The 110,495-nt window shown below is 64.3% G+C and carries 115 protein-coding genes, 2 tRNA genes and 1 pseudogene (2 of these 118 only partly in view); 71 read left to right on the top strand and 47 right to left on the bottom strand.

The window, feature by feature from the left end:
* Positions 1-195, bottom strand: the 5' portion of a protein-coding gene (locus J2R78_RS37435; RefSeq protein ID WP_057018562.1) for a hypothetical protein. 33 nt of this gene lie to the left of the window's left edge; only the first 195 of its 228 coding nucleotides appear in the window; its start codon is at positions 193-195; the stop codon falls past the left edge of the window.
* A gap of 68 nt (positions 196-263) precedes the next feature.
* Positions 264-437, bottom strand: a complete 174-nt coding sequence (locus J2R78_RS37430; protein ID WP_018271496.1) for a hypothetical protein — start codon at positions 435-437, stop codon at positions 264-266.
* Positions 438-512: 75 nt separating this feature from the next.
* On the opposite strand from J2R78_RS37430, the gene J2R78_RS37425 reads away from it, so the two are divergent.
* On the top strand, positions 513-956 hold the full coding sequence (locus tag J2R78_RS37425) for a GrlR family regulatory protein (protein ID WP_253608724.1): 444 nt from the start codon (positions 513-515) through the stop codon (positions 954-956).
* 254 nt (positions 957-1,210) lie between these two features.
* Entirely contained in the window at positions 1,211-1,396 is a 186-nt protein-coding gene (locus J2R78_RS37420) for a hypothetical protein (protein WP_057018561.1), read from the top strand.
* A 434-nt stretch (positions 1,397-1,830) separates the two neighbouring features.
* On the opposite strand, the gene J2R78_RS37415 is transcribed toward J2R78_RS37420, so the two are convergent.
* Positions 1,831-1,992, bottom strand: a complete 162-nt coding sequence (locus J2R78_RS37415; RefSeq protein ID WP_229189477.1) for a hypothetical protein — start codon at positions 1,990-1,992, stop codon at positions 1,831-1,833.
* A 50-nt stretch (positions 1,993-2,042) separates the two neighbouring features.
* On the opposite strand from J2R78_RS37415, the gene J2R78_RS37410 reads away from it, so the two are divergent.
* From J2R78_RS37410 to J2R78_RS37375, 8 genes are all read left to right on the top strand, one after another.
* Positions 2,043-2,189: a hypothetical protein gene (locus J2R78_RS37410; RefSeq protein WP_253608723.1), complete on the top strand. Its 147-nt coding sequence runs from the start codon at positions 2,043-2,045 to the stop codon at positions 2,187-2,189.
* 55 nt (positions 2,190-2,244) lie between these two features.
* Positions 2,245-3,006 (top strand): Sir2 family NAD-dependent protein deacetylase, encoded by a 762-nt coding sequence (locus J2R78_RS37405; RefSeq protein ID WP_225160997.1) that lies wholly within the window; start codon positions 2,245-2,247, stop codon positions 3,004-3,006.
* Between the two features lie 209 nt (positions 3,007-3,215).
* Complete coding sequence (locus J2R78_RS37400; RefSeq protein WP_057018559.1) at positions 3,216-3,878, top strand: cold-shock protein; 663 nt, start codon at positions 3,216-3,218, stop codon at positions 3,876-3,878.
* A gap of 122 nt (positions 3,879-4,000) precedes the next feature.
* Positions 4,001-4,480, top strand: a complete 480-nt coding sequence (locus J2R78_RS37395) for a DUF192 domain-containing protein (RefSeq protein ID WP_057018558.1) — start codon at positions 4,001-4,003, stop codon at positions 4,478-4,480.
* Positions 4,481-4,600: 120 nt separating this feature from the next.
* Positions 4,601-4,677: transfer RNA gene (locus tag J2R78_RS37390), tRNA-Pro, on the top strand.
* Between the two features lie 800 nt (positions 4,678-5,477).
* Positions 5,478-6,254: a cyclase family protein gene (locus tag J2R78_RS37385; RefSeq protein WP_253608721.1), complete on the top strand. Its 777-nt coding sequence runs from the start codon at positions 5,478-5,480 to the stop codon at positions 6,252-6,254.
* A gap of 994 nt (positions 6,255-7,248) precedes the next feature.
* Positions 7,249-9,066, top strand: a complete 1,818-nt coding sequence (locus J2R78_RS37380) for a carbamoyltransferase C-terminal domain-containing protein (protein ID WP_253608719.1) — start codon at positions 7,249-7,251, stop codon at positions 9,064-9,066.
* A gap of 180 nt (positions 9,067-9,246) precedes the next feature.
* The gene (locus J2R78_RS37375; RefSeq protein ID WP_253604297.1) at positions 9,247-10,329 is read left to right on the top strand and encodes an IS630 family transposase; all 1,083 of its coding nucleotides are present in this window, start codon (positions 9,247-9,249) and stop codon (positions 10,327-10,329) included.
* Positions 10,330-10,442: 113 nt separating this feature from the next.
* On the opposite strand, the gene J2R78_RS37370 is transcribed toward J2R78_RS37375, so the two are convergent.
* Positions 10,443-11,606, bottom strand: a complete 1,164-nt coding sequence (locus J2R78_RS37370) for an OpgC domain-containing protein (RefSeq protein ID WP_253608717.1) — start codon at positions 11,604-11,606, stop codon at positions 10,443-10,445.
* A 243-nt stretch (positions 11,607-11,849) separates the two neighbouring features.
* Between J2R78_RS37370 and J2R78_RS37365 the strand changes: the two genes are divergently transcribed.
* The gene (locus J2R78_RS37365; RefSeq protein ID WP_016846428.1) at positions 11,850-12,155 is read left to right on the top strand and encodes an ETC complex I subunit; all 306 of its coding nucleotides are present in this window, start codon (positions 11,850-11,852) and stop codon (positions 12,153-12,155) included.
* A gap of 34 nt (positions 12,156-12,189) precedes the next feature.
* Here the strand turns inward: J2R78_RS37365 and J2R78_RS37360 are convergent, their stop codons facing one another.
* Complete coding sequence (locus J2R78_RS37360) at positions 12,190-12,684, bottom strand: Lrp/AsnC family transcriptional regulator (RefSeq protein WP_028332152.1); 495 nt, start codon at positions 12,682-12,684, stop codon at positions 12,190-12,192.
* A gap of 2 nt (positions 12,685-12,686) precedes the next feature.
* Positions 12,687-13,340, bottom strand: coding sequence for a TetR/AcrR family transcriptional regulator (locus J2R78_RS37355; protein WP_253608716.1), 654 nt, complete (start codon positions 13,338-13,340; stop codon positions 12,687-12,689).
* Positions 13,341-13,532: 192 nt separating this feature from the next.
* Here J2R78_RS37355 and J2R78_RS37350 point away from each other — a divergent pair, with 192 nt between their 5' ends.
* The 4 genes from J2R78_RS37350 (at position 13,533) to J2R78_RS37335 (ending at position 19,374) form a co-directional block, all read left to right on the top strand.
* Positions 13,533-14,705 (top strand): isovaleryl-CoA dehydrogenase, encoded by a 1,173-nt coding sequence (locus J2R78_RS37350; protein ID WP_225160990.1) that lies wholly within the window; start codon positions 13,533-13,535, stop codon positions 14,703-14,705.
* A 129-nt stretch (positions 14,706-14,834) separates the two neighbouring features.
* Entirely contained in the window at positions 14,835-16,439 is a 1,605-nt protein-coding gene (locus J2R78_RS37345; RefSeq protein WP_253608714.1) for a carboxyl transferase domain-containing protein, read from the top strand.
* 14 nt (positions 16,440-16,453) lie between these two features.
* The gene (locus J2R78_RS37340) at positions 16,454-18,463 is read left to right on the top strand and encodes an acetyl/propionyl/methylcrotonyl-CoA carboxylase subunit alpha (protein WP_253608713.1); all 2,010 of its coding nucleotides are present in this window, start codon (positions 16,454-16,456) and stop codon (positions 18,461-18,463) included.
* Positions 18,460-19,374, top strand: coding sequence for a hydroxymethylglutaryl-CoA lyase (locus J2R78_RS37335; protein WP_253608712.1), 915 nt, complete (start codon positions 18,460-18,462; stop codon positions 19,372-19,374). Before J2R78_RS37340 ends, J2R78_RS37335 begins: the two co-directional genes overlap by 4 nt.
* Before the next feature lie 252 nt (positions 19,375-19,626).
* Here the strand turns inward: J2R78_RS37335 and J2R78_RS37330 are convergent, their stop codons facing one another.
* Positions 19,627-19,809, bottom strand: a complete 183-nt coding sequence (locus J2R78_RS37330) for a hypothetical protein (RefSeq protein ID WP_092083416.1) — start codon at positions 19,807-19,809, stop codon at positions 19,627-19,629.
* 488 nt (positions 19,810-20,297) lie between these two features.
* Here J2R78_RS37330 and J2R78_RS37325 point away from each other — a divergent pair, with 488 nt between their 5' ends.
* The 3 genes from J2R78_RS37325 (at position 20,298) to J2R78_RS37315 (ending at position 25,058) form a co-directional block, all read left to right on the top strand.
* Positions 20,298-21,914 carry a sensor domain-containing diguanylate cyclase gene (locus J2R78_RS37325; RefSeq protein WP_253608711.1) on the top strand — a complete coding sequence of 539 codons (1,617 nt, stop codon included), beginning with the start codon at positions 20,298-20,300 and terminating at the stop codon, positions 21,912-21,914.
* Positions 21,915-22,510: 596 nt separating this feature from the next.
* Entirely contained in the window at positions 22,511-24,235 is a 1,725-nt protein-coding gene (gene ilvD, locus J2R78_RS37320) for a dihydroxy-acid dehydratase (RefSeq protein ID WP_253608710.1), read from the top strand.
* Complete coding sequence (locus tag J2R78_RS37315; RefSeq protein WP_026192730.1) at positions 24,222-25,058, top strand: tetratricopeptide repeat protein; 837 nt, start codon at positions 24,222-24,224, stop codon at positions 25,056-25,058. The genes ilvD and J2R78_RS37315 overlap by 14 nt, the downstream gene beginning before the upstream one ends.
* Positions 25,059-25,079: 21 nt before the next feature.
* On the opposite strand, the gene xth is transcribed toward J2R78_RS37315, so the two are convergent.
* Entirely contained in the window at positions 25,080-25,877 is a 798-nt protein-coding gene (gene xth, locus J2R78_RS37310; protein ID WP_253608709.1) for an exodeoxyribonuclease III, read from the bottom strand.
* 45 nt (positions 25,878-25,922) lie between these two features.
* A complete protein-coding gene (locus J2R78_RS37305) occupies positions 25,923-26,348 on the bottom strand; it encodes a GNAT family N-acetyltransferase (RefSeq protein ID WP_253608708.1) in 426 nt (141 codons plus the stop codon).
* Positions 26,349-26,584: 236 nt separating this feature from the next.
* Here J2R78_RS37305 and J2R78_RS37300 point away from each other — a divergent pair, with 236 nt between their 5' ends.
* Both J2R78_RS37300 and J2R78_RS37295 read left to right on the top strand, forming a co-directional pair.
* On the top strand, positions 26,585-27,718 hold the full coding sequence (locus tag J2R78_RS37300; protein WP_057018545.1) for an efflux RND transporter periplasmic adaptor subunit: 1,134 nt from the start codon (positions 26,585-26,587) through the stop codon (positions 27,716-27,718).
* A 3-nt stretch (positions 27,719-27,721) separates the two neighbouring features.
* Entirely contained in the window at positions 27,722-30,850 is a 3,129-nt protein-coding gene (locus J2R78_RS37295) for an efflux RND transporter permease subunit (protein ID WP_253608707.1), read from the top strand.
* A gap of 63 nt (positions 30,851-30,913) precedes the next feature.
* Here J2R78_RS37295 and erpA read toward each other — a convergent pair whose 3' ends face one another.
* Positions 30,914-31,243, bottom strand: a complete 330-nt coding sequence (erpA, locus tag J2R78_RS37290) for an iron-sulfur cluster insertion protein ErpA (RefSeq protein WP_016846874.1) — start codon at positions 31,241-31,243, stop codon at positions 30,914-30,916.
* 138 nt (positions 31,244-31,381) lie between these two features.
* Here erpA and J2R78_RS37285 point away from each other — a divergent pair, with 138 nt between their 5' ends.
* The 12 genes and pseudogenes from J2R78_RS37285 to surE all read left to right on the top strand — a co-directional run bounded on the left by J2R78_RS37285 (position 31,382) and on the right by surE (position 44,134).
* Entirely contained in the window at positions 31,382-32,590 is a 1,209-nt protein-coding gene (locus J2R78_RS37285) for a deoxyguanosinetriphosphate triphosphohydrolase (protein ID WP_083715049.1), read from the top strand.
* Positions 32,591-32,599: 9 nt separating this feature from the next.
* The gene (gene argS / locus J2R78_RS37280) at positions 32,600-34,396 is read left to right on the top strand and encodes an arginine--tRNA ligase (RefSeq protein ID WP_253608706.1); all 1,797 of its coding nucleotides are present in this window, start codon (positions 32,600-32,602) and stop codon (positions 34,394-34,396) included.
* 118 nt (positions 34,397-34,514) lie between these two features.
* Positions 34,515-35,981 (top strand): SPOR domain-containing protein, encoded by a 1,467-nt coding sequence (locus J2R78_RS37275; protein ID WP_253608704.1) that lies wholly within the window; start codon positions 34,515-34,517, stop codon positions 35,979-35,981.
* 46 nt (positions 35,982-36,027) lie between these two features.
* Positions 36,028-37,050: a beta-N-acetylhexosaminidase gene (nagZ, locus tag J2R78_RS37270; protein WP_253608703.1), complete on the top strand. Its 1,023-nt coding sequence runs from the start codon at positions 36,028-36,030 to the stop codon at positions 37,048-37,050.
* Complete coding sequence (locus tag J2R78_RS37265) at positions 37,047-37,868, top strand: ScpA family protein (protein ID WP_050420355.1); 822 nt, start codon at positions 37,047-37,049, stop codon at positions 37,866-37,868. Before nagZ ends, J2R78_RS37265 begins: the two co-directional genes overlap by 4 nt.
* Before the next feature lie 22 nt (positions 37,869-37,890).
* Positions 37,891-38,775 (top strand): annotated as a pseudogene (gene scpB, locus J2R78_RS37260) (SMC-Scp complex subunit ScpB); the annotation flags it as partial.
* A gap of 162 nt (positions 38,776-38,937) precedes the next feature.
* The gene (locus J2R78_RS37255; RefSeq protein WP_028332136.1) at positions 38,938-39,171 is read left to right on the top strand and encodes a twin-arginine translocase TatA/TatE family subunit; all 234 of its coding nucleotides are present in this window, start codon (positions 38,938-38,940) and stop codon (positions 39,169-39,171) included.
* A 160-nt stretch (positions 39,172-39,331) separates the two neighbouring features.
* Entirely contained in the window at positions 39,332-39,874 is a 543-nt protein-coding gene (gene tatB, locus J2R78_RS37250) for a Sec-independent protein translocase protein TatB (protein ID WP_253608702.1), read from the top strand.
* Positions 39,871-40,677, top strand: a complete 807-nt coding sequence (gene tatC / locus J2R78_RS37245; RefSeq protein WP_028342074.1) for a twin-arginine translocase subunit TatC — start codon at positions 39,871-39,873, stop codon at positions 40,675-40,677. Before tatB ends, tatC begins: the two co-directional genes overlap by 4 nt.
* Positions 40,678-40,881: 204 nt before the next feature.
* Positions 40,882-42,213, top strand: coding sequence for a serine--tRNA ligase (gene serS / locus J2R78_RS37240; RefSeq protein ID WP_253608701.1), 1,332 nt, complete (start codon positions 40,882-40,884; stop codon positions 42,211-42,213).
* Between the two features lie 15 nt (positions 42,214-42,228).
* Positions 42,229-43,287, top strand: coding sequence for a hypothetical protein (locus tag J2R78_RS37235; protein ID WP_253608700.1), 1,059 nt, complete (start codon positions 42,229-42,231; stop codon positions 43,285-43,287).
* A gap of 79 nt (positions 43,288-43,366) precedes the next feature.
* Positions 43,367-44,134, top strand: coding sequence for a 5'/3'-nucleotidase SurE (gene surE / locus J2R78_RS37230; protein ID WP_028332131.1), 768 nt, complete (start codon positions 43,367-43,369; stop codon positions 44,132-44,134).
* Between the two features lie 108 nt (positions 44,135-44,242).
* Here surE and J2R78_RS37225 read toward each other — a convergent pair whose 3' ends face one another.
* Entirely contained in the window at positions 44,243-44,620 is a 378-nt protein-coding gene (locus tag J2R78_RS37225; RefSeq protein WP_026192734.1) for a response regulator, read from the bottom strand.
* Between the two features lie 536 nt (positions 44,621-45,156).
* On the opposite strand from J2R78_RS37225, the gene J2R78_RS37220 reads away from it, so the two are divergent.
* Positions 45,157-45,813 carry a protein-L-isoaspartate(D-aspartate) O-methyltransferase gene (locus J2R78_RS37220; RefSeq protein WP_253608699.1) on the top strand — a complete coding sequence of 219 codons (657 nt, stop codon included), beginning with the start codon at positions 45,157-45,159 and terminating at the stop codon, positions 45,811-45,813.
* A 110-nt stretch (positions 45,814-45,923) separates the two neighbouring features.
* Positions 45,924-47,315, top strand: coding sequence for a LysM peptidoglycan-binding domain-containing M23 family metallopeptidase (locus J2R78_RS37215; RefSeq protein ID WP_253608698.1), 1,392 nt, complete (start codon positions 45,924-45,926; stop codon positions 47,313-47,315).
* Positions 47,316-47,556: 241 nt separating this feature from the next.
* Here the strand turns inward: J2R78_RS37215 and J2R78_RS37210 are convergent, their stop codons facing one another.
* Positions 47,557-48,540 carry an ATP-binding protein gene (locus J2R78_RS37210; protein WP_253608697.1) on the bottom strand — a complete coding sequence of 328 codons (984 nt, stop codon included), beginning with the start codon at positions 48,538-48,540 and terminating at the stop codon, positions 47,557-47,559.
* 190 nt (positions 48,541-48,730) lie between these two features.
* Here J2R78_RS37210 and yajC point away from each other — a divergent pair, with 190 nt between their 5' ends.
* Genes yajC through J2R78_RS37185 form a run of 5 tightly spaced genes read left to right on the top strand, consistent with a single transcriptional unit; the run spans position 48,731 to position 53,023 of the window.
* Positions 48,731-49,087, top strand: coding sequence for a preprotein translocase subunit YajC (yajC, locus tag J2R78_RS37205; RefSeq protein ID WP_026192737.1), 357 nt, complete (start codon positions 48,731-48,733; stop codon positions 49,085-49,087).
* Positions 49,088-49,126: 39 nt separating this feature from the next.
* On the top strand, positions 49,127-50,728 hold the full coding sequence (gene secD, locus J2R78_RS37200) for a protein translocase subunit SecD (protein WP_016846892.1): 1,602 nt from the start codon (positions 49,127-49,129) through the stop codon (positions 50,726-50,728).
* 10 nt (positions 50,729-50,738) lie between these two features.
* The gene (gene secF, locus J2R78_RS37195; RefSeq protein ID WP_168858627.1) at positions 50,739-51,773 is read left to right on the top strand and encodes a protein translocase subunit SecF; all 1,035 of its coding nucleotides are present in this window, start codon (positions 50,739-50,741) and stop codon (positions 51,771-51,773) included.
* 6 nt (positions 51,774-51,779) lie between these two features.
* The gene (locus tag J2R78_RS37190; protein WP_018271534.1) at positions 51,780-52,163 is read left to right on the top strand and encodes an Mth938-like domain-containing protein; all 384 of its coding nucleotides are present in this window, start codon (positions 51,780-51,782) and stop codon (positions 52,161-52,163) included.
* Positions 52,160-53,023 (top strand): phytoene/squalene synthase family protein, encoded by an 864-nt coding sequence (locus J2R78_RS37185; protein ID WP_253608696.1) that lies wholly within the window; start codon positions 52,160-52,162, stop codon positions 53,021-53,023. Before J2R78_RS37190 ends, J2R78_RS37185 begins: the two co-directional genes overlap by 4 nt.
* On the opposite strand, the gene J2R78_RS37180 is transcribed toward J2R78_RS37185, so the two are convergent.
* The 4 genes from J2R78_RS37180 to J2R78_RS37165 form a co-directional block, all read right to left on the bottom strand.
* Positions 53,020-53,304 (bottom strand): DUF1488 family protein, encoded by a 285-nt coding sequence (locus tag J2R78_RS37180; RefSeq protein WP_057018527.1) that lies wholly within the window; start codon positions 53,302-53,304, stop codon positions 53,020-53,022. The genes J2R78_RS37185 and J2R78_RS37180 overlap by 4 nt on opposite strands.
* Positions 53,305-53,391: 87 nt before the next feature.
* Entirely contained in the window at positions 53,392-54,495 is a 1,104-nt protein-coding gene (locus tag J2R78_RS37175; protein ID WP_253608695.1) for a serine/threonine protein kinase, read from the bottom strand.
* A gap of 5 nt (positions 54,496-54,500) precedes the next feature.
* Positions 54,501-55,934 (bottom strand): methylenetetrahydrofolate--tRNA-(uracil(54)-C(5))-methyltransferase (FADH(2)-oxidizing) TrmFO, encoded by a 1,434-nt coding sequence (trmFO, locus tag J2R78_RS37170; RefSeq protein ID WP_253608694.1) that lies wholly within the window; start codon positions 55,932-55,934, stop codon positions 54,501-54,503.
* Between the two features lie 110 nt (positions 55,935-56,044).
* Complete coding sequence (locus tag J2R78_RS37165; RefSeq protein ID WP_016846063.1) at positions 56,045-56,197, bottom strand: DUF1127 domain-containing protein; 153 nt, start codon at positions 56,195-56,197, stop codon at positions 56,045-56,047.
* A gap of 721 nt (positions 56,198-56,918) precedes the next feature.
* Here J2R78_RS37165 and J2R78_RS37160 point away from each other — a divergent pair.
* The gene (locus J2R78_RS37160; RefSeq protein WP_028332121.1) at positions 56,919-57,203 is read left to right on the top strand and encodes a hypothetical protein; all 285 of its coding nucleotides are present in this window, start codon (positions 56,919-56,921) and stop codon (positions 57,201-57,203) included.
* A gap of 145 nt (positions 57,204-57,348) precedes the next feature.
* On the opposite strand, the gene J2R78_RS37155 is transcribed toward J2R78_RS37160, so the two are convergent.
* The 3 genes from J2R78_RS37155 to J2R78_RS37145 form a co-directional block, all read right to left on the bottom strand.
* Positions 57,349-58,164: a lytic transglycosylase domain-containing protein gene (locus tag J2R78_RS37155; protein ID WP_253608693.1), complete on the bottom strand. Its 816-nt coding sequence runs from the start codon at positions 58,162-58,164 to the stop codon at positions 57,349-57,351.
* A 7-nt stretch (positions 58,165-58,171) separates the two neighbouring features.
* Complete coding sequence (locus J2R78_RS37150; protein ID WP_156436338.1) at positions 58,172-58,312, bottom strand: hypothetical protein; 141 nt, start codon at positions 58,310-58,312, stop codon at positions 58,172-58,174.
* A gap of 83 nt (positions 58,313-58,395) precedes the next feature.
* Complete coding sequence (locus tag J2R78_RS37145) at positions 58,396-59,307, bottom strand: DUF2189 domain-containing protein (RefSeq protein WP_057018609.1); 912 nt, start codon at positions 59,305-59,307, stop codon at positions 58,396-58,398.
* A gap of 287 nt (positions 59,308-59,594) precedes the next feature.
* Here J2R78_RS37145 and J2R78_RS37140 point away from each other — a divergent pair, with 287 nt between their 5' ends.
* Together J2R78_RS37140 and J2R78_RS37135 are read left to right on the top strand one after the other, a co-directional pair.
* A complete protein-coding gene (locus tag J2R78_RS37140) occupies positions 59,595-60,008 on the top strand; it encodes a DUF3597 domain-containing protein (protein WP_253608692.1) in 414 nt (137 codons plus the stop codon).
* A 105-nt stretch (positions 60,009-60,113) separates the two neighbouring features.
* The gene (locus tag J2R78_RS37135) at positions 60,114-60,905 is read left to right on the top strand and encodes a fumarylacetoacetate hydrolase family protein (RefSeq protein ID WP_069278405.1); all 792 of its coding nucleotides are present in this window, start codon (positions 60,114-60,116) and stop codon (positions 60,903-60,905) included.
* A 274-nt stretch (positions 60,906-61,179) separates the two neighbouring features.
* Here the strand turns inward: J2R78_RS37135 and J2R78_RS37130 are convergent, their stop codons facing one another.
* Positions 61,180-61,452, bottom strand: a complete 273-nt coding sequence (locus J2R78_RS37130) for a GNAT family N-acetyltransferase (RefSeq protein WP_050424520.1) — start codon at positions 61,450-61,452, stop codon at positions 61,180-61,182.
* 100 nt (positions 61,453-61,552) lie between these two features.
* Here J2R78_RS37130 and J2R78_RS37125 point away from each other — a divergent pair, with 100 nt between their 5' ends.
* The 4 genes from J2R78_RS37125 to J2R78_RS37110 all read left to right on the top strand — a co-directional run bounded on the left by J2R78_RS37125 (position 61,553) and on the right by J2R78_RS37110 (position 65,810).
* Positions 61,553-62,497, top strand: a complete 945-nt coding sequence (locus tag J2R78_RS37125) for a tetratricopeptide repeat protein (RefSeq protein ID WP_253608691.1) — start codon at positions 61,553-61,555, stop codon at positions 62,495-62,497.
* A 180-nt stretch (positions 62,498-62,677) separates the two neighbouring features.
* Positions 62,678-63,079, top strand: a complete 402-nt coding sequence (locus J2R78_RS37120; protein WP_253608690.1) for an SPW repeat protein — start codon at positions 62,678-62,680, stop codon at positions 63,077-63,079.
* A gap of 210 nt (positions 63,080-63,289) precedes the next feature.
* Positions 63,290-64,930: an acyl-CoA synthetase gene (locus J2R78_RS37115; RefSeq protein WP_076828728.1), complete on the top strand. Its 1,641-nt coding sequence runs from the start codon at positions 63,290-63,292 to the stop codon at positions 64,928-64,930.
* A gap of 4 nt (positions 64,931-64,934) precedes the next feature.
* Positions 64,935-65,810, top strand: coding sequence for a PCC domain-containing protein (locus J2R78_RS37110; protein WP_253608689.1), 876 nt, complete (start codon positions 64,935-64,937; stop codon positions 65,808-65,810).
* A 312-nt stretch (positions 65,811-66,122) separates the two neighbouring features.
* On the opposite strand, the gene J2R78_RS37105 is transcribed toward J2R78_RS37110, so the two are convergent.
* Positions 66,123-66,446 (bottom strand): hypothetical protein, encoded by a 324-nt coding sequence (locus J2R78_RS37105; RefSeq protein ID WP_253608688.1) that lies wholly within the window; start codon positions 66,444-66,446, stop codon positions 66,123-66,125.
* Positions 66,447-66,529: 83 nt separating this feature from the next.
* Here J2R78_RS37105 and J2R78_RS37100 point away from each other — a divergent pair, with 83 nt between their 5' ends.
* From J2R78_RS37100 to J2R78_RS37080, 5 genes are all read left to right on the top strand, one after another.
* A complete protein-coding gene (locus tag J2R78_RS37100) occupies positions 66,530-67,297 on the top strand; it encodes an AAA family ATPase (RefSeq protein ID WP_253608687.1) in 768 nt (255 codons plus the stop codon).
* A 158-nt stretch (positions 67,298-67,455) separates the two neighbouring features.
* Positions 67,456-67,995, top strand: a complete 540-nt coding sequence (locus tag J2R78_RS37095) for an SRPBCC family protein (protein WP_057018515.1) — start codon at positions 67,456-67,458, stop codon at positions 67,993-67,995.
* Positions 67,996-68,097: 102 nt separating this feature from the next.
* Complete coding sequence (locus J2R78_RS37090) at positions 68,098-69,036, top strand: cytochrome D1 domain-containing protein (protein WP_253608686.1); 939 nt, start codon at positions 68,098-68,100, stop codon at positions 69,034-69,036.
* A 273-nt stretch (positions 69,037-69,309) separates the two neighbouring features.
* A complete protein-coding gene (locus J2R78_RS37085) occupies positions 69,310-69,642 on the top strand; it encodes a PRC-barrel domain-containing protein (protein WP_229158910.1) in 333 nt (110 codons plus the stop codon).
* A gap of 117 nt (positions 69,643-69,759) precedes the next feature.
* Complete coding sequence (locus J2R78_RS37080; protein ID WP_253608685.1) at positions 69,760-70,128, top strand: glyoxalase/bleomycin resistance/extradiol dioxygenase family protein; 369 nt, start codon at positions 69,760-69,762, stop codon at positions 70,126-70,128.
* 39 nt (positions 70,129-70,167) lie between these two features.
* Here J2R78_RS37080 and J2R78_RS45465 read toward each other — a convergent pair whose 3' ends face one another.
* The 5 genes from J2R78_RS45465 to J2R78_RS37060 form a co-directional block, all read right to left on the bottom strand.
* Positions 70,168-70,530, bottom strand: a complete 363-nt coding sequence (locus tag J2R78_RS45465) for an HNH endonuclease (protein ID WP_375167086.1) — start codon at positions 70,528-70,530, stop codon at positions 70,168-70,170.
* A 76-nt stretch (positions 70,531-70,606) separates the two neighbouring features.
* Positions 70,607-70,978, bottom strand: coding sequence for a hypothetical protein (locus J2R78_RS37075; protein WP_253608684.1), 372 nt, complete (start codon positions 70,976-70,978; stop codon positions 70,607-70,609).
* Positions 70,979-70,991: 13 nt separating this feature from the next.
* A complete protein-coding gene (gene uvrA, locus J2R78_RS37070; protein ID WP_057018510.1) occupies positions 70,992-73,979 on the bottom strand; it encodes an excinuclease ABC subunit UvrA in 2,988 nt (995 codons plus the stop codon).
* Between the two features lie 351 nt (positions 73,980-74,330).
* Complete coding sequence (locus J2R78_RS37065) at positions 74,331-74,990, bottom strand: outer membrane protein (protein WP_253608683.1); 660 nt, start codon at positions 74,988-74,990, stop codon at positions 74,331-74,333.
* Between the two features lie 256 nt (positions 74,991-75,246).
* Positions 75,247-75,993: an outer membrane protein gene (locus tag J2R78_RS37060; RefSeq protein ID WP_137480818.1), complete on the bottom strand. Its 747-nt coding sequence runs from the start codon at positions 75,991-75,993 to the stop codon at positions 75,247-75,249.
* Positions 75,994-76,441: 448 nt separating this feature from the next.
* Between J2R78_RS37060 and J2R78_RS37055 the strand changes: the two genes are divergently transcribed.
* The 4 genes from J2R78_RS37055 to J2R78_RS37040 all read left to right on the top strand — a co-directional run bounded on the left by J2R78_RS37055 (position 76,442) and on the right by J2R78_RS37040 (position 82,489).
* Positions 76,442-76,936 (top strand): single-stranded DNA-binding protein, encoded by a 495-nt coding sequence (locus J2R78_RS37055; protein WP_057018508.1) that lies wholly within the window; start codon positions 76,442-76,444, stop codon positions 76,934-76,936.
* A gap of 256 nt (positions 76,937-77,192) precedes the next feature.
* Positions 77,193-77,591: a DUF2306 domain-containing protein gene (locus J2R78_RS37050; RefSeq protein ID WP_253608682.1), complete on the top strand. Its 399-nt coding sequence runs from the start codon at positions 77,193-77,195 to the stop codon at positions 77,589-77,591.
* Between the two features lie 224 nt (positions 77,592-77,815).
* Complete coding sequence (gene gyrA / locus J2R78_RS37045; protein ID WP_253608681.1) at positions 77,816-80,542, top strand: DNA gyrase subunit A; 2,727 nt, start codon at positions 77,816-77,818, stop codon at positions 80,540-80,542.
* A gap of 171 nt (positions 80,543-80,713) precedes the next feature.
* Positions 80,714-82,489, top strand: a complete 1,776-nt coding sequence (locus tag J2R78_RS37040) for a tetratricopeptide repeat protein (RefSeq protein WP_253608680.1) — start codon at positions 80,714-80,716, stop codon at positions 82,487-82,489.
* A gap of 88 nt (positions 82,490-82,577) precedes the next feature.
* Here J2R78_RS37040 and J2R78_RS37035 read toward each other — a convergent pair whose 3' ends face one another.
* The 3 genes from J2R78_RS37035 to J2R78_RS37025 form a co-directional block, all read right to left on the bottom strand.
* Positions 82,578-83,537: a phosphotransferase family protein gene (locus J2R78_RS37035; RefSeq protein WP_253608679.1), complete on the bottom strand. Its 960-nt coding sequence runs from the start codon at positions 83,535-83,537 to the stop codon at positions 82,578-82,580.
* A 21-nt stretch (positions 83,538-83,558) separates the two neighbouring features.
* Complete coding sequence (locus J2R78_RS37030; protein ID WP_375166627.1) at positions 83,559-85,457, bottom strand: potassium transporter Kup; 1,899 nt, start codon at positions 85,455-85,457, stop codon at positions 83,559-83,561.
* 166 nt (positions 85,458-85,623) lie between these two features.
* Positions 85,624-85,881 carry a hypothetical protein gene (locus J2R78_RS37025; protein ID WP_028340746.1) on the bottom strand — a complete coding sequence of 86 codons (258 nt, stop codon included), beginning with the start codon at positions 85,879-85,881 and terminating at the stop codon, positions 85,624-85,626.
* A gap of 267 nt (positions 85,882-86,148) precedes the next feature.
* On the opposite strand from J2R78_RS37025, the gene coaD reads away from it, so the two are divergent.
* The 5 genes from coaD to queA all read left to right on the top strand — a co-directional run bounded on the left by coaD (position 86,149) and on the right by queA (position 89,330).
* A complete protein-coding gene (coaD, locus tag J2R78_RS37020) occupies positions 86,149-86,646 on the top strand; it encodes a pantetheine-phosphate adenylyltransferase (protein WP_076828588.1) in 498 nt (165 codons plus the stop codon).
* Between the two features lie 46 nt (positions 86,647-86,692).
* On the top strand, positions 86,693-87,256 hold the full coding sequence (locus J2R78_RS37015) for a peptidylprolyl isomerase (protein ID WP_028332096.1): 564 nt from the start codon (positions 86,693-86,695) through the stop codon (positions 87,254-87,256).
* Positions 87,257-87,261: 5 nt separating this feature from the next.
* Positions 87,262-87,699: a TonB C-terminal domain-containing protein gene (locus tag J2R78_RS37010; protein ID WP_253608678.1), complete on the top strand. Its 438-nt coding sequence runs from the start codon at positions 87,262-87,264 to the stop codon at positions 87,697-87,699.
* Positions 87,675-88,139: a peptidylprolyl isomerase gene (locus J2R78_RS37005; RefSeq protein WP_028340742.1), complete on the top strand. Its 465-nt coding sequence runs from the start codon at positions 87,675-87,677 to the stop codon at positions 88,137-88,139. The genes J2R78_RS37010 and J2R78_RS37005 overlap by 25 nt, the downstream gene beginning before the upstream one ends.
* A gap of 114 nt (positions 88,140-88,253) precedes the next feature.
* On the top strand, positions 88,254-89,330 hold the full coding sequence (gene queA / locus J2R78_RS37000) for a tRNA preQ1(34) S-adenosylmethionine ribosyltransferase-isomerase QueA (protein WP_253608677.1): 1,077 nt from the start codon (positions 88,254-88,256) through the stop codon (positions 89,328-89,330).
* Positions 89,331-89,497: 167 nt separating this feature from the next.
* Here queA and J2R78_RS36995 read toward each other — a convergent pair whose 3' ends face one another.
* The 4 genes from J2R78_RS36995 to J2R78_RS36980 all read right to left on the bottom strand — a co-directional run bounded on the left by J2R78_RS36995 (position 89,498) and on the right by J2R78_RS36980 (position 93,651).
* Positions 89,498-90,535, bottom strand: coding sequence for an aspartate-semialdehyde dehydrogenase (locus tag J2R78_RS36995; RefSeq protein WP_057018500.1), 1,038 nt, complete (start codon positions 90,533-90,535; stop codon positions 89,498-89,500).
* Between the two features lie 244 nt (positions 90,536-90,779).
* A complete protein-coding gene (locus tag J2R78_RS36990; protein WP_057018499.1) occupies positions 90,780-91,397 on the bottom strand; it encodes a PepSY domain-containing protein in 618 nt (205 codons plus the stop codon).
* Between the two features lie 262 nt (positions 91,398-91,659).
* Positions 91,660-92,421: a TetR/AcrR family transcriptional regulator gene (locus tag J2R78_RS36985; RefSeq protein WP_253608676.1), complete on the bottom strand. Its 762-nt coding sequence runs from the start codon at positions 92,419-92,421 to the stop codon at positions 91,660-91,662.
* A 96-nt stretch (positions 92,422-92,517) separates the two neighbouring features.
* Positions 92,518-93,651 (bottom strand): patatin-like phospholipase family protein, encoded by a 1,134-nt coding sequence (locus J2R78_RS36980; RefSeq protein ID WP_253610017.1) that lies wholly within the window; start codon positions 93,649-93,651, stop codon positions 92,518-92,520.
* Between the two features lie 249 nt (positions 93,652-93,900).
* Here J2R78_RS36980 and tgt point away from each other — a divergent pair, with 249 nt between their 5' ends.
* Entirely contained in the window at positions 93,901-95,034 is a 1,134-nt protein-coding gene (gene tgt / locus J2R78_RS36975) for a tRNA guanosine(34) transglycosylase Tgt (RefSeq protein WP_253608675.1), read from the top strand.
* Positions 95,035-95,043: 9 nt separating this feature from the next.
* On the opposite strand, the gene J2R78_RS36970 is transcribed toward tgt, so the two are convergent.
* Positions 95,044-95,259: a hypothetical protein gene (locus tag J2R78_RS36970; protein ID WP_028332087.1), complete on the bottom strand. Its 216-nt coding sequence runs from the start codon at positions 95,257-95,259 to the stop codon at positions 95,044-95,046.
* A gap of 224 nt (positions 95,260-95,483) precedes the next feature.
* Here J2R78_RS36970 and cysK point away from each other — a divergent pair, with 224 nt between their 5' ends.
* Together cysK and J2R78_RS36960 are read left to right on the top strand one after the other, a co-directional pair.
* A complete protein-coding gene (gene cysK, locus J2R78_RS36965) occupies positions 95,484-96,458 on the top strand; it encodes a cysteine synthase A (RefSeq protein WP_076828575.1) in 975 nt (324 codons plus the stop codon).
* A gap of 18 nt (positions 96,459-96,476) precedes the next feature.
* Positions 96,477-96,716 carry a BrnA antitoxin family protein gene (locus J2R78_RS36960; protein WP_050400483.1) on the top strand — a complete coding sequence of 80 codons (240 nt, stop codon included), beginning with the start codon at positions 96,477-96,479 and terminating at the stop codon, positions 96,714-96,716.
* Between the two features lie 81 nt (positions 96,717-96,797).
* On the opposite strand, the gene J2R78_RS36955 is transcribed toward J2R78_RS36960, so the two are convergent.
* Positions 96,798-97,673 (bottom strand): DMT family transporter, encoded by an 876-nt coding sequence (locus J2R78_RS36955; protein WP_253608674.1) that lies wholly within the window; start codon positions 97,671-97,673, stop codon positions 96,798-96,800.
* A gap of 232 nt (positions 97,674-97,905) precedes the next feature.
* Between J2R78_RS36955 and J2R78_RS36950 the strand changes: the two genes are divergently transcribed.
* On the top strand, positions 97,906-98,304 hold the full coding sequence (locus tag J2R78_RS36950) for a RidA family protein (protein WP_092083474.1): 399 nt from the start codon (positions 97,906-97,908) through the stop codon (positions 98,302-98,304).
* A 70-nt stretch (positions 98,305-98,374) separates the two neighbouring features.
* On the opposite strand, the gene J2R78_RS36945 is transcribed toward J2R78_RS36950, so the two are convergent.
* The 7 genes from J2R78_RS36945 to J2R78_RS36915 all read right to left on the bottom strand — a co-directional run bounded on the left by J2R78_RS36945 (position 98,375) and on the right by J2R78_RS36915 (position 102,562).
* Positions 98,375-98,929 carry a hypothetical protein gene (locus J2R78_RS36945; protein ID WP_375167085.1) on the bottom strand — a complete coding sequence of 185 codons (555 nt, stop codon included), beginning with the start codon at positions 98,927-98,929 and terminating at the stop codon, positions 98,375-98,377.
* Entirely contained in the window at positions 98,874-99,233 is a 360-nt protein-coding gene (locus tag J2R78_RS36940) for a hypothetical protein (protein ID WP_076828571.1), read from the bottom strand. The genes J2R78_RS36945 and J2R78_RS36940 overlap by 56 nt, the downstream gene beginning before the upstream one ends.
* A 192-nt stretch (positions 99,234-99,425) precedes the next feature.
* A complete protein-coding gene (locus tag J2R78_RS36935) occupies positions 99,426-100,025 on the bottom strand; it encodes a formyltransferase family protein (protein WP_018271570.1) in 600 nt (199 codons plus the stop codon).
* Positions 100,026-100,146: 121 nt separating this feature from the next.
* Positions 100,147-101,436: a hemolysin family protein gene (locus J2R78_RS36930; RefSeq protein WP_253608672.1), complete on the bottom strand. Its 1,290-nt coding sequence runs from the start codon at positions 101,434-101,436 to the stop codon at positions 100,147-100,149.
* 164 nt (positions 101,437-101,600) lie between these two features.
* A complete protein-coding gene (locus tag J2R78_RS36925) occupies positions 101,601-101,858 on the bottom strand; it encodes a hypothetical protein (protein ID WP_057018491.1) in 258 nt (85 codons plus the stop codon).
* Positions 101,859-101,986: 128 nt separating this feature from the next.
* Positions 101,987-102,202 (bottom strand): hypothetical protein, encoded by a 216-nt coding sequence (locus tag J2R78_RS36920; RefSeq protein WP_253608671.1) that lies wholly within the window; start codon positions 102,200-102,202, stop codon positions 101,987-101,989.
* 213 nt (positions 102,203-102,415) lie between these two features.
* Complete coding sequence (locus tag J2R78_RS36915; protein ID WP_253608670.1) at positions 102,416-102,562, bottom strand: hypothetical protein; 147 nt, start codon at positions 102,560-102,562, stop codon at positions 102,416-102,418.
* Positions 102,563-103,140: 578 nt separating this feature from the next.
* Here J2R78_RS36915 and J2R78_RS36910 point away from each other — a divergent pair.
* On the top strand, positions 103,141-103,992 hold the full coding sequence (locus J2R78_RS36910; RefSeq protein ID WP_253608669.1) for a 3-hydroxybutyryl-CoA dehydrogenase: 852 nt from the start codon (positions 103,141-103,143) through the stop codon (positions 103,990-103,992).
* Between the two features lie 156 nt (positions 103,993-104,148).
* On the opposite strand, the gene J2R78_RS36905 is transcribed toward J2R78_RS36910, so the two are convergent.
* On the bottom strand, positions 104,149-104,940 hold the full coding sequence (locus J2R78_RS36905) for a hypothetical protein (protein WP_253608668.1): 792 nt from the start codon (positions 104,938-104,940) through the stop codon (positions 104,149-104,151).
* Between the two features lie 339 nt (positions 104,941-105,279).
* On the opposite strand from J2R78_RS36905, the gene J2R78_RS36900 reads away from it, so the two are divergent.
* The 3 genes from J2R78_RS36900 (at position 105,280) to J2R78_RS36890 (ending at position 106,289) form a co-directional block, all read left to right on the top strand.
* Positions 105,280-105,540, top strand: coding sequence for a DUF3551 domain-containing protein (locus J2R78_RS36900; protein WP_253608667.1), 261 nt, complete (start codon positions 105,280-105,282; stop codon positions 105,538-105,540).
* A gap of 88 nt (positions 105,541-105,628) precedes the next feature.
* A complete protein-coding gene (locus J2R78_RS36895) occupies positions 105,629-105,793 on the top strand; it encodes a hypothetical protein (protein WP_016846117.1) in 165 nt (54 codons plus the stop codon).
* Between the two features lie 37 nt (positions 105,794-105,830).
* Positions 105,831-106,289, top strand: coding sequence for a hypothetical protein (locus J2R78_RS36890; protein WP_253608666.1), 459 nt, complete (start codon positions 105,831-105,833; stop codon positions 106,287-106,289).
* Positions 106,290-106,328: 39 nt separating this feature from the next.
* Here the strand turns inward: J2R78_RS36890 and J2R78_RS36885 are convergent, their stop codons facing one another.
* On the bottom strand, positions 106,329-106,547 hold the full coding sequence (locus tag J2R78_RS36885; RefSeq protein ID WP_057018485.1) for a hypothetical protein: 219 nt from the start codon (positions 106,545-106,547) through the stop codon (positions 106,329-106,331).
* A 267-nt stretch (positions 106,548-106,814) separates the two neighbouring features.
* Here J2R78_RS36885 and J2R78_RS36880 point away from each other — a divergent pair, with 267 nt between their 5' ends.
* The 3 genes from J2R78_RS36880 (at position 106,815) to J2R78_RS36870 (ending at position 108,500) form a co-directional block, all read left to right on the top strand.
* Positions 106,815-107,009, top strand: coding sequence for a hypothetical protein (locus tag J2R78_RS36880; RefSeq protein WP_016846119.1), 195 nt, complete (start codon positions 106,815-106,817; stop codon positions 107,007-107,009).
* Positions 107,010-107,215: 206 nt separating this feature from the next.
* Positions 107,216-108,121: a ribonuclease Z gene (locus tag J2R78_RS36875; protein ID WP_253608665.1), complete on the top strand. Its 906-nt coding sequence runs from the start codon at positions 107,216-107,218 to the stop codon at positions 108,119-108,121.
* Between the two features lie 142 nt (positions 108,122-108,263).
* Positions 108,264-108,500, top strand: a complete 237-nt coding sequence (locus J2R78_RS36870) for a hypothetical protein (protein ID WP_057018484.1) — start codon at positions 108,264-108,266, stop codon at positions 108,498-108,500.
* Between the two features lie 364 nt (positions 108,501-108,864).
* On the opposite strand, the gene J2R78_RS44855 is transcribed toward J2R78_RS36870, so the two are convergent.
* From J2R78_RS44855 to J2R78_RS36860, 3 genes are all read right to left on the bottom strand, one after another.
* Entirely contained in the window at positions 108,865-108,996 is a 132-nt protein-coding gene (locus J2R78_RS44855; protein WP_256438746.1) for a hypothetical protein, read from the bottom strand.
* A 561-nt stretch (positions 108,997-109,557) separates the two neighbouring features.
* A tRNA-Lys gene (locus tag J2R78_RS36865) sits at positions 109,558-109,633 on the bottom strand.
* A 178-nt stretch (positions 109,634-109,811) separates the two neighbouring features.
* Positions 109,812-110,495 carry the end of a glycosyltransferase gene (locus J2R78_RS36860; protein WP_253608664.1) on the bottom strand. The gene runs 2,166 nt beyond the window's last position, so only the last 684 of its 2,850 coding nucleotides appear in the window; the start codon falls outside the window, past its right edge — the gene reads right to left on this strand; the stop codon is at positions 109,812-109,814.

Below are 110,495 nucleotides of genomic sequence, written 5' to 3'. Positions count from 1 at the left end.
CTTTGCCGTGTTCTTCATCTCGGATTTGTTGGCCCGCTTCACATCCATCCCCGTGGTGTCCATCGCGCCGCTCTGGGTGGCTCCGTTGGTGTTTTCAGGCCGTTCCATGCCGCTCTGCGGCGCTGGACCAATATCCTGGGCAAAGGCCGCGCCGCATATCAGGGTGAAGACGGTGACCGCGATCAGCTTGCACATGGGTGCCTCCTGGCGTCACCAGGATGACCCGTGCGCAGTCGAGAGGTTCCTGTCGGCTACTGCTGCTCTCACACCTTGATGTCGAGGATGGTCTCGACCGCTTCACGGTCGGCCTGGTTCTTCGCGGCGAAGACATCCAGCACATCCTCATTGATGATGCGCGGCTGCTCCTTCGCCGTCTGGTCGACGACGAGCTGCACTCTGGCTTGCGTCACTTCGACAGGTACGGGGTATACGAGCATGGCTCTCTCCCTCCGGAGGATCGAACCTTGTCAGTGCTTTCTTAACGATTTGTAAGCGCCCGGGGAGCTGCCTTTTTGCGCCGATTCGGAGGGCCGGGCGGTATCGGCCTGCTCGCACGCCGGCCGGATTGGAGCCATACTGCGGGCCGCCAGGACCGGGCGGCGCGATCGATGAAGAACGGGCTCTATTCGATCCACATCCACATGACCGACGGCGTGAGGGGCCGCGACAGCGGCATCCTGATCCTGCGCGACGGTCTCTTGATCGGCGGCGGGCCATATTTCTGGTCAATCGGGGCCTATACGGCCGGCGAGGGCACCTGGAAGGGACATCTCAGCACCAACCAGCATTCGCCCTTCGCGGACCCGTTCACCCGTCCGCTGTTCGCCGGACAGGAAGTGACGAGCGGGTTCTCCGGCACATTCAGCGGCGACGAGGCTGAGGTGTTCGGAACCGTGCTGGTTGGAACCCGCAGCCTGGGTTTCCGGGCCACCCTGAAATGGCTCGCCCATGCCTGAATGCGCGCACGCGGCGCGAGGCTGTGGACAAGCGCGCAGCAAGATGCGTATTTCGTTGGATAATTGGACCCGCTGGCGTTGTGGATTTGCTGCGGACAAGCAGGGGATATCGCTGTGAATCCCGCTGCGGCCGCCGATCGGGAGATCCGGACGAGGCGTTACCCGGCCACCGCTAACCCTACCTGGTTAGGTTAAGAGCAGCATCGTGTTGTCTCCACCTGCGATTGCGATTGGGATGGCTGCGGGTGACAGCCATGATGCCATCGTTCCACAGTGCTGATCGACCGACCCACCGGCGCGTGATGGTGGTGGGACTGCTGTTCTGCTCGGCTTTTGTCGTGATCAGCTTCTGGCTGCGGCCGCAGCCGGAGAGCGGCAAAGTGCTAGTGAAGTCGGACCGGCTGGTCCGGACCGCGGGAGAGGCCCGGAAGGCAAACTGAAGACGGCAAGCCGGGGGAGCGGCAAGCCGAGACGCGCCGCCGGCGCTCAGTCGGGCAGCTTCCCATTCGGATGCTTGTGATACATCGCGATGCCGATGAAGCCGGCAAAGCCCATCACGTTAAGCAGCAGTTCCATCCATGCCGGCATTGATGCCAACCTCGTTCACCGCCAAGCTAATCTCTGAGGTTGTATTTTTGTTCCAGCGCTAACCGATGGTAGCTTTGCGCTATCGCATGGCTGGCGCGTTTTCGAGCGATCCGATCGGAACGGAAAACGCTCGAGGGAACCGGAACTGCGTTTGCGGCAACCATCGCACGGCGGCACCGGCAATAGACATAAGCCCGGAGCAAACCGCCCGGGGCTTTCTCACTTGCGCCTCATGGCGCCCGGACCATGAACGCGGTCGCCTGGCAGGGCATCAAGCGGTCTTGCGTTAAGCGGTCTTGCGTTGAAATCCACTCCAGGCATTGCCGAGCGTGTTGTCGTAATATTCCTGGCGATCGCGCTCGAACTTCTGCTGCGTCGCCCTGAAGCTGGCAATGCGTGCGACGATCTCCTCGCGCTCGCGCGCGACGCGGTCTTCCTGATCGGTCATGCCCATCCTCCTGGCCGTGGTCCTGTCCCGGGCGCATTGGCGTCGGCGAATTGGGCGTCAATGCGGAGCAGCCGGTGCAGGAATGTGATGATGCTGAGGCGCTGGAAGAGCGACCAAGCGGAGGCGCCGACGCAGCTGATCGCAAGCCGATCGATCAAGACACGCCGCTCGCAGCCGATCGCTCGCGCAACGGTTGAGCTCGCAATCGGTCTGGCCGTGCTATAGTCGCTGCGGCCAACCGGATTGTTTTCAGTGATCGCAAAAGACTTGCGCAGCGGCGTCGAGCAGCTCGGCAACATGATTGCGGAGGCGTCGTCCATCGTGCCCTTCACCGGGGCGGGCATCTCCACCGAGTGCGGCATTCCCGATTTCCGCTCGCCCGGCGGGCTGTGGACCCGCAACCGACCGATTCCGTTCGACGAGTTCGTCGCCAGCCAGGACGCGCGCGACGAGTCCTGGCGGCGCCGCTTTGCGATGGAACAGACGTTTGCGGCGGCCAAACCCGGTCGCGGGCATCGCGCGCTTGCGTCGCTTTACCGGGCCGGCAAGGTTCCCGGCATCATCACGCAAAACATCGACAACCTGCATCAGGCGTCGGGCTTCAAGGCCGACGACGTGATCGAGCTGCACGGCAACACGACCTATGGCCGCTGCATCGGCTGCGGCAAGGACTACGAGCTGTCGTGGGTGAAGCAGCAGTTCGACAAGGCGGGCAGCGCGCCCGATTGCGCGGACTGCGGCGATCCGGTGAAGACCGCGACGATCTCGTTCGGGCAATCGATGCCTGAGGATGCGATGCGCCGCGCGGCGGAACTCTCCAGGCACTGCGACCTGTTTCTGGCAATCGGCTCATCGCTTGTGGTGTGGCCCGCCGCAGGCTTTCCGATGATGGCGAAGGAGAGCGGCGCGCGGCTCGTGATCATCAACAACGAGCCGACCGATCAGGACGACATCGCCGATCTGGTGATCCGCCACGACATCGGCGACACGCTTGGTCCTTTCGTAGGCAATTGATGCCTGATTGATTCGCGGCTGTGCAAGTCTGTTCATAGTTCCCGCAAGAATCGTTTTTTAGCTATGCCCCGCAAGCGGGAGTGTTATCTTTTAGTTGAGAGATTCGCGCCGCGTCCAAATCAGTCCGAGTGAGTTGGTCATGGAGAGCAGCGTGTACAGGGTGCGCCGCAACGACGGCGATCTGCATTTGATGTGTGGGGTCCGGGGTCATGGGGTCGGACGGATTTGAGTCCAAGAAGCTCGGCGGACCGCCGATGGGCGGAGTTGGGCAAAGCAGGATTGGTCAAGGCGAGTATGGAAGCGCGCCACGCGATCCGGCGATGGATGCTTTCTCAGGCCTCGGCGACGCAGCGGCCAACCTCGTCGAAGTTTCCGGCGTCATCAAATGGTTCGACGCCTCGAAGGGATACGGCTTCATCGTCCCCGACAATGGCTGGCCCGACATCCTGCTGCACGTGACCGTGCTGCGGCGCGACGGTTATCAGACCGCCTATGAAGGCGCGCGGCTGGTCGTCGAATGCGTGCAGCGCGCGAAGGGCTACCAGGCTTTCCGCATCGTCTCGATGGACGAATCGACGGCAATCCATCCGGCGCAGATGCTGCCGCCACGCACCCATGTCACGGTGACCGCGACCAGCGGGCTCGAGCGCGCGCAGGTCAAGTGGTTCAACCGGCTGCGCGGCTTCGGCTTCGTGACCTGCGGCGAGGGCACGCCCGACATCTTCGTGCATATGGAGACGCTGCGCCGCTTCGGCATGACCGAACTGCGCCCCGGCCAGTACGTGCTGGTGCGGTTCGGGCCCGGCTCCAAGGGCATGATGGCCGCCGAGATCCACCCGGAGACCGGTCCGTCGGCGCTGTCGTCGCACTGATCCAGGTCTGATCCTCCCTGACGGAAACGTGAGCCGCCGGCGAGCCGTCTCGGCTCTGGCATTTGCCGCAATCGTCGGGTTAGGGTCCGCCGGAAAATCTTCCCCGGTGTGAGTATTTGTCGATGAATTTCGTTCGCATTGTTGGACGCCATCGTTCGTGGCTGATGGCCTGCCTCGTGATCATGTTCGGTGCGCTGCTGGCTCCGGCCGCGCAGGCCGCCAGCGTCCAGCCGCTCGAGATCGTCACCAAATCGGGCGTGCACGTCTTCTCGGTCGAAATGGCAACCACAGAGCAGGAGAAGGAGACCGGCCTGATGTACCGGAAGGAGCTCGCGGACGGCAAAGGCATGCTGTTCGACTTCTCGCCGGAGCAGGAAGTGTCGATGTGGATGAAGAACACCTACATCTCGCTCGACATGATCTTCATCCGCGCCGACGGGCGCATCCTGCGGATCGCGGAAAACACCGAGCCGCTCTCGACCCGGATCATTCCGTCGCGCGGGCTCGCCAAGGGCGTGCTCGAGGTGATTGCCGGGACCGCGCAGAAATACGGCATCCAGCCCGGCGACCGGGTTGCCCATCCGCTGTTCGGCGGCCGTTAGCAGCCAGTTTCGACGCGATTTCCGGGCGGAAACCGATGCCGGATTCGCCGCACGAAGCCCCGCACCGGTGCCTTGCTGGCGCTGGCTGAAGCGTGTATCCACGGGGCTTCTCGGAAATGTCGGGGTATAGCGCAGCCTGGTAGCGCGGCAGTTTTGGGTACTGCAGGTCGTTGGTTCGAATCCAGCTGCCCCGACCATCCAAATCAAAGACTTAACAGAGACGCTCCGTTGGTAGACGCGATGTTTATGATTGGCGCATGCTCGGCATTCGCGCCTGACCTGGTCCACAAATCGCGGTCAGTTGGCACCCTGAAATAGCAAGCGCGGGACCGAAGCCCCCCGCGCTCCACTGCTCGCAACTTCAGCCGCCCGGGCGCTGACCAGATCAACGAGCCGGCGGGTTGTAGCGATCGAGGATCACGGTTCTTGAGCCACCCTCCGGCGGTCGCGAGATGGGGTCGTCGAATCTGTGATAGCGGTCGAACTGCTGCTGCTCATCGCGCAGATGTGGCGCTTCGGCGGACGAGTAGGCTCTATTTGCACCGTTCCAGTGATCAAATCCCGACACGACGCAACCCCGTCTTGGTTCAGATGCAGGTTGGTTAGCATCGTTGCGGGGGTATCTCTGTATCGGCGTGGCAACACCACCAGCAATCCGCGCGAAATGAGCACACGTATTGTTTCTGTGGCTCTCTGTGCGTGAACAGCGTTCCGGTACGGGTAACCAAGCTTCGGCCGAGATTGTCTCGCCTGAGGCAACAACGCCGCCTGGACGGAATATGCTCGTCCAGACGGCGCCGTCGAAATACTGGGCCCTGAAATCCCCAGTGCCAATGGGTCGTGCCGGCGGGGGATAGGTTCAACGTTGCGCCGCCTTGCCGCAGTCCAAGCCACGACATCGTGAGCTGCGCGATCTCGAGCGGATGTGGCTTGCCGATAACGCGCGCGCGCTGGCAGGGTAGTTCGGCCCGACAAGACCAATCCGCGAGAAAGCACCATGGCGCGCAGACTGATCGATATCTCCGTTCCTCTGCAGAACGACGTTCCGGCCGATCCGCCCGGCAACCATCCGACCATCCAGTATATCGATCACCAGCAGGGGCTGCCGCGCATGCTGCAGTTCTTCGATGGACTGAAGGCGGAGGACCTGCCCGACGGACAGGGCTGGGCCGTCGAACAGGTCTCGCTCTCCACCCACAACGGCACGCATCTCGATGCGCCCTGGCATTTCCATCCGACCATGAACCGCGGCGAGCGATCCTGGACCATCGACGAGGTGCCGCTGGAATGGTGCTTCCAGCCGGGCGTGAAGCTCGACTTCCGCCATCTGCCTGACGGTTATGTCGCGACCGCCAACGATGTCGAAGCCGAGCTGAAGCGCATCGGCCACACGCTGTCGCCGCTCGAGATCGTCGTCGTCAACACCAGCGCGGGCGCGAAATATGGCCAGCCCGACTACGTCAATTCGGGCTGCGGCATGGGCTACGAGGCGACGATGTATCTGCTCGAGCGCGGCGTGCGGCTGACCGGCATCGACGGCTGGAGCTGGGACGCGCCGTTCGTCTTCACCGCGAAGAGATACGCTGAGACCAGGGACGCCAGCCTGATCTGGGAAGGCCACAAGGCCGGGCGGCACATCGGTTACTGCCACATCGAGAAGCTGCACAATCTCGAGCTCTTGCCGTCGACCGGGTTCATGGTGTCGTGCTTCCCGGTGAAGATCGAGCGCGCGTCGGCGGGCTGGACGAGGGCGGTCGCCATCCTCGACGGCTAGGCGCGCCGGGGTTCTGATCGGCCAGCTTCGGGAACCGGTGGACAGGCTGTGCATTACGGCGGGTTGTTGCGGCACCGCTACAGCTTGAGGCAGCCGAATCTGCTTTCATGCACGCAGTAGATGCATTGGGTGATCGGGCCGCCGGCTCGTCCTCGCGTCCCGATTTCGGAAGCGTTCTCTCCCGTGACTAGAGCCCCGGCGTCTCCGGGGCTCTTTCTTGCGTGCCGCAGCTGAGCCAAGCCCGGCAGGTGAACCAACCCCCAAAAAGCAAATCAGGTGCGTCGGGACCGACGCACCTGATTTCATGTCTTTAATATCGCTTGTGTCGACCGGGCGGTTGTTACCACCGGCAAACGCGAACACCACGCGGGGTCCACCAACAACGGGGACCGGCGTAACCGCCGTAGTAGCCATAGCCACGGCCATATCCATATCCGCGGCCATAGCCCCACCCGCGACCGCGACCCCAGCCGCCGCCGCGATAGCCCCAGCCACCGCCGCGTCCGCGCCAGGCTTGCGCAGGCGCTGTGGTGACGCCGACCAGGATGGCAGAGGTGCTTGCGACATAGACGAACAACAAAGCGACTGCTGCTAGGCAACGAGTCAGGATATTGTAGCGTTTAGTCATTCTGAAGATCTCCAGTCCACTTCCAAACATCTGAACTGATGCTGGCTGTCTCGCTTAGACGCGCGACACCGGCATTCGGTTCGTGCATGCTAAGACAATATTTTCACTAAGGTTCTTGCGAGCTTTAACGACTCTATTGAGACCAACAGGTAAGGTCAAGTTACAGTCCCGCCTGCAAAGGATACTGTCGTTGCTGCGCTCATCTTGTCGTTCATCCGCCGTTCATTCTGTTCATCTTGCGTTGCGCCGATTTGATTTGTGCATCGCAGAAGCAGAGATTTGAGAACCTCGGAAAATGCCGGCGAGAACTTGAAGTCGACACGATCCTGTTCTCTCAGCGTTGCTGTATCCTTCCAAAGAGTGCCCATGCCGAAACAACACACTTACGTCCTTGGTCTCAACGTCTACGACCATGACGTCAGCGCCTGCCTGCTGCGTGACGGCGCGATCGCCTACGCGATCTCCAAGGAGCGCATCACCCGCGAGAAGCACGCCTCCGGCTTCTACAAGGAAGTCGTCGACTACTGCCTGTCGGCCGAGGGCATCACCCTCGACGACGTCGATCTCGTGGTGCGCAACAGCTACATCCTGCCGGTGCCCGAGATGGAGGAGCGGATGCTCCACCAGGATATGCCGGGCTTCCTGCCGATCGCCGAACGCAACGAGGCAATCAAGCACCCGCTGTTTCGTTCCAAATCCGACAAGGTGGTGTCGATCTCGCACCACCTCGCGCATGCCTACAGCGCGTTCGCGGTGTCCCCATTCAAGGACGGCGTCGTGATGATCGTCGACGGCGTCGGCAATTATCGGGCCGACGCGATGGAGTCCTGCTCCGAAGATGAGGCGTCGCCGCTGGCCCGCGAGTCCGAGAGCTACTACAGGTTCGACGACACCAGGCTCGAATGCCTGAAGAAGGTCTTCATGGAGCCGGCACGGGGGCTGTTGTCGGACGAGTTCTACAACATGCCGGGACTGGGGGCGCTGTACAGCCGGGTCTCGACCTATGTGTTCGGCGACTGGAACAAGTGCGGCGAGTTGATGGGGCTGGCGCCCTATGGCCGCCATGAGCAGGTCGGCCATCTGCTCGAGATGAAGGACGGCAAGCTGCACGTGCCGTTCTGGGGCGCCGAGAACCAGCAGCCCTTCGTGCTCGACAGCGGCAGCTGGGACAAAAGCCCGACGATGCGGCACTGGGAGGACATCGCCTGGCGGGTGCAGGACGACACCGAGAACGTGCTGCTGGCGCGGGCGCGCTGGCTGCGCGAGACCACGGGTGCGAAAAATCTCTGCATCGCCGGCGGCGTCGCGCTGAACTGCGTGGCCAACGGCCGCATCGCGCGCGAGTCGGGTTTCGAAAACATCTGGATCCAGCCCGCCGCCGGCGACGACGGGATCGCCATCGGTTGCGCCTATTACGGCTGGCTCGAGGTGCTCAAGCAGCGCCGCTCGTTCGTGATGGACCACGCCTATGTCGGGCGGCGCTACAGCGAGGCCGAGGTGGCCGCCGCGCTGCAAAGCTTCCTGGTGCGCATCCAGATCGACGCGAAGCGCAGCGACAATATCTGCCGCGACACCGCAAAGCTGCTCGCCGACCAGCGCGTGATCGGCTGGTTTCAGGACCGTTCCGAGTTCGGTCCGCGCGCGCTCGGCAACCGCAGCCTGATCGCCGATCCGCGCAAGGCCGAGATGAAGGACATCCTCAACAGCCGGGTCAAGCACCGCCAGGCATTCCGGCCGTTCGCGCCGATCGTGCTGGCCGAGCGCATGAAGGAGATCTTCGAAGGCGAGGAGGACTCGCCCTACATGCTGATCGCAAAGCCGGTGCGGCCGGAATGGCGCGACAAGATCCCGGCGATCGTGCATGTCGACGGTTCGGCGCGGGTGCAGAGCGTGCGGGAAGAGACCAACCCGATGCTCTATCGCCTGCTGAAGGAGTTCGAGGCGCTGACCGGCGTGCCGGTCCTGATCAACACCTCGTTCAACGTCAAGGGCGAGCCGATCATCGAGACGCCGCAGGACGCGGTGAGCTGCTTCCTCACCACCGGGATCGACAACCTCGTGATGCATGACACGCTGGTGTCGAAGACCGCCATGCACAAGGTGGTCACGCCTGTGATGACGACGTTCGGCGACGTCGCCACCATCGTCTCCTCGACGACGCAGGACACCAGTCGCGGCGGCTAGAGCGTTTTCGAGCGAAGTGGGCACCGGTTCGCGTGAAGAAAACGCGTCAAAACAAGAATCTAGAGCTTCGGTTCTGATTCAATCAGAACCGAAAATGCTCTAGTGTCCTGAATCAAAAGTTCGGCGGACTCCAAATCGACTCGATGATAGCGGACTCTCCTGATTTGGGGAGGATTGGCGATGGGTCGGCGCTTTGCTCCGCTGGAGCTTGATGAGGTGGAACGTGCTGAGTTGACATCGTTGGCGTCGCGTCGAAGCACTGCTCAGGCGTTGGCGCTGCGGGCTCGGATCGTCCTGGCCTGTGCTGAGGGCGAGCAGAGCAAGGTCGTGGCGGCCCGTTTGGCTGTCGATCCCGACACGGTCGGCAAATGGCGGCGGCGGTTCTCCGAGCATCGGCTTGAAGGTCTTTGGGACGAGCCGCGATCGGGGACGCCACGCACGATTGAGGATGCCCGGATCGAGGCGGTGATCGTTCGCACCCTTGAGACCCAGCCTCCCGGGGCCACCCACTGGAGTTCGCGCAGCATGGCGCGGGCCAGCGGGCTGTCAGTCTCAACAGTACAGCGTATATGGCGCGCTTTCGGCTTGCAGCCGCATCGGTTGGAGACCTTCAAGCTCTCAACCGACCCCGACTTTGTCGCCAAGGTTCGCGACATCGTCGGCCTTTACGTAGCTCCGCCCGAGCGCGCCATCGTACTGTGTGTCGATGAGAAGTCGCAAATCCAGGCGCTGGATCGCAGCCAGCCCATGCTGCCCATGCGACCTGGCCAGCCGGCGCGCCGTAGTCACGACTACAAACGCCATGGCGTCACCTCGCTGTTTGCCGCCCTCGACGTCGCAACCGGCCGGGTCATTGGCAAATGCTATGGACGCCATCGTGCCAAAGAGTTCCGCAAGTTTCTCGATGAGATCGAAGCTGCGGTTCCAGACGATCTGGACGTCCACCTCGTCATGGACAATTACGCAACCCACAAGACGCCGTTGATCCGCAACTGGCTGGCAAAGAGGCCGCGCTGGCACGTCCACCTGACGCCAACCAGTTCATCCTGGCTCAATCAGGTCGAACGCTTCTTTGCACTCATCACCGAGCGTAAGATTAGGCGCGGCATCTATCGCAGTGTGGCGGCGCTACGGGCCGAGATTGCCTCCTTCATCGACCATCACAACGCTGACCCAATGCCGTTCCGATGGACCAAATCAGCTGACGACATTCTCGGCTCAATCGAACGCTTCTGCGCTTACAATCTGCCCGCCAAGGCATAAAATGCCATGAACTTTTGGTTCAGGACACTAGAGCATGGCCCGGAAAAGTGCGAAGCGGTTTTCCCCGCGACAAACGCGAAGCGTTTGCGCGGCCTTGCTCAAAAATAAGGGACTTACGCCGCCTTCGCCGGCGCCGTGGGTTTTGCCGCCGGCGGCTTGACCGGCTTGTCCTGCCGCTTCGACCACGAGATGTAATAGGCCACGATCGTCATGATCGCGATGCCGGAGATGCTGACGAAGATCTGCGCGAACAGCGAGCCCGAGCTCATCGAGAGCTCGAAATGTCCGACAAAGGACAGGAACACGCCGACGCAGAACACCGCCAGCGACTGCTGGCCGCAGACGATCAGGGGATCGAACACCTTCCACTCCAGCGCCGCCCAGTCCTTCGGGATGAAGCGGATCACCAGCACCGTGATCACCACGAAGTGCAGGAAGCGATACGGCGCGAGGTTGGTCTTGTCGTTCGGGTTGAAGGCCGAATAGAGCCAGTCCGGGAACATGGCGCCGAAGTCCGGGAAGCGGCCGGCCATCGTCATGATCAGCGCGAAGATCATAAAGGCGATGCAAAACCACAGCGTGTAGCGCGAGTTGATGATGCGCATGTTGTTGCGGGCGCCGCCCATCGCGCACCACGAGCCGAACACGAACAGCACCTGCCAGGCGAACGGATTGAAATACCAGCTGCCGGCCGGGTAGGCCGGCAGGTTCCAGCCCTGGTGGCGCGACACCAGCCACAGCACGAGCGAGGCCGCCATGGTCCAGTTCGGCCGCCGCAGCATGAACCACAGCACCGGGGGGAACAGGCCCATCAGCACGATATAGAGCGGCAGCACGTCGAGATTGACCGGCTTGAATTTCAGGAACAGGCCCTGGCGCAGCGTCTCGGTGGCGTTGTCGACGAGGCCGGCGACGTTGAACTCGTTGATGATCTCGGAATCGCCGAAGCGCAGCGCCAGATAGCTGATCGAGGCGATGTAGATCACGAACAGGATGATATGGGCGACATAGAGCTGCCAGACCCGCTTGGTCAGCCGGGTGGCGCCGACGATGAAGCCGCGTTCCAGCATCATGCGGGCATAGACGAAGGAGGCGGTGTAGCCGGAGATGAAGACGAACAGGTCCGCGGCGTCGCTGAAGCCGTAATTCCGCGTCGTGATCCAGTTCACGACGTTGTCGGGGATGTGATCGAGATAGATCGCCCAGTTGGCGACCCCGCGGAACAGGTCGAGCCGGAGGTCGCGTCCTTTTTCGGGCAGGGTAGCGTGGATTTCCATGGCGCGCCGTTTCCTCGAGGTGATGCTTGTCGAGAAGATCGCGCCGCGGGCCCGGGGGACTGCTAAGGGAAGCCTCCCGAGGCCAGATTGTCACAGCGCGGTAGAATGACTATACCGGTCCGGCGAAGGCTGCCTCCGAGATCGAGGAATCACCGATCAGATCGTTGATAGGTGTCTCTATACTATCCCGGTGGTTTCCTTCAAATCGCTTCCATGTCGCACATCCCACGGGGCCGACCATCCATGACCGCACGCATTTTTAAGCCCGCCAAAAACGCGATGCAATCGGGACGTGCCAAGACCAAAGAGTGGCAACTGGACTACGAGCCGGAGCAGCCGCGCTCCGTGGAGCCCTTGATGGGCTGGACCTCGTCCACCGACATGAAGCAGCAGCTGACGCTGCAGTTCGAGACCAAGGAAGAGGCGGTCGCCTATTGCGAGCGCAAGGGCATCGCCTACCAGGTGATCGAGCCGAAGGATTCGGCGCACCGCCAGATCGCCTATGCCGACAATTTCGCGTTCCGCCGTTGGGAGCCTTGGACCCACTAAGGTTGGACCCACTAAGTCCTGACTGGCGCCCGGATCAGCTCGCCGCGGGCGCGGCGAGGGCGCCCGGGATCGGCAGCGGCGCGTCCTTGGAGACGCCGAGCACCGGAAAGCTTCTGATCTTACGCACATTGGGCAGGCCGGCGAATTGCAGCAGCTGCTGGCGCATGTCGTCGACGCTGGGCGCGACGCATCGGAGCATGAAGTCGGCATCGCCCGAGATCCGCCAGCATTGCAGGAAGCGCGGCACGGCCGCCACATCAGCCTCGAACGCCTCGATCGCGCTCAGGGTCTGGCTGTCGAGCTGGATCAGCACGAAGGTCGTCACCTCATAGCCGAGCAGCCGCTCGTCCAGCGTGGCGCGGATCGCCTGGATCACGCCGCGGCTGCGCAGGGCGCGAACCCGGCGCAGGCAGGGCGGGGCGGTGATGCCGACCCGTTCGGCGAGCTCGTTGATCCTGATCCGGCCGTCCCGCTGCAACTCGGACAGGATCCGCAGATCGATGTCATCGAGCTGTGGGCGCTCGGTCACGGTCACGAGCCCGCCACGGCGGCGCGCCGGCTGTCGCTGCCGTGGCTCGCCTGGCCGATCGCAGCCCGCGGCGCGACGCCCGACAGCACCAGCTTCTCATGCGCCGCGATGATGGCGTCGCGGGTCAGCCGGCCGCCGGGGCGGTACCAGGTGCACAGCCCGGTGAGCAGCGCCAGGATCGCGAAGGTCGCGACCTGGATGTCGACCACCTCGAACGCGCCGTCCGCCGCCCCGTCGGTGAGGATCTGCGCCAGCCGCTGCTCATAGGCGCCGCGCAGCGCCACCACCGCGTCGTAGTTCTTCGCATCGAGGCTGCGCAGCTCGGAATTGGCGATGAAGACCTCGCGCTTGCGGGTCATGTGGTAGGTGACGTGGAACGCGACAAAGGCGCGCAGCTTCTCGACCGGATCGGCCTTGCCCTCGAGCGCAAGATCAAGCTCGCGCAGCAAATCGTTGATATGGTCCTGGACCAGATCGAACAGCAGGTCCTGCTTGGTTGAGATATGGTTGTAGAGTGAGCCTGCCTGGATGCCGACCTCGGCGGCGAGCTGGCGCAGGCTCATGGCCTCGTAACCGTGCTCGAAGATCAGGCGCACGCCGGCCTTGCGGATCGCCTCCAGCGTGGTGGGGCCGTGTGAGCCGATCGTGCGTGCCATCGGGGCCTCGGAGGGTGTTGGCTTGCCAGGGAGGACCAGGAAACAAGCGAACGACCGTATGTATATCGCATGAAATCCCAGTGAATTCAATGAACTGCGGATTTCGCCCGCAAACCATAGCACGATTGCTTGCGAAGCCAAGAAAAAAACGTATGATCGTTTAATTGCAAGATGAATCTCACGGGAGGGATCATGGCCTCGAACCAGGCGGCAATCTTCAATTTCGACCTTGGCGAGACCGCGGATGCGATCCGCGAGACGGTGCATGATTTCTCGACCAACGAGATCGCGCCGCGCGCCGCCGAGATCGACCGCAGCAACCAGTTTCCGCGCGACCTCTGGCCCCGGATCGGCGCGCTCGGCCTGCACGGCATCACCGTCGAGGAGGAGTATGGCGGCTCGGGCCTCGGCTATCTCGAGCACTGCATCGCGGTCGAGGAGATCTCGCGGGCGTCGGCCTCGGTCGGCCTGTCCTACGGCGCCCATTCCAACCTTTGCGTCAACCAGATCCGCCGCAACGGCAATGAGGCGCAGAAGCGCAAATACCTGCCGAAGCTGATCTCCGGCGAGCATGTCGGCTCGCTCGCGATGTCGGAGCCGTCGGCGGGCTCGGACGTGGTCTCGATGAAGACGCGCGCCGACAAGAAGGGCGACCGCTTCGTCCTCAACGGCAACAAGATGTGGATCACCAATGGCCCGGTCGCCGATACGCTGGTGGTCTACGCCAAGACCGATCCGAACGCCGGCCCGCGCGGCATCACCGCCTTCATCATCGAAAAGGGCATGAAGGGATTTTCCACCGCGCAGAAGCTCGACAAGCTCGGCATGCGCGGCTCCGACACCTGCGAACTGGTGTTCGAGGATTGCGAGGTGCCGGAGGAGAACGTGCTCTCCGAGGTCGGCCGCGGCGTCAACGTGCTGATGAGTGGTCTCGACTACGAGCGCGCGGTGCTGGCGGCGGGGCCGATCGGCATCATGCAGGCCTGTATGGACGTGGTGCTGCCCTACGTGCACGAGCGCAAGCAGTTCGGCGAGCCGATCGGCTCGTTCCAGCTGGTGCAGGGCAAGGTCGCCGACATGTACACCACGATGAACGCCTCGCGCGCCTATGTTTACGCGGTGGCGAAGGCCTGCGATCGCGGCGAGACCACGCGCGAGGACGCCGCCGGCGCCATCCTCTACGCCGCGGAGAAAGCCACCCAGTGCGCGCTGGATGCGATCCAGCTGCTGGGCGGCAACGGCTACATCAACGACTATCCGACCGGCCGCTTGCTGCGCGACGCAAAACTCTACGAGATCGGCGCTGGCACCAGCGAGATCCGCCGCATGCTGATCGGCCGCGAGCTGTTCGCCAAGACAGCCTGATGTCTTCTCCCTCGCCCCGCGCTTGCGGGGAGAGGGGCTGTCACCGCACCAGTGGTGGCAGTTGTGCTCGCCCCGGCACGATAATTGACCTTGAACCCTACCGATACTCCAACGAAACGTGCAACACCGATGCCGCTTCATTCGACGATCGATCCCACATCTTCTGAATTTGCCCGCAACGCCGAGGTGATGCGCGGCCTGGTCGCGGAGCTCCGCGGCAAGCTCAACCAGGTGGCCGGCGGCGGCGGCGAGACCTCGCGCAAGCGGCACACCTCGCGCGGCAAGATGCTGGCGCGCGATCGTGTCGATCTCCTGGTCGATCCCGGCACCGCGTTCCTCGAGTTGTCGCCGCTCGCCGCCAACGGGCTCTATGGCAGTGACGTGCATTCCGCCAGCGTCATCACCGGCGTCGGGCGCATCGCGGGGCGCGAGTGCATCATCGTCGCCAACGACGCCACCATCAAGGGCGGCACCTATTACCCGATGACGGTGAAGAAGCATCTGCGCGCCCAGGACATCGCGCGGCAGAACAATCTGCCCTGCGTCTACATGGTGGATTCCGGCGGCGCCTTCCTGCCGCTGCAGGACGAGATCTTTCCCGACGAGCGGCATTTCGGCCGCATCTTCTACAACCAGGCCCAGATGTCGTCGCAGGGCATCCCGCAGATCGCGATCGTGATGGGCTCCTGCACCGCTGGCGGCGCCTATGTGCCGGCGATGTCCGACGAGAGCATCATCGTGCGGAATCAAGGCACGATCTTCCTCGGTGGTCCGCCGCTGGTGAAGGCGGCGACCGGCGAGGTCGTCACCGCCGAAGAGCTCGGCGGCGCCGATGTGCACTCGCGCCAGTCGGGCGTGACCGATCATTATGCGCAGAACGACGCCCACGCGATCGGGATCGCGCGCCGCATCGTGGCGACTCTGAAGCAGCCGGTGAAGGCACAGCTCAACATGCGTTCCCCGCAGGATCCGCTGTTTCCGGCCGAGGAGATCTACGGCGTGGTCTCCGCCGACGGCAGAAAACCGTTCGACGTGCACGACATCATCGCGCGGATCGTCGACGGCTCCGAATTCGACGAGTTCAAGAAGCTCTACGGCACCACGCTGATCTGCGGCTTCGCCCATATCTTTGGCTATCCGGTCGGCATCATCGCCAACAACGGCATCCTGTTCAGCGAGAGCTCGCTGAAGGGCGCGCATTTCATCGAGCTGTGCTGCCAGCGCGGCATTCCGCTGGTGTTCCTGCAGAACATCACCGGCTTCATGGTCGGCAAGAAATACGAGGCGGGCGGCATCGCGCGCGATGGCGCCAAGCTGGTGACGGCGGTCGCCACCGCCGGCGTGCCGAAATTCACCGTCGTGATCGGCGGCTCCTACGGCGCCGGCAATTACGGCATGTGCGGCCGCGCCTACAGCCCGCGCTTCCTCTGGCTGTGGCCGAATGCGCGCATCTCGGTGATGGGCGGCGAGCAGGCCTCGATGGTGCTGAGCCAGGTGCGGCGCGACGGCATCGAGGCCAAGGGCGAGAGCTGGTCGGCGGAAGAGGAAGACAAGTTCCGCGAGCCGATCCGCGCGCAATACGAGAAGCAGGGCAATCCCTATTACGCCACGGCGCGGCTGTGGGATGACGGCGTGATCGATCCGGCCGATACGCGCCTCGTGCTCGGGCTTGGGCTGTCGGCGGCGGCGAACGCGCCGATCGAGCCAACGAAATTCGGCCTGTTCAGGATGTGACCCAGGATCTGATCATGGACCGCTCAAAACTCACCCGGCGTTTCCGCACGCTTCTGATCGCCAACCGCGGCGAGATCGCCTGCCGCGTCATCCGCTCGGCGCGCGCCATGGGGCTGCGCACCGTCGCGGTTTATTCCGAGGCCGACCGCGGCGCGATGCATGTCGCGCTCGCCGACGAGGCGGTGCTGCTCGGTCCGGCCCGGGCGCGCGACAGCTATCTCAGCATCGAGCGCGTCATCGCCGCCGCCAAGGAGACCGGCGCCGAGGCGGTGCATCCCGGCTACGGCTTCCTGTCTGAAAATGCCGAGTTCGCGCAGGCCTGCCTCGAGGCCGGTCTGGTGTTCGTCGGCCCGACCGCCGAGATGATGACGGCGATGGGCTCGAAGTCCGGCTCGAAGGCGCTGATGGAGAAGGCCGGCGTGCCGCTGGTGCCGGGCTATCACGGCGAGGCGCAGGACGAGGCGACGCTGGCAGAAGCCGCCAACCGGATCGGCTTCCCGGTGCTGGTGAAGGCGTCGGCCGGCGGCGGCGGCCGCGGCATGCGCGTGGTCAATTCGGCGGCTGAGCTCACGGCCGCGATCACCAGCGCCAAGCGCGAGGCCAAGGCGGCGTTCGGCGACGACCGCATGCTGATCGAGAAATACGTGCAGAACCCGCGCCACATCGAGGTGCAGATCATCGGCGACAGCCACGGCAATCTGCTCTCGCTGTGGGAGCGCGAATGCACGCTGCAGCGCCGCCACCAGAAGGTGATCGAGGAGGCGCCGTCGCCGACGCTGAACGCCGCGCAACGCGAGACGGTTTGCGAGGCCGCCCGCAAGGCCGCCGGCGCGGTCAACTATATCGGCGCCGGCACCATCGAGTTCGTCTCCGACGGCAAGGACGTGTTCTTCATCGAGATGAACACCCGCCTGCAGGTCGAGCATCCCATCACCGAGCTGATCACCGGCGTCGATCTCGTTGAATGGCAGCTGCGCGTCGCTTTCGGCGAGGCGCTGCCGCTGAAGCAGGACGAGATCAAACTGAACGGGCATGCCATCGAGGCGCGCGTTTACGCCGAAAATCCGCAGAAGAACTTCATGCCCTCGGTCGGCCGCATCAAGACCTGGCGGACGCCGCCGGAAGGCGACGGCCTGCGCATCGATGCCGGCTATCGCAGTGGCGATAACGTCTCGCCTTACTATGACGCGATGCTCGCCAAGGTGATCGCCTGGGCGCCAACGCGCGAGGGCGCGATCGACAAGCTCAATCGCGGGCTGCAGGAAACCGATGTCCGCGGCATCGTCACCAATATCCCGTTCCTGTCGGCGCTGGTGACGCATCCGGACACACAAGCCAATGCGATCGACACCGGCTTCATCGAGCGCGAGCTAAAGAACCTGACATCGGGTACCGGCACGGCCGGCGAGTTCGAGCTCTGCGCGGCAGTCGCCGCAATCGTCAACGACGAGCAAAAGGCGGCGCAGCGCGAGGCCAACTCGCCCTGGCAGGCGTTCGGCTGGATGCCGGTCGGCCGCCGGCAGCGGGTGTTTTCGTTCCGGCAGGGCCATGGGCCCGCGCAGACGATCACGCTGCACTATGGCAACGGACCGTCGACGCTCACGGTCGGCGGGCGCGAACTCGTCTTCGCCATCTCGTCAGCCGGCGATGACGGCTTTGACCTGACGCTCAAGGGCCTCAAGTCGCGTATTGCCTCGGTCATCGAGGGCCACGAGCTTTACTTGCGCACCCGCAACGGCCGCTTCGACCTGCACTGGGTCGATCCGTTCGGCGGCGAGAGCGAGGAGCAGGTCGGCGAGGACAAGATCGTGGCGCCCTTGCCGGGCACCGTGGTCGCGCTGCTGGCCGAGGAGGGCGCGAGCTTGGAGAAGGGCGCCCCGATCCTGACGCTCGAAGTGATGAAGATGGAGCAGACCCTGCGCGCGCCCTATGCCGGGGTGCTGAAGAAGCTCAAATGCAAGGTCGGCGACATCGTCGGCGAGGGCGTCGAGCTTGCCGAAGTCGAACCTGCGGCCGCGTCATGAGCGATCAGATCCAACTCATCGAGATGGGGCCGCGCGACGGCCTGCAGAACGAGAAGACGCCGGTCAGCGTCGAGGCGCGCATCGCCTTCGTCGAGGCGCTGGTGGCGGCCGGGCTCAATACCGTCGAGGTCGGCGCCTTCGTGTCGCCGAAGGCGATCCCGCAGATGGCGAGCTCCGATCAGGTGCTGCGCGGCGTCAGCCACATCAAGGGCGCCGAATTCCACGTGCTGGTGCCGAACGAGAAGGGCTATGACGCCGCGCGCGCGGCCGGCGCCGAGGTGGTCTCGGTGTTCGCGGCGGCCTCCGAAGGCTTCTCGCGCGCCAATATCAATTGCTCGGTCGCGGAATCGATCGAGCGCTTCAAGCCGGTGATGGCGCGCGCCAAGGCCGACGGCGTCAAGGTGCGTGGCTATATCTCCTGTGTGCTCGGCTGTCCGTTCGACGGCGAGATCAAGCCGAAGGCGGTCGCCGACCTCGCGGTGACGCTGTGGGATCTCGGCTGCTACGAGATCTCGCTTGGCGACACCATCGGGGTCGGCACGCCGCTGAAGGCCAAACGGATGCTGCGTGCGGTCGGTTCTGAGTTGCCGATCGGCAACCTCGCGATGCACTTCCACGACACCTACGGCCAGGCGCTCGCCAATCTCTACGCCGGCATGGAGGAGGGCGTCCGCGTCATCGATGCCGCCGCCGGCGGTCTCGGCGGCTGCCCCTACGCCCCCGGCGCCACCGGCAACGTCGCGACCGAGGACGTCGCCTACATGCTCGAGGGCATGGGCGTGAAGACCGGGATCGATATGGACAGACTGCTGGCCGCGACCAACGAGATGGCCGGCTTGCTCGGCCGTCCGCCGGTCAGCCGTGTTGCGTCTGCGCTCAACGCGAAGCGCACGCGGCTCGCCAAATCGTAAATTGTGGGATGCTTGGAGCGATTTGGGATTGCAGCCGCCCCAATCTTCGGCGGTCGCGCCCGGAGTTATGCGCTGCGAAGCGCAGATTCAAGGCACATAGTCGCGCCCCTGGCTTGCGCAATCTGGGCTCCCGAAGCTGGACTCTCGACCCATATGCGCATGGTGCGACAGCGCTTCGCGCTATCGCCGCCCTCCTTGAGGGCGTTTCCTCCCTAGACTTGGGCCGCTTGTTGTTTCGAGCGGCCCTTTTTCTTACGCCGCCGGAGCATTGACCGTCGCGATCACGGCCCTCATATCGGTCGCCAGCTCGCGATAGTGCCCGCCCAGCCGCTGGTATAGCTCGCGGTTGCTCCCATCCAGCGTCCTGCTAGCGATCAGCTCGCATTCGTCGGCGAGGATCTCAAATCGTTCCAGTTTTGCTTGGAGAGCAGACATGGCGGGCGTTTCCCTGACACCGTTACTGAGGGAGTTGCGACGCTACTACTCGGACTGCGTCTAACACAGCATAATTATAGGGTAGAATTAAATTCTTCCCGGCAGCGACTTTGACCGATTGATGGGAGCGGACTTGTCCGCCGTAGCTCTAACAGCGAAGGCGGAAGCGCATGAGCGTTTCGAGGAATTCCGGAGGCAAATCGCAGCGCTCGGTATGAGGTGAGCAACTGACGATGCGGCGGAGCCGTAATCGGATCGGTAGTGCGCAGCGAAGCCCATCAATTCAGTATCCGCGGCGCAAATGATGGGTATCGCTTCGCTCTACCCTATGAGCGAGTCCTTCCGCCGGATGGAACCCGTTTTGCGGCGCACACAGCCGCCGTCATCGGCTCGGCTCCCGATTAAACCCTCCCGAAAGCGTTCATGGCTTGGTGACTCAAACGTGCTGAGGTGAGAGGGCTCGCAATTGCTCCAGGTGGATTCTCGCCATGTCCGGACAGGTGTCAGCTTCCCGCGGCCGAACGTTTCTGGCCGGAAAGATCGTCTTCAATTTCGGCCGGTCGGCCTTCGACTGCACGGTCCGCCAGCTCACGGAGACGGGCGCCACCGTGGAACTCGAAAGTGTCGTAGGCATTCCCGATCACATTCAACTGTTGCTCGTCGGCAGCAATCAGGTGAAGCCATGCAAACGGCTGTGGCAATCGGACCGCCAGCTCGGCCTGGCTTTTGAAGAGCAGCAGGCCAACGCTGCGGCGCCCACGCCTGCCGCTCCTGCGCCGGCCGCCATTCCGGAGCGGCGCAGCGGCGATATTCTGCGCGGGCACATGCTGGCGCTGCGGGCGGCGCTCAATCAGATACCCGTCGGCATCCTGCTGTTGGACGTGGAGCTGAAGGCCCAGTTCATCAACCGCGCGTTTCGGAACATGTGGCGGCTTCCGGACGAGGTGGCCGACCGCAACCCCAGCTTCACCGACCTGATGCATCACGGCTGCAAGACGATGGCCTACGAGCTGCCGGCCGCGCAGCTCGAAGCCTATGTTGCCGAGCGCGTCCGCCTCGTGAACGTCGGGGACCCGAGCCCGATCGATCTCAGGCGCAGCAATGGCGACGTGGTTCGATGTCAGTGCACGCCGCTGCCCGACGGCGGCCGGATGGTGAGCTACACGCCCGTGACCGACATCGTGCGCGCGTCCGACAAGCTGAAGGTGCTGACCGGCGCGCTCGAGACTGTGGAGGACGGCGTCGTCCTGCTCGACCGCGATCTCAATGCGATCTTCCTCAATCGGCGAATGCGGGAATTCTGGGAGGTGAGCGAGGAGGAGGTCGCGCGGCATCCGGCATACATCACACTGCTCACGCGCAACCGCCGCGCCGTTCCGACGGGCGCGACCCCGGAGCAGATCAGGGCCTTTCCTGCGAAGCGGATTGCGGAGATCAAGGCAGGCGATCACAAGCGCGACGTGCAGACGCCGGACGGCCGCCATATCAGGATCCATTGCTCGACGATGGCAAACGGCGGTCGCATGCTGACCTTCGTCGACGTGACCGATCTCGTACGCAACGCACGGCAGCTGGAGGTGCTCGCGACCACCGATCCGCTCACCGGATTGTTCAACCGTCGGCACTTCCTGGCGACGCTGGATGCGGAGTGGAGCCGGTTCCAGCGCTACTATCGTTCGGTATCCGTGCTGATGGTCGATATCGATCACTTCAAGAGCATCAATGACCGCTTCGGACATGCGGTCGGTGACGAGGCCATCAAGGCTGTTGCCGGGATATGCATTCGGGGCAAGCGCAAGTCCGACGTCGTCGGCCGCGTTGGAGGCGAGGAGTTCGCCGTCTTGCTGCCGGAGACCACATTGTCGCGCGCTCGAACCGTCGCCGAGCGCATCCGCAAGAGGGCGGAAGCGCTGTCGTTGAGGGCTGATGATCGACTGGTGCCACTGACAGTGAGCATCGGCGTTGCCGAGGCCCTCACAAGCATGCCCGGGATTGATGCCCTGACGAAGGCCGCCGATGCGGCGCTCTACCAGGCCAAGGAGCACGGCCGGAATCGTACGGAGTGCTGGTCACCTCCGTCGCCACCGAAGCTGGCCGCCGGGTAAATTGCAGGATGGAGGGACTTGTCCGCCGTAGCCCGAAGAGCGAAGGCTGAAGCGATACGCCCATCGCGTCACCGCGAATTGGATGACATCGCTGCGCATCGGTGGAACGACGAGTACCATCCATAACACCCGCTGCGGAGTATGGGTCCCGGCCTTCGCCGGGACGACGGCGGAGGACGTGTCCTCTCGGCTCAGCAACTGGCGCCTCTCGAATACTGGATCACTCGCACGCGCACGCGGGTGATGACACCGAATACGCTGTTTGACAGTTGAATCCGTGAGCAGGGGCTGGCCTTTCCCGCTACTCCAGCGGGTTCCATCACAAGGCGGCAATCTATCGGCTATGTGGTCGGGCCCGCGTCTGGTTCCTATAAGGACTGATAATACATGGTTGCCCGGCGGCCACGATTGTTGCGATGTTGCAACGGTGCTTGAACATTTAACCTTAAAAGCACCGGTCCGCACTCGCGCCGCTTTTTAGCCACACCCCGACATGAAAGGATATTCACGTAGCTGAATAGCCAGCGCTCCGACGACGGGACATTTTTTCGGGTTCCGGCGTTGATGGAGGAAAGAGCGCCGGGAACAGGGTCGCGATGGACGCCAAGACGAACATCAAGGGCAGGCTGCCCAGCCGTCACGTGACGGAGGGCCCCGAGCGCGCACCGCACCGGTCCTATCTTTATGCGATGGGGCTGACGACAGCCCAGATTCATCAACCCTTTGTCGGCGTTGCTTCATGTTGGAATGAAGCCGCTCCCTGCAACATCTCGCTGATGCGCCAGGCGCAGGCGGTGAAGAAGGGCGTGGCCTCGGCCGGCGGCACGCCGCGCGAGTTCTGCACCATCACCGTCACCGACGGGATCGCGATGGGTCATGACGGCATGCGCTCGTCGCTGCCGTCGCGCGAATGCATCGCCGATTCGGTCGAACTGACGGTCCGCGGCCACTCCTATGACGCGCTGGTCGGGCTCGCCGGCTGCGACAAGTCGCTGCCGGGCATGATGATGGCGATGGTCCGCCTCAATGTTCCGTCGATCTTCATCTATGGCGGCTCGATCCTGCCCGGCAACTTCCGCGGCCAGCCGGTCACCGTCCAGGACATGTTCGAGGCGGTTGGCAAGCACTCGGTCGGCGCCATGTCGGACGAGGACCTCGACGAGATCGAGCGGGTGGCGTGCCCGTCGGCCGGCGCCTGCGGCGCCCAGTTCACCGCCAACACCATGGCGACCGTCTCCGAGGCGATCGGACTCGCGCTCCCGTATTCCGCCGGGGCTCCGGCGCCCTACGAGATCCGCGACTCCTTCTGCGCCGCCGCCGGCGAGAAGGTGATGGAGCTGATCGAGAAAAACATCCGGCCCCGCGACATCGTCACCCGCGAAGCCCTTGAAAATGCTGCGGCCGTGGTTGCAGCCTCAGGTGGTTCGACCAATGCTGCGCTGCACCTGCCGGCGATCGCCCATGAGTGCGGCATTAAATTCAATTTGTTCGACGTTGCCGAAATCTTCAAAAAGACTCCTTACGTCGCGGATTTGAAGCCGGGCGGCCGTTATGTTGCCAAAGACATGTTTGAAGTAGGTGGCATTCCGCTGCTGATGAAGACGCTGCTCGACAATGGCCACCTGCACGGGAATTGCCTGACCGTCACTGGCCGAACGATCGCCGAAAACCTCAAAAGCGTGAAATGGAATCCGCACCAGGATGTGGTGCGGCCCGCCGACAATCCGATCACCGTGACGGGTGGCGTTGTCGGGCTAAAGGGTAATCTCGCTCCGGAGGGTGCGATCGTGAAGGTCGCGGGAATGTCCAACCTGAGGTTTACCGGTCCGGCCCGGTGCTTCGACCGCGAGGAAGACGCCTTCGAGGCGGTGCAGAAGCGCACCTACAGGGAAGGCGAGGTGATCGTGATCCGCTATGAGGGGCCGAAGGGCGGTCCCGGCATGCGGGAGATGCTGGCGACCACGGCGGCACTGACCGGGCAGGGGATGGGCGGCAAGATTGCCCTGATCACCGATGGCCGGTTCTCCGGCGCCACCCGTGGCTTCTGCATCGGACATATTGGACCTGAAGCGGCCGTCGGCGGGCCGATCGGGTTGTTGCAAGACGGCGACATCATCGAGATCGATGCGGTCTCCGGCACCCTTAACGTAAATTTGAGCGACGCCGAACTCGCAAATCGTAAGACCAAATGGGCCCCTCGCGCGACGAACCATACATCTGGTGCGCTGTGGAAGTACGCCGAGCAAGTGGGGCCGGCGGTGGATGGCGCAGTCACCCATCCGGGTGGCGCGTACGAGAAACAGTGTTATGCGGACGTTTAGGCGTACGATATTGGCGTTTGCGTTAGGGGCCATCCCGGTGGCGGGCCCCGGATTCGGATTCGACGGCGCCCCGGTCAACCCACAAGATACGGTTCTTCCTGTGGTTTCCCCGCAGCCGGGGACCGCCGGCGCGCTGAAACGGGCCGCCACCCCGGTGGCGCCTGCGGCGACCTCGCCGACCTCGTCGTTCAGCACGCTGCAGTACCAGGCCGAAGGCGGCCACCCCGTGGCGCAGTGGAAGCTCGGCAAGATGTACGCCGAGGGCGACGGCGTCATCCAGGACGACATGCGCGCCTTCGAGTATTTCAGCCGGATCGCCAATGCGCATGCCGAGGATTCCCCGTCGGCGCCGCAGGCCTCGATCGTGGCCAACGCCTTCGTCGCGCTCGGCCGCTACTATCTGAGCGGCATTCCCAATTCCAAGGTCAAGGCGGACACCGAGCGGGCGCGGGAGATGTTCTCCTATGCCGCATCCTATTTCGGCAATGCCGACGCCCAGTATGATCTTGCCCGGCTCTACCTGAAGACGCCGGACGCCTCGCGGGACGACTTCCGCTACGGCGCGCGCTGGCTCGGCCTTGCCGCCCAGAAGGGCCAGCATCAGGCGCAGGCGCTGCTCGGCCAGATGCTGTTCAACGGCGACCGCCTGCCGCCGCAGCGGGCACGCGGCCTGATGTGGCTGACGCTGGCGCGCGACAGCGCGACGCCGGATGAGGCCTGGATCAAGGAAAGCTACAACCGGGCGATCGCCAAGGCCTCCGAGGACGATCGCGCGATGGCGCTGCAGATGCTCGAGCACTGGGTGCAGGGCCGCCGGGATTGAACTTCCGGCCGGCCGGCGGGGTCAGGCGATCTCGAAATCGAGATCGGCCCAGACCGGGACGTGGTCGGACGGCTTCTCCCAGGCCCGGACATAGCTGTCGATGCCGACGTCGATCAGCCGGTCGCTCGCTTGTGCCGACATCAACAGGTGGTCGATGCGCAGGCCCCAGTTCTTCTGCCAGGCGCCGGCCTGGTAGTCCCAGAAGGTGTACTGGCCCGGCTCGTCATTGACCGCCCGCAGCGCGTCGGTCAGGCCGAGGCCGAGCAGCGACTGGAAGGCCTCGCGGGTGGCGGGGCGGAACAGGGCGTCATCGGCCCAGGCGGCGGGATTGTAGACGTCGCGCGCGGCCGGGATGACGTTGAAGTCGCCGGCCAGGATCAACGGCTCCTCGGCCCTAAGCCGCTCCTTCGAATACTCAAAAAGCCGCGACATCCACTTGAGCTTGTACGGATATTTGTCGGTATTGGCGGGGTTGCCATTGGGCAGGTAAAGGCACGCGACCCGGATCACGCCCTGCTTCAGCGTGACGACGCCTTCGAGGAAGCGGGCATGGGCGTCCTCGTCGTCGCCGGCGAGGCCCGATTTGGTCTCGTCGAACGGCAGCTTCGACAGCAGCGCGACGCCGTTGAAGGTCTTCTGGCCGTGCGTGACGACATTGTACCCGAGCGCCTCGACCTCGAGGCGGGGAAACGCATCATCGACGCATTTGATCTCCTGCAGACAGACGATGTCGGGGGAGCACTCCTTCAGCCAGCTGACCAGAAGCTCGATCCGTTGCCGGACCGAGTTGACGTTCCACGTAGCGATGCGAACTGCCATCGGACTTCCTTCATTGTGGGGGAACGTGACCGAGCGCCGCCCCGCTTAGACCAAGCGCTTCCGCATCTCGATGTGCGGGATGCCGGCCTCCTCGAATTCCGCGCCGATCCGCTCGAAGCCGACGCGCGCGGAGAACGGCTCCGCGTGCGTCTGCGCGTTGAGGATCAGTTCCGGATAGCCGAGTTCGGCCGCCTTGGCCATCAGCGCGTCCAGCACGCGGGCGCCTACGCCTGTGCCGCGCGCCGCTTTGAGCACGGCCATGCGGCCGATATGACCGTCCGGCAGCAGCCGGCCCGTGGCCAAGGGCGCACCGTCGTCGGCGAACGCCAGCGCATGCCAGCTCGATGCGTCCATGTCGTCCCATTCCAGTTCTACCGGCACCCGCTGTTCCTCGACGAAGACGCTGTAGCGGATGGCACGGGAGCGTTCGCGAGCTTCTTCCCAGGGGCAGACAAGGACGGAGGTGGACATAAGGTCGCGATTCGAAAGCTCAATGAAGCAGAACGGATGCGGCCCGGTTACTCAAAACGTCCGGCGATGCGCATGCAAATCACCGGATTGAAGCCGCACTATTTCACTTAGGTGGCATACCATGGGCGGTCCGCCTGTGCTAACCCTCTCAGGAAACAAGGCGCAACAATTGCCGACGGGGGAGTGACGACGCGCACCGGCCTTCAAGGGAAGCTGGCGGCGCACGTGCAAAACTTATGAAAAAACGCAATTTGGTTCTGACTGTCGCTGTTCTCGGCATTGCGGCCGGGGCGGCTTACATGACCCGCACTTCATGGATGGGTGGCGGCGCCGCCACCGCGCAAGGGACGGCGCGGCCGCGCGTAGTGTCCGTGGATCTCGCCAAGGCGGAACGCAAATCGGTTCCGGTCGATGTCGATGCCATCGGACAGGTCACGCCGATCTCCAGCGTGGCGCTGAAGTCACGGCTGGAGACCACCATCGTCTCGGTGCATTTCGAGGACGGCGCCAGGGTCAATGAAGGCGACCTGCTGTTCACGCTCGACGCGCGCCAGATCGACGCGCAGATCGAGCAGGCCGAGGGCGTCCTGGCCCGCGACCAGGCCCAGCTCGAGGGCGCGCAGCGCGACCTCCGCCGCTACACCGAACTGGTCGGCAAGGGGGCGACCACCCAAGTCAACCTCGACAACGCCAAGACCCAGTCCGACGTCCTGATCGGCACCATCAAGGCCGACCGGTTCGCGCTGGAGAACCTCCGCGTCCAGAAGAGCTACACCGTCATCCGCGCACCATTCGCGGGACGGATCAGCGCCGCCAACGTCAAGGTCGGCAACTTCGTCCGCCCCGCCGACACCCAGCCGCTCGCGGTCATCAACCAGATGGCACCGGTCTACGTCACCTTCGCGATTCCGCAGCGGGCGCTGGTCGATCTGCGCGACGCCATGGGGAAGGGCGATTCAAAGGTGATCGCGACCATTCCCGGCCACCAGCGCTCCGAGCGCGGCAAGGTCGCGATGGTGGAGAACGCCGTCGACGCGACCACCGGCATGGTGACCGTGCGCGGCATCATGAACAACGAGAGCGAGACGCTCTGGCCCGGCACCATCGTGCAGACCAAGCTGATCATCCGCAGCGAAGACGCGGTCGTGGTGCCGACGGTCGCGGTGCAGCGCAGCCAGAACGGCAATTTCGTCTTCGTCGTCAAGGACGGCGTTGCCAAGGTCCGGCCGGTCAAGGTCGATCGCACCTTCCAGGGCAGCTCGGTGATCTCAGACGGATTGGCGGGCGATGAAAGCGTCGTCGTCGACGGCCAGCTGCTGCTCTCGGAGGGATCGCGGGTTGAACTGCGGGCGCGCAAGGCCGGAGCCTGACCGATGACGCTCTCCGAGCTTTGCATCCGCCGCCCGGTCATGACGACGCTGATCACGGCGTCGATCATCGCATTCGGCGTGTTCGGCTTCCGCCTGCTGCCGGTCTCGGCGCTGCCCAAGGTGGACTTCCCGACCATCGCGGTGACCGCGACCCTGCCCGGCGCCAGCGCCGACACCATGGCGGCCTCGGTCGCCGGCATCATCGAGCGCCAGCTCTCGACCATTGCCGGCATCTCCTCGATGTCCTCGAACTCCTCGCAGGGCACGAGCGTCATCACCATCCAGTTCGACCTCAACCGCAACATCGATGCCGCCGCGCTCGACGTGCAGACCGCGTTGACGATCGCGCAACGACGGCTGCCGATCGAGATGACGATCCCGCCGAGCTTCCGGAAGGTGAACCCGGCGGACTTCCCGGTGCTGTTCGTCTCGCTCGGCTCGGCGACGCTGCCGCTGTCGAGCGTCAACGAATACGGCGACATCACGATCGGGCAGGCACTGTCGCAGCTGCCGGGCGTCGCCCAGGTCTTGATCTACGGCGCGCAGAAATTCGCCATCCGCGTTCAGGCCGATCCGGAGGCCGCCGCCGCGCGCGGCGTCTCGATGGAGGATATCCGCGCCGCGGTGTCGCGCGCCAATTCGTCGACGCCGGTCGGTACCTTGAATGGCCCCAAGCAGGACGTCGCGCTGCAGGCCTCCGGCCAGATGGACAAGGCGGCCGACTACCGCCAGATCTATGTCGCCTGGCGCAACGGCTCGCCGGTCCGGCTCGACGAGATCGCCAAGGTCTATGACAGCGTCGAGAACGACAAGATCGCGACCTGGATGAACGACGAGCGGGCGATCGTGCTCGCGATCCAGAAGCAGCCCGACGCCAACACCGTGGCGGTGGTCGACGCCGTGCTGGCCAAGCTGCCGGCGCTGCGCGCCGCGATCCCGCCCTCGGTGACCATGCAGGTCATGATGGACCGTTCGGTCTCGATCCGCCAGGCGGTCAGCGACGTCGAGGAGACCCTGCTGATCGCGATCGGGCTCGTGATCCTCGTGATCTTCCTGTTCCTGCGCTCGGCGTCCGCGACCTTCATCCCGGCGCTCGCGGTGCCGATCTCGCTGTTCGGCACCTGCGCGGCGATGTACGCGCTGGACTACTCCATCAACAACATGACGCTGCTGGCGCTGACGCTCTCGGTCGGCTTCGTGGTCGACGACGCCATCGTCATGCTGGAGAACATCGTCCGCCATATCGAGCACGGCATGAAGCCGTTCGAGGCGGCGCTGAAGGGCGCCCGCGAGATCGGCTTCACGATCATCTCGATCACCTTCTCGCTGATCGCCGTGTTCATCCCGGTGCTGCTGATGGGCGGCATCGTCGGCCGCGTGTTCCGCGAATTCGCGGTGACGATCTCGGTCGCCATCATCGTGTCCGGCTTCGTGTCGCTGACCTTGACGCCGATGCTGTGCGCCCGCGTGCTGCGCACGCATGACGCGACCAAGCGGCCGAACGTCGTGCTGCGGGCGTTCGAGGCGATGTTCGAGGCCTGGCTGCGGGCCTATGAATGGGCGCTGGATTGGGTGCTGGCCAAGAAGGCCCTGATGCTGGTGGTGACGCTGGCTACGCTGGGCGGCACCATCTACCTCTACATGATCGTGCCGAAGGGCTTCTTCCCGCAGGAGGACACCGGCTTTCTGATCGGCGTGACGGAGGCTGCGACCGACACCTCGTTCGAGGCGATGAAGGTGCGCCAGCAGGCGCTGGTCGAGGTGCTGCGGACCGATCCGGCGATAGAGTACATCAACTCTACGGTCGGCTCCGGCGGTCCCAATCCGACGGCGAATTACGGCCGTCTGTTCATCGCGCTGAAGCCGCAGAAGATGCGTGACAACGCCACCGTGGTGATCGGCCGTCTGCGGCAGAAGGCGCGCGAGATCCCGGGCATGCAGGCGTTCTTCCAGAGCATCCAGAACCTCAGCATCGGCGGCCGCATCTCGAAGAGCCAGTATCAGTATGTGATGCAGAGCGGCGATACCGAGGCGCTGTACCGGCTGGCGCCCGAGATGCGCGACAAGATCGAGAAGATCCCGGGCTTGCTCGACGTTACCACCGACCTCTACATCAAGAACCCGCAGATGACGGTCGACATCGACCGCGAGAAGGCGGCGGTCTACGGCGTCACCGTGGATCAGGTCCGCAACCAGCTCTACAACGCCTATGGCGCGCGGCAGGTCGGCACCATCTACATGCCGTCGAATGACTACCAGATCATCCTCGAGGTGCAGCCGCAGTTCCGCGTCGATCCGTCCGACCTCTCGAAGCTCTACATGAAGACCGCGAACAACCAGACCATTCCGCTGGATGCGGTGGCGAGGCTGGTGCCGACGGTCGGGCCGTTGCAGATCAACCACCAGGGCCAGCAGCCGGCGGTGACGATCTCGTTCAACCTCGCGCCGGGCACCTCACTCGGCTACGCGGTCGACAAGATCACCGAACTCGAGCAGACCGCGAATTTGCCGCCGACGATTGTGACCGGCTTCTCCGGCACCGCGCAGGTGTTCCAGGATTCGCTGCGCGGGCAGGGCGTGCTGATCCTCGCCGCGGTGTTCGCAGCCTTCGTGATCCTCGGCATTCTCTACGAGAGCTTCATCCACCCGATCACCATCATCTCCGGCCTGCCGTCGGCCGGTATCGGCGCGATCCTGACGCTGATGATGTTCGGGATGGAGCTGTCTGTGATTGCGATGATCGGCATCGTGATGCTGGTCGGCATCGTCAAGAAGAATGCGATCATGATGGTCGACTTCGCGCTGGAGCGTCGCCGCGTCGGCCTCAGCGCCGAGCACGCGATCCGCGAGGCGGCACTGCTGCGCTTCCGTCCGATCATGATGACGACGTTCGCGGCGATCTTCGGCACGCTGCCGATCGCGCTCGGCGCGGGTGCCGGCGCCGAACTGCGTCAACCGCTCGGCGTCGCCGTGGTCGGCGGCCTCTGCGTGTCGCAGCTGCTGACGCTGTTCATCACGCCCGTGATCTACATCTATCTCGACCGCATCGACCGCAGGCTGCGCCGCAAGCTCGACCCGCAGGCGGAGGCAGGCGGCGACGTCGAACGGCCGCAGGTGGTCGCGGCGGAATAGCCGAGCGTTCGGCGCGAGCCGGAAACCGGCTCGCCGGGAGAAACCGCTCGGGATCGCGAAGCGTTAGATCGAGAAGCTGGTGCCGCAGCCGCAGGAGGCGGTGGCGTTGGGATTGACGACGCGGAACGAGGCGCCGATCAGGTCGTCGACGAAGTCGACCTCCGAGCCTGCGAGGAACGGGACCGAGGCGGGATCGATCAGCACCACCGCGCTGTCGCGCTCGATCACGAGGTCGTCATCGGCCTGGGTGCGCTCGACGTCGAACTTGTACTGGAAACCGGAGCAGCCGCCGCCCTCGACCGAAATGCGCAGCTTGGCGCCTTCGCCTTCCTTGCTGAGGATCTGCCCGATACGGCGGGCGGCCCGTTCGCTGACGGTAATGGCAGCAGTCATGTCGGTCTCCGAAACCCTATTTGAGCATGATCTGATCCGGATCAGGCCCGGCGTCATCCCCAATTCATTTGGTCGGCCGCCTCAGTCATAGTTAAGTGCGTCGGACCATGGAATCAAATGGATAAGGACTAAAATACAGTGTCGGTCGGAATGGCTGCCCCCCGCGCGCCTTATGCCTGCGACCCCGATCGCAGCCGCGGCCGGCTGGTCGCGGAGCCGCCGAGCCGGACCCGGAGCCCGTTTCGGCGCGACTGCGACCGGGTGATCCATTCCACCGCGTTCCGCCGCCTCAAGCACAAGACCCAGGTCTTCGTCTTCCACGAAGGCGATCACTACCGCACGCGGCTGACCCATTCGCTGGAGGTCGCGCAGATCGCCCGGGCGCTGGCCCGCCAGCTCGGGGTCGACGAGGACCTGACCGAGACGCTGGCGCTGGCGCATGACCTCGGCCATCCGCCGTTCGGCCATGCCGGCGAGCGGGCGCTCGACGAATGCCTCAGGGATGACGGCGGCTTCGACCATAATGCGCAGGCGCTGCGGGTCGTCACCTCGCTGGAGCATCGCTACCCCGAATTCGGCGGGCTGAACCTGACCTGGGAATCGCTCGAGGGGATCGTCAAGCACAACGGTCCGCTGACCGAGCGCGGTGGCGCACCCGCCGGCCGCTACCTGGAGAGTGGAATCCCGATCGGAATTGCCGACTACAACAAGGGCCACGACCTCGAGCTCTGGAGCTATGCCTCGCTCGAGGCGCAGATCGCGGCCTTCGCCGACGACATCGCCTACGACGCGCACGATATCGATGACGGCCTGCGTGCCGGTCTGTTCGCGGTCGACGACCTCAAGGAGATGCCGCTGACCGCTGAGATCATCGCCGAGATCGACCGCCACTATCCCGGGCTCGACGAGGTCCGGCGCGGCGCCGAACTGGTGCGTGAGCTGATCTCACACTTCATCAGCGCGGTCTTCAACGAGGCGAGCCGGCGCCTCGCGGCCGCGCAGCCGCAATCGGCCCATGACGTGCGCCACCACAATACCCCGCTGATCGCGTTTCCGTCCGAGGTGGCGGAGCAGGAGGCGGCGATCAAGGCGTTCCTGTTCCGGCGGATGTATCGCCACAAGCGGGTGATGCTGGTGATGGGGGAGGCGGAGGAGGTGGTCCGCAATCTGTTCGAGCGCTACCAGCAATCGCCTGAAGACCTGCCGGCGGAATGGATCGAGGGCAGCGTGCAGGAGACCGGGAGCGCTCGGAACAGGCGGATCGGCAATTTCATTGCCGGGATGACCGACCGTTTCGCCCTGATCGAGCACCAAAGGCTTTTTGACTCGACCCCGGATTTGCGTTAGCGCCCTGCCATGGCCGACACCACTGCTTCACCACACCTTTTTGCCGACATGCTGACGCGCGTGCACGCGATCTGTGCCGCTGTCGCAGCCGAGGACAATTGGCCCGCCGGCATCGATCTGTCCCGCGTCGTGGTGGAGCCGCCGCGCGACGCCAGCCATGGCGACATGGCGACCAATGCCGCGATGGTGCTCGCCAAGGATGCCAAGGCCAAGCCGCGCGAACTCGCCGACAAGATCGCCGACCGGTTGCGCGCCGATGCGCTGGTGGCGTCGGTCGATGTCGCCGGGCCCGGCTTCATCAACCTGACCTTGAAGCCGCAGGTCTGGGCGGACGCGCTGCGCGCCGTGCTGGCCGCCGGCTCGGCTTACGGGCGCAGCGACATCGGCAAGGCCGAGAAGGTCAATGTCGAATATGTCTCGGCCAACCCGACCGGACCGATGCATGTCGGCCATTGCCGCGGCGCCGTGTTCGGCGACGCGCTGTGCAGCCTGCTGCAATTCGCGGGCTTCGACGTCTGCCGCGAATACTACATCAACGACGCCGGCGCTCAGGTCGATGTGCTCGCGCGCTCGGCGTTCCTGCGCTACCGCGAGGCGCTGGGCCAGGACATCGGCGCGATCCCGGAAGGGCTCTATCCCGGCGATTACCTCGTGCCGGTCGGCGAGGCACTCGCCAAGGAATATGGCAAGAAGCTGCTCGACATGAGCGAAGCCGAGTGGCTGCCGATCGTGCGCGACAAGGCGATCGCGATGATGATGGAGATGATCAAGGGCGATCTCGCCGCGCTCAATATCCATCACGACGTGTTCTTCTCCGAGCGCTCGCTTATCACGTCAGGCAACAACAAGGTCGCCGAGACCATCGATTTCCTGCGCGCCAAGGGCGACATCTACGAGGGCCGCCTGCCGCCCCCGAAGGGCAAGCCGGTCGAGGACTACGAGGACCGCGAGCAGTCGCTGTTCCGCGCCACCGCCTATGGCGACGACGTCGATCGTCCGCTGATCAAGTCGGACGGCTCCTACACCTACTTCGCATCCGACATCGCCAACCACCGCTACAAATTCGAGCGTGGCTTCACCAATCTGATCGACGTGTTCGGCGCCGATCATGGTGGCTACATCAAGCGCATGCAGGCCGCCGTGAAGGCGGTGACCGCGGGCAAGGCTGTGCTCGACGTCAAGATCGTGCAGCTCGTGAAGCTGTTGCGCGACGGCGAGCCGGTGAAGATGTCGAAGCGGTCCGGCGAATTCGTCACGCTGCGCGAGGTGGTCGACGAGGTCGGCTCCGACGCTGTCCGATTCATGATGTTGTTCCGCAAGAACGACGCGGTGCTCGATTTCGACCTCGCCAAGGTGATCGAGCAGTCAAAGGACAACGCGGTCTTCTACGTCCAGTACGGCCACGCCCGCGGCCATTCGATCTTCCGCAACGCGCGGGAGGAAGCGGTTTCCGATCTGCCCGAGACCGATGAGGCCCGGCTGGCCTATCTCCGTAATGTTACGGTCGAGCGGCTGACCGACCCGGCCGAGCTCGAGCTGCTCAAGCGGCTTGCGCTTTATCCGCGGATGATCGAGGCTGCGGCGGTGGCGCATGAGCCGCACCGAATCGCTTTTTATCTCTATGATTTGGCCAGTGAATTTCATGCGCTTTGGACCAAGGGGCGCGATTTGCCCTATTTACGCTTCATTATCAATAATGATGCAGAGATCACGAGGGCGCGACTGGCAATGGTTCAGGGCGTCGTCTCGGTTCTGGCATCGGGCTTAGCTGTTCTAGGCGTCCACGCTCCGACCGAGATGCGGTAGGCAGGGGCATTAGGCCCTCACGAGTGGGGATTTGTGAGGGCATCTGGCAGAGGCCAACTCGTACGGACCGGCTGTGCCGGCGATCTTGGCGCTGTCCCGAAGGGGATGCATCATCACAATGGCTGATCGATATCAGGACCGACATTTTCCCGCCGACACGGCTTCCAAGGCCGACAGCGATCCGCTTGCCGAACTGGCACGGCTGATCGGCCAGACGGATCCCTTCGGCTCCGCCAACAAGCCGCCGCCGCGACCGCTGCAGTCGCGCGCCAACGCGCGGCCGCAACAATACGAGCCGCAGGCCGCGGACGAGGATGCGCCGCCCGCGGGCCCGCCGCCCTGGATGCAGCGCGCGCGGCAGGAGGCTGTCGCTCCGCCTCCCGTGCAGAACATCGAAGACGAAGAGCCCGAGCAGGACTACCAGCCGAAGCCGGTGCATCCGTTGCATCGCTACGCGGCTCAGCAGGCGCAGCCCGCGCCCGCGCCGGTGGCGCAGTATCGGCCGGTCGAGGCCCCTCGGCAGCCGGAGGCATTTGACGAGGAGCCGCGCTATCAGAGCGGCAGTCAGAGTCAGGATCCGTCGCGCTATGACGACGCGCTCTACGGCCAGCTGGAAGCCGGCGAGCAGGACCTGCAGCGCGATCCCGCCTATCCGGACGATCCCTATGCCTATGAGGAGGCCTACGAGGAAGAACCCGAGCCCCGTCGGCGGCGCAGCGGCCTGATAACGGTCGCCGCGGTGCTGGCGCTCGGCGTGTTCGGTGTCGGTGGCGCGTATGCCTACCGGACCTATGTCGGCTCGCCCCGGAGCGGTGAGCCGCCGATCATCAAGGCTGACAACACGCCGACCAAGGTGATCCCGGCCCAGGCCGACGCGCCGGCCAAGACGCCGGACCGCATGGCGACGGGCGACGGCACCGAGAAGATCGTTTCGCGCGAAGAGACGCCGGTCGACGTCAATTCGAAGACCGCCGGACCGCGCGTCGTGTTTCCGCCGCTGAACGCCAATGCGAATCCACCGCCGCCCGCCAGCGTGCAGACGGCACAGCCGGCGCCGGCGCCGATCACCGCGAACGGCACGTTGCCGAACAACGAGCCGCGCAAGGTCCGCACGCTTTCAGTCAAGGGCGATACGCCCGATGGCACGCAGGCCACCGCAACCGTGCCGGCGAAACCTCCGGCGGCGGCGAAGTCTCCGGTGTCGCGCGGCAACCCGGCTGCGGCCAACGCCAGCGTCAACTCGCCAATGTCGCTTGTTCCCGGCCAGGCTGAGGCGGCTCCGGCCGCACCTCCGACCCGGGTGGCCTCGACCTCGGCGGCTCCGGTTGGGGGCGGCGGATATCTGGTCCAGGTCTCCTCGCAGAAGAACGAGGCGGACGCCCAGGCGTCGTACCGGACGCTGCAGGGCAAGTATCGCAACGTGCTCGGTTCGCAGCCCTTGGTGGTGAAGCGCGTCGATCTCGGAGAGAAAGGCGTCTACTACCGCGCCTTCGCGGGCCCGTTCGCGTCCTCGGAAGAGGCGAGCCAAGTGTGCAAGAGCCTGATGTCGGCGGGTGGACCGCAGTGCCTCATCCAAAGAAATTAAAGGCCGTTTCCTTGACCCGTGAGCTGCATACGGCCTAATCGGCCGAATGACGAACCGCGCATTCATCACGGGCATATCCGGGCTGATCCTCAACGACGCCGAGCGCGAATTCATTCGCGCCGAGCGGCCATGGGGCTTCATCCTGTTCAAGCGCAACATCGAGAGTCCTGCCCAAGTGGCGGCTCTTGTTGGGGAACTCCGGTCCGCAGTCGGCGTTTCCGATGCTCCGGTCCTGATCGACCAGGAAGGCGGGCGGGTGCAGCGGCTTGGTCCGCCGCATTGGCCGGCCTATCCGCCGGGCGCGAGCTTTGGGGCGCTCTACGACATCGATCCGAAGCTCGGGCTTGCGGCAGCCCGGCTCAGCTCACGGCTGATTGCGGCCGATCTGACCGACCTCGGAATCACTGTCGATTGCCTGCCTTTGGCCGACGTTCCCGTGGCCGGGGCGGATGCGGTGATCGGCAACCGGGCCTATGGAACTGAACCCGGCAAGGTCGCGGCGATCGCCCAGGCGGTCACGGACGGGCTGGAACAGGGCGGGGTATTGCCGGTTCTCAAGCATATTCCCGGCCATGGCCGGGCCACCGCGGACAGCCATTTCCGGCTTCCGACGGTCGATACCGCCAAGGCCGAGCTGGAACGGACCGATTTTGCTGCGTTCCAGCCGCTTGCCGATCTGCCGATGGCCATGACTGCACATGTTGTGTTTAGCGCGCTCGACCCCGTCCATCCGGCGACGACTTCTGCGACAATCGTCGAACAGGTGATTCGCGGCCTGATCGGGTTCCAGGGTTTGTTGATGAGTGATGACGTGTCGATGAATGCTCTGGCCGGATCGATTGCCGAGCGGACCCGCGCCATCGTCACCGCCGGTTGCGACATGGTTCTGCACTGCAACGGCAATATTGACGAGATGCGCGAGGTCGCACGCGAAACGCCGGAACTGACCGGCAAGGCGCTTGAGCGCGCCAAGGCGACGCTCGCCGCGCGCAAGCCGCCTCAGCCGCTCGACCGGCAGGCGGCACGGGCTGAACTGGATGCGTTGTTGGATCGGGTAGGGACGGCATGACCGCTGAAATTCTTTCGTTTGATACCGGGCGGCCGGCCGACCTCGCCGAGGGCGAACCGGCGCTGGTGGTCGACGTCGAGGGCTATGAGGGCCCGCTCGACCTGCTGTTGACGCTGGCGCGGCAGCAGAAGGTCGACCTGTCGAAGATCTCGATCCTTGCGCTTGCCGACCAGTATCTTTCGTTCATCGAGGCTGCCCGCAAGATTCGCCTCGAGCTTGCGGCCGACTATCTGGTGATGGCGGCGTGGCTGGCGTTCCTGAAGTCGCGGCTCCTGCTGCCCGAGCCGCCGAGCGCAGAGGGGCCGAGCGCCGAGGAAATGGCGACCGCGCTCGCCAACCGGTTGCGCCGGCTGGAGGCGATCCGCGAGGCGGCGAACCGGCTGATGAACCGGCCCCAGTTCCAGCGCGATATCTTTCCGCGCGGCAATCCGGAATCGATCGCCGAGATCAAGCATCCGAAGTTCACCGCGACCCTGTACGACCTGCTGTCGGCCTACGCCACGCAGCGCCAGTCGCGCGTGCTGACGACGGTTCATCTGCAAAAGCGTACCGTATGGTCGCTGGCCGAAGCGCGTGCGTCGCTGGAGCGGCTGGTCGGCATCGCCGAGGACTGGAGCTGCCTCGACGAGTATCTGATGAATTACGTCGCCGATCCCACCCAGAAGGCGACGGTGTTCGCATCGAGCTTCGCTGCCGCCCTCGAGCTGGTTCGCGAGGGCGAGATGGAGATCAACCAGAAGCAGGCGTTCGCGCCGATCTATTTCCGAAAGCGTCAAGCGCAGGCCGCAATGGCAGCGCCGGACCTGTCGGTTGAGTAAGTGGAAGAAGGAGAGCAAGCCCATGGCAAGCTTGGCGGAAGTGCGCAGAGAAGAGCCCGAGGAGGAGGTTTCTCCTATGGATCCGGTGGCGCGTCCTGAGGAATTGCGGCTCCTGGAAGCCCTGTTGTTTGCATCGGCCGAGCCGATCGATCAGGCAACGCTGGCAAAGCGGATGCCCGACGGCGTCGACGTCAAGGCGGCGCTCGCGCAGCTGCAGGCGGAATACGCGCCGCGCGGCGTCAACCTGGTGCGTGTCGCCAACAAGTGGACGTTCCGCACCGCCGGCGATCTGTCGTGGCTGATGACGCGCGAGAGCACCGAGACGCGGAAGCTGTCGCGCGCCGCGATCGAGGTGCTGGCGATCGTCGCCTATCATCAGCCGGTGACTCGCGCCGAGATCGAAGAGATTCGCGGCGTGGTCACGTCGAAGGGCACGATCGACGTGCTGCTCGAGACCGGCTGGATCCGGCCGCGCGGCCGCCGCAAGACCCCGGGCCGTCCGCTCACCTTCGGAACCACCGACGCGTTCCTGTCGCAGTTCAGCCTGGAAGCGCTCGGCGACCTGCCGGGGCTTGAGGAGCTGAAGGGCACGGGTCTGCTCGACTCGCGTCTGCCGACCGGATTTTCCGTTCCGTCGCCGTCGGATGACGCGACGCTGCGGGAGGACGAGGAGCCGCTCGAGCCGGGTGATACGCTGGAACTGCTGCTGGCGCCGGCGGTCGAGCCGGAAGCCGAGGAACCGAAAGCCGACGCAGAAACGACCGATGAGGTTGGGACTGCCGAGGTCGAAACGACCGCTCAGGTCGAGGTCGAGGCGGACGTTGCCTCTGACGCGGATGCGGCCGAACCTGACGCGGGCGAGCCGGAAGACCGCGCCGACCACGCGGGTGATGACGCCGACACCGAGGACAAGGGCGAATAAGCCTGAATATTCCCGGTTAAGCCTAGCAATATTACGTAGCCGCGACAGCGATTTGCCGCGGCCGAGGTCCTTGTTTTTGACACCCCGCGGGCCTACCTTCCGGCAAAGTTCAGGCCGGTCCGCCGGCCATTTCTGGAGGGTTGCAGGATGGGTTCGTTGAGCATTTGGCACTGGATCGTCGTGATCGCAGTGGTCCTGCTGCTGTTCGGACGCGGCAAGATTTCTGATCTGATGGGTGACGTCGCCCAGGGCATCAAGGCCTTCAAGAAGGGCATGCAGGACGACGACAAGGTCGCCGAGAAGACCGAGCCCACGAAGTCGATCGATCACAATGCGGCGCCGTCGGCCGCGCGCCAGGACGTCGGCAGCAAGGCCGTCTAACGCGCTTGTACTGACGCATATTTCGACGTTTTTTCTTGCGCGAAACGGTGACGCCGTCGCACAGACGCGCTATGGACGCCGATTGAGAAAAGGCGCCGGCAGCCCCAGATCCTGATGGGAGCGATGGGGCCGATGGCGGCGCGCTTAGGCGGAAGAATTCATGTTCGATATCGGGTGGAGTGAACTGGTCGTCATCGCGGTCGTCGCGCTGATCGCCATCGGCCCGAAAGAACTGCCGGGCGTGCTGCGCATGGTCGGGCAATGGATGGGCAAGGCCCGCAAGATGGCCTCCGAATTCCAGGGCCAGTTCCAGGAAGCCATGCGCGAGGCCGAGATGGCCGACCTCAAGAAGAGCTTTGACGAGGTCAAGGAGGCCGCAACCGGCATCACCAGCGGCAACATCATGACTTCGCTGCAGAAGGACGTCAGCGACGCCCTGCAGATCGACAAGCCGGTCGATGCGCAGGTCGCGTCCGCGATCGACGCACCGGTGACGTCGAGCGACGCACTTGTGACGTCAAGTGACGCACCGGTGACGCCCACGACTCCTGCCGAGCCGACGCCGGAAACCTTCGTCGAGGCCGAGGCGCATGCTGCCGCCAGCGAGCCGCTCGCGATCACCAATGAGGTGAAGGCCGAGCCGTCGCCGCAGGACGTGACGCCGGTACAGCCCGATGTGCGCAAGGACGCGAGGGCGTCATGAGCGCCGAAGACATCGAGGCCAGCAAGGCCCCCTTGATGGATCACCTGATCGAGCTGCGCTCGCGGCTGATCAAGGCGCTGCTCGGCTTCGGCGTGGCCTTCATCATCTGCTTCTTCTTCGCCAAGCAGATCTACAACGTGCTGGTCTGGCCGTTCGTCTGGATCGCGGGGCCGGAGAATTCGAAGTTCATCTACACCGCGCTGCTGGAATATTTCATCACCCAGCTGAAGCTCGCATTGTTCGGCGCTGGGTTCATCTCGTTTCCGATCGTCGCCACCCAGATCTACAAATTCGTCGCGCCCGGTCTCTACCGTCATGAGCGCAACGCGTTCCTGCCATACCTGATCGCCACTCCGGTGTTCTTCGTGATGGGCGCGGCGCTGGTCTATTTCGTCGTGCTGCCGATGCTGGTGCGATTCTCGCTCGGCATGCAGCAGGCCGGCGGCGCGGAGACCGCGCAGATCCAGCTGCTGCCCAAGGTCGGCGAATATCTTTCGCTGATGATGTCGCTGATCTTCGCCTTCGGCATCGCGTTCCAGCTGCCGGTGATCCTGACGCTGCTCGGCCGCATCGGCATCGTCACCTCGAAGATGCTGAAGGAGAAGCGGCGCTACTTCATCGTGATCGCCTTCATCATCGCCGCCGTGCTGACGCCGCCCGACGTGCTGAGCCAGGCCTCGCTCGCGATCCCGCTGCTCGCGCTCTACGAGGGCGCCATCATCGCGGTCCGGATCGTGGAGAAGAAGGCCGCGACCTCGACCGCCTCGTCCGGGGCGCCGTCGGCGACCAATCCGGCCGAGTAGGGTGATTTCACCTCACAGTCGGTGTCATACCCCGCGAAAGCGGGGTATCCAGTACGCTGCGGCTTCCCGGTGACACGCCGACGTCTCTGGAATACCGGATCACCCGCTTTCGCTGACGATGAGGGTCGTGATAGTGGAACTACATAGCCGTAGTTTGCCAACGCAATGGTTGGTTGCTTACGCATAGCCTGCCAGGACTGACCCATGCACGACATCAAAGCGATCCGCGACAACCCGACAGCCTTCGACGCCGGCCTGAAGCGCCGCGGGCTAGAGGCCCTGTCGCCGTCGCTGCTGGCGATCGACGAGAAGCGACGGGCGGCGATCCTGGCGTCGGAGCAGGCCCAGGCGCGGCGCAATGCGGCCTCGAAGGAGATCGGCGAGGCCAAGAAGGCGAAGGACGAGGCGCGCGCGGCCAAGCTGATGGCTGAAGTCGCCGAGCTGAAGACCACGATGCCGGAGCTCGAGCTGGCGGCGAAATCGTCCGATGACGAGCTGACCAAAGAGCTGTCGTCGATTCCGAACCTGCCGCTCGACGAGGTGCCCGACGGCACCGACGAGTACGGCAATGTCGAGCACCACGTGTACGGGAAGAAGCGCGACTACGGCTTTGCGCCGAAGCTGCATGACGATCTCGGCACCGCGCTCGGCTATATGGATTTCGAGGCGGCGGCGAAACTGTCCGGCGCACGCTTCGTCGTGCTGAAGAAGGGCCTGGCGCGGCTCGAGCGTGCGATCGGACAGTTCATGCTCGACCTGCACACCGGCGAGCATGGCTATACCGAGATTAATCCGCCGCTGCTGGTGCGCGACGCCGTGATGTTCGGCACCGGTCAGTTGCCGAAATTCGAGGACGACCAGTTCTGGGCGATCAAGGGCGAATTGCTCGCGTCGCCGAATGCCGATCTGCGCAGCGAGCGCCTCGGCCTGATCCCGACCGCGGAAGTCTCGCTGACCAACCTCGCGCGCGAATCCATCCTCGACGAGAAGGAGCTGCCGATGCGGCTCACCGCGCTGACGCCGTGCTTCCGTGCCGAAGCCGGCGCGGCGGGACGCGATACGCGCGGCATGATCCGCCAGCACCAGTTCACAAAGGTGGAGCTGGTGTCGATCACGACGCCGGAAGCCGGCAAGGATGAGCTCGAGCGCATGCTGTCCTGCGCCGAGCAGGTGCTGCAGAAGCTCGACCTGCATTATCGCGTGATGACGCTGTGCGCCGGCGACATGGGCTTCTCCGCGCAGAAGACCTACGACATCGAGGTGTGGATGCCGGGGCAGGGCGACGGCGGCGCTTATCGCGAGATTTCGAGCTGCTCGGTATGCGGCGATTTCCAGGCCCGTCGCATGGACGCGCGCTATCGCGGCCCCGACGGCAAGCCGCGCTTCGTGCATACGCTGAATGGCTCCGGCACGGCGGTCGGGCGCGCTCTGATCGCCGTCATGGAGACCTATCAGCAGCAAGATGGTTCGATCGCGGTGCCCGATGTGCTGCAGCCCTATATGGGCGGGCTCAAGGTCATCGAGCACGGCATGTGAGGCGAGGCCAGTGTGATGCCGCTGCACCGTGACATCCACTGGCTAGGTCGACAATGGGCCGTCACGGGCCACGGTCTGCAGCTGATCAATCAGAAGCAGATGGGCTATTACGACATCGAGGCCGCGCGCCTGTGGGACGCGCGCGTGACCGAGGTGCAATCGAAGGCCTGGATCGACAGGCCCGACTTCGACAAGGCGCTGGAGATCGCGCGCGGCAAGTTCGCCCAATTGGCGCCGGCAGATCTGCCGTCACCACCTGCACCGATTGGGTCGCCGCCACCGCCGGTCCGGGCGACGCCGCCGGCCGCGCCGCGCGCGCCGCTTGACGCGACATCGGTGCCCTCGATCGAGGAGCTGCTGGCCAGGCTGAAATCGAAATCCGCTGCGACGGCGCTGGGCGAAGCGCTCGCTCCGGTGCCGCCCAAACCCGAACCGCTCAGGGTTGAGCCTCGGAAGGTCGAGCCGGCGAGGTCCGAGCTCCCCCAAGCGGCTTGGGTCGCCCCCGAACCGTCCAGGGCTGAGCCTCGCGCGTTTGAAATTCCGAAGGCCGAGTCGCTCACGACCGCGCCCGCCAAAGCTGATCCCATCAAGGCCGATTCCATCACGGCCGATCCCATCAAGAAGTCCGAGCTCCCCACGTCGGAGCTTCCGAAGCCTCCCGAGCCCGAGCCTCGCCAAACCGCACCAATTGCTCTTGAGCCGGCCAGGCCGGAAGCTCGGAGGGTTGAGCCGCCCAAGGTTGAAGCTCCCAAGGTTGAAGCTCTCAAATCTGAAGCTCCCAAGGTTGAAGCAAAGCCTGAACCTGCCAAGCCTGAACCTGCCAGGCCCGAGCCTCCAAGGTCGGAAGCTGTCGCGTCCCGAGGTCTCGGGGCCGAACTGCGTCAGACCCCACGGGTCAAAGTGCCAGAGGCGCCGCGGCCAACGCCCGTGATTGCGGTTGTTCGGCGGCCGGCCAGAGCAGCCTGGCCGGTGTTCGAGCGCAAGATCGCCGGCAGCGCGCGATTTGTCCGTCCATGGCGCGTGACGTCGGCACGATGGCGCGGGCCATCGCCAGGTTTGCCTCCGCGGCCCTAGCCGGTTAAGACGGCAGTCAACTCAAGAAGCCGCAGCGTAAGATACCCGCGCCGAATCGGAACAAAAGGCACTTTGACGGATGCGAATTCTCTGCACCAATGATGACGGCATCCATGCTCCAGGCCTGCAGGTCGTCGAGCAGATCGCACGCGCGTTGTCCGACGACGTCTGGATCGTTGCCCCCGAGCTCGATCAGTCCGGCGTCTCGCATTCGCTGTCGCTCAACGATCCGCTGCGTCTGCGCGAGGTCAGCCCGCGTCACTTCGCGGTGCGCGGCACGCCGACCGATTGCGTCATCATGGGCGCGCGCCACATTCTCGGAGACAAGCTGCCCGATCTCGTGCTGAGCGGCGTCAACAAGGGCCGCAACGTCGCCGAGGACGTGGTCTATTCCGGCACCATCGCCGGCGCGCTCGAAGGCACCATTCTGGGCTTTCCGTCATTCGCGCTGTCGCAGGAATTCTCGATTGAGACGCGCAACGCGCCGCTGTGGGACACCGCGTTGAAATTCGGGCCCGACATCATTCGCAAGGTGATCGGCGCCGGCGTCCCCAGAAACACCGTCATCAACGTCAACTTCCCGTCCTGCATGCCCGATGACGTGAAGGGCATCCGGATCACGCGGCAGGGCAAGCGCAATCAGGGGTTCCTGAAGATCGATCGCCGTCACGACGGACGCGGCAATCCATATTTCTGGATCGGCTTCGAGCGCGCGGCGATGATGGATGCGCCGGCCGAAGGCACCGATCTCGCCGCGCTTGCGGCGCGCTACGTCTCGGTCACACCGCTGCGGCTCGACCGCACCGATGAAGCATTTTCGGAAACGCTGATTGATACGCTGAAGTAATCCTCGGGGAATCTGTAGCCCGGATGGAGCGAAGCGAAATCCGGGACCCGTATTGTGAAGTCCCCGGATTACGCTTCGCTCCATCCGGGCTACGTGCGCAACTTGCGGCTAGACCGGCGCGCCCTTCATCGCGCTGGAGATCACTTGGGCCAGCGTTTCCAGCTGGAAGGGCTTTTGCAGCGCCGGACGGTCGCGATACTCCGGAGGCAGGCCGGACGAGCCATAGCCGGTCGCGAAGATGAAGGGGCGGTTGCGGGCGTTGATCAGTTCGGCGACCGGGGTGATCACCTTGCCATTGACGTTGACGTCGAGGATCGCGAGGTCGAATTCGGTCGATTGCGCAAGCTTGACCGCTTCGCCGATCTCGCCGGCCTCGGCCGCAACGCTATGGCCGAGTTCCTCCAGCATATCGGCGACCATCATCCGGATCATGACCTCGTCCTCTACGAGGAAAACTGAACAGCCCGCCGGCCGTATCGCTGTCATGATGGAATCCTTGCCCTTCCCTGAATCAGGCTCGCAAATAACATTACAGCGCGCAATGCAAACGTTCGGGAATTGGTCCTTTTCCGGCGCGCCACAGCGTTTTCCGCATCGCGCTGGCGGGCTTTGCTGCGCAAGATTTGCCCAACAGCCAACGAGGTGTGTTGACCCTACGAGCGCCCTGATCTGCGCCACCCAGACGTTAACTGCGCATCGCCGCCGATTATATGTGAGGGAGCCGGGCCGGCGCCAATGCCAAATCTGGCGATGGTTCCTGGCCGGGAACAAAACGCGACGGGAAATTTTTCCTTAACGCGGTATTTCGGATTTCAATGGCATCTAGTGTCCCGAATCCGAAGTTCGCATCATTTGCCGCACCTTCGGAGCGAACTTCGGATTCGATAAGGACACTAGCAAACTTATGATTCTAGTGTGCTTTATGAATGCGAAGTTCGTGAAAGTGGCTGCCGCGAAATCGCACGAACTTCGCATTCAGCACACTAGAGGGCAAGATTCCGCGCTGCCGCCCAGAGACGCTGATGAACATGGCCGTGAACCCCGATCCGACCGAGAAGATGATGTTTCAGCTGACCCTGCGGCGGCGTGGGGTGAGCGATCAGGCGGTGCTGCGTACGATGGAGGAGGTGCCGCGCGAGGTCTTCGTCGATCCGCGCGATCGCAACGAGGCCTATCGCGACAGCGCGCTTGCTATCGCCTGTGGGCAGACCATCAGCCAGCCTTTCGTCGTGGCCTACATGACCGAGCAGTTGAAACTGCAGCAGGACCATCGCGTGCTCGAAATCGGCACCGGCTCGGGCTATCAGGCGGCCGTGCTGTCCCGGTTGTGCAAGCAGGTGCTGACCATCGAGCGCTACCGGACGCTGGCCGACGGCGCCCGCAAGCGCCTCGAAAAGCTGGGTTATTACAATATCGAGGTGCTGCTCGGGGACGGTTTCGACGTTCCGGCCGGGGCAGGCGACTTCGACCGCATCATCGTCACCGCGGCGATGGAGCAGATCCCGGAGAAGCTCTTGGAGCGGCTCGAACCCGGCGGCATCCTGATCGCCCCGGTCGGGCCGCATCAGGGTATCCAGACCCTCGTCCGCGTGGTGCGGACCGAGAACCGCTTCGACCGCAAGGAATTGGTCGACGTCCGCTTTGTGCCGGCGTTGCCGGGAATCGCGCGCGAATTGTAAATTTGGCGATTTGCTGCTTGGCACCAACGCCTTATTCGCAGGGTTAAGCGGTTATTTACTCGGTACGTGTTTACTCAAAACAGTCTTTTGTTGCGTACGAGTGAGTAACCATGTCTGGGGTTGTTGAGTTGCTTCGCTCGCGTCGCGTACCGCAGGTTGCGGTGCTGACGCTGATGTCCATGGCTTTTGCCGGTTGCAGCGCCGATATGTCGTCGCGCTTCTCGCAAAACTCCTACTCGCAAAATCCGTTTGCGTTTGATCCGCAGCCGACCGGCACCGTGCAGCAGGCGCCGCCGCCGCGCGAGTTGCCGCAATACGCGCGGCCGCGAACGCAACCGCAGTATTCGCAATACCAGTCACAGCCGTTGCCGCCGCCGGTCGCAGCGGCGCCGCAGTCCTATCCGGTCGCCAATGGCAATGCCGGCGTCTCCGGAGGAGGGCGCGGGGTCTCGTCCTACACGCCGCCGCCCGCGCGTCCGCAGATCGAATCCACCGGCACCGTTCCGCATTCGGTCGCCGCAGGCCCTGCCGGGCACAACGGCACCACCATCATCGTCGGCACCAGCGATACGCTGGAAGTGCTGGCACGCCGCTACAACGTCTCGACCGCCGAGATCCTGCGCGCCAACGGCTACAAGGGACCGCGCGCGCTGTCGCCCGGCCAGCAGCTGGTCATTCCGCGCCCGACGGCGTCGGCCGCGGCGCCAGCAATGGCCGCACCGGCCACGCGCCCTGTCGCCGTGGCAGCCGCGCCCGCCGGCGTCCACTATGTCAATCGCGGCGACACGCTGCACAGCATCGCGCGCCAGCACCACATCCCGGTGGCCGAGCTCGCCCGCGCCAACAATCTTGACCAGTCGGCCCGGCTGAGCCTCGGCATGAAGCTCGTGGTGCCCGGCGCCAAGACGGCGATGGCCGCACCCGCGTCCGTTGCGCAACCCATTGCTGCCGCGCCGGTTGCTGCCGTGGCTCCAGCACCGGCGGTCGCAGCCCCGAAGGTCGTTGCAACCGCGCTGCCGCAGCAGAGCGCGCGGCTGGTCCAGCCGACCGCGACCGTCGAACAGCCGGCGGCTGCGGCTGAAGCGCCCGTCGTCACCAAGTCGAGCGAGGCCACCGGCGCGTTGCCGACCTTCCGCTGGCCGGTGCGCGGCAAGGTCATCACCGCCTACGGCTCGAAGACCAACGGCAAGGTCAATGACGGCATCAACGTCGCGGTGCCCGAGGGCACGCCGGTGAAAGCGGCCGAAGACGGCGTCGTCGCCTATTCGGGCAATGAGCTGAAGGGCTACGGCAATCTCGTGCTGGTCCGCCATTCCAACGGCTACGTCACCGCCTACGCCCATGCGAGCGAAATCCTGGTGAAGCGCGGCGATACCATCAAGCGCGGTCAGGTGATTGCCAAGTCGGGCCAGTCCGGCGAGGCGGGCTCGCCGCAGCTCCACTTCGAGATCCGCAAGGGATCGTCGCCGGTGGATCCGCTCCAGTTCCTCAACGGCGCGTAAGCTACGCGTCGGGACTTCAAGGGACTTCCAAGTCTCACAACAAAGACAGCGGGGGAGGCGCAAGCCTCCCCCGTTTTGTTTTGACGATTGCAGCGACGATTACTTGCCGCTCAGCCGCGTAGCCCGGATGGAGTGAAGCGAAATCCGGGAGCTCACCCGCGGCGTGCACCGATCCCGGATTGCGCTGCGCTCCATCCGGGCTACACAGGCGATGGCGGGAGGGCTATGCCTCCCATTCCTGTTAATTGCCACTAAGCCGCACGCCGAGCCGGCCTGCGAGTTCCTGCGTGTACTGCCAGGCGACGCGGCCCGAGCGCGAGCCGCGGGTGGTCGACCATTCGAGCGCCTCGCGCTCGAGTTCGTCCTCGGCGATCTTGATGCCGTAATGGTCACAATAGCCCCTCACCATCGCGAGGTATTCGTCCTGGCTGCAGCGGTGGAAGCCGAGCCAGAGGCCGAAGCGGTCCGACAGCGACACCTTTTCCTCGACCGCTTCGCCGGGATTGATCGCGGTCGAGCGTTCGTTCTCGATCATCTCGCGCGCCAGCAGATGCCGCCGGTTCGAGGTCGCATAGAGGATGACGTTGTCGGGGCGCCCCTCGATGCCGCCTTCCAGCACGGCCTTCAGCGACTTGTATGAGGCATCGTTGCCGTCGAACGAGAGGTCGTCGCAGAACACGATGAAGCGGAAGGAGGAGCTGCGCAGCAGCTCCATCAGGCCGGGCAGGCTCTCGATGTCCTCGCGGTGGATCTCGATCAGCTTCAGCCGGTCGGCCGGCTTGCGGTCGAGATTGATGCTGGCATGGGTGGCCTTGACCAGCGACGACTTGCCCATGCCGCGGGCGCCCCAGAGCAGCGCATTGTTGGCGGGCAGGCCGTCGGCGAAGCGCTCGGTGTTCTCCATCAGGATATCGCGCATCCGGTCGACGCCCTTGAGCAGGCCGATCTCGACGCGGCTGACGCGCGGCACCGGGGCGAGGCGCCCGTCCGGATGCCAGACAAAGGCGTCCGCGGCGCCGAAGGTCTCGGCCGGATCGAGGGCCGGGGAGGCGTCCGCGAGGCGGCTGGCGATGACCTCCAGGGCGTTCGCGATCCGCTCGGCCGCTGCGCCGTCGAGCGCCGTTACCGGGCGTTTTGTCGCGGCGTTTTCAGCGCGCTTGGCGGCAGCCTTGGGGGTGGCTTTGCGGGTTGTTTTACTGGTCGTTTTCTTGGCTTTTTTCGGCATTTGTCCAGTTCCTGACGGCGCAGCCTTATCGGGCTGGCGGCGGTCCCGCAAGCGCCCTAAATGAAGGTCCGTTAACGTTGCAATTGGGACCGCGGCCGCTATAGTCCGCGCGAATTTGTCCGGACCGCCATACCGCCCCGAATCCGAGGGCGCTGCCGGTTCTTTCCCGTCTTATCCGAGGATCGTCCGAATGCTGATTACTCCTGCGTTTGCCCAGGCTGGAGCGACTGGTGACACCAACAGCATGTTGATGTCGCTGCTGCCATTCGCGCTGATCTTCGTCATCATGTACTTCCTGATTCTGCGCCCGCAGCAGAAGAAGGTGCGCGACCATGCGGACCTCGTGAAGAACATCCGCCGCGGCGACACCGTGGTGACCTCGGGCGGCCTCGTCGGCAAGGTGACCAAGGTGGTCGACGACGACCAGATCGAGTTCGAGATTTCGGACGGCGTTCGCGTGCGCCAGATGCGCCAGATGATCTCGGGTGTGCGTACCAAGGGTGAGCCGGCGAAGGGCGACGCCAAGGACGAGGCGTCCGCGAGCTGATTGCCGCGGCGCCTTTTTGGAATCTGACGGGTCAACTCGATGTTGTATTTCACGCGGTGGCGAGCGCTGGGGATTATCCTGACAGCGCTGGTGGTCTGCCTGTGCGCCGTGCCCAATTTCTTCCCCGAAGCGCAGGTGAAGACCTGGCCGGCCTGGGCGCAGCGGCGCCTGGTTCTCGGCCTCGATTTGCAGGGCGGCTCCTATCTGCTGCTCGAAGTCGACTCCAACTACGTGAAGAAGGAGAAGCTCGACCAGATCCGCGACGATGTCCGGAAGGTGCTTCGTGAAGCCAAGATCGGCTACACCGGGCTCAACACGCGTAACGACGCGGTGGAAGTCCGCATCTCCAAGGAAGGCGACCAGGCGACGGCGCTGTCGAAGCTCCGCGAGCTGTCGCAACCGCTCGGCGGTCTGCTCGGCTCCAGCGGCCAGCGCAGCCTCGAGGTTGCCGATGCCGGCGGCGGCCTGATCCGTCTGACGGTCCCGCAGGCCGCGATCACCGAGCGCATCCGGCAGACCATCGAGCAATCGATCCAGATCGTCGAACGGCGCGTCAACGAGCTCGGCACGGTCGAGCCGGTGATCCAGCGTCAGGGCACCGACCGCATCCTGGTCCAGGTGCCGGGCCTGCAGGACCCGACCCGCCTGAAAGAGCTGCTCGGCAAGACCGCGAAGATGGAATTCCGCATGGTCGACAGCTCGGTGTCGCCGGACCAGGCCCAGCAGGGCCGCCTGCCGCCGGACTCCGAACTCTTGATGAGCGCGTCACCGCCGCCGGTTCCGTATGTCGTCAAGAAGCAGGTCCTGGTTTCCGGAGGCGAGCTCTCCGATGCGCAGCCAGGCTTTGACCAGCGCACCGGCGAGGCGATCGTCAGCTTCAAGTTCAATACGTCGGGAGCGCGCAAATTTGCCCAGGCGACGGCCGAAAACGTCGGCCAACCGTTTGCGATCGTGCTCGACAACAAGGTGATCTCGGCACCCGTGATCCGTGAACCGATCACCGGCGGACAGGGCCAGATCTCCGGCAGCTTCACCGTGCAGTCGGCCAACGATCTGGCGATCCTGATGCGTGCCGGCGCGCTGCCGGCGCCGCTGACCGTGATCGAAGAGCGTACCGTCGGTCCCGGCCTCGGGCAGGACTCGATCGAGAAGGGCGAGCTCGCGGCCTATGTCGGCTCGATCCTGGTCATCGTGTTCATGCTGATCACCTATCGGCTGTTCGGCGTGTTCGCCAACATCGCGGTGGCGATCAACGTCGCCATGATTTTCGGACTGCTGTCGCTGCTCAACGCCACGCTGACGTTGCCGGGCATCGCCGGCATCGTGCTGACCGTCGGCATCGCGGTCGACTCCAACGTGCTGATCTACGAGCGCATCCGCGAGGAATTGCGCGGCGGCCGCAACGCGATCTCGGCGATCGACGCCGGCTTCAAGCGGGCATTGGCGACCATCCTCGACTCCAACATCACCACCTTCATCGCCGCCGCCGTGCTGTTCTACATCGGCACCGGACCGGTCCGCGGCTTTGCCGTGACGCTCGGCATCGGCATCATCACCACGGTGTTCACCGCCTTTACCCTGACGCGCCTGATCGTCGCCGGCTGGGTGCGGTGGAAGCGGCCGCAAACCGTGCCGATCTGAGAGGCCTGTTGTGACTCATACCGTTCTCATTGGCCTTGGCATCCTGATCGCCGTGTTGACCGTGGTCGCGGCGCTCGGCCTGCTGCCGCCGCTGCGCATCGTGCCGGACGACACGCATTTCGATTTCACCCGCTTTCGCCGCATCAGCTTCCCGATCTCGGCGCTGCTCTCGATCCTTGCCATCACGCTGTTCTTCACCCACGGCCTGAATTTCGGCATCGACTTCAAGGGCGGCACGCTGCTGGAGGTGCAGGCCAAGTCCGGCACCGCCGACATCGCCGCGATGCGCACCACCTTGAACGGCCTTGGCCTCGGCGAGGTGCAGCTTCAGCAGTTCGGCGGTCCGGCGGAAGTCCTGATCCGCGTCGCCGAGCAGCCCGGCGGCGACAAGGCGCAGCAGGATGCGGTGACGAAAGTGCGCGGCGCGCTCGGCGAATCCGTCGATTACCGTCGCGTCGAGGTGGTAGGACCGCGCGTCTCCGGCGAACTGCTGGCCTACGGCATGATCGGCCTGATGTTCGCGATCATGGGCATCCTGATCTACCTTTGGTTCCGGTTCGAATGGCAGTTCGCGCTCGGCGCCATGATCGCCAACGTCCACGACATCGTGCTCACGATCGGCTTCATGTCGATCACCCAGGTCGATTTCGACCTCACCAGCATCGCGGCGCTGCTGACGATTCTCGGTTATTCGCTCAACGATACCGTCGTCATCTACGACCGTATCCGCGAGATGCTGCGGCGCTACAAGAAGATGCCGATGCCGCAGCTGCTGAACGAATCGATCAATTCGACGCTGTCGCGCTCGATCATCACCCACGTCACGGTGACGCTGGCTTTGCTCGCGCTGCTGCTGTTCGGCGGCCAGGCGATCCACAGCTTCACCGCGGTCATGATGTTCGGCGTGGTGCTGGTCGGCACCTACACCTCGATTTTCATCGCGGCGCCGATCCTGATCTATCTCGGTGTTCACACCACGCGGGGTGGAGAGGCGGCGCAGGACGCGCCGGCCAAGAAGCCGGACACGGCGGCAGCCAAGAAGTAGCCGGTCATGAGCAACTCCTCGGACGCTCCCCATCTTCCGAGGTCGGCGCCGATCGAGGCCTACGGCAAGGGCGGCTTCGCGTTTGCCGATATGTCGCACCGCGGCTCGCTCTTGTGCCTGCCTGACTCGATCTGGGCCTGGCCGGTCACCAGGCCGCAGGAGATCGACGAATACTCGCTGCAAAAGGTGTTCGCGGCCGCCAATGCGATCGACACGCTGATCGTCGGCACCGGCACCGACGTCTGGGTCCCGCCGAAGGGCCTGCGCGAGGCCCTGCGGGCCGTGCGGGTGGTGCTCGATCCGATGCAGACGGGACCTGCGATCCGCACCTACAACATCATGCTGGGCGAGCGGCGTCGCGTCGCGGCGGCGCTGATCGCGGTGCCATGAGCGCGACGGAGGCGCCGAAGGACGGCGCGGCCTTCTGCGCCGATCTGGTGCGGAGCCATGACTTCGTGCGCTACGCGTCGACCTTGTTCCTGCCGGGTCCGGAACGGCGCGCGATGCTTGCGATCTACGCCTTCAATATCGAGGTCTCGCGCGTGCACGAGCAGGTCAGCCAGCCGCTGCCCGGCGAGATGCGGCTGCAATGGTGGACCGACATGCTGGCCGGTGCGGGCCATGGCGGCGTCGAGGGCAATCCGGTCGCGGCAGAACTGCTGCACACGATCCGCAATCACCGTCTGCCGGTCTCGCCATTCTCGCGGCTGGTCGAGGAGCACCAGTTCGATCTCTACAACGACCCAATGCCGTCGCTGGCCGCGCTCGAGGGCTATCTCGACGCCACGACCTCAGTGTTGTTCTCGCAGGCGACGCGCGTGGTGGCGCGGCCGTCGGAGGCGATCGATCATCTGGCCCGTCATGCGGGTCTTGCCCAGGGCACGGCGCAGGTCATCGCTTCGCTCGGCCGCGACGCCTCACGGCATCAGCTGTTTCTGCCGCTACAGCTGCTGCAGCAGAACGGCGGCAGCAAGGAGGAGGTGTTCGCCGGCAAGGTGACGCCGAACATCCGTGCCGCGATCGATCAGCTTGCGGACGAGGCTCAGGGCCATCTCAAGACTGCATTCGGCCTGCTTGCGGATGTCCCGTCCGGCGTGAGGCCGATCTTCCTGCCGCTCGCCCATGTCAGGCGCGAGCTGAATCGGGCGAGGAGGGACGACTACGACCCGTTCCTGCCGAAGCCGGTTTCGCGCCTGCGCACGCTCTGGACGTTGTGGCGAGCCGCGCGCACGGAGGAGTTCGGTCGCTAGCTCTGCTCCTTCGAGATGTGCTTGGTGAAGATCCGGATCGTTCTGCCCTTGACCATCGGGCCGCTGTCATAGATGTCGGATGCGATCTGTTCGACCGCGTCGCGCAGCGCAACGAACTGGGCTTGCCGCGCCATGCTCGCCGTTCCACGCGTGCCGGCCAGCTCGTCCAACGCGGCGTCGCTGATCTGGCATTCGATTTCCTGGTCGCCGTTCATCATGGTGAATCCGAACGCCAGTCGTTCGGAATCGTATCCCCCGATCCGGCCACGGGTGAGTGGCATTAAACTTGTCCCTTGAGCGCGCTACCCCTCGCAAAGAGTGAAGCTTCGCGCCGCGTTTGTCGAGGGCCCCGCGCCGACAAGCGCGCGCTAACCTGCCGGCCGGTCCATCTCGGCGACTTCAAAATTGAAGCGGTCGCGCAGATTCTTGCGTTGCTCGAGGATGTCCTTGAGGAACTCGCGATCGGCGTCGCTGCGCATCATCGGTTCGATCAGGTCGATCTGGTTCATGGCGACGAGCTGCAGGATTTCGGTGCGCGGCTTGCCGGCGGCATCGCGCGGCAGCGCATGCACGATCTGGATGTGTTCGGGCGGCTTGACGTCCCTGGCGGCGGTAAGCTCGTTGCGTAGCGTCTTTTCCAGCGCGGACTGGTCCGCCTCGACGAAGGCGTAGAGTCCGACGCCGACGCGCCGGTCGGCAAAGGCGACGATCGCGGTGTCGCGCACCTGCGGATTCTTGCGGATCAGATCGATCAATACCGGGGCGTCGTTGACCAGCCTCCGGCCGCCGCCTTCGCGGTCGGTGAAATTGAAGATGCCGCGCGTGATCGCCTGATAGACCTTCTTGCCGGTCTTGAGCCAGATGCTGGCGACCGCGGACTTCTTTGCGAGCACCTTGCGCTCTTTCGGCGTCAACGCCTCCGGCGCGTAGCTGCGCTTGTGCTTCAACAGATGCCGCAGATCCTCATAGGCGGCGATGCGGAACAGTCGGCTGCGGGTCTTGAAGCAGGCGGCAAGCTGGAAGTCGGTGAGGTAGGCGCAGCCATCGCGGCCGACCAGCCAGTTCTGCTCCTTGGCGAGATCGTTGTGGCAGATGCCGGCGCGATGCAGCTTGCGCAACGCGGCCTTGGCGGAACGAAAATAGGCGACGTCGCCGTGCGGCTTCGCCAGATGCAGCGCCGCGCCGTCGATGAAGCCACGGACCAGCGCGCGACGGCCGGCCCACAACAGCTTCGGCCCGACGTCGAGGTCGCGCGCCAAGGTCAGCGCGCGGCGCTCGCGGGAGAACAGATGCAGCGCCAGGGCGAACGACCAGAACGGCACCTGATCGAGCCGGCGCAGCACGCCGTCGACCTCGCCGTCAGCGGCGCGGAAGCGGCCGCGCTCGACGGTCGAGAACACGTCGCGCTTGAGCAGCACGCCCTGGCTCCACCGCACCGACAGGGTGGCGTCATCGTCTTTCGGCAAGCTCATGACTGTCAGGCCGCTGCCGCAACGCGCAGATGCTCTGCGATCCAGTGGTCGAGATCGGCGAGCGCGCGCGCGCTGATCGCCTGCTTTTTGGCGACGGTCTTCTCGTTGCCGCGCAGCCGCGAGCCGTCCGGCTTCTTGGTCGGCGCACTGGCCAGCGGCGGGAACAGACCGAAATTGATGTTCATCGGCTGGAACGAGCGCGAACCGCCCTCGATCGCTTCGATGTGACCACCGGTGATGTGGCCGAGCAGCGCGCCGAGCGCGGTCGTCGCCGGCGGCGGCGTCAGCGCGGCACCGCGCATGTCGGCGGCAGCGCAAAGGCCGGCGATCAGGCCGACGCTGGCCGACTCGACGTAACCCTCGCAGCCTGTCATCTGCCCGGCGAAGCGCAGCCGCGGCTGCGCGCGCAGACGCAGCTGACCGTCGAGCAGCTTCGGCGAATTCAGGAAGGTGTTGCGATGCAGGCCGCCGAGGCGCGCGAACTCCGCGTTCTCGAGGCCGGGGATGGTGCGGAACACGCGCTGCTGCGCGCCGTGCTTCAGCTTGGTCTGGAAGCCAACGATGTTGTAGAGCGTGCCGAGCTTGTTGTCCTGCCGCAGCTGGACGATCGCATACGGCTTGACCGTCGGGTTGTACGGATTAGTCAATCCCACCGGCTTCATCGGCCCGTGGCGCAGCGTCTCGTGACCGCGCTCGGCCATCACCTCGACCGGCAGGCAGCCGTCGAAATAGGGCGTGTTGGTCTCCCAGTCCTTGAAGTCGACCTTCTCGCCGTCGAGCAGCGCCGCGACGAAGGCGTCATATTGCTCCTTCGTCATCGGGCAGTTGATGTAGTCGGCGCCGGTGCCGCCGGGGCCGACCTTGTCGTAGCGCGACTGAAACCAGGCCACCGACATGTCGATGGAATCCTTGTGCACGATCGGCGCGATCGCGTCGAAGAATGCCAGCGCGCTCTCGTCTGTGAGCTGCCTGATGGCGTCGGCAAGCGGTGCCGAGGTGAGGGGGCCGGTCGCGACGATGACGTTGCTCCAGTCGGTCGGCGGCAGCCCTGCGACTTCCTCTCGGCTGATCTCGATCAGCGGATGTTCGTTGAGCGCCTTGGTGACGGCGGTCGAAAAGCCGTCGCGGTCGACCGCCAGCGCGCCGCCGGCGGGCACCTGGTTGGCGTCGGCCGAGCGCATGATCAGGGAGCCCAGCCGCCGCATCTCGGCGTGCAGCAGCCCGACCGCGTTGTTGGCGGCATCGTCGGAGCGGAAGGAGTTCGAGCAGACCAGTTCGGCGCAGCCTTCGGTCCGATGCGCCTCGGTCATGCGGTGCGGGCGCATTTCGTGCAGCACGGCGCGTACGCCGGCATTGGCGACCTGCCAGGCGGCTTCCGAGCCGGCGAGCCCCGCGCCCACGATGTGCACGGGTTGGGAAGAGGATTGATGCGGTGTCATCGCGCAGCGTTAGCGCGTTTTGATCTCATATGCATCTGAAACCGCACCACAAACGACAACGCCCGCTGTGGAAGCGGGCGTTATCCGTTTAGCAGATGGCTTGCGGCCGATTAGCCGTTGTAGGTGCCGGCGGCAACGCGCGGAATGTCCGAGCGGTCGAGGCCGATATCGGCGAGTTCGCGATCGCTGAGCTGGGACAGTTCGCTGACATTGCGCTGATAATCCCGGAAAGCCTGGATCATGCGGATGAGCGAGAGCAACATGGTAGTCTCCTAGTAATTCAGATTCAGCTTTTCCAAAGCCTCATCGTTGAAGTGAATATAGATGATATAGTGCAGTGCGGTAGTTCCGATGTTGCGATGCAGCTAAGCTCAAAACGCATAGCGATGGTAAGTTCCGGTTAACCGTTTGGCGCATCGAGCCAGGTCCGGTGGACCAAAGTTCCGCATAGCTCGGCGACGGCGAAAAAATCTTCTTGAGATCAGTGAGTTAGAAGAATGGTGGTGGCTTGAACTACGCCGTTCATATGGTAATTACGGACCGTTCGGTCAAGGGATGACGCGCGTCTGACGCCAGATCACGGCGGCGTGTTCCATGCGCGATTCGCATGCGGAATATTGCTGTATGAATGATTTGATATTCATAGCATGATGGGGCGGCACCTAGGCGGACGCAGCGTCAATCAGTCGCATTGACCTCGGAGGTAATTCGGTCTTCCTGCCCGTTCAGATTTTCGCCTGCCGCGCGAACGCGCTGCTGATTATCGGAAGTGCAGCTCGATTGAAGTGAACGCATCGAGCAAAGCTATTGCGGCGCCGCTTCCTTACCGACATGTAATCAAAACACTATGCAACGCATGCGCGATGCGCGCGCAGCGCTCATCACGTTTGTATCGCGCGAAGTTCATTCTGAACGGTGCCGGGGACAGCGAATAATCGTTCCGCAGATTCCGCAATCACGCTGGGATCTGTCCAAGAACAACAGATGGATCATCCCATGATTAAGACATTGATCGCAGCAGCCACCGTGGCTGCCGTTGCCTACGCTGTCGCTCCCGCTCAGGCCGCGCATCGTCATCACGCGGGCCTCGGCTGCAGCGGTGCCAATCTCGGCAAGACCGAAGCTGCAGTCGAAGCTATGGCTGACAATGAGGTCAAATTCGCGGCGGAGAAGGAAGTCTCGCTCGCTCAGGACGCGATGCTGAACAACAAGTGGGGCGCTTGCGGCGCGCATCTCAGCAAGGCTGCCGAAGCCAGCATGGCGAAGTAGGTTTTGGTCATAGCGATAGGGGCCGATTGCCTGGGGCAGTCGGCCCTTTTTGATTCATCCGCAGCTGGACCAGCTTTGATCGAGTCAGAGCAGAAGGTTGGCCTCATCCTTGGCTCGCTGCGCCACGCACGCTGGTGTGAAAGCGCTACGGAGCCTTGGCGAGCTGGGTGGCGAAGTAGCCGATTGTCTTGGCGTACACTTCGCTCTTGTTCCACTGCTGGATCACCGCAAAATTCTCGCTGCCGGGCTCCCAGCCCTTGCCCTTCTTCCAGCCATAGCTCTTCAGGTAGTTCGCCGTCGACGCCAGCACGTCGGGCACGTTGTGCAGGAGGTCGCGCTTGCCGTTGCCGTCAAAGTCGACCGCGAACTTGATGTAGGACGACGGCATGAATTGAGTCTGGCCGATCTCGCCGGCCCAGGCGCCGCGCATCTCCTGCGGCGGCAGATCGCCGCGCTCGACGATGCGCAAGGCATCCATCAACTCGGCCTTGAACATGTCGGAGCGGCGGCAATCATAGGCGAGCGTCGCCAGCGAACGTATGGTCGGAAACTTTCCGGTGTTGACACCGAAATCGGTCTCCAGTCCCCAGATCGCGACCAGGATTTCGCCCGGTACGCCGTAGGCCTCCTCGATTCGCGACAGCACCGAGCCGTAGCGCTTCATCATGTCGGAGCCGCGATTGAGCCGCGGCGGCACCATGCGGCCCGAGAATTGCTCGAAGGTCTGGCTGAACACCTGCTGCGAATGGTCGCGGGCGAGGATCGCCTTGTCCTGCGTGACGCCAGTCAACCCGGCCTGGATCGCGTTCTGCGAAATGCCCTTCGTCGCAGCTTCCTTCTTGAAATCGTCGAGCCAGGATTCGAACGTGCCCGTGCCGCATTGAGCGGCCAGCGCCGATGCCGTCGAGGTCAGGAGCCACGCGCCGATGGCGAGCGTGCGAAAGCAAGAGCGAGAGGTCATAAGCGATTCACTCCGGGGTCTGCGATGTCATCGATTGGTCGCGCAAGGCGGCGGGTATGTTCGCGGCAACAGCGGCCAAAACAAGGCTCGTGACCGAGCCGCTTTTTCTCAGGCCGCGCTGCAAATGCCACGCCAGTTTCACACCCATTTGACGATCCTGAACGACAAACCGCCGGCCGAACATATCGGCCGGCGGTTGCTTTGACGTTTACGAATCCGGGTTAGCGGCGCTTAGCCGCGATCGCTGCGCCGCCACGGAAACAGATTGGCCGGGAAGTCCGCGGCGGGCTTGCGCTCGCGCGGTTCGGGGATCACCGGCCGCGCATTCGGATCCTTGACGATGACCTCGCGATAGAGATGCCAGGTGGCGTGACCGAGCAGCGGGATGACCACGGCAAGCCCGAGGAAGAACGGGATCGTGCCCAGCACCAGCAGCACCGCGACGATCAGGCCCCAGGCCGCCATCGGCACCGGGTTCTGTGCGACGGCGCGCATCGACGTCACCATGGCTTCGCCGGCGGTCGCCTGGCGGTCGAGCATCATGGGGAAGGCGATCACGCTGATGCAAAGCGCGACGAGCGCGAACAGGAAGCCGACGCCGCAGCCGACCACGACAAGCCACCAGCCTTGCTGGGTGGTCAGCACGCGCGCGGCAAAATCGGGAATGTTGGCCGCGGTCTCATAGCCGAACACCGCCGTGTAGATCGCCTGGGCGGTGGCGATCCAGGTCACGAACAGCGCGAACAGCAGCGTTCCGACCCCAAGCATCGCGCCGAATGACGGTGAGCGGAATACCTCCATGGCATCCCACGCAGATGCTTCCCCGCCGTCCTCGCGGCGGCGGCTCATCTCGTAGAGGCCGATGGCGGCAAACGGGCCGAGCAGGGCAAAGCCCGCGGCCAGCGGAAACAGCAGGGGCAGCACGGAATAGCCGTGCACCGTGCGCGCAAGCACGAGGCCGAGCACAGGATAGATCAGGCAGAGGACGATGGCGTGACTTGGCACCGCCTTGAAGTCTTCCCAGCCGAGACGCAGCGCATGATGCAAATCGGACAAGCCGATGGTGCGGATGACCGGCGCAGACGCGGCGCCTTGTCCGCTCTGCGTCATCGAACTGACATTGCCTTGGTATGACGTGGCCATGGTCGTTGTCTCCCTCTGGGCGGTCGCATCTGGCGCCCGGCATGCGGGCACAAACCTGCCGCTTCTCGAAGCGATCACGATCAAGCCAGACGCGAAAGACAGAGCAGGGAACTGGCCGTGTCGCGAACTGTAAAACGAGGGTACTCCCAAACTGTGCCAAAAGCACTCACGCTTAAGTGAATGTCGCATTGGCAAGCTATGGAGGGGGCGATAGACTTGAACTGCGACCTCGGTCAGGCGCCCAAGGCCGTCTGGCCTTCACATCTCAACTCTCTTGGGAGCGAACGATGAGCATTTTCGGAAAAATCATGGGCGCGATCTTCGGCAGTAGCGCCACCGCTGCGCCCGCCGGCGGAACGGCCTCAAGCGCAGCTCCCGCCGGTGGATCCGGCAGCGCATCGTCGTCTCCTGCCGCAGTGCCCGCCGGCGCGGCGCCGGCGCAGTCCGTTGACGTCGCCCCGATCCTCGACAAGGCGGTTGCCGCCAAGGGCGAGAAGCTCGAGTGGCGGACCTCGATTGTCGACCTGATGAAGGCGCTCGACATCGACTCCAGCCTGTCGGCCCGCAAGGAGCTCGCCAAGGAGCTCGGCTACAGTGGCGACACAAACGATTCCGCCAGCATGAACATCTGGCTGCACAAGCAGGTGATGACCAAGCTCGCGGCCAATGGCGGCAAGCTGCCCCCCGACATCAAGCACTGACGGGATCATCCTTCCGCGCATAGAAAGGGCCCGCACCAACGCGGGCCCTTTTTTATCGATCGGCGAACATCTATAGATCGGCCAACAACAACAAGGAGAACGCCCATGACTGATCTCGATCGCCGAACGATGCTTGCGACCGGCGCCCTCGCACTGGCCGGCGCCGCCGCGCAATCCGCGCCTGCCCATGCCGAGGCCGCGCCTAAGGCGATGTTTCCGGTCGCGGCCGTGACGATCCCGATCGTCGGCGCCAGCGAGGTGTTCCAGGTTCGCCGCATCTACTGCATCGGCCGCAACTACGCCGCGCACGCCATCGAGCGCGGTTCGGATCCGACGCGCGAGCCGCCGTTCTTCTTCCAGAAGCCGACGGATGCGATCCAGAATGTCGCGATCGGCACCGTCGCCGATCATCCCTATCCGTCGCTGACCAAGAATTATCACCATGAGGTCGAGCTGGTCGCCGCGCTGAAATCCGGCGGCACCAATATTCCGGCCGACAAGGCGCTCGATCACGTCTATGGCTATGCGCTCGGCCTCGACATGACGCGGCGCGATCTGCAGAACGGCATGGCCGCGGAGAAGAAGCCGTGGGAGATCGGCAAGAGCTTTGACCATGCCGCGGTGCTCGGGCCAATCCACCCGGCTGATAAGACCGGCCATTTCACGCAAGGGGCGATCTCGCTCGCGATCAACGGCACGGTGCGACAAAGCTCGGATCTGAAGAACATGATCTGGAGCGTCGCCGAGCAGATCGCAAAGCTGTCCGAGGCATTCGAGCTGAAGGCCGGCGACATCATCTATTCCGGTACGCCGGAGAACGTCGGCCCGGTAGTCAAGGGCGACGTGCTGCTCTGCAAGCTCGAGGGCCTGCCCGACATGTCGATCAAGATCGTCTGACGAACGCGGCGCAAAAGCGTTTTCGAGCGAAGTGGATACCGGTTCGCGTAAAGAAAACGCGTCATAAGGAGCAGCTAGAGCCCCGTTCCGCCTCCATCGGAACGGAACGGGCTCTAGTGTCCCGAATCCGAAGTTCGCATCATTTGCCGCACCTTCGGAGCGAACTTCGGATTCGATAAGGACACTAGCAAACTTATAATTCTAGTGTGCTTTATGAATGCGAAGTTCGTGAAAGTGGCTGCCGCGAAATCGCACGAACTTCGCATTCAGCACACTAGCCGGCAAGGTCCGCGTATTCCGGATGCTTGTTGAGGTAATCAACCACGAAGCCGCAGCCGGCGATCACCTTGCGGCCGTCGGCGCGGATCAGCTCCAGCGCACCCTTGACCAGCTCCGATGCGATGCCGCGGCCGCGCAGGGCGCGCGGTGTCTCGGTATGGGTGATGATGACGGCCGCGGGCGTCCGCCGGTAGTTCGCAAAAGCGAGACCGCCCTCGGTGTCGAGTTCGAAGCGGTTTTGGTCCCTGTTGTCGCGGACGGCGGCCATCGCAAAATCCCGGTTGAGTCGCAGGCCCTGATGTAAGCGTGTGAACCCGCCGATGCAAAGCCGCGACCAACCCGCAAATTGGCATTTGTGGATTGACGATATGCGCATTTTGGCCTGCCTGACCGCCGTGTTGCTCGGCGCCGCGTTGACGCTTCCAGACCCGCCGCAAGCCGCCGCCGGCGACGATCCGAGCTGGCAGACCTGCGTCGGCCTGACGACGGCGCCCGGCGACCGCGTGGCCGCCTGCACCACGGTGATCGACGGCAAGACCGAGACCGGCAAGCGGCTGGCCGGGGCCTATTGCAATCGCGGCCATGGGCTGACCGAGAAGCGCGAGCTCGATGCAGCGCTCGCCGACCTCAACGAGGCCATCAAGCTCGATCCCGCCTATGCCTGCGCCTATACCAATCGCGGCCGCGTCTACGCCTTCAAGCACGATCTCGATCATGCGATTGCCGACTACGACGAGGCGATCCGGATCGATCCGGCGTTCGCGCTGGCCTACAACAACCGCGGCGATGCCTGGCTCAATAAGGGCGATCTCGACCGCGCGCTGGCCGATCTCAGCCTCGCCATCAAATACAATCCGCAGCTCGCCACCGCCTATGGCAATCGTGGCTTCGTCTACTACCGCAAGCGCGACGCGGCGCATGCGATCGCCGACTTCACCACCGAGATCAAGCTCGAGCCCAACGTGCTCGCCTACATCAATCGCGGCAATGTCTATCGCGATACCGAGCAGCTCGATCGCGCCGCCGCTGACTATGGCGAGGCTGCGAGGATCGCGCCGACCGATGCGCGCGGCTGGCGCAACCGCGGCATGATCCGTCTCTTTCAGGGTGACAACAAGGGCGGGCTCGCCGATTACGACAAGGTGCTGCAATACGATCCGAACGACGTCTATTCCTGGAATAATCGCGGCCAGGCCAAGCTGCGGCTCGGCGACAAGAAGGGCGCGGCGGCCGATTTCCGCAAGGCGCTCGAGCTGCAGCCCGATTTGCAGAGCGCCAAGGGGGCACTGGCGCGGCTCGGTGGGGCGCGGTGACATCTTGCCGGCAACGATCGCTCCCGTCGCGTCTCACGCACGGGGGATAGGCCTTGCGGATGGATGCAGTTCGATTACGTTTGATGACAGACATACGCCCCTGATGCGGCTGGATGGTCGTCTGGTACGGAGTGGCGGAGCCGGCCGCCGACGTATGCCTCTTGTCGGAGGAGGTTCGTCATGTCGGACAATCGTTTCTTCAACACACACCGTCCCTGGGAGGACTGGCTCGGCATGCTGCTCGGCGTGCTGATCATGGTCTCGCCCTGGTTTCCGATGCAGGTGAGCGGCGCCGTCGATATCGAGCGCAGCCACCTCGTCCTCAACAGCTTCATGGTCGGCATGCTGGTGCTCGGCATCGCCCAGCTCGAATATGTCGCGCTGCACCGCTGGGAGGAGGTGGCCAGCATTCTGCTCGGTCTCTGGCTGATGGCATCGCCCATGGTCTTTGGTTACGCCGAGGACCACGCGCTGCAGTTCTGGCACATCCTGCTCGGCGCGCTGGTCGCCTTTATAGGCGCGTTGCAGCTGTGGCAGGACTGGAACCTGAGCGAGCAGGAACTTGCCAAGCACCCGCAGTAGTGGGCTGGGCAGAAAACAACGGGTTGACCGCCGCCGGCGCGCGGTATCATCGGGCCGCGCCCGGCGGGCCTTGCCGAAGGCGGCGGCTTGGCGATAAACCGGGCGGTACCAATCCCTTGCGGCGCTTGAAGACGCCCGGTTCTGACCGAGGAAACACCCGATGATCGTCCTGACCTTGCCCTGTCTGTTGTGCGTATCGGCGGGGCGGCAATGAGCGGGACGGCTGCTGCCGCGCCGCGCGGCGGGATCGCGCGGGTGTCGCGCCGGGTGATGAACCTCGCCTACATCCTGACACAGAACGCCCGCCGCCACGGCGATCGCCCCGGCTTCGTCTGGAACGAGAAGGCCTGGTCCTGGCGTCACATCGACCAGAACGTCTCGGCGCTGGCGGCGGCATTGGCGGCGCGCGGCATCGTCAAGGGCGACCGCATCCTGGTGCATTCCAAGAACTGCGACGAGATGTTCTGGTCGATGTTCGCGGCCTTCCGGCTCGGCGCGGTCTGGGTGCCGACCAATTTCCGCCTGATGCCGGACGAGGTCGCCTATCTCGCGGCGGCCTCCGGCGCCAAGGCGTTTCTGTGCCACGCCGACTTCCCCGAACATGCCAAGGCGGCCGCCAATCCCGCGCTCGAATTCGTCTGGCAGATCGGGGAGGAGGGCACGTTCGGCGAGGCGACGCTCGGCGACGTCATCGCCAAGCACGCCGGCGCTGTGGTCGAGAACGTTGCCGTCGACTATGACGATCCCTGCTGGTTCTTCTTCACCTCCGGCACCACCGGCCGCTCCAAAGCCGCGGTCTTGACCCATGGCCAGATGGCCTTCGTCATCACCAACCATCTCGCCGACTTGATGCCCGGCACCACGGAAGAGGACGCCTCGCTGGTGGTGGCGCCGCTGTCGCATGGCGCCGGCGTGCATCAATTGGTGCAGACCGCGCGCGGCGTGCCGACCATCCTGCTGCCGTCGGAGAAGTTCGACATCGCCGAAGCCTTCCGGCTGATCGCCAAGCATCGCGTCAGCAACATGTTCACGGTGCCGACCATCCTGAAGATGATGGTCGAGCATCCCGCCGCCGACCAGCACGACCATTCCTCGCTGCGCTACATCATCTACGCCGGCGCGCCGATGTATCGCGAGGACCAGAAGGCGGCGCTGAACAAGCTCGGTGGCGTGCTGGTGCAGTATTTCGGTCTCGGTGAGGTCACCGGCAACATCACCGTGCTGCCGCCCGGCCTGCACGATCCCGAGGACGGGCCGCATGCGCGGATCGGCACCTGCGGCTTCGAGCGCACCGGGATGCAGGTCTCGATCCAGGGCGACGATGGAAGCGAGCTGAAAGCGCACGAGACCGGCGAGATCTGCGTGATCGGTCCCGGCGTGTTCGCGGGCTACTACGACAACCCCGAGGCCAATGCGAAGGCGTTTCGCGACGGCTGGTTCCGCACCGGCGACCTCGGCCACATGGACGAGGAGGGCTTCGTCTACATCACCGGCCGTGCCTCCGACATGTACATCTCGGGCGGCTCCAACATCTATCCGCGCGAGATCGAGGAGAAGCTCTTGACCCATCCCGCGGTCGGCGAGGTCGCGGTGCTCGGCGTACCCGATCCCTTCTGGGGCGAGGTCGGCGTCGCCGTCTGCGTCGCGCGCGAGGGCGCCGAGGCGGTCGCGGAGGCGGAGCTTGCCGCCTATCTCGCGCCAAAAGTGCCGCGCTACAAGATGCCGAAACGCTTCTTCTTCTGGGAGGCGCTGCCGAAGTCCGGCTACGGCAAGGTGCCGAAGCGGCTGATCCGCGACGAACTCGAGGCGCGCGGATTGCTCGAGGTGATCGCCAAATCGACGGGAGCGTGAGGCGATGCGCAGCATCGCCCAGCCTGGCGCTCCGCATCCAGAGCGCATCCAATGGGTCAGCGCGCGCGGCCGCGCCTTTTCATTCGTGCTCGAGGCCGGCATTCCCCTGCTCGAAGCCGTGCGCCGCGGCTTTGCGGCGGAGGGCTTTTGCAGCGGCGTCCTCAGCGCGAAAAGCGGCGCGCTCGGGCCGTTCGCCTATGTGATGCCGGCGCTGTCGAAGGATGGCGTCAACGCTGCGTTCTACAGCGACACGTTCCGTCTCGACGGCGTGACGCGGCTCAAGCTCGCGGCGCTGACCTTCGGCGAACGCGACGGCGCGCCGTTCTTTCATTGCCACGGCCTGTGGACCGAAGCCGACGGCCGTTTCAACGGCGGCCACATGCTGCCGGACGAAACCATTGTCGCCGAGCCGTTCGAGGTGAGCGCGTTCGGGATCGACGGCGCGACGTTCCTGGCCGAAGCGGACAGTGAGACCAATTTCAAGCTGTTCGGTCCCGTCGCCAGCGCGCCGCGTGGGGCCAGGACCACGAGCCATGCCTTCGCGCTGCGGCTGCGGCCGAACCAGGATTTTGCCTGCGCGCTGGAAGGCTTCTGCCGCCAGCACGGCATCCTGCGCGCGCGGCTGCATGGCGGCGTCGGCTCGACCATCGGCGCCGTCTTCACTGACGGCCACAGCGTGGTGCCGTTCGCGACCGAGCTCGCGGTGACCGCGGGCGAGATCGCACCGGACGCGGATGGCCGGCTGCATGCAGAGCTCGACATCGCACTGGTCGACTATCTCGGCGGCATCGCCGAGGGACGCCTGGTGCGCGGCGACAATCCGGTGCTGATGACGATGGAGCTGGCGCTGGAGGTGTTGGAGGAGGCGGAGCAGCCGTAGGGGCGGGCGCGTTCTCCCGGCGGTCGTCCTGGCGTTCGCCGGAGCCGATATCGCGCCGCGGCCTCCGCTGTCGTCCCTGCGAGAGCAGGGACCCATAACCACAGACGTTCGTTGTCGAAGCGAGCTGTGGCTCCAGCGTCGTGCACTATTGACCTTCGGTGGTTATAGGTCCCGGGTCGCGCTTCGCTTGCCCGGGACGACGCCTAATCTGTTGCGCGATCTGCGAGTCACACATCCGCATTCTCGCGACATGAATTGTCCGAGGTTTGCCGCCTTTGCCGCCTTCTCTTGACCAGAGGGCGCAGGGGCCACTCACCGCCGCTTGCGGACATCGATGTTGATGTCGAGGTCGATGGCGCTGACGCAGGTCTGCTCGGTGCGGTGCGATCCGCCCTCGTGCCAAGGACCGTTGCGCAGGCTGATGTCGGTGACGTGAGCGAGCCGCAGGCAGCGCCATTGCGGCAGTTGGCCCGAGCTCGAGCCGCCGAACTGCCAGGCCAGCACGACCTCCTCACCGCTCTTGTTGTGGCCGATGATGTGCGGGCAGAGTTCGCGCGGCCGGCCGTCATAGATGCAGACCGCTTGCTGTTCGTTGAGGATCGCCTTGCGGAAGAGGGCGTAAGCTTTGCTAGCCATGGGACATCCGGCCATCTAGGATTGCTGCGGGCTCCTATCATATAAACTGGGCCACCCGCCGTTGTTTCCCCGGATCCGCGCCGATGGCCAGAGGACGACACCGCCCGATCAACATGCCCGCGCCATATCTGAGGCGCGTCTGGCTCGATCCCGAGCGCATTCCCAATCGCAACGCATATCCGTTCGCGCTGCCGCTGCTGCGCGACGAATTCGAGCTCAGCTTCGACATGGCGATCACCATCATCGTCGGCGAGAACGGCACCGGCAAGTCGACACTGCTCGAGGGGATCGCCGTGATGGCCGGCTATGATGACGCCGGCGGCGGCAAGGGCTATCGCGCGGTCGACCACGGCAATGCCGTTGAGAAGATGGGCGGCTCGCTTGCGTCGGCGCTGCGTGCCAGCTGGCTACCTAAGATCACGAATGGCTGGTTCTTCCGCGCCGAGAGCTTTTTCTCGGTGGCGCGCTACGTCGACGAGGCCGCGCTGGATGTCGGAGACGTGCCGCCGAACTTCCTGTCCTATTCCCACGGCGAGGGCTTCCTGCGCTTCTTCAACGAGCGTTGCCAGCGGCAGGGCATCTTCATCTTCGACGAGCCGGAATCCGCGCTGTCGCCGTCGCGGCAGATCGAATTCCTCAAATTGTTGCACCGGATGAACGGCACCGGCCACTGCCAGGTGATCATGGCGACGCATTCGCCGATGCTGATGGCGTATCCGAACGCGACGCTGTTGCGGGTTACCAAATGTGGGCTGGAGCCGGTGGGCCTGAAGGACACCGATCACTACCGGCTGATGCGCGAGTTCTGCGACGATCCGAAAGGGTTCGTCGAGGCGGCGATCGAGGAGTGAAACCGCTGCCCGGCAGGCTTGCCTCCCGGGGAAGCCGCCGGCCGCGACTTCGCTCTGGTGCAAGAAGCAGGTTGCCGGTCTAGTCTAGAACCTCCAATCATAAACTGCGGCATGCGCCAGGCGGCGCAGGGCCGACAGACATCGGGAGAGGACCAAGGATGAGGCGGACGATCGCACGGACTTTCGTGGTGGTGGCGGCATTGGCCGTGTTGGGGGCCGCCTGGGCCCATGGGCCGACCCGCCAGAAGGTGCGGGAATCCATCGAGATCGATGCGCCGCAGGCCAAGGTGTGGGCGGTGATCGGCAATTTCCAGGACATGAGCTGGCTTGCCGGTGTCGCCAAGACCGAGGGCGAGAAGGGCAACGAGATCGGCGCCACACGGCGGCTGACACTGGCGCCCGGCATTACCATCGACGAGGAGCTCTACAAATACGAACCAGAGATGATGAGCTATTCGTACCGGATCACGGCGGTCGACGTGAAGGTGCTGCCGGTCACCAATTATTCCTCGACGCTGACGGTGTCGCCGGCGCCGGACGGCAAGTCGAAGCTGGAATGGGCCGGCGCGTTCTACCGCGGTTTTCCGAACAATGATCCGCCGCCGGAACTGAGCGACGAGGCCGCGGTGAAGGCGGTGAGCGGGCTCTACAAGGCCGGGCTCGAAGCGCTGAAGAAGAAGATCGAGAGCGGGACCTGAGCATGATCCGGAAAAGTGCGAAGCGGTTTCCGACAAGATCATGCTCAAAACGAGGGGCTAAAGCGCGATGATGGTTTGTCCCAATCTCATCGGGCTTTAGCCGTGCGCGCGATTGCGCTCGTCGCGCTGCTTGCCAGCCTCGGCGCCGCGCATGCCGAGGAGGCGTTCGTCACCAACCAGCTCAGCGACGACCTCACGGTGGTCGATCTCGCGACCTCGAAGCCGGTTGCGACCATCGCGATCGGCGGCAAGCCCGCCGGCGTTGCCGTCAGCAATGACGGCCGCTTCGCCTATGTGACCAGCCCGGATGCCAAGGCGGTCACGGTAGTCGACGCGCCGGCGCGAAAGGTGGTAGGCCGGGTCGATGTCGGCGGCGGGCCGCTCGGCATCGCGGTCGCGCCCGACGGCGCGACGGTCTATGTCGCCGACTGGTACGCCGCCGCGGTGCGGGTGATCGATGCCAGAGAGCGGCGTGTCGTCGCAAGTATCGCGGTCGGTGCATCCCCGTCCGGGCTGGCGGTGACGCCGGATGGGCTGCTGCTGCTGTCGGCGGATCGCGACGATGACAGCGTCTCCATCATCGACACCGCCTCGCGCGAGCGGAGGGGGATCGTGAAGGTCGGGAGTCGGCCGTTCGGTGTCACCATCGATGCCGATGGCAAGCGTGCCTACACCGCCAATGTCGGCACCAACGACGTCTCGGTGATCGACGTCGCAACCGCGCGCGAGATCGGCCGCGTGCATGTCGGCCTGCGCCCCTACGCGGTGGCGCTGGCGCAGGGCCGCGGCTTCGTCACCGACCAGTATGACGGCAAGGTCAGCGTGTTCGACCTCGCGACGTTGCAGCCCGTGAAGCGGATTACGGTCGGCGATTACCCCGAAGGCATCGAGGCGACCGCCGACGGCAAGCGCATCCTGGTCGCGAACTGGGAAAGCAACACGCTGAGCGTGATCGACGCCGCCGAGATGAAGGTGATAGGCGAGGTCAAGGTCGGCGACGGCCCGCGCGCGTTCGGGGCATTCCTGAGACGGACGGAGTAGGGGGAAGGTGCGTGGGGTGTCCCAAAATATCGAAAACAACCCCATGCAAAGGAGCAGGCTGCCGCCGAGACTCGGAAAAGCGACTCGGAAAAGCGACTTGACGCGTCGGGCAAATCAGCGGTACGTTTTTATTATTCCGAAATTGTGCAAGCGTCCGCCGCCGCAGGATAGAGCCAACCGCGCCCTGCGACGTGTCGCCGAGCTGCGACCCATTGCTCACCAGCGCGACAGGCCTATATTATCAGACAAACGCCAGGAAACAGGGAGGATGCCATGCATCATACCTTGGTGCCCAGTGACCGGGTCGAGCACGTCTGCGTCTTCGGGCGCGACGGGACGAAACTTGGGTCGATCGAGCGGCTGATGCTCGACAAGGTGAGCGGAACGGTGGCCTACGCCATCATCAAGACCGGCGGCGTGCTGAGCACCCACCACCACTATCCCGTCAGATGGACCGCGCTGCGATTTGATCCTGTGCGGCAGGCCTTCGAGGCCGAGGTGACGCTGGATGATCTGCGGTCAGGACCCTCCGAATTCGACGGCGACGAATTCGACTGGGGCGACCGCTCGCGATCCTACACGCACCCGAATTATTGGGCGGTGTAGCAGAGCGGTTGAGAGACCGTAGCCCGCATGAGCGAAGCGACATGCGGGAGCGGTCAACTTGTTCGGCTGATAGACCCCGCATATCGCTCCGCTCATGCGGGCTACTAAGTCAGGCACATGACCCAATTCAAGTCCGCAGGCTGGCCTTCCGTCATACCGCGAATTGTCACCCGCGACCTCACCGGCTTGGCCAGATTTCTTCGAGACGTTTTCGATGCGCAGGGCGAAGTCCGCTCCGGCGCGCCAACGGAAATCCGGATCGGAGACTCGATCATCCTGATCAGCGACGGCGGAGGCGTGCGCGAGGCGATGCCGGCCTTTCTCTACGTCTATGTTCCGAACGTAGACGAGACCTATCGGCGGGCGATCGCGGCAGGCGGTGAATCCATCGAGATACCCGCGGATATGCCGTATGGCGACCGACGCGCGACGGTCCGGGATGCCTGGGCAAACGTCTGGCAGGTCGCCACCTATCGCGGGAAGTGAGGACCGTAGGGGCAAGCCACCACTATTGGGCCAACAGCACTACGCTTGTTGCGCACTCGGTTGATTGCGGCGACGTCGTGCTGATGCCATCCGTCGATCAGTGCTGGTTTGTATTCCAGAGAGAAAGCCGACACGGCGGTAGTTTGCAACTCCCTTTCGGAAGCTAGCTAGCTGAGCAGCAACCGGGTCGTCAGGCGTCAAATATTGAAAAAGACTGGGATCATGGTGAGGTTCTAGACCGCCGTGACACGTGTGACAAAGAGTAATCAAATTTCTCAGATCAGTGACGCCGCCCTTTTCCCATGGTCGGATATGATGCACATGAAGCACAACGTCCTCGCAATCGTCAGGACGTCGCCCGCAAATGCGGCAACGTCGCCTGTCACGCGTTAAAACCTGCATTCTTACTTTTGGCGTCGGCGCTCGCCGAAAAGCAGTTTCGGGCAGTAGACCCGGCGAAATGAATCCGGTCGCGCCGTCATGGATCGAACGTCCGGCCCTTCCCAAGAGACGAAGAAAAATGGACCGTCCCAGAGATTCTTCCAGTAGAGCGTTTCCGGCCACCAATCAGGAAGAGACACAACTCGTCGGGTGTATGAACAACAGCATAGGGCTGATGTGCATGCCTCCAAAGCTCCACGAACTGTGGGTAAACGAGACGCGCAGTTCGGAGCTCTTCGCGTCGGTCTTCGTCTGACCAGCCCACCCACTCAGTCTGCGTTCCAAAAATAACCTTGCCATCGTCGTCTGCCGTCAGCGTAATCGCGAAATAGAGACAGTCAGGACGAACCGCCGTTAGCGCATTCAGCCGATCATCGAGACCCTTCTCTTTTGGATCGCGCGTGTCCACGTACAGGTCCTTTTTACTCCGCCGCCTCGCTCGCTGAGCTCTTCCTCGGCTTGCTGTTCGCCTTCTTCAGCACCGGAGCCAGGAACTTGCCGGTGTAGCTGCGCGGGGCCTTGACGATGTCCTCGGGCGGGCCCCAGGCGACGATCTCGCCGCCGCCGTCGCCGCCTTCGGGGCCGAGGTCGATGACCCAGTCGGCGGTCTTGATGACCTCGAGATTGTGCTCGATCACCACCACCGTGTTGCCCTGGGCGACCAGCTCGTGCAGCACCTCGAGCAGCTTGGCCACGTCGTGGAAGTGAAGGCCGGTGGTCGGCTCGTCCAGGATGTAGAGCGTGCGGCCGGTGGCGCGCTTTGACAATTCCTTGGCCAGCTTGACGCGCTGGGCTTCGCCGCCCGACAGCGTCGTCGCCTGCTGGCCGACATGGATGTAGTCGAGGCCGACGCGGTGCAGGGTCTGGAAGGTCTCGCGCACGCGCGGCACCGCCTTGAAGAACTCGGCGGCTTCCTCGACCGTCATGTCGAGCACGTCGGCGATGCTCTTGCCCTTGAACAGGACCTCCAGCGTCTCGCGGTTGTAGCGCTTGCCCTTGCAGGTGTCGCAGGTGACGTAGACGTCCGGCAGGAAGTGCATCTCGATCTTGATGACGCCGTCGCCCTGGCAGGCCTCGCAGCGGCCGCCCTTGACGTTGAAGGAGAAGCGCCCGGGCTCGTAGCCGCGCGCCTTCGCCTCCGGCAGGCCGGCGAACCATTCGCGGATCGGCGTGAAGGCGCCGGTATAGGTCGCGGGGTTGGAGCGCGGCGTGCGGCCGATCGGCGACTGGTCGATGTCGATGATCTTGTCGATGTGCTCGAGGCCCTCGATGCGGTCGTGCGGCGCGGCGCCTTCGCTGGCGTTGTTCAGCTTGCGGGCGATGGCGCGGTACAGCGTGTCGATCAGCAGCGTCGACTTGCCGCCGCCGGAGACGCCGGTCACGCAGGTGAACAGGCCGAGCGGGATTTCGGCCGAGACGTTCTTGAGGTTGTTGCCGCGCGCGTTGACGACCTTGATGGTGCGCCGGTGGTTCGGCGGCCGCCGGTCGGGCACAGGCACCGACAGCTCGCCGGTGAGATACTTGCCGGTCAGCGATTTCGGGTTGCGCATGATCTGGTCGGGCGTGCCTTCGGCGACGATGTGGCCGCCATGCATGCCGGCGCCGGGCCCGATGTCGAGCACGTAATCGGCGAGGCGGATGGCATCCTCGTCATGCTCGACCACGACCACGGTGTTGCCGAGGTCGCGCAGCCGCTTCAGCGTGTCGAGCAGGCGGGCATTGTCGCGCTGGTGCAGGCCGATCGACGGCTCGTCCAGCACGTAGAGCACGCCGGTGAGGCCCGAGCCGATCTGCGAGGCGAGGCGGATGCGCTGGCTCTCGCCGCCCGACAGCGTGCCGGAGGAGCGCGACAGCGTCAGGTAGTTCAGGCCGACATCGAGCAGGAAGGTCAGGCGCTCGCGGATCTCTTTCAGGATGCGCGTCGCGATCTCGTTCTGCTGCGCGTTCAGCGCCTCCGGCACCGTCTCGAACCATTCGCCGGCGCGCTTGACCGAGAGCTCGGAGATCTCGCCGATATGCTTGCCGCCGATCTTAACGCACAGCGCCTCGGGCTTCAGCCGATGGCCGTTGCAGCCTTCGCAGGGCACGTCGGAGAAATACTTGCCGAGCTCCTCGCGCGCCCACTCGCTCTCGGTTTCGCGGTAGCGGCGGTTGATGTTGGTGATGACGCCCTCGAACGGCTTCTTGGTGTCGTAGGAGCGGACGCCGTCCTCATAGGAGAACTTGATCTCGTCGTCGCCGGAGCCGTGCAGCAGCGCGTTCTGGACCTTCTTGGTGAGGTCCTTCCACTTGGTGTCGAGCGTGAACTTGTAGTGCTTGCCGAGCGCGGTCAGGGTCTGGATGTAGTAGGGCGAGGACGATTTCGCCCAGGGCGCGATCGCGCCCTTGCGCAAGGTCAGCTCCTTGTCGGGGATGACCAGGTCCTCGTCGATATGCTGCTCGACGCCGAGGCCGCCGCAGGCCGGGCAGGCGCCATAGGGGTTGTTGAACGAGAACAGGCGCGGCTCGATCTCGGGGATCGTGAAGCCGGAGACCGGACAGGCGAACTTCTCCGAGAACAGGATACGCTCGGGCCCGCTCTTGTCGTGGATCTTGGCGGTCTTCTTCTTGTCCTCTTTCTTGTCGTCCTGCGCTGCCGCCGCCGGCGCATCGGCGTATTCGATCACGGCGAGGCCCTCGGCGAGCTTCAGCGCGGTCTCAAAGCTTTCCGCAAGGCGCTGGGCGAGGTCGGGACGCACCACGATGCGGTCGACCACGACGTCGATGTCGTGCGGGAATTTCTTGTCGAGCGCGGGCGCTTCGGACAGTTCGTAGAAGGTGCCGTCGATCTTGACGCGCTGAAAGCCCTTCTTGAGATACTCGGCGAGCTCCTTCTTGTACTCGCCCTTGCGGCCGCGCACGACCGGCGCCAGCAGATATAGACGGGTGCCTTCCGGCAGCGCCAGCACGCGATCGACCATCTGCGAGACGATCTGGCTCTCGATCGGCAGGCCGGTGGCCGGCGAATAGGGCACGCCGACGCGCGCCCAGAGCAGGCGCATGTAGTCGTAGATCTCGGTGACGGTGCCGACGGTGGAGCGCGGATTCTTCGACGTGGTCTTCTGCTCGATCGAGATCGCCGGCGACAGGCCGTCGATCTGGTCGACATCCGGCTTCTGCATCATCTCGAGGAATTGGCGCGCATAAGCCGACAGCGACTCGACGTAGCGGCGCTGGCCCTCGGCATAGATGGTGTCGAACGCGAGCGACGATTTGCCGGAACCGGACAGGCCGGTGAACACCACGAGCTTGTCGCGGGGAATCTCGACGTCGATGTTCTTCAGATTGTGTTCGCGCGCGCCACGGATCGTGATGGCGCGCGATGAGGAGCCGGCGTTCTGTTGGCGCTTCGCCTTGAGCACTTCATCCATAGCGACGGTTCCGGGCGCATGCTTGGGCGCCTTTTGGGCGCGCATCGCCGGTGATGCCGGGACCTTGCGCCGATGGGGTGTGAAGGCTGGAACGTAGGAAGAACGGCCGACAATTTCCAGTGCTGAGTCGCGTCCATCAACGGATAGTTTGCCTGATGGCAGCAGCCGTCAGCAGGGCCGGTTCCGCTAAAGCCTTTCCCCCGTTCCGATGGAATCGGAACAGGGGCTCCAGATTCCTGCTTTGACCCGTTTTCTTTCCGCGAGCCGGAATCCGCTTCGCTCGAAAACGCTCTTACGCAAAAAGGCCGGCGCGAGGCCGGCCTTTCGGTGCGTTCTGATCGCAGATCAATCTTAGTACTTGGCGACGATCGGGCCGCCGAAGTGATAGTTCACGCCGAACTGGGCGCTGTGCAGCTCGAGCGTACCGGAGGGCACGCCGAAATAGTTCTCGCTGTCGAGGCTGCGATACAGGTATTCGCCCTTGATCGACCACTGCGGGGCGATGAAGGCTTCGACGCCGGCGCCGACGGTCCAGCCGGAGTGGAAGTTGCTCTGCGAGGCGGTCACGCCGAGCGCGGTGACGCTGACCTCGTTGTTGGCCCAGGCGTAGCCGCCGGTGCCGTAGAACAGCACCTTGTCGACGGCGAAGCCGAGGCGGCCGCGCACGGTGCCGAGCGAGTCGATTTTGCTGCGGGCGGTGACGCCGAGCGTCGAGACCGATGCGTCGATGTCAGCGCCTGCAGCGTCGACCTCGAGGCCGTACACGATGTTGCCGGCCTGCCAGTTGTAGCCGATGGTGCCGCCGCCGAAGCCGCCTTCCATGCTCGGGGTGCCGGAGTTCTCGCTGGCGTAGCCGCCGAAGCCGCCGACGTAGAAGCCGGTCCAGTTGTAGATCGCGGCCGGCGCCGGAGCCTTCACGTAAGGCGCGCGTGCCGCCATGTCGGCGGCCATTGCCGGTGCAAAAGCGCTCAGTGCAAACATGCCGGCCGAGGCCAGCAAAACAATCCTCATTTTCAAAGTCCCAGTCCCATTTTCTTGTTGTCCCTTCAGAGATCTTGAAGAGAGCGTCACAGCAGTGTCGCGTGACGTGCTGGTGCTTCTACAGAGAAATGCCGGAACGTGTGTATCCGCGAAACCACAACGCACCGAAAACGGCCCCGGTGAGGTGCGCGTGCACACGCAACGAAAAAGCCGGCGCACAAACAGGCGCAAACAAAAAGGCCGGCGCGAGGCCGGCCTTTCGTCTGGATCAATCGGCCTGGCGCGATCAGTAGCGCGCGACGACCGGGCCACCCCACTTGTAGTTCACGCGGACGGTGACGAGGTCGACGTCCTGGCGATCGCGGATGGTGCTGTTCAGCGTGCCGTTGGGAGCGATCAGGTTGTAGGTCTTGTCCTGCATGAACAGGTGGTCGTATTCGATGCCTGCGGTCCAGTTCGGCGCGAAGCCGACTTCGATGCCGGCGCCGACGGTACCGCCCCAGCGGGTGTCGCTGGCGCTGCCGACGAGCACACCGGTCGGCGTGAAGTAGGTGTTGAAGCGGTTGTCGGTCAGTGCCGCGCCGCCCTTGGCGTAGAGCAGCACGTTGTTGACGGCGTAGCCGATCTGGCCGGTGAACAGGCCGAACGCGTCGATCTTGGACTGGTTGGTGAACAGGCCCGGGAAGATCGCGCTGTTGTTGCTGCCCTTCAGGTCAGCCCAGTCGCCCTGCGCTTCAAGGCCGAACACCCAGGTGCCGGCCTGCCAGCGATAGCCGATCTGGCCACCGGCGACGCCGCCGGTTGCATCATGGCAACCATCTGATGCGAGGAAGATGCCGGCCGGGAGCTGGTCCCAGCAATTGTGGCTCGAGCCCCAGCCGCCGTTGGCGCCGATGTAGAAGCCGGTCCAGTCATAGATCGGGGCAACCACTGGCGGCGGCGCCTTGGTGTAGGGGCGCGCAGCGAGATCGGCAGCCGCGGCAGGCGCAGCAAACGCAATCAGAGCAACCGTACCGAGCAAAAACTTCTTCATTATCAATCCCCCAGCACCCCGATCGGCTTCCAAACGGTCCCGAAGCACGATCCCAGACGCGAGCGCCCGCGCCATGGTTGGAGCTATACGCTGATTCAACCGCAAACGCAGTCTCCCAAATGCAACACTCGCGGGAGAAGTATCGATAAGGCAAGCTGCTGATTTGTTTGTTGTTTTTCTAAATCTTGCTGCCGAGCGTCGGCCTGCGCCGAGATCGACTGCCGCTCTGACGGCACTGGCCGCTTCTACGGCTGGTTGTGGCGAACAAAACTGGAACGATGCCGGATCCGGTGCTATATCCCGATATCCGTGGATAACCGCGCGACGGCAAAGGCGACGAGCCGGCACCGGCGTATAGGGTCATCCACGACGCCTGCGACGTAAGTGGCGAAGGTTGAGAGTGGCGGCCGAATGTCCGGACGCCCGGTTTTTGAGTGGAGATGATGCGATGGCAGGAAGCGTGAACAAGGTGATCCTGGTGGGAAACCTCGGCAAGGATCCGGAAATCCGGCGGACGCAGGACGGCCGTCCGATCGCAAACCTTTCCATCGCCACCTCGGAAACGTGGCGCGACAAGGGCACCGGCGAGCGTAAGGAAAAGACCGAGTGGCACCGCGTCGTGATCTTCAACGAGGGCCTCTGCAAGGTCGCCGAGCAGTATCTGAAGAAGGGCGCCAAGGTGTACATTGAGGGTCAGTTGCAGACCCGCAAATGGACCGACCAGAGCGGCGTCGAGAAGTACTCGACCGAAGTCGTGCTGCAGGGCTTCAACTCCAACCTCACCATGCTCGACGGGCGTGGCGGTGGGGGCAGCAGCTTCTCCGATGATGGCGGCAGCGATTTCGGCTCGGCCGGACCGGTCAGCTCAGCGCCGCGCCGCGCCGTCGCCGCGGGTGGTGGCAGCAGCCGCAACAGCGACATGGACGACGACATCCCGTTCTGAGGAGTGGTCGCGCTTCCATCGATTCCGTCAGGCGCCGTTCCGTGAAGATCGTTCTCCGGATCGGCGTCCTGATTGCGGGGAGGGATGTCTTCGTGTGGATTATGAGGATAACCTTGCACTCGGCTGATCTCATTTGAGCATTGACAGGGAACCTTTGCGGTTCCGCGGGGCTTTGACACAGCTCGATGTGAATGATATTTACATTGGCCTGCGGCATTTGATGCCTGGCCGCGAGCTTCACTCGAGGGCCGCCACCATGAGCCTCGTGCCATTGCTCGACGCTGTGCCTGCGATCCCGCTCCATGCCTTTGCCGCGATGGCCGCCTTCGTGCTGGGCTCCATCCAGCTCGCCGCCCCCAAAGGCACGCTGCCGCACCGGACCCTGGGCTGGATCTGGGTGATCCTGATGCTGGTGGTCGCCGGAAGCTCGTTCTGGATCCATCAGATCCAGCTGGTCGGTCCCTGGAGCCCGATCCACCTGCTGTCGATCTTCTCGCTCGCCATGCTGGCGCTCGGCGTCACGGCCGCGCGGAGCCACGATGTCCGCCGCCACAGGTTCACGATGATCGGCATTTTCTTCGGCGCGCTAGTCATTGCCGGGCTGTTCACCTTCATGCCCGGGCGGATCATGCACGCGGTGGTCTTCGGCCACTGACGGGAGAGGCAAGTCGCGAATGGCGGGTGGCGAATAGGGGATTTTTCCATTGCTATTCGCCATTCGCTACGCGCTTCCCAAGCAAGCAGCCGGAACCTCGGTGCTCCACCCGTAAGTGCATGAAAAAACGAACGGAAAAACGGCTTGCCGGAGCCGCGCAAGGGTGGTTATCAGGCCCCCGATGGGCTATATGATTCCCCAGTAGAACCGACCGGATTTCCCCTTTGTCCGATAACGACGACCACAAGCCCGGCGAGCCGCCGGGACCCTCAGATATTCGTCCCGTTTCCATTCTCGACGAGATGAAGAAGTCCTACCTCGATTACGCGATGAGCGTGATCGTGTCGCGTGCGCTGCCCGATGCGCGCGACGGGCTCAAGCCGGTGCACCGGCGCATCCTCTATTCGATGCATGAGCAGGGACACACGCCGGACAAGAAATACGTGAAATCCGCCCGCGTCGTCGGCGACGTGATCGGTAAATATCACCCGCATGGCGACCAGTCGATTTACGACGCGATGGTCCGCATGGCGCAGGATTTCTCGCTGCGCGTGCCGCTGATCGACGGCCAGGGCAATTTCGGTTCGGTCGACGGCGATCCACCGGCGGCCTATCGATATACCGAAGCGCGGCTGACCAAGGCGGCGCTGGCCGTGCTGGCTGACATCGACATGGAAACGGTCGATTTCCAGCCGAACTACGACAACTCCGAGAAAGAGCCGTCGGTTCTGCCGGCCCGGTTCCCGAACCTTCTGGTCAATGGCGCCGGCGGCATCGCCGTCGGCATGGCGACCAACATCCCGCCGCACAATCTCGGCGAGGTCGTCGACGCCTGCGTGGCGCTGATCGACAATCCGGCGCTCACGATCGACGAGCTGATCGACATCATTCCCGGACCGGACTTCCCGACCGGCGGCGTCATCCTCGGCCGCCAGGGCATTCGTAGCGCCTACCATCTCGGCCGCGGCTCGATCGTGATGCGCGGCAAGGTGACGATCGACACCATCCGCAAGGACCGTGAAGCGATCATCATCACCGAGATTCCCTATCAGGTGAACAAGGCGACGATGGTCGAGCGTATCGCCGATCTCGTCAAAGAGAAGAAGATCGAGGGCATCGGGGACCTGCGCGACGAGTCCGATCGTGACGGCTATCGCGTCGTCATCGAACTGAAGCGCGAAGCGGTGCCCGACGTGGTGCTGAACCAGCTCTACCGATTCACACCGCTGCAGACCAATTTCCCGGCCAACATGCTGGCGCTGGATTCCGGCCGTCCGCAGACGATGAATCTGAAGGACCTGCTCACCATCTTCGTCGCGTTCCGCGAGCAGGTGGTGACCCGGCGGACCAAGTTCCTGCTCGGCAAGGCGCGCGACCGCGCCCACATCCTGGTCGGCCTTGCGATCGCGGTCGCCAACATCGATGAGATCATCCGCGTCATCCGGACCTCGCCCGATCCGAACACCGCGCGCGAGGCCCTGATGTCACGCGACTGGCCGGCACGCGACGTCGAGGCGATGATCACGCTAATCGACGATCCCCGGCATCGCATCAACGAGGACGGCACGCTGCGGCTGTCGATGGAGCAGGCCAGGGCCATCCTCGACCTTCGCCTGCAGCGCTTGACCGCGCTGGGGCGCGACGAGATTTCCGAAGAGCTCGACAAGCTCGCGGCCGAGATCGCCGACTATCTCGACATCCTGCGTTCGCGTGCCCGCGTGCAGGGCATCGTCAAGACCGAACTGGCCGAGGTGAAGCAGCAGTTCGCCACCCCGCGCAAGACCGTGATCATCGAGCAGGAAGGCGAGGTCGAGGACGAGGACCTGATCCAGCGCGAGGACATGGTCGTCACCGTGTCGCATGCGGGTTACGTCAAGCGCGTGCCGCTGTCGACCTATCGGGCGCAGCGCCGCGGCGGCAAGGGCCGCGCCGGGATGCAGACCCGCGACGAGGATTTCGTCTCGCGCCTGTTCGTGGCGTCCACGCACACGCCGGTGCTGTTCTTCTCGTCGCGCGGCCAGGTCTACAAGGAGAAGGTCTGGCGGCTGCCGATGGCCGCGCCGAACGCGCGCGGCAAGGCGCTGATCAACATCCTGCCGCTGGAGCAGGGCGAACGCATCACGACGATCATGCCGCTGCCGGAGGATGAATCCTCCTGGGCCAATCTCGACGTGATGTTCGCGACCACCGGCGGCACCGTTCGCCGCAACAAGCTGTCCGACTTCGTCGACGTGCGCCGCTCCGGCATCATCGCCATGAAGCTCGGGGAAGGCGAGGCGATCGTCGACGTCCAGATCTGCACCGAGCATGACGACGTGCTGCTGACCGCCGCCGGCGGCCAGTGCATCCGTTTCCCGGTCACCGATGTGCGCGTCTTCACCGGCCGCACCTCGATGGGCGTGCGCGGCATCGCGCTGCCCGAGGCCGACAAGCTGATCTCGCTGGCGATCCTGCGCCATGTCGAGACCACCTCGGACGAGCGCTCGGCGTATCTGAAGATGCGCCGCGCGGTGGCCGGCGAGGCCACGACCGAGGAGCCGGTCGAGGCCGAGGGCGAGGAGACCGCGAATGCGATCCAGCTGTCGCAGGAGCGCTATGCCGAACTGTCGGCGGCCGAGCAGGTGGTGCTGACCGTCTCCGTCAACGGCTATGGCAAGCGGACCTCGTCCTACGAGTACCGCACCACCGGCCGCGGCGGCAAAGGCATCGTCGCGATGAGCGTCAACAACCGCAACGGCAACCTGGTGGCGTCGTTCCCGGTCGAGGACGCCGACCAGATCATGCTGGTCACCGACAAGGGTCAGCTGATCCGCTGCCCGGTGGCCGATATCCGCGTCGCCGGCCGCTCGACCCAGGGCGTGATCGTGTTCGACACCGCCGAGGACGAGCACGTGGTCTCGGTCGAGCACATCCCTGAAGAGGAAAACGGCGAGAACGGCAACGGCGGCTAGCGCCGCCGTTTCGGAGAACCCCCAGCCCGAATGCAGCCAACGGGCGCGCAACAGGCGCGCCCGTTGACAGGCTCCGCGAAATCCGGCGGGCCTGCCGTACGCCCCTAGCCCAAGGGCAACGCCCTATGCTTTGATAGGGTCCGGCGGATCTACCGATTTCGGGAGGCCGTTGTGACCGATCATCGCGTTGAGCGGCGGCTTGCAGCTATCCTGGCGGCTGACGTGGCCGGATATAGTCGGCTGACCGGCCTGGACGAGGAAGGGACACACATCCGGCTGAGGGAGTGTCTGCGTGGACTCGCTGATCCCAAGATCAGCGAACACCGTGGCAAGGTCGTCAAGCACACGGGCGACGGCGTGCTCGCCGAGTTCGGCAGTGTCGTGGATGCGGTGCGTTGCGCCATTGAGGTCCAGCGCGCAATGGCCGAGCGAAATGCCACGGTGCCGCAACTCAAGCGGATCGAATTCCGCATTGGCATCCACGTCGGCGACATCATCGTCGATGAAAACGATATCTTTGGAGACGGCGTCAATATCGCCGCCCGCCTTGAAGGGACCGCGGAGCCCGGCGGGATCTGCATCTCGGACGATGCGCAACGTCAAATCCGCGGCAAGGTCGATGCCGTGTTCGCGGACATGGGCTCGCAGAACCTGAAGAACATTGCTGAGCCGATGCGCGCGTGGCGATTGAGGATAAACGCGGGCCATCCCGCGAGCGCCCCGATCGAGCCGCCGGTCGACAGCGCGCAAGCTCTGGCGCTCCCCGACAAGCCGTCGATCGCCGTGCTGCCGTTCGAGAATATGAGCGGCGACCCCGAGCAGGAATACTTCGCGGACGGAATGGTCGAGGAGATCATCACCGCGCTGTCGCGCTTCAAATGGCTGTTCGTGATCGCCCGAAATTCGAGTTTTACCTTCAAGGGCCGGGCCGTCGATATCAAGGAGGTCGGCCGCAGGCTCGGCGTCCGCTATGTCCTTGAGGGGTCTGTGCGCAAGGCCGCGGGGAAGGTTCGCATCACCGGGCAGTTGATCGATGCGGTTACCGGAACGCACATCTGGGCAGACAGGTTCGAGCGTGACCTGACGGACATATTCGCTCTCCAGGACGAGGTGACCGTCGCCGTCGTCTCGGCCATTCAACCAAAATTGCTGCAGATCGAAATCGGCCTGTCGGCACGGCGACCAGAGAACCTCACCGCCTATGATTTCTATCTCCGCGCCATGCAGCAGCATTACCTGATGACCGCCGACGGGTTGGCCGAGGCGATCAGGCTGGCGCATCGTGCTTTGGAGCTTGACCCCCGGTTCGGCTTTGTCGCCGCTCTGGCAGGTCTCGCTCACATGCAGAACATCCTTTGGGGGCATGCCGTCGATCCTCAATTTGACCGCAAGGAAGCGGTTCGGCTGCTTCGCCTGGCATTGAGCATCGACGATGGTGATGCGGAAACATTAGCCTGGGTTTCCCTCACCTCGGCGTACATGGTCGGCGATTGTGAGAGTGAGATCGAATTGGCCGACCGGGCGGTCGCTCTCAATCCGAATTCATATCGCGCATGGACCGCCAGAGGCAGTGTCTATCGAGTTGCTGGGCTTCCGGAGGAAGCGGTCCGGAGTTTTGAACGCGCCATCCGCCTGAGCCCGTTAGACCCGCGGCTACCCATCACGTTTGTTGGGATGGGGATGGCCTTCATCGAGCTTCGCCGCTTTGACGAGGCCATTGCCGCAGCGAATAAATGCCGGCGCCAGAATGCCTCCTATTCGCTGGCCTACCGTTGTCTCGCGTCCGCGTTCGCTCATCTCGGACGCGACGCGGAGGCGCGCGAGGCGGCGGCGCTCCTGCTTCAGCTCGATCCCGCCTTTACAATTTCCGCAATGATCGCCAGGGGCGGGTACCCAAACGCGCAGCTGTTGATCGAGGGGCTTCGGAAGGCGGGATTGCCCGAATGAATTGTGCCCGCGGGCGCCGACGAGGCGGCCGTCGGGAGCCCGCGGGCTCTGACAAGCCCTTAGCCGGGTGCGCTTGTGGGAACGTGGCCTAGACGGCGCTTTCCAGTTCGCGCGTGAGCGCGGGAAGGGCATCGATCCGGCCGATCTGCGCGAACCAGCACCAGAGCTCGAGCGTGCAGGCCAGCCGGTAGAGCGCGATCGTGGCCTCCCAGTCCGGCCGGCCGCTCGTGCCGTGGCCCGCGAGCAATCCGTCGCGCTTCGGCGCGTCCTTCGGCGTGAAGTAATAGAGCGCCTTGGCGACGTCCATCAGCGGATCGCCGGCGGTGGCATTCTCGAAATCGACGATGCCGGTGAGACGCGGCTGCCCCTCCGGTGTCACCAGCACGTTGCCGGCGTGGAAGTCATAGTGGCAGAGGCGGGGCGTGTCGGCTGCGTCGAGCAGGACGCTGCGCGCCAGGATGCTGGCCCGCAGCCGCGCGGCCAGCGCTTCGTCCCCGCCGCGCGTGCAAAACTCGGTCAGCTTCCGCTCGAACTGCGCGGACATGTAGGCGCGATTGGTCGGGTGCGACGTCCAGACGCCGTGCGGACCGATATAGCCGAAGCTATCGAGCGTAATGCCCTTGATATGGCGGAGCGCCGTGCCCATGGCGGCGTAGATCGAAAACAGCTCCTGATCCGTCAGCGCCGCCTCGCGATTGCCGAGCACGACGCCGTCGAGCTTGCTCATCAGCACAAAATTGAAGTCGATCAGCGCGCGGCTGTCATCAGCTACGAGGATGCGGGGAATGGCAATGCCGGCGTCGCGCAGAAGACCGAGGACATAGATCTCCTTCGCCATCTTCCATTGCAGCTGGGCGGGGTAGACCTTGAGGATGCAGCTTGGCGCGTCCGCGCAGGTGATCTCGAGGATCGTGCTGATCTCGCCGCCGCGCAGCTCGGTGATGCCTGCCACGCGCGAGCCTGGCGCAACCCGATCGATGATCGCCTGAGCCTGGTCGATCGAAATCGCCAGCCGCGGCTTCAGCTGAAGAGGCGGATCGTCTGACATGTCCGCATCCGGGCTGTGGGACTAGATCTCGATCTCCGTCCCGAATTCCACGACCTGTCCGGTCGGCACGCCGAAGAACGCCGCCGACCGTTCGGCGTTGCGCTGCAGGAACGCGAACAGCGATTCCCGCCACACCCACATGCCCGGAATGTCTTCCCGCGGGATGATGGTCTCGCGGCCGATGTAGTAGGTCACATCGGTCAGACGCAGACCGGGCAGTTTGCCCTGACGACAGGCGAGCTTTAGCCCTTCGTAAACGGTCGGATATTGCATGAAGCCGTAACGCAGGATGACGCGGATGATGCCCGGGGTGACGTCGTGAACCACAACGCGATCCTCGTCCGAGATGCGGGGGGATTCCTCGATCTGTACGGTGACCAGCAGCACGCGCTGGTGCAGCACGTGGTTGTGCTTGACGAACTGGGTCAAGGCAAGCGGCACGCCGTTAGGGGCGGAGGCGAGGAATATGGCGGTGCCCGGCAGCCGGCTGTGGCACTTGTTGACCGCGGTCTCGATCAGATCTTCTTCCGGCTGACGCAGCTTGCTGCGCGCCGTCTCGACCAGTTTCACGCCACCGCGCCAGGTCAGCATCAGGAAGGCCACCGCAGCGGCGAGCAGCAGCGGGAACCAGCCGCCTTCGAACAGCTTGGTCGAGTTCGCCGCAAAGAAGATCGCGTCGATGATGAAGAAAAAGCCGTTCACGGCGATCACGATGATCGGCGAATAGCCCCACTGGATCGCGACCAGCGCTGCAAGCAGCGTGGTGATCGCCATCAACAGCGACACTGCGATGCCGTAGGCGCCGGCGAGCGCGTCCGAGGTGCCGAAGGCGAGCACCGCGCCGAGTGTCCCCGCGGCGAGCAGCCAGTTCACCAGCGGCACGTAGATCTGCCCGATCGCATCGCTCGTGGTGTGCTCGATGTGCATGCGCGGCAGGAAGCCGAGCTGGATCGATTGCTGGGTCAGCGAGAACACACCCGAGATGATGGCCTGCGAGGCAATCACGGTGGCGATCGTCGCGAGCAGGACGAGCGGGTAATGCGACCAGTCCGGCGACAACTGGAAGAACGGATTTTCGATCGCGGTCGGGTCGGTGATCAACAGCGCGGCCTGGCCGAAATAGTTCAGCACCAGAGCGGGCAGGCAGACGGCGAACCAGGCGAGCCGGATCGGAAAACGGCCGAAATGCCCCATGTCGGCATACATCGCCTCACCGCCGGTCACCGCGAGGAAGGCGGCGCCAAGGATGGCGAAGCTGACGTGGAAATCCTGATGGATCAGGAAATCGAATGCATAGAGCGGGCTCAGCGCAACCAGCACGCCGGGCGCCTTGACGATGCCGTGAATGCCGAGCGCTGCCAGCACGGCGAACCAGAACAGCATCACCGGACCGAAGATCCTCCCGATGAAGCCGGTGCCCCGCTTCTGCATCATAAACAGGCCGATCAGGATCACGACGGTGATCGGCACCACCGCAGGGGTCAGCGAGGGCGCGTCGACCTTGAGGCCTTCGATCGCCGACAGCACCGAAATGGCCGGCGTGATGGCGCCGTCGCCGTAGAGCAGGGCGGCGCCGATCAGGCCGACCACCAGAAGATGGCCGCGCCAGGTGCCGGGCGCCGCGTTGCGCGCCGAGAGCAGCGCCAAGAGCGCGACGATGCCGCCTTCGCCGCGGTTGTCGGCGCGCAGGATCAGCATCGCGTATTTGATCGAGATGATGAGGATCAGCGCCCACAGGATCAGCGAGACCACGCCGAGCACCGCGCTCTCGGTGAGCGGACCGCCATGGGTGGCGGCCTTGGCGGCTTCCTTCAGGGCATAGAGGGGGCTGGTGCCGATGTCGCCATAGACGACGCCGAGGGCACCGAGCGTGACGGCAACCGGGATCGGACTGGACGGGGGGTGGCCAGAAGAAACGATGGCGGGCGTACTCGTCACGGCAATCCCCCGATGGCTGCGCCCGTCGGATCATCCGGCCGGGCGCCTTAGACGATAGTCTGCGACGGGACGTCGCAAATTACCATTGGGTTTTGTGTGACGGCCTGACCTTACGCCAGGCTGACGAGGGACGTCGCTCGACTACGCGCTACGGGGTACGGTCGGCGGTGACCAGGCGGGCTTCGCGAACCACTGTCTTGTTGCCGGCGCTGCGCAGGCACGAGGCTTCGAAATTCGGCCAGGCCTGCTGCGAGCAGTCCTTGCCGACCGGGTGGACGTCGAGACGGTCGCTCTTGGCCAGCGGCTGCGGGGTGGAGGCTTCGACCTGCGGCGCAAAGCCCGGCAGCACGGTGAGCGCGGCGGCAATGAACGCGGCAACAGCGATGGCGGAAAGTGCCTTGATCATGACGGTCCCCAGTTGATCGGGCCGCCCGGGCCCGTCGTTTCGTTGTCCAATGTCTACCGGCAGCAAGTTTCCTGGTGTCTTCGCCACCGCGGGAAATGGTTTCGTCGCGGGCCGGTTTTGTTTCGTCCGCCAACGGCCGACGAAACATTCACCCCCGTAGACGCTGGCATCCCAGGACTCGTTCACTGGACGACTGGAAATTTGTTTCGAGCAAGCAATGGAACCCGGGCGGCTTGCCGGGGAGAGCCGGGCGGGTTAGGAGGGACCATGTCCCGTATCGCGATCTATCCTGGCTCCTTCGATCCCGTCACCAACGGCCATCTGGACGTGGTGAAACAGGCCGTCTTCCTCTGCGACCGCCTGATCGTCGCCATTGGCGTCCATCCCGGCAAGAAGCCGCTGTTTTCCACCGAGGAACGGCTGGCCATGGTCCATGAGGTGTTCGGCCCCATCGCCCAGCAGGCAGGCTGCGCCTTCGAGAGCGCGACCTATGACAATCTCACGGTCGCGGCGGCCCGCGCGGCCAAGGCCACGCTGATGATTCGCGGCCTGCGCGACGGCACCGATCTCGACTACGAGATGCAGCTTGCCGGTATGAACGATGCGATGGCGCCCGAGGTGCATACCGTGTTCGTTCCGGCGTCGGTCGCGGTCCGCCCGATCACCGCCACACTGGTGCGCCAAATCGCCCAGATGGGCGGCGACTTCTCTGCATTCGTGCCGTCATCAGTCGCAGCTAGCCTGAAGGCCAAGTTCGCCGGCTGATCCCGGCGGCCTGCCACACCCCGAACGTTAAAGCTCCGGAGTTGCCATGATCCGCATTCTCGCATTCGTTGCCGCGCTGCTCTGCGTCGTGCCCGCTGTCGCGCAGCCGCTGCCGGCCAATCTCGACAAGGCCGATGCGATCGTGATCGACACCACCAAGGGCCGCATCGTCATCAAGCTGCGCACCGATATCGCGCCCAAGCATGCCGAGCGCATCAAGCAGCTGGCGCGCGAGGGCTTCTACAACAACGTGCCGTTCCATCGCGTGATGGACGGCTTCATGGCGCAGACCGGCGACGGCCAGAACTTCAACGGCACCGGCGGCTCGAAATATCCGAACCTGAAGCAGGAATTCTCCCAGGTCCCGTTCAAGCGCGGCATCGTCGGCATGGCCCGGCGCGGCGACAGCGTCGACAGCGCCAATTCGCAGTTCTTCATCATGTTCGCCGACGGACCGAGCCTGAACGGCCAGTACACAGTGATCGGCGAGGTGGTGCAGGGCATGGACGTGGTCGACAAGCTGAAGAAGGCGTCTGCGGGCTCTCCTGGCGGAGCCGTCACCGATCCCGACAAGATGGTGAAGGTGCAGGTCGCATCCGACATCAAGTGATCCACATGGCGGCGCGCTGCAAACCACTCGCCTGGTTCGCCGCGCCGCTGGTTTGCCTGACGCTGACCGTACCGGTGCAGGCCGAGCCGGAGCAACTCAATACGATCAAGGACGTTGTTCTTGCCATCCACCGCTGCTGGCGGCCGCCGCCGGCAGACAAGGCCGGCCCGATCGACATCACCGTCATTGTCAGCTTCAACCGCGAGGGCGCGATCCTCGGGCATCCCAGGATCAGCTATGAATCGCAGGAGGCGACCGACAACGACCGGATTGCATACCGGATCGCGGTGATGGAGACGTTGCAACGCTGCACGCCGTTGCCATTTACCGAGAGCCTGGGCGGCGCAGTCGCCGGCCGCCCATTCGCGATCCCGTTCAGGAATAAGAAGTATCCACCCCGAAGCCAGGAGAAGCGAGCATGGCTGCTACCGAAAATACTCTGATCCTCGAAACCACGCAGGGCCCGGTCACGATCGAGATGCGCCCGGATCTCGCGCCCGGCCACGTCGCGCGGATCAAGGAGCTGGTGCGCGAGGGCTTCTACGACGGCATCGTATTCCACCGCGTGATCGACGGCTTCATGGCGCAGACCGGCTGCCCGCAGGGCACCGGCATGGGCGGCTCCGGCAAGAAGCTGAAGGCCGAATTCAACAAGGAGCCGCATGTCCGCGGCACCGCCTCGATGGCCCGCGCCGCCAATCCGGATTCCGGCGACAGCCAGTTCTTCATCTGCTTCGACGACGCCTCGTTCCTCAACGGCCAGTACACCGTCTGGGGCAAGGTCACCGAGGGCATGGAGAACGTCGACAAGATCAAGCGCGGCGAGCCGGTGAAGGATCCGGACAAGATCGTCAAGGCGCGCATGGCCGTCGACGCGGCGTAAGTCAAACACTCCGTCATTCCGGGGCGATGCGCAGCATCGAACCCGGAATCTCGAGATTCCGGGTTCACGCTTCGCGTGCCCCGGAATGACGGCGCTGAAGTATTAGTCACCGCCATGCGCACCGACCTCTTCGACTTCGAACTGCCCCCGGAAAGCATCGCGCTTCGCCCCGCGAACCCGCGCGATGCCGCGCGGATGCTGGTGGTGCATCCGGACGGCGTGCTGCGCGACGCCGCGATCGCCGACCTGCCGCAGTGGCTGGAGCCGGGTGATCAGATCGTCGTCAACGACACCAAGGTGATCGCGGCGCAACTCAAGGGCCGCCGCATCGGGCGCGACACCGAACCGAAGATCGAGGCGACCTTGATCAAGCGGCTCGACGGCTCACGCTGGCAGGCGCTGGTGAAGCCGGCGAAGAAGCTCAGCCCCGGCGACACCATCCGCTTCGGCAATGAGGGCAGGGTGTGCCTGCTCGGCAATCTCGATGCAGAGGTCGAGGCCAAGGGGCAGGAGGGCGAGGTGACGCTGTCATTCTCGTTCCATGGTCCGGTGCTCGACCAGGCGATCGCCGATGTCGGCGCCACGCCGCTGCCACCCTACATCGCTTCCAAGCGCACGCCTGACGAGAAGGACGTCAGCGACTACCAGACCATGTTCGCCGCCAATGAGGGCGCGGTCGCAGCGCCCACGGCGGGGCTGCATTTCACGCCGGCCTTGGAGGCCGCGCTGAAGAGCCGCGGTGTCGAGCTGCACCGCCTGACGCTGCATGTCGGGGCAGGGACCTTCCTGCCGGTGAAGACCGAGGAGACCTCGGAGCACAAGATGCATGCCGAGTGGGGCTGCATCACCGCCGAGACCGCTTCCGCCTTGAATGCCGCGCGCGCAAAAGGCGGCCGGATCGTCGCGATCGGCACCACGTCGCTGCGCCTGTTGGAAAGCGCCGCCAATGCCGACGGCACCATCGAGCCGTTTGCGGCGGAAACCTCGATCTTCATCACGCCGGGCTACCGCTTCCGCGCGGTCGATATTTTGCTGACCAACTTCCATCTGCCGCGCTCGACGCTGTTCATGCTGGTCTCGGCCTTCTCCGGCCTCGAGACGATGCAGGGCGCCTACGCGCATGCGATCAGGGACGGCTACCGGTTCTATTCGTATGGCGATGCGTGTTTGCTGTTTCGCGCGCGAGGCTAGCTCCGCAAGCACGGCTGCTTCACCGTCACCCTGAGGCGGCCGCTTCTTCAGCGGCCCTCGAAGGGCGACGGCCCGACTGGGGCCGATGCATCCTTCGAGACGCCCGCCGCGCGGACTCCTCCAGCGACAATGGCTGCGCCATTGCGCGGGGATGACGGTTCTTGCATTCACGCCATCGCGCGTTCGGGCAGCAGCTCGGCGATCTGCACCGCGTTGAGGGCGGCGCCCTTGAGCAACTGATCGGCCGCGACGAACATCGAGATCGAGTGACCGCTGGGGTCGCTGAGATCCTTGCGGATGCGGCCGACCAGCACGTCGTCCTGGCCGGAGGCGTCGATCGGCATCGGGAAGTAGTTCTTGGCGCGATCGTCGACGACCTTGACGCCCGGCGCCTGCGCCATCATCGCGCGCACCTGGTCCTCGGTGATCGGCTTCTCGCATTCGAAGGTGATCGACTCGCAATGCGCGCGCAGCACCGGCACCCGCACGCAGGTAACGCCGACCGCGATCTTCTCGTCCTCGAAGATCTTGTGGGTCTCCTTGATGACCTTGGTCTCCTCGTCGTTGTAGCCGGTCTCCGGATCGATCGCCGTGTTGTGGTTGAACAGGTTGAAGGCGTAGGGGTGCGGCATCACCTTCGGGGTGTAGACCTGTCCGTTGAGATTGGCGCGGGTGGACTCGACGAGCTCCTCCATCGCAGCTGCGCCGGCGCCGCTCGCGGCCTGGTAGGTCGAGATGATCACGCGCTTGATGCGGTTCTTCTGGTGGATCGGCCACAGCGGCACCAGCGCGGTGATGGCGGCGCAGTTCGGGTTGGCGATGATGCCCTTGTGGTCGCGGATGCGGTTGGCGTTGATCTCGGGGATCACCAGCGGCACGTTCGGATCCATCCGGAACGCCGAGGAATTGTCGACCACGACGGCGCCGGACTTCACCGCAAGCGGCGCGAACTTCCTGGAGATGCCGCTGCCGGCCGAGAACAGCGCGATGTCGACGCCCTCGAAGGCGCGCTCGGTCAGTTCCTCGATCACGATCGGCTTGCCGCGGAAGCTGATGGTCTTGCCGGCCGAGCGGGCGCTCGCCAGCGCCTTCAGCTTGCCGACGCGGAAGCCGCGCTTGTCCATGGTGGCGATGAATTCGGCGCCGACGGCACCGGTGACGCCGACAATCGCGACGACGGGATCGTTACTCACTTTGTCCTCCATTCGAGTTGTATTTCAGGCAACAAAAAAGCCCCGGACCTTCATCAGGCGGGGCTTCGGGTAGAGATGATGCGGTTCGACCGACTACGCGCGCACGCCTCCCGAGGCCCCGGAGGGCTTGGTGGTTTTGCTGGTGCGTTTGGTCGCGGTGATCATGGAGCGGACTTATGCGGGACAGATCGGCGTCCGTCAACGGCTTTTGGGCGAAAACTTGGCGAGAGAAAACTTGGCGAGTGCCGCGCCGGCCTCAGCGCCTGCGCGCGCCGGGCGGTTCGAGGATCACCTCTTTCAGGTCGCTGCCGGCGAGCACGACGATAACGAAATTGAGCTTGCCGCGTTCGCGCATCAGGCCACCGCTGATCGCCTTTCCGGAGGTCGTGCGCTCGGCCACCCGCACGGCGTCGGCGAGGCGATGCCGGAGCGCCCTCAGCACGGCGAGGTTGTCACGGTCTTCGGTGCCGAGCGACTTCAGCGGCGCGGCGGCCTCGCCACCCACCACTTCGCCGGTCGCCGCGTCAATGGCGTGCCGCCAGATGCGGTCCTGCTGCATGGTCTTGACCCGGTAGACCGCAGGCTCCGACGCGCCGTCGAAGCTGATGTCGGCGGTTATCGAACCGGAATGCAGCGCCTCCGCAATCGCCATCGCCTTGCGCAGCGAGATCTGGGCCGCCTGGAAGCTGTCGAGCTCGCGGCGAACCGTGTGCGCATCGAGCGCGGTGTCGTTATCCTGCGGGGTAAGCGCTGCAGCCGTTGAGCTCGTGATCGCGTGCGCCGGCGTCGCGAAGGGCAGGGCAATGAGCGCGGTTGCCAGCAGCCGCGTGCCGAATGCCCAATGCCGCAGTGCGTGTAATCGTCCCGTCGTCATGGTCGCATCCGTCGCGTCGAACCGCCGCCCGGGCAGAGAAAGTGCGGCCGACCTTTGTTAGTCAGAGGTCGGCCGCCGAACGTTCAGACGGAGCGATGGCGGCAGCTCCGTCGTGACGATCGAAGTGACAAGGCGACACGAAACCGTTGGGGGGCTGAACTTGGGTTCCGCGTCTCATTGCAACTAAACAATACGGTTTCGTTCTGTTTCCTTCAAGGCTCATCACGACAACGTGTGAGGCGATGCGACGATCCTAAAACTGTCAGCGGGCCGGGCGGCGGCGCGCCTTCGTCGCTTCCTTGATCGCCTCTTTGGCCGCATCGCGAAGCCGGTCCTGCGGCCCGACGGCGCCGGCGAGAAACAGCCGGATCGAGACTTCCATCCGGGTCTCGGCGGTCTTCATGTCGATCGGAATTCCGAATGTTGCCATCCGGTGGGTGTGGCCGACCACCATGTTGAGGAATGTCTCGGCCGCGATCGTGGTGTCCTCGAGGTCGAGGGCGCCTTTGTGGACCAGATGGTCGAAGAAATCCGCCGTGGTGGATACCGCCTTCGACCAGCCCTCGTCGACGGCAAGCTTGGCGACCTCGGGGAAATTAATTGCCTGCGCGGTCAGGATCCGGCTGAAAGCGATGGAGTCGGCGCTGCAATTCAGCACCAATAGCTGGCGTCCGAGCTCGGTCAGCCGTTCCTCGACCGAACCGTCGCAGTTGCCGCCGGCCTGCGCTTCGGCCGCCGCGGCGGCGAGCGGGGCAAGCCAGCGGGCGATCTCGCGGCGGAGCACCGCGGCGAACAAGCCGCGCTTGTCGCCATACTGACCGTAGACCGTGGGTTTGCTGACGCGGGCGGCCTCGGCCACCGCGTCGATCGATGTCGCATCGAAGCCGCGCTCGAGGAACAGGCGGGTGGCGACCTCGATCAGCCGCTGGTCGCGCTCGATCGCGGCGTCCCGCGTCGGCCGGCCGCCGCGTGACTTGATCACGCCGCGCTTGGCCACCTTGGCCTTGGTTGCCGTCAATCCCATTTGCCCATTCATCTCGTTGTGCGTCGGACGGGTCTGTCCGGTCTATAACCCGCGCCGTGCGGATTCGTCCATTCGGCGGTACCGGGAGCAGGCCGCTTACGGAGGCGTCACGGTCCAGGCCTGCCCGGCGGCGGCCTTGTCGTATCCGTACTGGTACAGCGCACGCATATAGGCGGTGTCGAAGCCCTGCGTTTCCGGAGCCGGATAGTCGCGCTCGATGTAGGACAGATGGAAACCCAGCCGGTTGCGCCGGGCGAAGTCATAGGTCGAGAGGATCACGGAGCGTGTCTGCGCCTGCGTGATCGCGGAAATGCTGCGCGAGGCGACCTCGATCGTCGAGTTCGAGACCAGCTCGAAGTTGCCCTCGAGCTTCTTGTTGACGAGGATGTAGATGTTCATGCGGCTGTTGGCGGGCCAGCCGCGCTCGCGGAACAGCAGCGCATCCGGCAATGTCAGCACCGGCGCGGTCACGCCGCCGTCGACATGCATCTCCTGGAAGCGGCGGCCCTGGCCTTCGGCGTCGATCATGATCGGCGGAAACACCAGCGGGATGCTGGCGGAGGCGGCCATCACGTCGCGAAACAGCTGCAGCGCCTCGGGCGTTCCGACAGCGGCGATTCGCCCCATGTCCCAGATCACCGTGCGCTGGGTGTCGAGATCGGTGGTGACGATCAGGAGCTTTCGGCCCTTGGCGTTTTCGCGCGCCACCTCGCTCAGGATGTCCGGACCGACGTAACGCGCCACCAGTTCGCGCAGCCGCTTGTTGCCGAACAGCCCGGAGCCGAACAGCACCCGCATCAGGCTGGGGTCCTGCAGCAGGCTTTCCGCGATGCCCGAAGTGTAGACCTCCTTCAGCGTGTCGTCGTAGCGCGGGCCAAGGAAGGCAAAGGGCGCAATCAGTCCGCCGGTGCTGACGCCGGAGACAACCGAAAAGGCCGGGCGGTTGCCGGCCGCGGTCCAGCCGTTGAGGACGCCCACGCCATAAGCCCCGTCGGCGCCGCCGCCGGAGAGGGCGAGGTAGGTCTTGATCGGGGCGAGGTCGCTCTTCTCGAGCTTGAATTTTGACGTCGGCTCGTCGGCATAGCGGCGCAGCCCGTCGAGGTCGAGCACCCGCGAATTGGCGGCGTCGGCGGCCGTGTAGGGCATCCGCGGCAACGAGCTGCAGGCCGAAAGCGCCAAGGCGAGGCCGCACAGCAGGATCGCTTGCCGGATCGCGCGGGCATCCGTCATCCGAAGACCGGCGCCGGCGCGCTGGACGCTAGGGGGTAAGACCATGTCTGCCAGTCACGTTCGCGGATCGACGTCGCTGCGGGAAGCCGGTTGCCATATTGTCGTCATAAAACGACACTGTTTCGTTTTGTTTAACGAGGCTGATGATGCAAGACAAGCGTCCAGCCGGTCGTCCGTGTTCACGAAGTCGCGCGAGGGCCGCTATCCGACGGGTTGATCGGGCACCGGCGACACGCAATAAGCAGCCGCATGAATCTTCCCAATCATTTCGAACTGCTGGCAACCGACGGCGCCGCCCGCACCGGGCGCCTGACCACGCCGCACGGCCTCGTGCGGACGCCCGCGTTCATGCCGGTCGGCACCGCGGGCGCGATGAAGGGCATGCATTGGCGCGAGGTGCGCGATGCCGGCGCCGATATCGTGCTCGGCAACACCTATCACCTGATGCTGCGCCCGGGCGCCGAGCGCATTGCCGGGCTTGGCGGCCTGCAGCGCTTCACCGGCTGGGGCGGCCCGATGTTGACGGATTCCGGCGGCTTCCAGGTGATGTCGCTGTCGGAGCTGCGTAAGGTGACCGAGAAGGCCGTGACCTTCCGCTCGCATATCGACGGCACCAAGGTCGAGCTGTCGCCGGAGCGCTCGATCGAGGTGCAGCGGCTGCTCGGCTCCGACATCGCCATGCAGATGGACGAATGCGTGCGGTTGCCGGCGGAGCGCGCCGACATCGAGCGCGCGATGCAGCTGTCGCTGCGCTGGGCAGAGCGCTCCAAGCGCGCCTTCGAGGCGGCGCCGGACGGCTACATGCTGTTCGGCATCGTACAGGGCGGCGACGTCCCGGATCTGCGGCACGCCAGCGCACGCGGGCTGACCGACATCGGCTTTCACGGTTACGCGATCGGAGGCCTCGCGGTCGGCGAGCCGCAGGCGGTGATGCTGGCGATGATCGAGGAGACCGCGCCGGCGCTCCCGGTCGATCGGCCGCGTTATCTGATGGGCGTCGGCACGCCGGAGGACATCCTCGAGGCGGTAGCGCGCGGCGTCGACATGTTCGACTGTGTGATGCCGACACGGAACGGACGCCACGGCATGGCGTTCACCCGCTTCGGGCAGATCAATTTGCGCAACGCCCGGCACGTCGACGATCCGCGCCCGCTCGATGAAGAGAGCCCGTGGCCGGCGGCGAGCGGCTATTCGCGTGCCTATCTGCATCACCTGGTTCGATCAGGCGAAACACTTGGGGCAATGCTGCTGTCCGAAATCAACGTCGCCTACTACCAGCAGCTGATGCAGGGCATCCGCGATGGGGTGGCGAACGGCACGTTCGAGGACTTCAGAACGAAAACGCGCGCCGGTTGGGCGCGCGGTGACATCGCTCCAAGATGAGCTGTGTGATCAGTTGCACACGATCGGTTTCACCGCGTGTTTGGTAACGAACCCGTAACCGCAGTTGTCGCAGGTCCAGAGATAACTGATCAAATTGTCGAACAGGTACGCGGAGGCTTCCGCCGCCACCATGGAGTCCGCACACACCGGACAGGTCGGCAAATCGCAGCCGCGCGGATCGGGCCTGGACGCTGTGGTCGACAGAACTTCAGCGAGAGCTGGCATGTGACCTCCTTTGCGTTCTGAGCTGCACCTGACGAAAGTATATAAACCCATTTGTTTGACCTTGTCGCAACACAAATGCGTAGGTTTTACGTTATTTGCGCAGGTTCTATTTTGCGATGCAACGAATTCGCGTTGCGGCGGTTTCTCACTTGCGTGCCATGGTGCGCTGCTTCTAATGAGACAAGACCGCATATTCCCAGCACATCCGCTACAGGAGCCGCTTGATGGACGCGCCGTCGACAACGAGTGCAGTGCAACCCGGACGCGGCCGCGTCTTTGACTCCATCGTCGATGCGATCGGCTCTACGCCGATCGTGCGGCTGCGCAGATTGCCGCAGGCGGCTGGCGTCAACGCGACGATCCTCGCCAAGCTGGAATACTTCAATCCGGCGGCCAGCGTGAAAGACCGCATCGGCGCGGCGATGATCGTGGCGATGGAGAAGGCCGGCATCATCAACGCCGACACCGTGCTGATCGAGCCGACCTCGGGCAACACCGGGATCGCGCTTGCCTATGTCGCGGCCTCGCGCGGCTATCGGCTCAAGCTCGTCATGCCGGAGTCGATGTCGATCGAGCGGCGACGGATGCTGGCCTTTCTCGGCGCGGAGATTGTGCTGACCCCGGCCGCGCAGGGCATGAAAGGCTCGATCGCGACCGCGGAGGAATTGGTGCGCACGACGCCCAACGCTGTCATGCCGCAGCAGTTCAAAAACCTCGCCAATCCCGAGATCCATCGCCGCACCACCGCCGAGGAGATCTGGAACGACACCGGCGGCAACATCGATTACTTCGTTGCCGGCGTTGGCACCGGCGGCACCATCACGGGCGTTGGCCAGGTGCTGAAGCCGCGCAAGCCATCATTGCGTGTCGTCGCGGTGGAGCCGGAAGAGAGCCCGGTGCTGTCGGGCGGCCAGCATACGCCGCACAAGATCCAGGGCATCGGCGCGGGCTTCATCCCTGACATCCTCGACCGCTCCGTGATCGACGAGATCGTCAAGGTCAACAGCGCGACCGCGATCGAGACCGCGCGCGAGCTGGCGCGCAACGAAGGCATCCCCGGCGGTATCTCGTCGGGTGCCGCGATCGCTGCCGCCTTGCAGATCGGCAAGCGGCCGGAAGCGGCCGGCAAAACCATTCTGGCGATTGTGCCGTCATTCTCGGAGCGCTATCTCTCTACGGTACTGTTTGAAGGAATCTGAGACACAGGAATCCAGCATATGGCTGACCAGCCGAGGCGACCGCGAACCCTGAACGATGCCCGCAGCGAAGCCGAGGCGGCGTTCAAGCGCGCCACCACCAAGGTCGCGGACGCGGTGCCAAAGACCGTCGCTGTCCCCGGCGTCCGTGAGCAGGTCACGCTGCGGATCGATCAGGACGTGCTGGAGTATTTCCAGGAGGGCGGCCCCGGCTGGCAGGACCGCATCAACGCGGCGCTGCGCAAGGCCGCCGGAAAGTAACACCTTTCGAAACCAGGAGGGCCGGGACGATCCCTGGGTTTTGGCTGGCCGGGCGAGGCCGCGCTGGCTGCGGCGCGAGCGTCACCTCGCGCGCGCCGGCTTCCTTGCGGTCGGTTTCAGGTTCATGAGGTTGCCGGCCAGGATCATGGCCGCGCCGAGCACCGTGTAAGCATCGAGCCTTTCGGCATAGATCAGCCAACCGGCGATCGCCGTCAGCGGCACGCGGACGAAATCCATCGGGATCACGACAGTCGCGTCGGCGTGGAGCAGGGCGCGTGCCATGCAATAGTGCGAGAACGTGCCGCAGAACGCGATCACGGCGAGCCAGCCCCAGGTCGAGAGCGGCGGCCAGGTCCAGACGTAGAGCGCAGGCCCGATGCTCGCGAGCGATTGCACCACCAGCATCCAGAACATGATCGTCAGCGTCTGCTCGGTCCGCGTCAGCGACTTGACCACGGCGACCGAGATGCCGAAGCCGACCGCCGCGACGAGCGCGATCAGCTGGCCCGGATTGATCGCGCCGGCCGCCGGCCGCACGATCACGAACACGCCGACCAGGCCAAGCACGATCGCGACGATCTTCCACCGCGTCATCCGCTCGCCGAGAAAGCTCGCCGCAAGGATCGCGGTCCAGATCGGCATCGTGAACTCGATCGCGACCACCTGGCCGATCGGGATCAATGTCAGCGCATAGAACCAGCCGAGCTGCGCGCAGAAATGGATCAGGTTGCGCACGATATGGACGTGCACCCGTGCCGTCTTCACGATCGCAAACCCGCCATTCATGTGGATCAGCGGATAGAGCATCGCGAAGCCGAGCACGCCGCGCACGGCCATCAGCTGGAAGACGTTGACCTCGCGCGTCGCCTCGCGGCCGGCCACCGCCACGATCAGCATCAGCGCGAGCCAGCCGGACATCCACAATGCTGCGCGGGTCTTTGAGGGCGTGCGATCCATGACGGGGAACGGCGGAGGAGGGGTGCCCGGTATCGGCGAGCTGCCATGAATTTGCAACGCGCAATTCCGCCTGCGCGGTGATGCGTCACCCACGCGATCTCTGCTAAGCAGAGGTCAAAGACAGAAGTCATTCCGGGATGGCTCGAAGAGCCAGACCCGGAATCTCGAGATTCCGGGTTCGCTCGCTTCGCGCGCGCCCCGGAATGACAATTATCATCAGGAGGATTTGCTCATGCGCGTCTTGCAACCGGCCGAATGGTCGAAACCCCGCGGCTTCTCGCACGGTGTCGCGTTCGACGCGCCCGGCAAGTGGATCGTGCTGGCGGGGCAGACCGGCGGCGACGAGAAGGGCGACTACGCGCCCGAGATGGCCGCCCAGGTCGGCACCGCGTTGAAGCGCATCATCAAGCTGTTGAACGAAGCCGGCGCTGGCCCCGAGCACATCGTCCGCCTGACCTGGTACCTGACCAGCCGCAGCGAATATGAGGCCGCGGGCGCCGGTATTGGCGCGGCGTGGAAGGAGACGCTCGGGCGCAATTTCCCGCCGTCGACGCTGCTCTATATCGGCGGGCTGGTCGATCAGCGCGCCAAGGTCGAGATCGAGGTCACGGCATTCGTGCCTGCGGCATAGCACCGCTGGGGCGTAAACAAAAAGCCCTCGGGGATGACCCGAGGGCTTTCCACGTTGGAGCGCGGATCGATTACTTCGACAGCGTGATGCTGGCGCCGCGGAACTGGCTGTCGGCCCTGATCGTGACCGCCTGCTTGTTGCCGCTGGTGCGCATCGAGATATCGGCGTTGAAGCCGGGAGCGCTGGCAACGACCTGGAAGTTGCCGCCGCCGCCGCGACCCTGCAACGAGCCGCTCACATTGCGGCTGGACTCGCTCCAATTGCCGCTGACCGCGCTGCCTTCGGCCTGCACATCGGCCGCCAGGTTGAACTTGTAGGCGTCGCTGGCGCAGGTGAGGCTCATGGTCATCCGGGGCCCGCCGACGTGATACGTCGCCCGGCAGCGGATGCGCTCGCTGGAGCCGTCGTCCAGCGTGACCGAGCCGGCGCCCGACCAGGTGCCCGCCATGCCGGCGAACGGGCCGGACTGGGCATGGCCCGTGGTGCTTGCGAGTGCGGTCACGAAAAACGCGGCGGCTGCAAATGCTGGCCGCCGCGCGATGGCAAAGAAACTTGATAGGCTGGTGATCTTACTGACGGGATGCTTCCCATCGGCCGCTGCAGGGTACGCCAGCTGATGCCCCATTCCACTTCCCCGATCCGGAGTTGCCACTGAGTTGTCCGTTCGCATATGCACCATTGATCGAGACTCGCACAAGTCCCCCGCTGCCGACGGTGCCGGAGATCGCCGCGCCCTGTGCCGAGATCTTTCCTTCAGCGACGGTCACGGTCGAGCTCTGCGAAGGTTCGCAGCTGCCGGTCTTGGTGACGACGGTGACGTTCCAAAGCCCGTCATAAGGCTGCTGAGCGGACACGGGAGCAGCGGTGAGGGCGGCAGCCGAAGCGACCGAAGTGACCAAAATCAGGTCGCGAATGCGGATCGAACGCATGAATCAAATCCCTGTAATTTCGTGTGATGACGCGGCTTATCCTGTCACAATGTGTTCAAAATTTGCTGCGTCGCGGGAGCCCCAAATGTTCCTGTGAACCCAAACACATCATGGTGAATTCGGTTCCGGATCAGGAACGGAAAATCCGAGCATGGCTTTTTCGAACGAGGTATTCATATACTCTAGCTCGGGTTAGTGTTTGCCGGGGCTCAGATTCGGCGCCTTGGTCGCGAACTGCTCATCCTGGACCTTGGCCGGCAGCGAGCCGTTGACCTTGCCATAGTCGATGACCTGGGCGAGCAGACGCAGACCGAGCGGCGCCAGCGCGCGCTCCCACAGCTCGCGGGCGGTTTCGCCTTTCTTGACGAACACCCAGTCCTGCGCGGCGATCGCGCCGGCGTCCATGCGGTCGGCAAGGTGATAGATGCTGCCGCCGGCGATCGGATCGCCTTCCTTGATGGTCCACTCCACCGCGGCGATGCCGCGGTGGCGCGGCAGCAGCGACGGGTGGTATCCGATGCCGCCGAGCCTGGACGCGGCAAGCGCCTCCCTGCTGACCCGGGCATGGCTGTGGGCGGTCACGATCAGGTCGGTGTCCGGCGCGATCTCGGCGGCCGTCACCAGCTTGGGATCAGCCTGGACAACGACTTCGATGCCGGCCGCCCTGGCCGCTGCCGCCAGCCGGTCCTCGCCGTCATGGACGACCACCCTGACCAGCGTGACGTGGTGTTCGCGCAGCATGTTCAGGGTCGTCACGCCGAAATGGCGGGAACCGACAAGGGTAATGCGCATGGGGATCTATTCCGTGGGGTTTACTCGGGGATTGCTCGGGCCGCCGCTATGCCGATAGCACACCGCGGCGGCCTGTTTCGCTGTCTTGCCGCTTATCAACAGGACGGCCGGGTGGCAAATGTCAGGCCGCCGGCTGCTTGCTGGCCAAAACCTTGTCGATGCGCCGGCCGTCGAGGTCGACGATCTCGAATTCCCAGCCCTGCGAGGCGGTTTTCGCGCCGACATCGGGGATCGCGCCGAATTCATGCAGCAGGAAGCCGGCCGCGGTCTGGTAGGGCCGCGGCGATGGCAGCGTGATGCCGAGCAGCTCGCTGAATTCCAGCGCCGGCATCCAACCGGAGATCAGATAGGAGCCGTCGGCGCGCCGGACATAGGCAGGCTCGGCCGGGCCTTCCTCGGTGTGGAAGGCACCGACGATGGCCTCGAGGATGTCGGCGCTGGTGACGACACCCTGGAAGGTGCCGTACTCGTCGTGGACGAGGCCGATATGCACTCTGGAGTCGCGCAGGATCGCGACCACGTCGCGGGCGTCGACGGTCTCCGGAATGATCGGCGCATCGCGCGTCAGCGCGCGGATGTCGGGCGTCTGGCCCGCGAGGTAGACATCGAGCACGTCCTTGGCCTGCACGATGCCGAGCGCATGGTCGCGGTTGCCGTCGAACACCACGCAGCGCGAGTGACTGCTCTTTTGCAGCGTCGCCAGGATCTCGGCCGCGGGGGCGGCGAGGTCGATCAGGCTGACCTCGTGGCGCGGCGTCATCACGGCGCCGACCGGCAGATCGCCGAGCCGCATCACGCCGGCGATCATCTCCTTTTCGCCGGGCTCGAGCACACCGGCGTTCTCGGCCTCCACCACCAGCGTCTTGATCTCGTCCTCGCTGACGCGGTCCTGTGCATCCTCGCGATGGCCGAGCACCCACAGCAGCAGCTTGCCGGAACGGTCGAGCAGCCACACCAGCGGCAGCGACAGCCGCGCCATCATGGTCATGGCCGGAGCGACCTTGACCGCGATCGACTCGGGATCGCGCAATGCGATCTGCTTCGGCACCAGCTCGCCGACGATCAGCGAGGCATAGGTGATCACGCCGACGACGAGGCCGACGCCGACCGCGTCGGCGACACTTGGGGACACGCCGAGCTCAAGCAGCCATTGCGTCAAACGCTGGCCGAGCGTTGCGCCCGAGAAGGCGCCCGACAGCACGCCGATCAGCGTGATGCCGATCTGCACCGTAGAGAGGAACTTGCCGGGATCGGAGGCCAGTGCAAGGGCGCGGCGCGAACCGCTGACGCCTCGTTCGACCAGCGCCGCAAGACGCCCCGGACGCGAGGAAACGATCGCGAGCTCCGACATCGACAACAGACCGTTGACGACGATCAAGACCGCCACGATCGCAAGTTCCAGATATAACACGGGAGTCCCTAAACATTGGCGGCGTCGGCCGCTACACGACGCCCAATATAGGCATACCGGAGCGGTTTTGCTGTGCCTTGTCGGGCGTCCCTGCACAAGCAGAGGGTGCGTATGGCCAGCATGCTGCAGGAGATCGCGGCATTTTGGCGCGCTGGCATCATACCCTAGGCGAGGATCCGCAGCGCCGGCTTGGCGAACCTCCTGCCCGATGAGGCGGGCTGCATCAGCATTCGTTTGGAGGCGGCTTGCAGTTGCACGCGCAAGTCGGCGTTGCATTGCTTCATCTGGTTGCGCAATTCGCGGCGGGAGAAGGCGGTGAGCGAGGGGTCCGCGAGTTGCTGCCAGGCCTTGCGCAGCCATTCCTGCAGTTCGCGAATGTTCTGATCCAGAACCTTCTGATCAAACACGTCGGGCTGGGTCATGCCGCCAAATCCCACGAAGCGATCAGTTGCAAAGTAACGCTGATTCGCGTCGCTTCACCTAGCGCAATGTTGCGCAGGCGCGTTTGCGGCAGGGGAGATCGAAGGCTGCAGGCGTGTTCGTGTCCGCGTCAGCGAGCGTCGCCGGGCCCGGTGCGCAGCAAATCCAGCGCGACCGGCAGCGCGAGGAACAGCGCTGCGAGCATCGAGAGATGACGCGTCTGCGCGGCGGTCAGGCCGAGATCGTATTGGGCGAGATAGGCCAGCATGATCGCGATGTAGGCGGCGACGCAGATTGCGACGGCGACGCTTCCGAAATCGATCTTGCTGTCGGTCTTGTCGTCCACGGCGGCACCACGTCGTTGCGGGAGCGGTGTAGCGTGGCTCGGCTTCACCAACTATGAGCTGGATCACGAGCGGAGGGGCCACTCCGGCCAAATGGCTTCGTGCGTCACGACGGGCCAACTGGCGGAGGCAAACGTCGCGATCAGCATTCCGCAGCAACGTGGCCGCGGCGACTCCAGCTCGGCCTTGGCGACCACCTGCCGCCGGCAAGCGGCCTAGCGGGGGCTGCGTTTCGGCTGGCCTTCGCGCGGAAGCTCGACCGGGATGTGGGGCGCGGTGCTCACCACGCGGGGGCTTCCGTCGGAACGGGTCTGGCCGTTGAGCAATGTCTCGAGCACCAAAAAGAATTTTTCAGCAAGCATGGGCGTAGCCCTCGTCGTTTAATGTCCTTGTGTCGCGGCGCGCCGCGGAAAATTCGATCAACAAAATGCGAGTCGCACCGGCATGGCGATGCTGCGGCGCAAGGTCTCCCGCACGCAATCCGGGAGATTACGGCGCCCATGCCGTCAACCGAGGCTTGCGCGAAATAGTTGCCAGCGTCCTAACGATTGCCGGTGCAGCACGTGATGGCGCTCACCGTTCCTTCAAGGATGCACGTTAATGATAGGGGTATGGATCGTGACCAGGACATCGACGAGGGATTTGGATCGGCGCTGCGCCGCAGCTACGGGCGGCTGGCCTGGTGGATCGTCCGACTTAACCGCGTGCTCGAACCGTCGCGCGCGGCCGAACCACCGCGCACCCAGTTGCCACCGCGGTCGGCCGTTCCGCCACGGCGGCCTGTCCCGCCGCGCCCGGAATAGACCTCACCGGAATACCGGCTTCCGCTGTATCGGCCGTGCGGCCGGACTGCTATTCATGCGCCATCCGCGGACCCCTCCGGTCCGCCGTTTTTGACGATGCGGCCGCGCTGCCGCGCAAGCGACGAGGGACGAACGCAATGATTGAGACGGTTGGCATTATCGGCGCCGGGACCATGGGCAACGGCATCGCGCAGATCTGCGCGGCGGCAGGCCTCGGCGTGACCATGGTGGATATCTCCGACGCGGCGGTCCAGCGCGGCCTGAAGACGGTCGGGAGCAGTCTCGATCGGCTGGTCGCCAAGGAAAAGGTGACCGCGGCCGATCGCGACGCGACGCTCGGGCGCATCAATGCGACCACCGACAAGGCCAAGCTCGCCGCCTGCGATCTGGTGATCGAAGCCGCGACCGAGAACGAGGAGCTGAAGATCAAGATCCTGAAGGATCTCTGTGCGGGGCTGAAGCCGAGCGCGCTGGTCGCAACCAACACCTCGTCGATCTCGATCACCCGCCTTGCGGCCTCGACCGATCGGCCCGACCGCTTCATCGGGATGCATTTCTTCAATCCGGTGCCGGTGATGGCGCTGCTCGAATTGATCCGGGGCCTGCAGACCTCGGACGACACCGTCGCCAAGGCCGAAGCCTTCGCCAAGCGGGTCGGCAAGGTGGCGATCACGGCGAAGAACAGCCCCGGCTTTGCGGTGAACCGCATCCTGTGCCCGATGATCAACGAGGCGATCTTCGCGCTTCAGGAGGGCATTGCCACCGCCGAGGAGATCGATGCCGGCATGAAGCTCGGCTGCAATCATCCGATCGGCCCGCTCGCGCTTGCCGATCTGATCGGGCTCGACACGATGCTGTCGGTGATGGAGGTGTTCTACACCGGCTTCAACGACCCCAAATACCGGCCGGCGCCGCTGCTGAAGGAGATGGTCGATGCCGGTCATCTCGGCCGCAAGACCGGGCAGGGGTTCTACAGCTACAGCAAGTGAGGCCGGCGCGCGCCTGACCCCGTAATCATCCGGGATGGATCGCGCGGACAAGGTCGCGTAACGACAAGACCTGATCCGCCACGAGGCGGGGGACATCAGAAACGAGGCCCGGTCTCCTAGGCACACCGGGCCTCGTTTTTTTGTGGGATACCGGGCTCAGTTGGCCGATGCGACCGGCGTGACGCCGGTTTCCTCGGGATCGGCGCCGAACAGGCCGACGAGGAACTTGTAGTAGTCCGGCATCTTCTCCTTCAGCGTGGCGCGCGTATAGGGTTCGTGCTCGGAATCCTTCCCGGCCAGGAAGATGCTCGCCGTCACCGCGAAGAACTCCTGCTGGTTCTTCAGCGCATAGGCCTCCTTGGCGAACAGCTCCTTCGACTTCGCCTGGCTGAGGAAGCCCTTGATGCCCTTGTTCTCAAAGCCGTTCGGCATCAGCCGGGCGTGATAGGCATGAAGGAATTCGTGCAGCAGCACCGGCTCCTTCGCGTAACGCATCATGTTCGGACGCATCCTGATGATGCCGATGCCGGAATCGAGCGCAAGCGCGAGCGGATCCGAATTGGTCCATTGCTGCTTGTCGTGATCCCAGATGGTGACGTCGCGGGTCGTGCCGCGGTCCCATTCCGGCGGCGTCAAGCCATAGCAGGCCGCTGCCGCGCCTTCGTCGAGACACGCCATCTCGCTCGCAACGATCGGCACGCGATGGAAGAACTGCAACACCTTCGGGCTGAAGCCCGCGGTTTCCACGACGTCGAGCTGGCGGCGGACCATGTCGGCGATGCTGGTGACGTCCTTGCGGTCGGCGTTCTCGGAGAGATCGAAGACGTAGCCGCGATATTTCTCGACGCTGCTTGGTGCCGCCTCGGACGCCCCCGACATTCGTGGTCCGGCAACGGCCGCTCCGGCCGCAAGTGACAGGATCATTGAAGCAATGAGCGCGCTGCGCATGATTATCCCCGTGCGACGAGCCTCTCCGGGTGTCGTCGTCCATTGAGCCGCGCGGGAGACTAGGGCAGTCGCCTTGCGGCGCGCTTAAATCGTACATTCCAACCGCGCATCCCCGGTTAGGCGTCGGTTAACTACATGCGCTGGGATGGCCCGGCGGGCAGCGGGCCGGCGGGTCTGGAGGCCGCGCGGGCCGATGACCGGTCAGCCGGTCCTCACCGTGCCGCGACCGGGCTTTGAACCATCGTCACAGCTTCTTGAGGCGGTGGCCGGAAACCTCGCAGATCCTGCCAGCGTACCTAAATCAGCGGCTGGGAGCCGATGGAGCAAGGAAACACGATCATGCGCAGGACGAATTGGGCAATTCTGGCGTTCGCGGCGCTCGGAACGAGCTGGATTGTCGGTTCCGCGTCGCCTGCGGCCGCCGATCCCTATGAGTATCCCTGGTGCATCCAGGGCCGGCAGGAGGGATATCCCGGCTATTGCGGCTACCAGACCTATCAGCAGTGCCAGGCATCCGCGTCGGGCCGCGACGCCTATTGCGGCATCAATCCGCGCGTTGCCTTCAGCCAGCAGCGGATGACGCCGCGGGCGTTCCGCTGAGCGGCGCGAGGGGATCGGGCCAAGCGACCGTCGGGCACGATGGTTGCATAGCTGACGGTCGGATCATCATTTCTGCCTTGGAGCGAATATGGGCGAGATCATCAGGTTCATCTCGAAGTCCGAACGCGAGCGTGCGCGTCTGATCCGCGAGGCGCGTGCGAATTATGAGCGCATCTTTCCATCGGCCGACCCGGCTGATGCGCAGGGCGCCGCAGACGAGGGCAGCGGCAGCGAGGCGTCGTCGAAGCCGTAGCGCGCCGGTATTGCGCGCAAGGGGAGGCGGAGCGGCGATGTGGCAGCGTTTGTGGCAGTCTTGGACGATCGACAAGCCGGCCGCGCTTAGCGATTGGCTGTGGCAGATCCTGGTCGTTGAGCTCGCCGCCTTGCTCGATCGGCTGACGTTGCGGAAGCTGATCGCGCTGATCCCGGTTGCGATCGTGATCGGCGCCTATTGGCACCGGATTCCGCTTCCTCCCGAGCTGATGCTGGTCGGCGATGTGCTGGCCTATATCGACATCTTCTCGATGATCTTCCTGATCGGCTTCTTTACCCGGGTTGCGACGGTTGTGGCGGTCGTCAGACAGGCCATCGGTCTCGTCCGCGGCGTGATGCAGCATGTGCCGATGGCGCTGCACAGGTTTGGCGTTCGTCACCGTCGCGCCAAGGACAGCACGCGCCGCAGGCGGCTCACGCATGCGAAGACAGATGACGATGGCGCCGCCGGCATGGCAGGCCTGGCTTGGGCCTAGTCCGACGCGATGTGGCGGCGACGAACGCGATCGCGGCGCCTATCGCGGCTGCCCGGCCTGCTGATCGCCGTCATCCGCCTTCGGCCGGGCCGGGCCGTGCGCGGACGCGCTGTCCTGGCTCCGCCGGTGCGAACTGGAGAGGTCGGTCGCGCCGTGCTGGGATCGATGAAACGCGATACCCATCTGGAAACTCCAGACGCCGAACAGCAGCGCGCCTGCCACACAGGCCGCCACGAAAGCCCAATCGCGTTTCCTCATCGGTCCAACAAAGCCAATTCGATACCGCACCAACCGCGTGTGTTCCGAGGCTCGCCAAGCGAGCCCGCCGCATTGTGAGACGATTGCACGCGCTTGTCGATCCGCGCGGCTCACCCTCGCATCGGTCACGGAGCGGTGATCATCAAATCATGCGTCCAGAAACACTCCGACCAGATTGCGCGTCCCCCGCAACAAACTTGCCAAACTTTCACTAGGGCGCTGGCGCACTGAGTTCGAAAAAGCAGGACCCGATCGGACGATTCGCGAATGACCGAACTTGAGGAGCTCAGATATTTCGAGCATCAGTGCCTGGAGATGGCGGAGCAATCCACGCTGCCGGATGCCCGCCGCGCGCTCCAGATCCTGGCGCGCAACTACGCCGCCGCGGCTGAAATCGTCGAACGGCGCGCGCAATCCGCCAACACCGCGCTCGCGCAGCTGTTTCGATGCTTGAGGCTGTGACCGGTTGAGGGCGTGACGAGGGCGCCGGTCACGACGACCGATCCCGATGGCGCGGATGCGGTCTGCGCCTAAAGCCGCCGGCTTCAGGACCTTTCGGTCCACCGTCGTCGGCATCGAGATGCTTGAACACATCGGGCGACGCTGCCATCAGATTGCGCGATCTCGGCGGCGTGGCGCCGTCGGCAGTCGGAAGGCGAGGTGCTGCGATGTTCTCGCTGACTTTTCTGGGAACGTCGGCAAGCGTGCCGTCTCCCGAGCGCAATCACCCGGGCATCCTCGTCGAGGCAGCCGGCAGTCGTATTCTGGTCGATTGCGGCGAGGGAACGCAGCGCCAGCTGCTGCGGAGCGGCGCCGGCTTTCGACGGCTTGATCACCTGCTGCTGACCCACGGGCATTTCGATCATGTGCTCGGCATCCCCGGGCTGTTTTCGACCCTCCGGTTGCGGCAAAGTTCGGATGCGATGACGATTCATGCCGGGCCAGGCACGCTCGATGTCGTCGTCCGGATGCTGGCAGGCCTGTGGGGCGAGGGTAGAGCGCCGATCCCGCTTGATCTGGTGCCGTTGAGCGAGGGGCGAGTCCTCGACGCCGGCGAATTCACCGTCGATTGCTTTCCGGTCCGCCACCGGGATACGGACAGTTTCGCTTTCTCCTTTCAGAGCGCGGTGCGCCGGCATCTCCTCCCGGACCGGCTTCTGGCGCTGCGCGTGCCTGATGGGCCGGTTCGCCGGGAGCTGGCGGAGGGCCGGCAGGTGAAGCTGGACGATGGTCGCACCATCGATCCGGAGCAGGTGCTTGGCCCGGCCCAGGGGCGAAAGAAGCTCGTCATTGTCGGTGATGCTGAAGCAACCGAGGGGCTCGCCGAACACGTCGGGGACGCCGACGTGCTGGTGATCGAAGCGACGTTTCTCAAGCGCGACGCGGCGATCGCGCGCGACTACGGGCATTTGACGGCCAGCGAAGCCGCCGCGCTCGCGGCGCGGAGCGAGGTCAAGCAGCTCATCCTCACCCACATCTCCGGCCGCTACCCGGACGAGGACATTCTGGCGGAGGCGACGAGGACTTTCCCGAACAGCCGGATAGCCATCGACTTCGAACGCATCGCTATCTGAGTGCGCGCCGCACGAACAACGTTTCATTAACCCGACTCACGCAACGTCGTCCCAGGCCGTCTGGATGGGCCGCTAGCAGAAGGCCGCCACGAGTGACTACGTGGCGGCTTTTTGCGTCTCACAGTGCCAAGGGAGACGACCGATGGACTACGGCGCCTTCACCGACGCCAGCCTGAAGATGATGTACGAAGCCGTCCGCGGTGCGCTCAGAGCCGACGACGAATTCGAGGCAGCCGGCGAAGAGCCAAAATTCCGCGTCCGCGCGACGCCCGAGTGGAAGCGGCATGCCGGCAGCCTCGAGGCCGAGATGCTGAAGCGAGGGATGCAGCTCGATATCATCGACTGGACAGGCGGTCAGGGCGAACTGCCGTTATCTTGACGGCCGAACTCCAGCAGCGTTCCGAATGTTCGCTCCGAATTGTGCGCTGAACGGCGCGCTTGCGCCGTCATGCGTCGCGCTCCACCCCTCGGCGCGGGGGCGACCTCTCTGACGCGGGCTGCTTTCGAGCTGCCTTGAGCTGTTCCCCGATCGTTCCCTTTCAACGACGACGCTGGCCCGATCAGAACGTCCAGTGGCCAAAGCTGAATTCCGCAAGGGCCTAATTTGCTCCACCGATGCGCCGCCATTTTGCCGCGCCTCGTTCGCTTTGCCCAACTCTGTTCATATACCTTACGAGGTAACACAGATGTCATCTGTTCGCGGTTTGTGTCGCCACCGATCGGGGTACTCGATCTAACTTTGTCTACGGCTCGGGCTTCAGGGCGTCCGTCAAGGCCTGCTTTATGTGTTCGGCCTGTTCCTTCGTCAGCTTCTCGGCGAAGTGGCCGTCTTTCTTCAACTGCGCTGGACCCTTGAGCTCTCGATCATAGACCATCCAGTCGGTGCTTCCTCTCCGAACGACAAACCTTGACTGTAGGGGCGCTGCGTATCTCAACGATACCTCCCAATGAATCCAGCTGCTCGTCTCCAAAAGACACATCCGGTGACAGCTTGTTCCTGAACCGGGACACTGAAATTTCCTGCGCCACCTAAAGAGCAAGGCTCATGCCGGAATACGCGCGCCGCCGACCGGTCCGGAGAACCGCAGGCAGGCTCGACGCCGGCGACGCCGAACGTGATGACTGCGACAGGGAGAGCAACGAGCCGTTGGCGTCCGGATGCGTCTGGTCCGAGCATTGGGATTGCAGTTCTGACCGTCCCGAAAAATTACGCCGCCGGGCCCGAAATGGTTTGTCCCGGCGACGCCCTGTTCTTCCAGCCTCTGGGCCCTGAAATCCCCAGCGCCGAAAACCTACTAAAGATCACGCCGAACAACTGTGGCTTGGTTCACACAAAATTAAGAAGAAGAGCCGGCGTCAGGGCCCGGGCCGGCTACCCAACACCATGGGAGCGACGTCACTGCCGCACGGAAATTTCGCGAATGTTTGAATTTGTTTGGTGAGCGCGGAGGGACTCGAACCCTCGACCCCATGATTAAAAGTCACGTGCTCTACCGCCTGAGCTACGCGCTCACTCACCTGAACATTAGATCCGGACGCCAGCGGTGAACCGCTCCGGATCGTGCTCCAGCCCGCGCTGTGTAGGGGGCAGGGCCCATCGGGTCAATAGCCGAGGGGCGCTCAATTGTGCACCGACGCGCCGGATTTGCTGTTCCGGCGCCTGTGCTTAGGGCCGCTTCTTGAAGTTGGCTCAGTTGTCGCGGCGGATTTCCGAGCCGACCGGCTGCGACGGGGCGGCGACCGAGGGCAGGCTGACCGGGCGCAACCCGATCAGTTCCGCGGTGCGGATCGCGCTGTTGCGCCAGAATGCGAACTCGTTGATCCGCGAATTTTCCAGGATCGCGATGGAGACCGCCGCCAGGAATGGCAGGCTCTGCAACACCAGGACGCCGGCGAAGATGTAGATCTCGCGCACCTGCTTGTAGCCGTTGGTGACGACAAGCACGACGGCGCCGATCAGCAGCAACACGCCGATCACGGCTTCCCAGAACGCCTGGAACTCGATCGACATCCGCGACAGGCCGCCCTTGGAGGTGCGGGCGAACGCAAGATGCTCGGTGATCAGGCCCTGCGCCACCGCGCGCGACACCGTCCACTGCACGCTCATCGCCGCGATCATGGCTCCTAACATCTGGCCGGCCTTGATGTTCACGCGCAGCCGGTAGAGCGCGACGAAATGCACCAGCGAGACGATGAAGGAGGCGATGATCGGCAGCGTCAGAATCTTGTCGGGGATTGCGATGTCGGCGAAGGCGACGATTGGCACCCAGATCAGATTGAGGATCGCGACCACGACGCCGAGGCTTTCGGCGCCGAGCCAGTTCAGCCAGCCCAGCGAGAACTCGCGGCGCTGATCGGGCGTCAGCCGGCTGGC

This window comes from Bradyrhizobium sp. USDA 4538, assembly GCF_024171045.1.
GTDB classification, from domain to species: domain Bacteria; phylum Pseudomonadota; class Alphaproteobacteria; order Rhizobiales; family Xanthobacteraceae; genus Bradyrhizobium; species Bradyrhizobium australafricanum.
Note: the sequence above shows the minus strand (reverse complement) of the source record. Positions and strands in the feature narration are given on the sequence as shown.

Coding starts and splice junctions, on each gene's coding strand:
- J2R78_RS37430 (WP_018271496.1), bottom strand. CDS start 437: ATGCTCGTATACCCCGTACCTGTCGAAGTGACGCAAGCCAGAGTGCAG.
- J2R78_RS37420 (WP_057018561.1), top strand. CDS start 1,211: ATGATGCCATCGTTCCACAGTGCTGATCGACCGACCCACCGGCGCGTG.
- J2R78_RS37415 (WP_229189477.1), bottom strand. CDS start 1,992: ATGACCGATCAGGAAGACCGCGTCGCGCGCGAGCGCGAGGAGATCGTC.
- J2R78_RS37400 (WP_057018559.1), top strand. CDS start 3,216: ATGGGGTCGGACGGATTTGAGTCCAAGAAGCTCGGCGGACCGCCGATG.
- J2R78_RS37395 (WP_057018558.1), top strand. CDS start 4,001: ATGAATTTCGTTCGCATTGTTGGACGCCATCGTTCGTGGCTGATGGCC.
- J2R78_RS37385 (WP_253608721.1), top strand. CDS start 5,478: ATGGCGCGCAGACTGATCGATATCTCCGTTCCTCTGCAGAACGACGTT.
- J2R78_RS37380 (WP_253608719.1), top strand. CDS start 7,249: ATGCCGAAACAACACACTTACGTCCTTGGTCTCAACGTCTACGACCAT.
- J2R78_RS37375 (WP_253604297.1), top strand. CDS start 9,247: ATGGGTCGGCGCTTTGCTCCGCTGGAGCTTGATGAGGTGGAACGTGCT.
- J2R78_RS37370 (WP_253608717.1), bottom strand. CDS start 11,606: ATGGAAATCCACGCTACCCTGCCCGAAAAAGGACGCGACCTCCGGCTC.
- J2R78_RS37365 (WP_016846428.1), top strand. CDS start 11,850: ATGACCGCACGCATTTTTAAGCCCGCCAAAAACGCGATGCAATCGGGA.
- J2R78_RS37355 (WP_253608716.1), bottom strand. CDS start 13,340: ATGGCACGCACGATCGGCTCACACGGCCCCACCACGCTGGAGGCGATC.
- J2R78_RS37350 (WP_225160990.1), top strand. CDS start 13,533: ATGGCCTCGAACCAGGCGGCAATCTTCAATTTCGACCTTGGCGAGACC.
- J2R78_RS37345 (WP_253608714.1), top strand. CDS start 14,835: ATGCCGCTTCATTCGACGATCGATCCCACATCTTCTGAATTTGCCCGC.
- J2R78_RS37340 (WP_253608713.1), top strand. CDS start 16,454: ATGGACCGCTCAAAACTCACCCGGCGTTTCCGCACGCTTCTGATCGCC.
- J2R78_RS37335 (WP_253608712.1), top strand. CDS start 18,460: ATGAGCGATCAGATCCAACTCATCGAGATGGGGCCGCGCGACGGCCTG.
- J2R78_RS37330 (WP_092083416.1), bottom strand. CDS start 19,809: ATGTCTGCTCTCCAAGCAAAACTGGAACGATTTGAGATCCTCGCCGAC.
- J2R78_RS37325 (WP_253608711.1), top strand. CDS start 20,298: ATGTCCGGACAGGTGTCAGCTTCCCGCGGCCGAACGTTTCTGGCCGGA.
- ilvD (WP_253608710.1), top strand. CDS start 22,511: ATGGACGCCAAGACGAACATCAAGGGCAGGCTGCCCAGCCGTCACGTG.
- J2R78_RS37315 (WP_026192730.1), top strand. CDS start 24,222: ATGCGGACGTTTAGGCGTACGATATTGGCGTTTGCGTTAGGGGCCATC.
- xth (WP_253608709.1), bottom strand. CDS start 25,877: ATGGCAGTTCGCATCGCTACGTGGAACGTCAACTCGGTCCGGCAACGG.
- J2R78_RS37305 (WP_253608708.1), bottom strand. CDS start 26,348: ATGTCCACCTCCGTCCTTGTCTGCCCCTGGGAAGAAGCTCGCGAACGC.
- J2R78_RS37300 (WP_057018545.1), top strand. CDS start 26,585: ATGAAAAAACGCAATTTGGTTCTGACTGTCGCTGTTCTCGGCATTGCG.
- J2R78_RS37295 (WP_253608707.1), top strand. CDS start 27,722: ATGACGCTCTCCGAGCTTTGCATCCGCCGCCCGGTCATGACGACGCTG.
- erpA (WP_016846874.1), bottom strand. CDS start 31,243: ATGACTGCTGCCATTACCGTCAGCGAACGGGCCGCCCGCCGTATCGGG.
- argS (WP_253608706.1), top strand. CDS start 32,600: ATGGCCGACACCACTGCTTCACCACACCTTTTTGCCGACATGCTGACG.
- J2R78_RS37275 (WP_253608704.1), top strand. CDS start 34,515: ATGGCTGATCGATATCAGGACCGACATTTTCCCGCCGACACGGCTTCC.
- nagZ (WP_253608703.1), top strand. CDS start 36,028: ATGACGAACCGCGCATTCATCACGGGCATATCCGGGCTGATCCTCAAC.
- J2R78_RS37265 (WP_050420355.1), top strand. CDS start 37,047: ATGACCGCTGAAATTCTTTCGTTTGATACCGGGCGGCCGGCCGACCTC.
- J2R78_RS37255 (WP_028332136.1), top strand. CDS start 38,938: ATGGGTTCGTTGAGCATTTGGCACTGGATCGTCGTGATCGCAGTGGTC.
- tatB (WP_253608702.1), top strand. CDS start 39,332: ATGTTCGATATCGGGTGGAGTGAACTGGTCGTCATCGCGGTCGTCGCG.
- tatC (WP_028342074.1), top strand. CDS start 39,871: ATGAGCGCCGAAGACATCGAGGCCAGCAAGGCCCCCTTGATGGATCAC.
- serS (WP_253608701.1), top strand. CDS start 40,882: ATGCACGACATCAAAGCGATCCGCGACAACCCGACAGCCTTCGACGCC.
- J2R78_RS37235 (WP_253608700.1), top strand. CDS start 42,229: ATGCCGCTGCACCGTGACATCCACTGGCTAGGTCGACAATGGGCCGTC.
- surE (WP_028332131.1), top strand. CDS start 43,367: ATGCGAATTCTCTGCACCAATGATGACGGCATCCATGCTCCAGGCCTG.
- J2R78_RS37225 (WP_026192734.1), bottom strand. CDS start 44,620: ATGACAGCGATACGGCCGGCGGGCTGTTCAGTTTTCCTCGTAGAGGAC.
- J2R78_RS37220 (WP_253608699.1), top strand. CDS start 45,157: ATGAACATGGCCGTGAACCCCGATCCGACCGAGAAGATGATGTTTCAG.
- J2R78_RS37215 (WP_253608698.1), top strand. CDS start 45,924: ATGTCTGGGGTTGTTGAGTTGCTTCGCTCGCGTCGCGTACCGCAGGTT.
- J2R78_RS37210 (WP_253608697.1), bottom strand. CDS start 48,540: ATGCCGAAAAAAGCCAAGAAAACGACCAGTAAAACAACCCGCAAAGCC.
- yajC (WP_026192737.1), top strand. CDS start 48,731: ATGCTGATTACTCCTGCGTTTGCCCAGGCTGGAGCGACTGGTGACACC.
- secD (WP_016846892.1), top strand. CDS start 49,127: ATGTTGTATTTCACGCGGTGGCGAGCGCTGGGGATTATCCTGACAGCG.
- J2R78_RS37190 (WP_018271534.1), top strand. CDS start 51,780: ATGAGCAACTCCTCGGACGCTCCCCATCTTCCGAGGTCGGCGCCGATC.
- J2R78_RS37185 (WP_253608696.1), top strand. CDS start 52,160: ATGAGCGCGACGGAGGCGCCGAAGGACGGCGCGGCCTTCTGCGCCGAT.
- J2R78_RS37180 (WP_057018527.1), bottom strand. CDS start 53,304: ATGCCACTCACCCGTGGCCGGATCGGGGGATACGATTCCGAACGACTG.
- J2R78_RS37175 (WP_253608695.1), bottom strand. CDS start 54,495: ATGAGCTTGCCGAAAGACGATGACGCCACCCTGTCGGTGCGGTGGAGC.
- trmFO (WP_253608694.1), bottom strand. CDS start 55,934: ATGACACCGCATCAATCCTCTTCCCAACCCGTGCACATCGTGGGCGCG.
- J2R78_RS37165 (WP_016846063.1), bottom strand. CDS start 56,197: ATGTTGCTCTCGCTCATCCGCATGATCCAGGCTTTCCGGGATTATCAG.
- J2R78_RS37160 (WP_028332121.1), top strand. CDS start 56,919: ATGGATCATCCCATGATTAAGACATTGATCGCAGCAGCCACCGTGGCT.
- J2R78_RS37155 (WP_253608693.1), bottom strand. CDS start 58,164: ATGACCTCTCGCTCTTGCTTTCGCACGCTCGCCATCGGCGCGTGGCTC.
- J2R78_RS37150 (WP_156436338.1), bottom strand. CDS start 58,312: ATGGGTGTGAAACTGGCGTGGCATTTGCAGCGCGGCCTGAGAAAAAGC.
- J2R78_RS37145 (WP_057018609.1), bottom strand. CDS start 59,307: ATGGCCACGTCATACCAAGGCAATGTCAGTTCGATGACGCAGAGCGGA.
- J2R78_RS37140 (WP_253608692.1), top strand. CDS start 59,595: ATGAGCATTTTCGGAAAAATCATGGGCGCGATCTTCGGCAGTAGCGCC.
- J2R78_RS37135 (WP_069278405.1), top strand. CDS start 60,114: ATGACTGATCTCGATCGCCGAACGATGCTTGCGACCGGCGCCCTCGCA.
- J2R78_RS37130 (WP_050424520.1), bottom strand. CDS start 61,452: ATGGCCGCCGTCCGCGACAACAGGGACCAAAACCGCTTCGAACTCGAC.
- J2R78_RS37125 (WP_253608691.1), top strand. CDS start 61,553: ATGCGCATTTTGGCCTGCCTGACCGCCGTGTTGCTCGGCGCCGCGTTG.
- J2R78_RS37120 (WP_253608690.1), top strand. CDS start 62,678: ATGTCGGACAATCGTTTCTTCAACACACACCGTCCCTGGGAGGACTGG.
- J2R78_RS37115 (WP_076828728.1), top strand. CDS start 63,290: ATGAGCGGGACGGCTGCTGCCGCGCCGCGCGGCGGGATCGCGCGGGTG.
- J2R78_RS37110 (WP_253608689.1), top strand. CDS start 64,935: ATGCGCAGCATCGCCCAGCCTGGCGCTCCGCATCCAGAGCGCATCCAA.
- J2R78_RS37105 (WP_253608688.1), bottom strand. CDS start 66,446: ATGGCTAGCAAAGCTTACGCCCTCTTCCGCAAGGCGATCCTCAACGAA.
- J2R78_RS37100 (WP_253608687.1), top strand. CDS start 66,530: ATGGCCAGAGGACGACACCGCCCGATCAACATGCCCGCGCCATATCTG.
- J2R78_RS37095 (WP_057018515.1), top strand. CDS start 67,456: ATGAGGCGGACGATCGCACGGACTTTCGTGGTGGTGGCGGCATTGGCC.
- J2R78_RS37085 (WP_229158910.1), top strand. CDS start 69,310: ATGCATCATACCTTGGTGCCCAGTGACCGGGTCGAGCACGTCTGCGTC.
- J2R78_RS37080 (WP_253608685.1), top strand. CDS start 69,760: ATGACCCAATTCAAGTCCGCAGGCTGGCCTTCCGTCATACCGCGAATT.
- J2R78_RS45465 (WP_375167086.1), bottom strand. CDS start 70,530: ATGCAGGTTTTAACGCGTGACAGGCGACGTTGCCGCATTTGCGGGCGA.
- uvrA (WP_057018510.1), bottom strand. CDS start 73,979: ATGGATGAAGTGCTCAAGGCGAAGCGCCAACAGAACGCCGGCTCCTCA.
- J2R78_RS37065 (WP_253608683.1), bottom strand. CDS start 74,990: ATGAGGATTGTTTTGCTGGCCTCGGCCGGCATGTTTGCACTGAGCGCT.
- J2R78_RS37060 (WP_137480818.1), bottom strand. CDS start 75,993: ATGAAGAAGTTTTTGCTCGGTACGGTTGCTCTGATTGCGTTTGCTGCG.
- J2R78_RS37055 (WP_057018508.1), top strand. CDS start 76,442: ATGGCAGGAAGCGTGAACAAGGTGATCCTGGTGGGAAACCTCGGCAAG.
- J2R78_RS37050 (WP_253608682.1), top strand. CDS start 77,193: ATGAGCCTCGTGCCATTGCTCGACGCTGTGCCTGCGATCCCGCTCCAT.
- J2R78_RS37035 (WP_253608679.1), bottom strand. CDS start 83,537: ATGTCAGACGATCCGCCTCTTCAGCTGAAGCCGCGGCTGGCGATTTCG.
- J2R78_RS37025 (WP_028340746.1), bottom strand. CDS start 85,881: ATGATCAAGGCACTTTCCGCCATCGCTGTTGCCGCGTTCATTGCCGCC.
- coaD (WP_076828588.1), top strand. CDS start 86,149: ATGTCCCGTATCGCGATCTATCCTGGCTCCTTCGATCCCGTCACCAAC.
- J2R78_RS37015 (WP_028332096.1), top strand. CDS start 86,693: ATGATCCGCATTCTCGCATTCGTTGCCGCGCTGCTCTGCGTCGTGCCC.
- J2R78_RS37010 (WP_253608678.1), top strand. CDS start 87,262: ATGGCGGCGCGCTGCAAACCACTCGCCTGGTTCGCCGCGCCGCTGGTT.
- J2R78_RS37005 (WP_028340742.1), top strand. CDS start 87,675: ATGGCTGCTACCGAAAATACTCTGATCCTCGAAACCACGCAGGGCCCG.
- queA (WP_253608677.1), top strand. CDS start 88,254: ATGCGCACCGACCTCTTCGACTTCGAACTGCCCCCGGAAAGCATCGCG.
- J2R78_RS36995 (WP_057018500.1), bottom strand. CDS start 90,535: ATGGAGGACAAAGTGAGTAACGATCCCGTCGTCGCGATTGTCGGCGTC.
- J2R78_RS36990 (WP_057018499.1), bottom strand. CDS start 91,397: ATGACGACGGGACGATTACACGCACTGCGGCATTGGGCATTCGGCACG.
- J2R78_RS36985 (WP_253608676.1), bottom strand. CDS start 92,421: ATGGGATTGACGGCAACCAAGGCCAAGGTGGCCAAGCGCGGCGTGATC.
- J2R78_RS36980 (WP_253610017.1), bottom strand. CDS start 93,651: ATGACGGATGCCCGCGCGATCCGGCAAGCGATCCTGCTGTGCGGCCTC.
- tgt (WP_253608675.1), top strand. CDS start 93,901: ATGAATCTTCCCAATCATTTCGAACTGCTGGCAACCGACGGCGCCGCC.
- J2R78_RS36970 (WP_028332087.1), bottom strand. CDS start 95,259: ATGCCAGCTCTCGCTGAAGTTCTGTCGACCACAGCGTCCAGGCCCGAT.
- cysK (WP_076828575.1), top strand. CDS start 95,484: ATGGACGCGCCGTCGACAACGAGTGCAGTGCAACCCGGACGCGGCCGC.
- J2R78_RS36960 (WP_050400483.1), top strand. CDS start 96,477: ATGGCTGACCAGCCGAGGCGACCGCGAACCCTGAACGATGCCCGCAGC.
- J2R78_RS36955 (WP_253608674.1), bottom strand. CDS start 97,673: ATGGATCGCACGCCCTCAAAGACCCGCGCAGCATTGTGGATGTCCGGC.
- J2R78_RS36950 (WP_092083474.1), top strand. CDS start 97,906: ATGCGCGTCTTGCAACCGGCCGAATGGTCGAAACCCCGCGGCTTCTCG.
- J2R78_RS36945 (WP_375167085.1), bottom strand. CDS start 98,929: ATGGGGCATCAGCTGGCGTACCCTGCAGCGGCCGATGGGAAGCATCCC.
- J2R78_RS36940 (WP_076828571.1), bottom strand. CDS start 99,233: ATGCGTTCGATCCGCATTCGCGACCTGATTTTGGTCACTTCGGTCGCT.
- J2R78_RS36935 (WP_018271570.1), bottom strand. CDS start 100,025: ATGCGCATTACCCTTGTCGGTTCCCGCCATTTCGGCGTGACGACCCTG.
- J2R78_RS36925 (WP_057018491.1), bottom strand. CDS start 101,858: ATGACCCAGCCCGACGTGTTTGATCAGAAGGTTCTGGATCAGAACATT.
- J2R78_RS36915 (WP_253608670.1), bottom strand. CDS start 102,562: ATGCTTGCTGAAAAATTCTTTTTGGTGCTCGAGACATTGCTCAACGGC.
- J2R78_RS36910 (WP_253608669.1), top strand. CDS start 103,141: ATGATTGAGACGGTTGGCATTATCGGCGCCGGGACCATGGGCAACGGC.
- J2R78_RS36905 (WP_253608668.1), bottom strand. CDS start 104,940: ATGCGCAGCGCGCTCATTGCTTCAATGATCCTGTCACTTGCGGCCGGA.
- J2R78_RS36900 (WP_253608667.1), top strand. CDS start 105,280: ATGCGCAGGACGAATTGGGCAATTCTGGCGTTCGCGGCGCTCGGAACG.
- J2R78_RS36895 (WP_016846117.1), top strand. CDS start 105,629: ATGGGCGAGATCATCAGGTTCATCTCGAAGTCCGAACGCGAGCGTGCG.
- J2R78_RS36890 (WP_253608666.1), top strand. CDS start 105,831: ATGTGGCAGCGTTTGTGGCAGTCTTGGACGATCGACAAGCCGGCCGCG.
- J2R78_RS36885 (WP_057018485.1), bottom strand. CDS start 106,547: ATGAGGAAACGCGATTGGGCTTTCGTGGCGGCCTGTGTGGCAGGCGCG.
- J2R78_RS36880 (WP_016846119.1), top strand. CDS start 106,815: ATGACCGAACTTGAGGAGCTCAGATATTTCGAGCATCAGTGCCTGGAG.
- J2R78_RS36875 (WP_253608665.1), top strand. CDS start 107,216: ATGTTCTCGCTGACTTTTCTGGGAACGTCGGCAAGCGTGCCGTCTCCC.
- J2R78_RS36870 (WP_057018484.1), top strand. CDS start 108,264: ATGGACTACGGCGCCTTCACCGACGCCAGCCTGAAGATGATGTACGAA.
- J2R78_RS44855 (WP_256438746.1), bottom strand. CDS start 108,996: ATGGTCTATGATCGAGAGCTCAAGGGTCCAGCGCAGTTGAAGAAAGAC.